Raw genomic sequence first — 113778 nt, forward strand, 5'->3', positions numbered from 1 at the left:
ACGATGAGATCGCTCACGCGGTTGTAGTACGCGGTGATCTCGAACTCGAAGTAATCGCTCTGCTGGTTCAGGTAGCTCGCCTCGGCGGTGATGATCTGCTCGGGGTCGATGGGGCGCTCGGAGCTGTCCGGCGTCCTCGAGGTCGAGAGGAGCTCGAGGCCGGGCAGCGCGAGCTGGATGGGCAGGTCGACGTAGGCCTCGAGCGACGTGGGCGAGCGGAACGCCGTCGAGCCGGAGAGGCGGATCGCCTGGCGCTCGGTCGGCTTGACGATGACGGAGCCGCGCGGCGACGGGATGAGCCGCTCCAGGTAGGGCACGTAGTCGAGCCTCCCGGACGCGACCAGCGTGACGCGCTCGCCGAGCTTCATCGAGTCCTGGAGGAACACCGAGCCCTGGTGCTCGAGCGGCATGTCGTCCGCGAGGTAGCTCCACGAGGTCGCCTTGAGCCGGTAGCCGAGGCCGATGTGGAAGTCGTGCACGACGGGGCTGGGCGCGCGGAGCGTCTTCACGAACTCGAGCTCGGCGTTCACGACGTGCTGCTGCGGCCGCCCCTCGAACAGGGTGTGCCCGAGGTAGGCGGCGTTGAGCAGCGAGTGCCCGTCGAGGTTCGAGTAGTACGTCCGCGCGTTGACGTTCTCGCTGCGGTACGCGACCGCGACGTCGGCGTTGGCGACCTCCAGGTTGTAGTCGTTGAAGGGGCCGATGCCGTAGATGTCGAGCTCGCTCCGGGAGTAGCCGGCGCCCACCGTGAGCTCGCGCTGCGGCCCGAGCCGCTGCGAGGTCCGGAGGTCGATGCGGACGTTCTGCGCGCCGAGATCCTGGCTCTGTCCGCTCGTCTCGAGGTCGATGCGGTCGTCCGCGACCTCGCGCGACCACCGGGGGTAGCGGGTGTAGCCCGCGGAGAGGCGGTACGCGAAATCGCCCTCGCGCGCGGAGGCCCACACCGAGGCGTAGCCCTGCCGGTGATCGCCGTAGCCCGCGCGGAAGCCGCTCTTCCCGACGCCGGGCTCGATCGTGATGATGTTGACGATGCCGGCGAAGGCGTCGGCGCCGTAGAGCGCGGAGCCCGGGCCGCGCACCACCTCGATGCGCTCGATCTGATCCACGTCGATCGAGAGCGCCTCCCAGAAGGTCGAGCCGAGCACGTCGTTCTTGACCGTGCGCCCGTTCACGAGGACGAGGAGCTTGTTGGCGAGGCGGCTGTTGAAGCCGCGCATCGACACGTTCTCGTCGCCGCCCGTGATTTGCATGACGTCCATGCCGGCGACGCGCCGGAGCAGCTCGGGGATGCGCGTGATCCCGGAGAGCCGGATGTCCTGCCGGGTCACGATGGTCGTCGAGTTCGGGGAGTCGAGCGGGCTCTGGGCGCCGCGCGAGGCGGTGACGACCGTCTCCTGGTAGACGTCCTCGGTCCGGGCCGCGCCGACGATCCTCGCGGCGTCGCCGGGGGCCGCCTTCGGGCCCGGCCCTGGCGCCTTCGTCGCGGCCGCCGCGGGCGCGCCCTGCGCGGCGGGCTCCCCGGCGGGGGGCGGCGGGGCGGGCGCCTCGCCCGGGGCGGGCTGCTGCGGCGCCGGCTGCTGCGGCGCGGGCGCCGGCGGCTGCTTCGGCTCGGGGATCGCCGCGGCGCGCTGCGCGGCGAGGCGCTGCTCCAGCTGCTCCACGATCCGCGTCACCTGCTCACGGTCCGCGGGATCGCTCGCGATGTACGCGCGGTAGGCGGCGAGCGCCTGCTCGATGTGGCCGGCCTCGGCGTGCGCGCGCGCGATGTTGAAGGTGACGTTCGGGTGCGGGAGGATCTCGTTGGCCTTCTGGAGCTGCCGGATGCCCTCGTCGAACTGCTTCTGGGCGATGAGATCCATGCCTGCCCGGAAGTGCAGGCGCGCCTCGGTGCGGGCGTCGGCGAGCGCGCCGCGCGCGGCGGTCATCGCGCCGAAGGCGACGGCGCAGGCGACGAGCTTCCGCCGGAGCGCCGTCGCGCTGCGCGGCCGCGCTGCGCGGGCGTCGTCGGTCGGGTCGAGCGCCGGGACATCGTCGCGGCGGCGGTGCGAGCAGGAATCGGAAGACGACATGAGTTCGCCCTGTCCTCAGCGGGGCCGGGGAGCGACGGCGATCCCGGCGAGAGCTCGGGAGCGCTGACGGCGCTGCTCCCCACATCACACCGAACACTTCATCGACGGGTCCACGTGAGGAGCGTCCGGTGAGCTCCTCGCGCGAACGCGAAGCCTTTGCGGCCACGGCAAGAGGTCGCAGCCGCGAAAGCGCGGCGACTCTACCAGAAGAGCGGCCGGGGCGCGTCCGCGCCCTCGTCAGTAGGGGTTGCTCTTGTACGGCTCGGGCTTCTGGAGGTTCGCCCTGGGTTTGCTCGGGGTCGCCGGCGCCGGGATCGCGGCCGGGTCGAGCTTCGCGCGCACCTTCTCCTCGGCGCCGGAGACGCGCACCGTGGCGGGCTTGTAGCCCGGCTTCTCGAACACGAGCTCGTGCTCCAGCGCGAGCGCGGCCGCGGCCCCGCGCCAGACGATCTCGCACGGCGTCTCGGCGCAGAGCTCCTTGTTGCCTTCCCAGACGGCCGCGCCGGGCGGCGTGCTCTCGATGTGCAGCCCGCGCGCCGCGGGCGCCGGCGCTGCCGGGGCCGTCGCTGCGGGCGGAGGAGGGCTCACCGCGCCCTGCTCGCGCGCCGCCGCGCTCGTGTGGGCGACCGGCACGCGCGCCAGCAGGGCGGCGGCGACGCCGACCCCGGCCGCGAGGACCGCGGTGAGCGCCCAGGGGATGACCTGTCGACCTGGGCTCGCGCCGGTCTGGGTGGCGGAGAGCCCCTCCGCGGGCGGCGCTGGGCGCGACCCCATCGCGTCGGTGATCGACGGGGGGACGAAGACGGGCGCCGCCGGCGGCTTGAGGGCGCTGTCCGTGGCGAGGGGGCCTGTATAGGTGGCGGGTGAGCTCGCGGGGGGCGACGAGTACGGCGTGGAGAGGCCCGGAAAATCGCTCGTCGTCGAGAGCGGAGCGGCCGACGGGTACGGCGTGGCCGGCGGACGCGAAGGCGCCGACGGGTACGGCGTGGCCGACGGACGCGAAGGCGCCGACGGGTACGGCGTGGCCGACGGATACGAGGGCAGCGACGCCCGGTAGCCCGTCGTGCCGGACAGCATGGGCGGGTTCTCGCCCGTGTCTCGCGTGGAGATGCCGCCTGCGGTGAACTTGAGCGCGGCGACGAGCTCGTTCATCGAGCAGAAGCGGTGCGCCGGGTCCTTCTCCAGGCAGCGATAGACGATCCCCTCCATCGTCTGCGAGATGGAGAGCTGCGGGTTGTGGGCCTGCATCGGCGGGATCTGGTCGTGGACGTGCGACATGAGCGTCCCGACGCCCGCGCCCTTGTCGAAGGGCACCTGGCCCGACAGCATCTCGTACATCATCACGCCGAGCGCGTAGATATCGGTGCGCGCCGAGACCTCGCTGCCGGTGATCTGCTCGGGCGCCATGTACTTGGGCGAGCCCATGAACAGGCCTTGCTGGGTCAGGTCCTCGCCGCTCTGGGTGTCCTTGACGAGCCCGAAATCGAGCACCTTCACGTGGTCGTGCTCGTCCTCGTGATCGACGAGCAGCACGTTGCCCGGCTTGAGGTCGCGGTGCACGACGCCGAGCCCGTGCGCCTCGCGGAGCGACCGGCAGATCTGGCGCGCGATGTGGGCCGCGCGCGCCTCGGAGAACGGCCCTTCCTCGCGGAGCACGCGGTGCAGGGTCTTCCCCTCGATGCACTCCATCGCGATGTAGTAGATATCGTCGTCGCTCTGGCCGTAGTCGAACACGGTGACCGTGTTCGGGTGCGTGAGCTTCGCCGCGATCGACGCTTCGAGGAAGAAGCGCCTGTGGAACTCGGGATCGTGGTCGCCCTCGTACTTGGGGCTCAGCACCTTGAGCGCGCAGATGCGGCCGAGCGGCGCCTGCTCGGCCCTGTACACCTTCCCCATGCCGCCGCGGGCGATGACGCTGACGATCTTGAAGCGGCCGTCGATGACACGCCCCAGCAGCGGGTCTGTCGCGGCAGCCCTCGAGACCTTCGAGCTGCCGGTTACCTCTCGCTGTCGGCTATCAGGCATGTCGCGCCTCTCCTCGGGCAGCGGGAGGAGGTGAAGATTGGACACACAGCAGCCGCCTCGGGAGCAGTGTGACTGAGGCGACTCTGAGGTGTCAATCTGCAGTGCCACGATACAAGCAGGGAATGCGTGGAGTGTGGTGCGCTGCCGTTCGTGCGGTCGTTGAGGCGTGGCGGGCCGCGCGAGGCTGAACGTCGGTGACACGAGCGCGTCGCTGTGCGGTGAAGAACGTCGACGGATCGCGCGCAGGAGCGGGACGTTTGCACGGCCAGCGCATCGCCTCGGTCTGCGCGGAGCGCGCGCGGATCGCTCCGTCGCCGAGCGCTGCGCGGCGCGCGCGCGACCGCCGTCGACGCTCCCGTTCACGCCCTCGGACGGCGTCCGTCGGACGATGTCCTTCGCGTCCTCTGCGCCGCCAGCATCGTCCCGGACGAACATCGGTCCGCTGGGCCGTTTCTAGGCCATCGCGGAGGAGCCAACCTTCTCGTCCGTCCGGTGGATGGGACGCGGCTTCGACGGCTCGCTGGCCCGGCGCACGTCACGCGCGCGGCGGTCGCGCCGGGCTGGTCGAGCCGCGTAAACAAATCAGCCGTCATCGTCAAGAGATCCCGGCGGCCGGGACGTTCGGAAAGGCGATCTCGGCCCAAATCAGCGGGGAGACGGCCGCCGCGGCGCTGGGTTTGGCCTCTCCCTCCGAACGACCGTTGCGCTCGACGTTCAGATGGACGACGCTGTGCGCCGCAGCCGGTGTCGGGCACGCTCCGGTTCGCGCTCCTTTTATCCACCGCGGGCCGTGACCAAGACACCCCCTCCTCCCATCACTGCCGGAACGGTCATCAATGACCGTTACGACATCCGTCAGAGCCTCGGTAAGGGCGGCATGGGCGAGGTCTTCCTGGCCTTCGATCGCTCGACGCAGCAGACCGTGGCTCTCAAGGTGGTCCGCGAAGAGTCGCGCATGCCAGGCGACGACGAGGCGCTTCGCCAGGAGCTCCTCCTCGCGCGCTCCGTGGGCCACCCGAACGTCTGCCGCGTGCACGACCTCGCGCCGAGCCCGTGGGGCCCCATCCTCGTGATGGAGCAGATCCCCGGGCAGACGCTCCACACGCACATCCGCAAGCGCAAGGCCCAGGGCGGCTACTCGGCGGACGAGTTCCGCAAGATCGCGAGCGAGGTCTGCAACGGGCTCGCGGCCATCCACGCGCAGGGCCTCGTGCACGGCGATCTGAAGCCGGGCAACGTGATGGTCTCCGAGGGCCGCGCGGTGATCCTCGACTTCGGCTTCGCCCAGGAGCGCGCGCGCGCCTCGGCGCGCCGCCCTGGCGCCCCGCCCGACGGCGGTACGCCGAACTACATGTCTCCCGAGCGGCTGCGCAACGGCGGCGCGAGCCCCGAGGACGACGTGTACGCCATGGCGTTGACCCTCTGGGAGATGTGGACCTGCCGCGTCCCGGAGCCCGGCTACAAGCCGCGGCTCAAGACGATGAAGCAGCAGATCATGTTCGACGTGCCGGCGGGCCTGTCGATCGACGAGGTGCGGCAGATCTTCCGCGGCCTCAACGAGGACCCGTCGATGCGGCCGCAGGCGCGGCACATGCGCTTCTTCAACCCGTCGCAGCTCACGACGAGCCCGATCCAGCTGCCGCGCGAGCGCCTCGATCCGGGCCCGCCGCCGGGCGGCGCGCTCAAGCTGAACTTCACCCCCGGGGCGCAGTCGCTGCTCGTGACGTACGCGACGAACGCGCCCGAGATCGTGGGCTCCCTGCTGCCGCTGCACGACACGAAGCTCGCGCTCGGCCGCCGCAGCGATCAGAGCCTGTGCGTGCCCGAGGCGACCGTCTCGGGGGCGCACGCGATCCTGAAGTGGCAGACGGGGTCGTGGTTCATCGAGGACCAGGGCAGCACGAACGGCAGCTACGCGGACTTCAACTACGAGCGCAAGTCGCAGGTCTCGCTGCTGCACGGCGGCGAGGTGCAGGTCGGCGAGTGCCGGATGAAGCTCGTGACGTTCGGCCCGGACTCGCCGCAGCACCGGCGCGCGAAGCAGTACCTCGCGAAGCGCGACGGCCTCACCGGCCTGCTCGTGCGCGAGCACCTGATGAAGGCGATCGACGAGGACGGCCTGTTCTCCGACTGGGCCGAGGTGCCGATGCAGGTCGCGCGGTACGAGCTGCGCGGGCCGAACCGCCAGGTCAGCGAGCGCCCGACCATCCTGGAGATGCTCGCCCTGCGGAAGGCGGCGCAGCGGGTGATCGATCTGACCGAGATGCTCCTGCTCAGCCTCACGCCGGCCGTCGCGGGCCGGACGGGGCCGCTCAAGTTCGTGGTCTCGATCGTGGGTCCGAGCATCGACGAGGCCCGTCACGTGGTCGAGCAGGTGGTCGCGCAGGTTCAGGGGATGCTCCCGGAGACGCTCGAGCTCGGCGCGACGCTGGTGAAGGGCGAGCCTGGGCGCCCTGCGCGGACGCTCATCGATTGAGCCTGAGCGCGTCCGATGAACAGCCGGCCTCCGTTCCCGTCCACCTCCAGTCCGCCGTCTCAGCCCTCGCCGTACCGTTACCTGGGCCGGGGCGGCAGCGAGCGTCCCGTGCGGCTCCAGATCATCATCGCGCTCGTCGCGGGCCTCATCGTGGTGGCGGTGCCGCTCTACCTGTGGCGGCGCCCGAAGCCCGAGTCGATCCCCTCCGCGGACGCCGCGACGGCTGACGCCGGCACCTACGCCTGGGACGCGGGCGCGCTCGTCGACGCGGGCGCCGCGCGGTCGGAGGGCGTCACGCTCTCGCCGTTCACCACGATCAAGTGCGAGAACCCCGGCCCGGGCACCACCCCGCCCGAGCGCTGCGATCACGTCACTTTCTTCGAGGACGGCCTGTCGCGCGCGATCCGCGACAACGTCCAGTGCGCCCCTTCCGGCAAGGCGGCCATCACGGTGAGCTTCGTCCTCGAGATGGACTTCCGGCGCAAGCGGACCAACCTCTACGCGGGCAAGTCGACGACGGTGAGCCGCGCGAAGACGAAGGAGCTGCTCCGCTGCGTGAAGCGGGCCATGCCGACGCCCGACTGGGGGACGATCCCGCACCAGTACGTGAAGTACAAGATCAACGTCATGGCGACGTACCCTGTCAACGAGTCCTTCTGAGGCGAGAGGCTCGTGCGTAGCGCGTCGATCGTCCTGGTGCGCTTCGCGCTCCTGGCCTTCGCGGCGCTCCTCGCGATCGAGGCGCGGGCCCAGCAGGGCGGGGCGGCAGCGGCCGCCGGGAAGCAGGGGGGGCCGGCGGCGCCCGCCGCGCCGGCTCGGCGCGAGGGCTATTCGAGCTACGAGAGCGCCACCGTCGAGCGTGTCCTGTCGCGCCTCGGCGCGACGCTCGAGCCTGCCCCCGAGGGCAAGATCGTCGAGGGGATCGACGTGGTCCCGCTCGAGGTGATCGAGGACCGCGATCCTGCGCCGGCCTTCCTGAACTGGTTCCACGCCCTCTCGCGGCCGTACGTCATCCGGCGCGAGGTGCTGCTCGCGGTCGGGCGCCCTTACGAGCAGGCGCTCGCCGACGAGTCGGCGCGCAACCTGCGCGACCTGAGCCAGCTGTCGCTCGTCCTCGTCTTCGCCGTGCGAGGCGGCGCTCCGGATCGGGTGCGGGTCGCCGTCGTCACCAAGGACGTCTGGAGCCTGCGCCTCAACTCGGACTACCGCATCGCCGGCGGGCAGCTCGAGCGCCTGTTCCTGCAGCCCAGCGAGCAGAACCTGCTCGGCGTCCACCACTCGGTCGCGGCGCAGCTCGCGCTCGATCCCGGCGCGCTCTCGCTCGGCGTCACCTACGCGATGCCGCGCATCGGGGGCAGCCACGTGCGGCTGCGGACCCAGGCGAACGCGATCATCGACCGGGAGACCGGCGAGTTCGAGGGCACGAGCGGCGAGTTCATCTACGGCCAGCCGCTCTACGCCACGCAGGCGGAGTGGGCCTGGGGCCTCGAGCTCTCCTGGCGCGACGAGGTGACCCGCCGCTTCGTCGGCACGAAGCTCGCCACCTTCGACGCGGAGGCCACGCCGGGGGACGATCGCGTCCCGTACCGCTACCGGAGCGATCTCCTGGTGGGCAGCTACGCCGTCACGCGCAGCTTCGGCGGCGGCGCGTCGGGGTCCTCGGCCGTGAAGCACGACGTCTCGGTGGGCATCGAGGCGAGCCGCAAGGTCTACCGCCTCGACGCGCCCGGGGGCCTCGCCCCTGCCGCGATCGCCGAGTTCGAGGAGCGCGTGATGCCGGTGAGCGACACGCGCGTCGCGCCGACGTTCAAGTACGCGACGTACTCGACCCGCTTCTTGCGCGTCCTCGACTTCAACACGCTCGCGCTGCAGGAGGACTACCGGCTGGGGCACGAGCTCGCGATCCTGATCTATCCGGTCACGACCGCGCTCAACTCCAGCCGGAGCTTCCTCGGGATCTCCGCCGCGGCCGCGTACACCGTCGCGCTCGGCGACGGCCTCGCGCGCGCCGTGATCGAGACCGTCACCGAGCTCGACGGCTCGCAGATCTTCGACGCCTCCATCGAGGCGCGCGCCCGGGTTCACACGCCGAGCTTCGGCGTCGGGCGGCTCGTGTTCGACGTGCGCCTGTTCGACCGGTACAGGAACTACCTGAACAGGAAGCTGGTCCTCGGCGGCGACACCCGGCTCCGCGGGTACCCGACGGCGGCGTTCATCGGCGAGGACGTGCTCTCAGCGAACCTGGAGCTCCGCACGCGGCCCCTCGAGATCTGGTCGTGCCAGGTCGCGGGCGCGGCCTTCTTCGACGCCGGCGACGCCTTCGACGGCTTCGACGATCTGCGCCTCAAGCAGTCGGCTGGCTTCGGGGTACGGGCCCTCTTCCCGCAGCTCAACCGCGTCGTCATGCGCGCCGACTGGGGGGTGCCGCTGACGCGCGGCTACCAGGAGCCTGACGCGCTCCCCGGCGACATCCTCGTCACCTTCGAGCAGGCGTTTCCGATGCTCCCTGCGGACGAGTAGGGACGCCGCCGGCGCCGGGCGGCGCCGGCGGACCGCTCGCGGCCGCCGCGATCGCGCCCGCGACGCGCGCGCGGTGCGCCGAGAACGCGCCCCGGAGCGCTGGCGTCACCGGCTCCCGGTCGAGCGTCGCGAGCGTCTCGGCCGCCGGCCTGCCCGCGAGCACCGCGTGCCAGGCCCGCTCGAGCGCTCCCCGCAGGCGCGCGGCGTCGTCCTCCGGCGGCCCCTGCCGCTCGCCGTGGCCGGCCTTCTCCGCGCCGGGGCCTTCCGCGCGCTTTACATGGAACGCCCGAGCGACGCTGCCGCGGTGCGTGTAGCGATCGCCCTCGAACCCGGCGACGTCGAGGAGATCCGGCGCGATGGGATCCCCCTCGTCCAGCGGGATCCGGCCGGCGAGCTCCAGGATGCCATCCTGGTCGACGTCGAGCGTGAACCGCGGCGGCGCCGCGAGCTCGACGGCGTACCGGGCCGCGCCGAGCGGCTGCACGGCCCAGATCTCCAGCTCGCCTTCCTCGTTTCTGAGCACGACGTCCGGAGCGCCGTCTCGGTTGAGATCGGTCCCGGAGCGGAACACCCCGAGCTGCTCCGTCGCCTCCGGCTCGTGGCCGGGGAGGAGCGACGGTATCAGCTGGGTCGCCTGTCTGCGGTCCGCGCGCCCGCTGTCGAGGGGCCCCGCGGCGATGACCACACCGTGCGGCGTCGCCACGCGGACCGCCGAGGTGCGGCGCCCGAGCGCGTCGGTCCCGCTGTAGCCGCGCACCACCACCTCGCCGCCGCGCCGTAGCGCGCCGCGGAGCTCGACCTCGAGCTTCAGCCCGAGCTCGGCGGCCTCCACGTCGATGGCGTGCAGCCGAGCGTCGAGGTCCGGGGGCGCGACGAACGCGCCGAGCGTCGGTCTGCCCGCTGCACCCCAGGGAGAAACCTGATGATCGCTGGCGCATGAGCTGGCGCAACTGACGCAGACGACGCAGACGACGCAGGCGAGGCGCAGAACGCCCATCGTCAGAGAGAGCTTTTCTGTTACGGTTCCCGTCCGCATGCGCCTGCTAGTAGCCGACAAAATGGACCTCTCGGCTCTGGAAGAGCTCAAGGTGCTCGGGATCGAGATCGAGTCCCGGCCGGAGCTCACCAGGGACACGCTGCCAGCGGCCCTCGACGGGATCGGCATTCTCGTCGTTCGTTCCACGGAGGTCACGGCGAAGGCGATCACGTCCGGGCGGCAGCTCAACCTGATCGTGAGGGCGGGGGTCGGCGTGGGCACGATCGACGTCGCGGCCGCGAGCGCGCGCGGCATCTACGTGGCGAACTGTCCCGGCAAGAACGCGACCGCGGTGGCAGAGCTGACGATGGCGTTCATCCTCGCGCTGGACCGCCGCCTGGTCGATGCGACGTCGGAGCTCCGGGCTGGCCGCTGGGAGAAGGCGAAGTACTCGGTGGCCCGGGGCCTGTTCGGTCGGCGGATCGGGATCGCGGGGCTCGGCGCGATCGGCCGTGAGGTGCTCCTGCGCGCCCGCGCGTTCGGGCTCGAGCCGCACGCCTGGTCGCGCTCGTTGACGCCGGGCCGCGCCGCCAAGCTGGACGTCAGCTATGCGCGGACCTTGGAGGATCTGGCTGCCCGCTCTGACATCTTCACCATCCACCTGACGGCCACCCCGCAGACGCGCGGTATCGTCAGCCGGAGCGTCCTCGAGGCGCTCCCCGACGGCGCCATCGTCGTGAACGCCGCGCGCTCCGAGGTGATGGACTACGCCGCGCTCGAGGAGCTCATCCCGCGCAAGGGGCTGCGGGTCGGCCTTGACGTGTTCGCCACCGAGCCTGACAAGAGCTCGGCGCCGTTCGAGTCGCACCTCCTCGGGCGAGGGCTCGTCTACGGCACCCCGCACGTCGGCGCGCAGACGGAGCAGGCCCAGCGCGCGGTCGCCCTCGAGACGGCCCGGATCATCCGTGCCTTCATGACGGAGGAGGAGCTGCCCAACGTGGTCAACATCTGCGCCACGTCGCCCGCCCGCTATGCGGTCGTCGTCCGGATGATGGACAAGGTCGGCGTCCTCGCGAACACCCTCAGCGTCATGAAGCGCCACGGGATCAACATCGAGGAGATTTCAAACACCGTCTTCGAGGGCGCCACTGCGACCTGCACGAAGATGCGCGTCTCCGGCCGGCCGAGCGAGGCCTGTCTGAAGGAAATCGCGGCGTTCGAGGAGGTCCTGCACGTCGATATCGTCGCGCTGCCGAATCTGGCATAACGCTGACGGACCCGGCGGGCGCGTCGCGTGACCGCCGCGACCGGCGCAACCGGCGTGACCGCCGCGCGGCGGCGAGCGTTCCAGCGCTGACGCGCAGCTGGCCGTCGCGCCGTCGCGAGGAGGAACCGGCGGGAGATCTCCGGCCGTGCAGGGGCGGTTTGCCCGTATCCCCCCTTGCATGAAGGCCCGCATTCGACTAGGTTGTCCGCCGACAACTAGGCGGATCCGCGAGCCGGGTTCCCAGTTCGGGGAATCGGCTCTTTTTTTTTGGCGCACAGGCACCGGGCGCCCTCGCTCGGGGCCGATCGCGCTGGGAGGACCTGGATCCGCCGAAAGTGACGTCTCTCACATGCAGCAACCCATGGAGCCTTCGACCAGAGCCGTGTTCGATCTCGGGCGCGTTCGCGACGCCGTCGCGCCGGCGCTGGCCTCGCATGGGGTCACGCTCGTCGATCTGGAGTGGATCACGGAGCGGGCGGGCTGGACGCTGCGGCTCACGATCGAGCGCGAGAACGCGGACGGCGCGGACGGCGGGGTCACGCTCGAGGACTGCGCGGACGTGTCGCGCGACGTCTCATCGGTCCTCGACGTCGAGGATCTCATACCCAACCATTACAACCTCGAGGTCAGCTCGCCTGGCCTCGACCGGCGGCTGCGTACAGCGGCCGAGTTCGCTCGCTTCCTCGGCAGGACAGCGAAGGTGAAGCTGGCGCGCCCCGCGCCGGACGGTCAGCGGTTGCTCCGGGGCGATCTCCTCGAGGCTCCGGAGGGGCAGGTCGCGGTGCTGGTCGACGGCAAGCGGATCGCGGTCCCGCTCGCGGATGTCGTGGAGGCGCGCCTCGTCTTCGAGCTCACCGCGCAGCCCAAGAAGGGGCAGCGGCAGGGCAAGGAGCCGGCTAAGGAGTCGGCGCAGAAGAAGCAGCTCACGGAGGCGGCTCCGCGGTCGGGCTCGAAGCGGAGCGAGCGCGGCTCCGAGAAGCGCAAGTAGAGAGAAGAAAGATCAGGAGACAGGGACGTCATGGCAACGATGGCAGCGATGCCGACCTCGGAGACGAGCCTCGGCAGCATCCTCGATCAGGTCGCGAAGGAGAAGGGGATCGACAAGAAGATCCTCGTCGAGACGATCGAGGCCGCGATCTTGAAGGCCGCGCAGAGCGTCTTCGGCCCCACCCGCGAGCTCGAGGCGCGCTTCAACGAGGACACCGGGCAGATCGACCTCTTCCAGTACATGACCGTGGTCGAGGCCGTGACGGAGCCGGAGCGCGAGATCTCCATCACTGACGTGGACAAACTGAAGCTGGATGCGACTCTGGGCGAGGAGCTCGGCTTCCAGGTCTTCTGGCGGCCCGAGGACGCGGAGAAGGCGCGCGATCAGGACAAGGAATACGGCGACATCCTGAAGCTCAAGCACGGCCGCACGACCTTCGGGCGCATCGCCGCGCAGACGGCGAAGCAGGTCCTGCTGCAGCGCGTGCGCGACGCCGAGCGCGATCTCATCTTCAACGAGTACAAGGATCGCAAGGGCGAGCTCATCCGCGGCATCGTCCGGCGGTTCGAGAAGGGCAACAACATCATCGTCGACATCGGCCGCACCGAGGGCGTGCTCACGTTCCGCGAGCAGACGCCGCGCGAGACGTACCGGCCCGGGGACCGCATCGTGGCGTACGTGAAGGACATCGATCGCGAGGCCCGCGGCCCGCAGGTCATCCTCTCTCGCTCCGATCCCCGGCTCGTCGAGAAGCTCTTCGAGGCCGAGGTCCCCGAGATCTACGAGGGCATCGTGCGGATCGTGTCGGTCGCCCGGGAGCCGGGCGCTCGCTCGAAGATCGCGGTGACCAGCCGCGACGCGGACGTCGACCCGGTGGGCGCGTGCGTGGGCATGAAGGGCTCGCGCGTGCAGGCGGTGGTCCAGGAGCTCCGCGGCGAGAAGATCGACATCGTGCCGTTCGATCGGGATCCGGCGCGCTACGTCATCGCCGCGATCCAGCCGGCCGAGGTGCACAAGGTGATCGTCGACGAGGCCGACGGGCGCATGGAGCTCGTGGTCCCGGACGAGAAGCTGTCGCTCGCGATCGGGCGCAAGGGCCAGAACGTGCGGCTCGCCGCGCAGCTGACCAACTGGAAGCTCGACATCATCAGCGAGACCAAGTTCAAGCAGATGGAGGAAGAGGCGATCTCCGCCCTCCAGCAGATGGACGTCGTGACGGAGCAGATCGCCAAGTCCATGTACCGGCTCGGCTTCCGCGCGCTCGAGGAGGTCAGCGAGGCCTCGATCGAGGAGCTCGCGGCCATCCCGGGCCTCGGCGGCGTCGAGGCCGCCGATCGCATCAAGTCGCAGGCGGACACGACGATGGAGCGGCTGCGGCAGGAGCGCATCCGCTCGGCGAGCTCGCGCACCGAGCCGCTCACCGACCGCGAACGGCTGATGTTCATCCGTGGCGTCGGCGATCGGACGGTGGTGTTGCTCGAAGAGGCCGGGTACCGCAGCGTCGAGGACGTGCTGCGGGAGGACGAGGATCGGCTGGCGATCCGCACCGGCCTCGGCATCAAGAAGGCGCGCGCCATCAAGCAGGGGGCGCGGGATTTCGTTGAAAGCGAGCAGAAGGTGCTCGATGCGGCGCGGGCGGACGTTCGTCGCGCCGCAGAGGCGAGGCACGCGTAGGCTGCGGGGGAGGCAGAGGACCAAGGATGGGATCAGCGGTGAGCAGACAGAACGACGCGGGTGAGCGCGAGCCCTTCGAGAAGGGGCGAGTGCGCACGTGCGTCGGCTGCGGGGAGCGCGTCGGCATCGACGACGTCCGCGGCGCCCGTCCGCTCGTCCGGCTCATCCTTGGCCCCGGCGGTGTGGTCGCGGTCGATCCCGGCGACGGCGGGTTCGGGCGTGGCGCACGCGTCCACCCGCAGAAGGACTGCCTCTCGGCGGCGGTCGCCCGGGGGCTGGCCCGCGCCGCGAAGGCACGTGTCCACGCGATCGTGGGGGCCGCTGGAGGAGGCGCCGAGGGCGCCGGCGATCAGGTCACGCAGCGCGTCGAACCGCTCACGACCGCCTCGCTGGCGCGGGCGATCCGAGAGGCTACCGAGCGCCGGCTCCAGGGGCTCCTCCGCGCCGCCGTCCGCTCCCAGAGCGTGGCGATCGGCGCCGATGCGGTCGTGGGGTCGTGCGTGCGGGGCGATGCCGCGCTCGTCCTGGTCGCGTGCGACGCGGCGGCAGGCGCGGATCTGCCGGAGGTCAGGCGCGCCGTCGCCGAAGGGCGCGCCGTCGCGTGGGGCAGCGAGCAGGGGCTCGGCGCCCTGGCGGGCGGCCCGCGCGAGCGCGGCGTTGCCGTGATGGCGATCTCCTCGGCGTCGATCGCCGCTGCCGTCGCGAACGCAGCGCACGTGGTGGACACGTGCGCGCGCGTCGAGCGGGGCGAGGACGCCGCGGAGGGCGGGCGCCGCGGCGCCGGTCGCCGGGGGCGGCCTTCGCGCAGCGCGGCCGCCCGGTCGGAAGAGGGCGGGAGCCCCGAGCAACGGAAGGCGCCGCCTGGCCATGCTGGCCTCTCGCGTCGCCGCGGGCCGGGGGCGTCGGGCGTGGAGCGCGAGAACCCCGGGGCCGGGGTTCTCGCGGCGACCGAGGATGTCGGTGAAAGAACCGGCAGCCTGGAGGGCGCGCTTACCAGCCGCGACGAGCGGCGGGGGCCGGAGCGTGGGTCCGGTCGGCTTCTTGCTACTGCGCCGGGCACGGGGGGAGGCGGCGCGGTCGGGGGCAGGGCGGCGGTGTCCGGTTCTACCGGACGCGCCTCGACGGTGGACAGAGTGGCCGCAAATCGTCGCCCGCGCGGATGGGTGAGGCGGATTGGTTAACGTGGAGCGAGGTGCATGAGCAAAGTCCGGGTCTACGAGGTCGCCAAGCAGCTGAACATGGACCAGAAGACGCTGGTCGCGCTCTTCCAGTCCATGGGTATAGGCGACGTGCGCAATCACATGAGCGCCGTCGAATCCGACGTCGTCGAGCGGGTTAAGCGGCACCTCGAGCGGCAGAAGTCGCCTGAGGTGGTGGAGGAGAGGATCCGCCCCACGGTCGTCAAGCGCCGCGCACGGCCCGGGGCCGAGCCCGAGCCGTCCTCGCCAGGCCGCGGGCCTGACCTGTCGGAGGCGCCCGTTCGCGCGGCTACGGAGCCTGCGCCCTCTCGGCCTGCGGCTGAGCCCGCGCCGGCTTCGCCGCCGCTCGAGCGCGCCGCTCAGGAGGAAGCGCCGCCCCGTCGCCCCGTTGCGCCGCCGCCCGCCGCTCCCGTCGCAGCGCCCTCGGCGCCGGCCCCCGAGCCGGTCGTCGCCGGGAGCCCGCGCGAGCCTGCTCCCGCACCCGCGCCCAGTGCGCCTGCCCCGGCGATGCCGCCTGTTGCGGCTGCGCCCCCTGCGCCGCCGCCCCCGGCGGCTCCCGCTCCCGCAGCAACCGCGCCTGCCGCGGCGTCCGCGGCCGCGGAGGAGACGAAGGTGACCTCGCCCGAGCCGAAGCCTGCGCCGCCTGTCGCGGCGCCGCCTGCCACCGCCGCCGCGCCGGCGCCCGCCCCCGCCGCGCCCGAGGCGCCTGCAGCTGCCGCCGCGCCGGCGGCTGCGCCCGCGCCGATCCCTGCCGCTGTCGCGGCGCCCGCAGCAGCAGCGGCGCCTGCCGCAGCCGCTGCGCCCGCAGCCGCTGCGCCCGCAGCGCCTGCGCCCGCAACGCCTGCGCCCGCAGCAGCCGCGACGCCGGCGCCGGCCCGGCCGCAAGCCGCGCCCTCGACGCCTGCTCCGGCGCAGGGGGCGCCCCGGCCGACGTCGCCGCCGCCCGCTCCGCAGCGGTCTGCAGCTCCGGCCGCCGCCCGCCCGGGCGCTCGGCCGACCACGCCGCCGGCACCCGCGGCCAAGCCGGAAGAGCCGGCCGGCACGCCGGGACAGGCGCCGCGTCGCCCGTCCTCGCCACCGAAGACCGGCATCGAGGTCTGGCAGGGGCGCCCCGGCGTCACGATGCCGGCTCCCCGCACCGGCACACCGCCGGCGCGGCGCACGACCTACGATCCGCGCGCCAACGCCCAGCAGGCACGCCCTGGCGGTCCCAGCTTCGGTCCAGGCGGCCGGCCCATGGGCGGTCGGAACACCCGCCCCGGGATGTTCGGGCGGCAGCGCCCGGGAGGCGGTGGTCTCCCGCGCAAGCCGGTCCAGGTCTCCACGCAGGAGATGGCCTCGCACAAGAAGGTCATCAAGATCGAGGAGCAGGTCACCCTCCAGCAGCTCGCCGCGAAGATGAGCCTGAAGGCGACGGACGTGCTCATGCGGCTCCTGTCGATGGGCATGACGGGCGTGAACATCAACAGCACGCTCGACGCCGAAACCGCGAAGATCCTCGCGAGCGAGTTCGGCTGGAGCGTCGAGGACGTGGCCGTCAGCGAGCAGGACACGCTGAGCGCGGCCATGCAGGCCGGGGCCGACACCGACGAGGAGGTGGAGATCCGTCCGCCCATCGTCACCGTCATGGGTCACGTCGACCACGGCAAGACGTCGCTGCTCGACAGGATCAGGAAGGCCACGGTCGCCGAGGGAGAGGCCGGCGGGATCACCCAGCACATCGGCGCTTACCGCGTCGAGACGCCGCGCGGAACGATCGCCTTCCTCGACACGCCGGGCCACGAGGCGTTCACGGCGATGCGCGCCCGCGGCGCCTCGCTCACCGACATCGTGATCCTGGTGGTCGCGGCCGACGACGGCGTGATGCCTCAGACCAAGGAGGCGATCTCGCACGCCCAGGCCGCGAAGGTGCCGATCCTCGTCGCGGTGAACAAGATCGACAAGCCGGGCGCCGACGCCGACAAGATCAAGCGCGACCTCGCGGCCCTCGGGCTTCAGCCCGAGGAGTGGGGCGGCGAGACGATGTTCTGCAGCGTGTCGGCGAAGCTGGGGCAGGGCATCGACCAGCTCCTCGAGTCGGTCCTGCTGCTCGCCGAGGTCCAGGACCTCCGCGCCAACCCGAAGAAGCGCGCCAGCGGCACCGTCATCGAGGCGCTGCTCGATCGCGGCCGCGGCCCGGTCGCGCGCGTCATGGTCCAGGACGGCACGCTCCGCACGGGCGACATCCTCCTGGCCGGCGCCGCGTGGGGCAAGGTCCGGGCGATGACCGACGAGCTCGGGCGCTCCGTCGCCGAGGCCGGCCCCGCGACACCCGTCGAGGTCCTCGGCCTCAACGAGGTGCCGAGCGCGGGTGATCCCGTCCACGCCGTCAAGGACGGGAAGACCGCGGAGGAGATCGCCGAGACCCGGCGCAAGAAGGCGTCGAAGACGCTGATCCCGCAGGACTCGCGCGTCTCGCTCGAGTCCATCACGAAGAACCTGCAGGAGGCCGATCAGCTCGAGCTCAAGCTGATCATCAAGGGCGACGTGCAGGGCTCGGTCGAGGCGATCATCCACGCGCTGGCGAAGCTCTCGACCCAGAAGGTGAAGGTCACGATCGTGAACGGCGCCGTCGGTGGCATCACCGAGGGCGACGTCAACCTGGCGGTCGCGTCGAAGGCGATCATCGTCGGCTTCAACGTCCGGCCGGCCGGCAAGGCGGGCGCTCTTGCGGAGAACGAGGGCGTCGAGATCCGGCTCTACAACATCATCTACAACGCCGTCGACGACATCCGAAGCGCGATGGAGGGGCTCCTCCCCGCGACCAAGGTGGAGAAGGTCCTCGGCCGCGCCGAGGTCCGCCAGGTCTTCAAGATCACGAAGGCGGGCACGGTCGCCGGCTGCATGGCCATCAGCGGCTCGGTCAAGCGCACCGGCGAGGCGCGCCTCATCCGGGACAACGCCGTGATCTGGACGGGTCGCCTGTCGGGGCTGCGCCGGTTCAAGGATGACGTGAAAGAGGTGGTCGAGGGGTTCGAGTGCGGTATCTCGCTCGACGGCTACTCGGACATCAAGGAGCGCGACATCATCGAGAGCTTCGAGATCGAAGAGGTCAAGACGAAGCTCTGAGCCTCAACCGATGTTCGTGGGTGTACTCCGTCTCCGTCTCGATATCGTCGGGGCTCGCTCCCTCAAGGACAAGCGCAGCGTGGTGCGCTCCTTGAAGGAGCGGGCGCAGAGCCGGATGCGCGTGTCGATCGCCGAGGTCGGCGTGCTCGACGATCCGAGGCGGGCGACGCTCGGCGTCGCGGTCGTCTCGAACTCGGCGGTCATGTGCGACAAGGTCCTCGCGGACGTGGCCGCGATGGCGGGGTCGCTGCCGCACGCCGTCCTCACGGATCGGGCGACCGAGATCGTGCCGTTCGGCGATGGGGGCGCTGGGGTGCAGGGCGGCATCGAGCAGGCGCTCGGCCGTGATGATGGAGATCTGGGAGCCTCCTCGGACATGCTCGAGGACGCAGAGGACGACGAATGAGCGGCGTGGTGAAGCGGGCGACGCGGGTCGCCGAGCGGCTCCGTGAGGACCTGTCCAACCTGCTCCGGGATCTGCGTGATCCGCGGATCGCCGGCGTGCTCGTGTCGCGCGTGGAGATCACCGACGATCTGCAGAGCGCGAAGGTCCACGTGCGCCACGAGTTCGGCGCGGAGGACGCCGCGGCGCGCCGCGCCCTGCTCAAGGGGCTGGAGGCGGCGTCGGGCCGGCTGCGCCGGGACGTCGCCCGCACGATGGGGCTGCGCGTGGTGCCGACGCTGCGCTTCTTTTACGACGAGGGGCCGGACGCCGAGCGGCGGATCGAGGAGCTGCTCCGAGAGATCAAGGACGGCTCGGGCGAGCGCTCCTAGCGCGGGGTCGAGCGGCGCGCGGACGGAGCTCGGGCGCGATCACCGCGTGATGAGCCGCTCGATCGCCTGAGCGGGCTCGAGGTCGAAGCGCCACGGTCCCAACCTCGTCGGGGCGTCGAGCGCCACCTTCAGCGCGCCGAGGAACTCGCGCCGCGGCCACTCCACGGCGCCGAATCGCTCCAGGTGGTCCGTGTACACCTGGCAGTCCACCAGCGCGAAGTCCCAGGCGACGAGGTTCCCGAGGAGCGTCGCGAACGCGACCTTCGAGGCGTCGGGCGCGCGTGCGAACATCGACTCGCCGAAGAACATCCGCCCCAGCGACACGCCGTAGAGGCCGCCGACGAGCTCGCCGTTCGACCACGCCTCGATGCTGTGCGCGACCCCGGCGGCGTGCAGCGCCGTGTAGCCGGCGATGAGCTCCTCGGTGATCCACGTGCCGTTCTGCCCGGGCCGCGGCGCGGCGCTGCAGGCCTCCATGACCCGCTCGAACGCCGTGTCGGTCCGCACCTCGATCTCGCCCCGGCGCACCCGCTTGCGCAGCGAGTGCGGGACGTGCGCCTCGCGCGGCGGCAGGACGAAGCGAGGATCGGGGGAGAACCAGAGCAGCGGCAGCCCCTCGTGAGGCCAGGGGAAGATGCCCCGCCGGTAGCCGGCCAGCAGCCGCTCCGGCGAGGCCTCGCCGCCCACGGCCACGATCCCCTCCGGGGTCGCGCGCTCTGGCGGAGGGAAGTCGAGCTTGCTCGTGAGCACCGGGACCCGCATCGCTGTGGGATCGAATCCTCCCAAAAGAGCGCGCGGTTGCAAAGCGTCGCCTGCCGCGCGCTCAGGAGGCGCACACGTAGTCGGAGCCCTCGGCGAAGCCGCGCGCCGCGAGGTGGCCGCGGATGAGCGCGCGCGCCCCCCGCGCCCCCACGGCGACGACGACGGTCTCTGCGCCGCGCTCCAGCCGCGACGGGTCGACGATCGGCGCGCCCTGCGCGATCCGGCCGATCTTGCGCGGGTCGATGTCCACGAACCGCGCGGGCGCCACGCCGTTCCGGGCGAGCGCCCTCGCCAGCCGCCGGCCTGTCTTTCCCGCGCCCCACACGGCCACCGGCCGCGCTGGGCCCAGCTTCCTCGCGAGGTAGTGCGCCTTTGCCTCGAGGAACCTCGCGATCGCGTACCGGGGATCGGCGAAGGTGGCGCGCCCCTCGCGGTGCCGCCAGCGCAGGCCGAGCTCCGGGAGCTTCGCCATCCGCGCGCCCGCGGCGTCGAGGCGCAGCCACAGGTCGTAGTCCTCCGCCCACGGGACCTCCCGGAACCCGCCCACCTTCTCCAGCGCGCTCCGCCGCAGCATCACCGACGGGTGGCACAGCGGGGACTCCACGAACATCTCGCGCGCGTGGTCCTCCGGGGTGACGATCGAGTTCAGCCAGTCGACGTAGCGCAGCATGCCCTCGCCGATCGGCCCGGCAGCGAACGCCTCGACGCGGGCCCCGACGACGTCGAGCCGCGGATCCCGGAGGAGCGCCTCCGCTTGTCGCGCGAGCCGCTCGCCGACCGAGATGTCGTCGCCGTCCATGCGGGCGAGGAGCTCGCCGCGCGCCGCCTCCGCCGCCCGCGAGAGCGCCTGTGCGATCCCCACGCCGCCCGTCGCGACCTGCAGGACGCGGCGATCGCGCTGCGCGATGCGCGCGACCCTGGCAGGGCCGCCGTCCGTCGAGCCGTCGTCCACGGCGACCACCTCCAGGCCGACCGCGCGCTCGGCGAGCACGCTCTCCAGGGCCTCCTCGATCGTCGCTTCCGCCTGCCGGTACGGGAGCAAGACGGAGACGAGCGGCGCCACGCGGAGACCATGGCGGCGCGCCCGCGCAGCGTCCACAAGAACGGGCGCGGACGCCTAGCGCTTCTTGAAGTCGCCGAGGTGCGTGATGTACCAGCGGCCCTGCCACGAGATGATCGTGTGGACGTCCAGGCTCGCCGGCTTCCCGTCGATCTCGTACTTCAACTTGCCGTGAAAGGAGCGGTAATAGCCGATCTTGTTGACCTCGTCCCCCGGAGGCACCCACTTCGGCTTGGAGCCCACCACGAAGCCGACGAACCGCGCCCCCTCCCAGCTCTTGCGCTTCCGATGCATCGACTTCACGTCGTTCACGTAAGCGGCGTGGAGGTTGTCCCAGTACTTGCCGGGGTCCTTCACGTCCTTGAGCGGGATGAACGGCTCCTTGGGGAACCAGAAGGGCTCGGCCAGCGCCGGCTCCTTCTTCACGATGGCGTCGAACAACGCCCCGGCTCGCGCCGTGAGCTCCTCGCTCTCGAGCGCCGGCAGGATCTTGTTGTCCGCGCGGGCGGAGGTCGCGGCGCTGGGGTCGGCGCCTGCGCTGGACGCCGCTCCTGGGCCGGGCGACGCGCCGGCCGCGGGCGCGTCGGCGGCCGCGCGATCGCCCCCGTCCTGCGGCGGCTCCGGCGCGCTTGCGTCCTCGGGGCGAGGCGCTGACGCCACCTCGGCCGCGCTGGCGCCTGCCGTCGCTGCTGCCGCCGTGGGCGCGGCGCCGGCCGAGGAGGGCCGGGCGCTCTCGGCTGGCCGGGCATCGGGCGCCGGGGTGGGCGCCGCGCAACCCGCCACCACCGCCAGCGCGGTCGCGATGACCTGCTTGATCATGCGCGTGCCCTATCGCAGCGCCCCGGCGCCGACAAGCGACGCCGAGGCGCGGCCGGATGCGGGGCCCGCCCGGCGGCGGACCCGGCTCACTTCTCCACGATGATGAACTGAACGCGCCTGTTCTTGGCCTTGTTCGCGGGCGTGACGTTCGGCGCGACGGGGCGATCCTGTCCATAGCCCTTCGCGAGCAGCCGCGAGCCGTCCACGCCGGCCCGGATCAGCCAGGCGCGCACCGCGTTCGCCCGGGCCTCGCTGAGCGTCTGGTTGTGCTCGCGCCCGCCCGTGTTGTCGGTGTGCCCCTGGATCTCGACCTTGCGGATGTTCGGATTCCGCTGGAGCACGTCCGCGATCTCCTCCATCAGCGCGTTCGAGTCGCCGAGGATCTTCGCCGAGTCGGTCTCGAAGTGGATCTGCCGCGAGATCTTGATCTCATTGCCCAGCACCTTCACGAGCGAGATCTTCGGCCGCTTGTTCACCGTGAGGGCGGCGCGCGTGTCCTCGCTCGTCCGGACGTCGGCCTGGTTGACGTGGTTCATGTAGCCCTGCGCCTCGACCTTGAGCGTCACCGCGCCGGCCGGCAGGTCGGGGAAACGGAAGGCGCCGCTGCCGTCGGCCGTCGCCGTCTGCTCCCGGCCCGCAGCGTCGACCAGCCGGATCGTCGCGCCAGCGACCGCGTCCCCGCTCTCCGCGTCCTTCACCGTCCCGACGATGTTGCCCGTCTTGGGCAGCGCTTCGAGGGAGCAATCGACGTCCACGAACGTCGGCCCCTGCGGCTGCGTCGGGCTCGGCGCAGCGCCAGGCCCTCCCGGCTGCGGGCCGAAGGGACCCGGCTGTCCGGGCTGCGGGCCGAAGGGCCCAGGCTGCGGGCCGAAGGGCCCAGGCTGCGGGCCGAAGGGCCCTGGCTGCCAGGGCTGCGGGCCGAAGGGCCCAGGCTGCCCAGGCTGCGGACCGAAGGCGCCGGGCTGCCCGGGCTGCGGGCCGAAGGGCTCAGGCTGTCCAGGCTGCGGACCGAAGGCGCCGGGCTGCCCGGGCTGCGGACCGAAGGCGCCGGGCTGCCCGGGCTGCGGGCCGAAAGGCCCAGGCTGCGGTCCGAACGCCCCGGGTTGCCCTGGCGCTGCCCCGCCAGGGAGGATCGTCGCCTGGCAGGTGCCGGGCTTGTACCCGTTCGCCCGGATGTTGAAGGTGTACGTCCCCGGATCGAGGTGCCGTGTGAGGAAGCGGCCGTCCGGCCCTGTCGCGTACGGCGGCTGAGCCGCGCCCTCGATCGTCACGATGGCGTCCGCCACCGCCGCGTCGGGCTTGTTCTGCTCGTGCACGAAGCCGCGCGCGAAGGTCTGCGGCGCCGGCACGAGCTGCGGCGGCTCCTTGATGAGCTGCGGCGCGGGGGCCGGCGGCGGCTCCTTCTGCTTCGTATCGTACGCATAGCCAATCCCGAGATAGAGCGTCCACGGCGCCTGAGGCGCGACCTCCTCGATGAACACGGAGGTCGCCGACAGGCCGAGGTCGAACGCCGCGTGTCCGGAGAGCCCGCGGAAAGCCTTCTCGAACGGCGTCACCCGCACGCCGAGCGACAGCCGCGACGGCGCCGCGGCATAACCCGGTCCGCCCTGGTTCTGCGGGTCAGGAGACGCGAAGTCGTCGAGCCCGAGGCAGACGTCGCCGCGCGACACGGTCTTCGTGTGGCACTCGTAACCCTGCCGGTTCACCGGGATATCGAGGGTGTACTCCAGGTAAGGCTGCACCTTCGGCAGCGGCACCTCGACGCCGAGGTGGGTCTGGAAGAAGTCGACGCGGTTGATGCCGAGCCCGAACCGCTCGATCCGCGAGATCGGCTGCCGCTCGCGACCGTCCGTGAACGCCTTCGCGCGCGCCTTCTCGACCTCCTCCACGAGGACGCCGGAGTTGTCGAGCTTGTAGCCGAGGTTCACGTTCACCCGCAGCGGGAACCCCTTGCCCTGCGGCTTGCGCAGATCGAGCGACGCGAGCCCACGGAAGACCGCGCTCGTGCCGCCGCCGGCGAGGCCGACGTCGCCGGTCCCGTTGAGCAGGAGGAGCTGCGCCTCGCCGCCGAAGGAGAACGGCTTGCCGATCTTCGTGGGGGTGAACGCCTTCACGCCGAACGTCGTGTCGCCGAGCACCTGCAGCAGCCGCGGACGACCCTGATCGTTCGCGTTCGCGAACGTGCGGATCGACGCGTACCCCTCGAGGAAGGGCAGGGGGGTCGCGTTCAGCGCGAAGAACGCTCCCACGTGGCTCGCCGAGTCCTCCTTCGCGTCAGGACCGCACGTGATCGGGTGACCGGCGAGCGTCGACTCCGCCGGATCGCAGAGGAAGCCGCTCGTGGAGAACCAGTCGAGCAGGAACGACACCCGGAAGGTGCCCGGCGCGCCCGAGCCCGCGTACGACGTCCTGAGGAGGCCGGTCGAGCCCCACAGGTTCGGCTGAGCGGTGAGGGAGAGCGCCCGCTCCTCCTCGTCCCACGCGGTGGATCTCGGCGCCGTCGCGCTGGCCTGGAGGCCCTGATCACCGACCGACGCCTGCGCGCCGAAAGAGAAGCTCGCGTCCGGCGGCGGTTGGCCCGGCTGCGGCCCGAACTGCGGCGGAGCGTCGCCCGGATAACCCGGCTGCGGCCCGAAGGGGCCGGGCTGACCGGGCTGCGGCCCGAAGGGGCCAGGTTGCGCGGGAGGTTGCTCGGGCCCGAACGCGCCGGGCGGCTGCGCGGGCTGGCCTGGAATCGGCTGAGGTCCGAAGGGCGGCTGCGCGGGCTGGCCTGGAATCGGCTGAGGTCCGAAGGGCGGCTGCGGCTGCTGCGCCTCGGCAGCGGCCGCGAGCGTGAGCGAGCCGACGAGCGGCAGCGCCGTGAGCGCAGCGCGCCGGGGCCTGTCGGCAAACACCTTCCGAAGCGTATGCATCGAGCCTCACCCGCGGGGTCGAACAAGGAAACGCCCGCCAATCGGGACGGTGGAGACCTCGCGCGCGGCCCGTTGTATCACTCCGGGCGGCGCGTGAAACAGCGGTTTTCGCTGGCAGCAGCTCCGCGACAGGCGCGCCGCACGGCTCGATGAGTACGGCACACAGCGCGGCGGTGCCGCGCCCTTCGGCCTTCTCTGCGCGAGGCGCGGCGCCGCGCTGCCGCGCCGGCGCCTCGGTCGCAAACGTGCTCGACCGGAGCGCCCCGCGGTCCCCGCCGCCGCTCGGCCGGGGCCGAGCGGCCGTCCAATTCCGCGGACGCACATGCTAGAAAAGCCATCACCATGGCATCCCGCGGGCGCATCCTGATCGTCGATGACGAGGCCAACGCGCGCGCGGCGCTCTCGGAGATCCTCCGCGAGGAGGGGTACACGACCGAGACCGCGGCCGACGGCTTCAAGGCGCTCGGCAAGCTCGAGGAGTTCGCGCCCGACGTGGTCTTGACCGATCTGAAGATGCCTGGGCTCGACGGCATCCGGATGATGGAGAAGGCGCAGCTCGCGCTGCCGGACGCGACCTTCGTCGTGATGACGGCGTTCGGTACCATCTCGAGCGCGGTCGAGGCGGTGAAGAAGGGCGCGTACAACTACCTGACGAAGCCGCTCGATTTCTCGGTGCTCGCTGTCGTGGTCGAGCGCGCGGTGGAGCGGGCGCGGCTCCTCCAGGAGAACTCGCGGCTGCGCGAGCGGCTGCGCGAGCGCAACGCGTTCGGGCACGTGATCGCGAGCCACCCGAGCATGGCGAAGGTCCTCCGGCTGGTCGAGCAGGTGGCGCCGAGCCGCGCGAGCGTGCTGATCGTGGGCGAGACGGGCACGGGCAAGGAGCTCATCGCCGAGATGATCCACCGCGCCAGCCCGCGGGCGAAGGCGCCGCTCGTCCGGCTGAACTGCGCCGCGCTGAGCGAGTCGCTCCTCGAGAGCGAGCTGTTCGGCCACGAGCGCGGCGCCTTCACCGGCGCCATCGGCCGCCGCGAGGGCCGCTTCGAGCAGGCGAGCGGCGGCACCCTGTTCCTGGACGAGGTGAGCGAGATCCCGCTGGCCACGCAGGTGAAGCTCCTGCGCTTCCTGCAGGAGCGGACGTTCGAGCGGGTGGGCGGCAACGAGACGCTCAAGGTCGACGTGCGGATCCTCGCCGCGTCGAACCGCGATCTGCGCCAGCGCATCGCCGAGGGGGTGTTCCGCGAGGACCTGTATTACCGGCTCAACGTCGTCACCCTGGAGATCCCGCCGCTCCGCGAGCGCCGGAGCGACATCCCCGAGCTCGCGACGTTCTTCCTCGGCCGCTATGCGCAGGAGAACGGCAAGCGCATCGAGGGCTTCACCGACGAGGCGCTGTCGGCGCTGACGTCCTACTCGTTCCCCGGCAACGTGCGCGAGCTGGAGAACGCGATCGAGCGGGCCGCGGTGCTCTGCGACGGCGCGCGCATCGAGCTCCGGCACCTGCCGGCGCAGATGTCGTCCGAGCCGGCCGAGTCCGTCGACGCGATGCCGCGCGTCCCCGGGAGCACCATCTACGACCTGGAGCGCTACGCGATCCTGCGCACGCTCGAGGCGTGCAAGGGCTCGACCTCGAAGGCGGCGACGATCCTCGGGATCAGCCCGCGCAAGATCCAGTACAAGCTGCACGAGTACAGCGCGGCCAACGCGCGCGGCAGGGCGCGGCCGGCAGACGGCGCGCCGGGCGAGAGCCCCGAGGGGGAGGAGGGCGCATGAGCAACGCAGCCGAGCGCATCGTCGAGCCGCGCGACCGGGGCGCCGCGCCGGCCAGCTCCGTCGAGGAAGGGGCGCCGGAGGGCGAGCTGCTGATCGACGTCCGCGGCCTCCTGAAGACGTTCCGGGTGGGTTTCTTGCGACGGAGGGCGGTCGAGGCGGTCAAGGGGGTGAGCTTCGGCGTACGGCGCGGCGAGATCTTCGGCTTTCTCGGGCCGAACGGGGCCGGCAAGACGACGACGATCAAGATGCTGACGGGCCTCATCGCCCCGACCGGCGGCGAGGCGTACCTGTTCGGCGCGCGCGTGCCGTCGCCCGATGCGCGCCGGAAGATCGGCTTTCTGCCGGAGAACCCGTACGTCTACCCCTACCTCACCCCGCGCGAGTTCGTGGAGCTCTGCGGCCGCCTCTCCGGGATGCGCGGCGCGGCGCTGCGCAGGCGGGCGATGGAGGTGCTCGATCAGGTGAAGATCGCGTACGCGGCCGATCGGCAGGTGCGCCGGCTGTCGAAGGGGATGCTGCAGCGCACGGGGCTGGCGGCCGCGCTGGTCGCCGATCCGGAGATGCTGATCCTGGACGAGCCGATGAGCGGCCTCGATCCGGTGGGCCGCAAGGAGGTGCGCGATCTGATCTTCGCCGAGCGCGACCAGGGCCGGACGATCTTCTTCTCGACGCACATCCTGAGCGACGTCGAGGCGATGTGCGATCGCGTGGCGATCCTGCGCGAGGGCCAGGTGGTGGTGAGCGGCGCGATCCGCCAGCTGCTGCGGGGCGACGTGCTGCGCACCGAGGTCACGCTGGCGGGCGCGAGCGAAGGCCTCCTGGCCGATCTCGTCGCGAAGGGCTTCGCGACCACGCGCCGGGGCGACGTCGTGGTGGTCGACGTGGAGGGCGAGGCGCGCGTGCGCGACGTGCTGCGGGCGTCGCTCGCGGCGGGCGCGCAGGTCGTCGAGGTGGCGCCGCGCCGCGAGACGCTAGAGGACCTCTTCATGCGCCGCGCGCTGTAGCCAGCGCCGGGGGTGTCCCTAGGACAGCGGTAGGCCCCCGCAGAGGACACCCTCTCCGGGGGCCGGGCAGCCCTGGCTACGCCGATGCCCCAGCGACGTCCTGCTTGGCCGCCTCGATGATCTCGAGCGCGTACGCCCCGATGGTCGACGCGTCCTCGCCCTCGACCATGACGCGGAGCTTCGGCTCCGTCCCGCTCCAGCGCACGAGGATGCGCCCCTTGTCGCCGAGCGTCTTCTCGATGCGATCCACGGTGACCCGCGTCCGCTGCATGCTGTCGAGCGGCAGCCGCGTCGCGAACGTCGCGTTCTCCAGGACCTGCGGCACCCGCTGCATCGCCTTCGAGGCGAGCTCGCTCAGCGGCTTGTCCTCCTCCATCATGATGGCGAGCACCTGCAGCGCCGCCACGATGCCGTCGCCCGTCGTCGCGTGGTCCAGGAAGATGAGGTGCCCCGACTGCTCGCCGCCGAACGAGTAGCCGCCGTTCCGCATCGCCTCGACGACGTAACGATCCCCGACCGCCGTGCGGACGACGTGCCCGCTCTGGGCCTTGAGCGCCCGCTCGAGCCCGAGGTTCGACATCACCGTCGTCACGATCGTGTTCCGCGGCAGCTTGCCGGTGCGCAGCATCCGGAGCGCGCAGAGCGCCATGATCGCGTCGCCGTCCACGACCTCGCCGCGCTCGTCGACCATGATCACCCGGTCCGCGTCGCCGTCGAGCGCGATGCCGATGGCCGCGCCGCGCTTGAGCACCTCGGCCTTCACGTGCTCCGGGTGCAGGGCGCCGGTCTCGCGGTTGATGTTGCGGCCGTTCGGCTTCACGCCGAGCGCCGTCACGTTCGCGCCGAGCTCGGTGAACACCGAGGGGGCCACGCGGTACGCCGCCCCGTGCGCCGCGTCGACGACGATCTTCACGCCGTCCAGCGAGAGCGCCGTGGGGAACGTGTTCTTGCAGAACACGACGTACCGCCCGCGCGCGTCGTCGAGCTTCACCGCGCTGCCGATCGCCGCCCCGACCACCCGCGCCTCGTCGAGCTCGTGGCTCTCCATCAGCCGCTCGATCTCCTCCTCCGCGGTGTCGGGCAGCTTGTAGCCGTCGGGCCCGAAGATCTTGATGCCGTTGTCCTGATACGGGTTATGGCTCGCGCTGATCACGACCCCGGCGTCGGCCCGCATGCTCTGCGTGAGCTGAGCGACCGCCGGCGTGGGGATCGGCCCGCTCAGCATCACGCGCCCGCCCATGGCGCACACGCCGGACGCGATCGCGGTCTCGAGCATGTAGCCGGACAGGCGCGTGTCCTTCCCGATCACCACCCGCACCTGCCGCGACTTCCCGTGGCTCGCGACGAACGCGATCGCGCGCCCGAGCCGCAGCGCCATCTCGGGCGTCATCGGCGGCTGGTTCGCCACGCCGCGCACCCCGTCGGTGCCGAAGAGCTTGCGGCCTGCGGCCTGCTTCTGCGGTTCGCCCGTCGCCGACGGAGCGCCCTCCCTAGGATCCTTCTTGGTGTGCTTCGGCACGGTCCCTCTCTGTGGTGTGGGGCTGAGGAGACCACCCTTAGCAACCTTTGCCAAGACGGCCTACGGCCAATCGCCGCCGCGGCGACATTGGCGCGGTCTACATCGCGCCGCTTTGTGGCGTGGCCGCTATCGTGCTGCGTCTGCGCCGTTTTGCAGCGCGGTAGCTACCGCGCCGTGGTTACAGCGCGGTCGCTGTCGCGCCGCTTTTGCAGCGCGGTAGCTACCGCGCCGCTTTTGCAGCGCGGCAGCTACCGCGCCGTGGTTACAGCGCTGTCGCTACCGCGCCGCTGCCGGCGGCGCCTCGTTGTTGCGCCGAGCCGCCTCGTTGCTCAGGCGCAGCAAGACCGATCCCTGCGCCGGCGTGCGCAGGTCTCGGCCCTTCGTCGTGCCCTCGCCGCCGCCTGGCGGCGGAAGGAGCGCGTTGATGAGGCCCATCAGCCTCACCGTCGCCTGCGGCGCGATGCCGTGCGCCCAGCTCAGCAGGTGCGACGACAGCCCGAGCTTCACCTCCGCGCGCCCCTCGCGCGCCGCCGCCACCACCCGCCGCGCCGCGCGCCGCGCGTCGATCGTCGCGATCGGGAGCGACGAGGCCAGGCCGAACCAGCCGAACTCGTGCTGCGGGCTGCCGCCGAACGCGGCGTTGTAGATCGACCCCGTGCGCATCGGACCCGGGATCACCGTCGTGACGCGCGGGCCCTTCGCGCCGCCGTGCGTGAGCTCCACCTGCATGCTCTCCGAGAAGCCCATCATCGCGAACTTCGACGCGTTGTACCCGAGCAGGTGCGGCACGGCGACGCGTCCGCCGATGGACACCACGTTCACGATGCGCGCCGCGCGCCCATGCCGCCTCAGGTGCGGCAGCGCGCGCAGCGTCGCGTGGACCGCGCTCCAGAAGTTCGAGCGCATCGCCTCGTCGAGCTCCTCCACCCGGAGGTCCTGCATGGGCGCGACCTGGATCACGCCGGCGTTGTTGACGAGCACGTCGATCCGGCCGAACGCCCTCGCCACGCCGTCGATGAACGCCTCGGCCGCGGCGCGGTCGCCGAGATCGCACGCCGCCGCGTGCACCTCGACGCCGAGCGCCTGCAGCCGCTGCTCCGCCCGGTAGAGCGCCTCCGCGTCGCGGCCGGCGATCGCCACCCGGGCGCCGTGCCGGCCGAACTCCTCGGCCAGCAGCAGCCCCAGGCCGCGAGAGCCGCCCGTGATGACCACGACCCGGCCGCGCAGATCGAGCTTTCGCAGGGCGCGGAACGCCGTCCGCGCGAGCGCGGCCGCCACGAGAGCCGCCGCAGAGATGAGCACCGGAGAACGCCGCTTCCTGAACGCCATGCCGCGGAGGACGGCATCGCCCGTGCCACCCGCCGCGCGCGGGCGGGCAGCGACGCGTCTGCACATCGCGCCGCTCGCGCCCGCTTCAGAGCGTGACGACCGGATCCGCCACGATGCCGAGCAGCGCCGAGCGCACCTCGCCGACCAGGTAGATCGAGCCGGCCACGACCACGAGCCCGCCCGGCGCGGCGGCCTCGATCGCGCGCGCCACCGCGGCGCGCGGATCGCCGATCGCCTCGCCCGGCGCGACCTCGCGCAGCGCGTCGAGCGGGGCGGCCGCGCGGCCCTTCGGCGTCACGTAGAACCGCCGGAGCGCGTGCGGCGCGAGCACCTGTAGCATTTCGCCCCACCCTTTGTCGGCCATCGCCCCGAACACGAGCGTGGTGAGCGCCGCCCCAGGACCCTCCTCGTCGAGCCACGCCGCGAGCGCCTGCGCGCCGTGCGGGTTGTGCGCACAGTCGAGCAGGACATGGGCGCCGCCCGCGTCGATCCGCTCCAGGCGACCGGGCCAGCGGGCCGCGGCGAGCCCGCCCGCGAGCGCCCGCTCGACCTCGGGCCACCGCCCGGCGAGCTGCCACGCGACGCCGCACGCCACGCCCGCGTTCTCGGCCTGGTGCGCGCCGCGGAGGCCGAGCTCCACCTCGATCTCGCGGCGCCCCGGCACGGCGACGCGCGCCGCGCCCGCCCCGCGCCCGCCGCGCCCCACCGCGATCTCGCCCGCGCGCCCGCCGCGCCCCGCCGGCGCGACGCGGAGGCGAGGCCCGGCGCCGATCGCCTGCGCCGCCGCCTCGATCGCGGCGTCGGCCTCCGGATCGAGCGGGCCGAGCACCGCGGGCGCGCCCGGCTTGAGGATCCCCGCCTTCTCCCGGGCGATGTCCGCCAGCGTCGGGCCGAGCACGGCCTGGTGGTCGAGCGCGATCGACGTGATCGCCGTGCAGAGCGGCGCCGAGATCACGTTCGTCGCGTCGAGCCGCCCGCCGAGGCCCACCTCGAGGATCGCGAGGTCGACGTCCGCCTCGCGGAAGGCCACGAACGCGGCGACCGTCAGCGCCTCGAAGAACGTGAGCGGCGAGGGGACACGCTCGAGCGCGGCGGCGAGCGCGCGCTCGAGCGCCGCGTCGCCGATCATCTCTCCCCCGACGCGGATGCGCTCGGCGAAGCGGGACAGGTGCGGCGACGTGTAGAGGCCGGTCCGGAGCCCGGCCTCGCGCGCGATCGACTCGACCATGGCGCACACGCTGCCCTTGCCGTTTGTGCCGGCGACGTGCACCGCCGGGAGGCCTTCGTGGGGATCGCCGAGCGCGGAGAGCGCCTCGCGGACCCGGCCGAGCCCGAGCTCCATCCCCCGCGGCGCCCGCTGCCCGAGCGCCTCGAGCAGCGCCGGCAGCCGCGGCGCCGCCAAGGTCATCGCCGCGCCCGGCGGCTGGCCGTGAGGTGCTGGAGCAGCGTCCCGATGTACGCCTTCATCTCGGGGCGCGGGACGATGGCGTCGACCATCCCGTGGTCGAGCAGGAACTCGGACCGCTGGAAGCCCGCCGGCAGCGTCTGCCGGATCGTGTTCTCGATGACCCGCGGGCCGGCGAAGCCGATGAGCGCCTTGGGCTCGGCGATGTTCGCGTCGCCCAGGAAGGCGAAGCTCGCCGCGACGCCGCCCGTCGTCGGGTGGAGCAGCACCGACAGGAACGGCAGCCGCGCCTTGCGGTACCGCTCGAGCGCCGCCACGCTCTTCGCCATCTGCATCAGCGAGAGGATGCCCTCCTGCATCCGCGCGCCGCCCGACGCCTGGAGGAGCACCACGGGGAGCTCCTCGCGCGTCGCGCGCTCGAACAGGCGGGTGATCTTCTCGCCGACGACCGAGCCCATGCTCCCGCCCATGAAGGCGAAGACGAACGCGCCGTAGGCGATGTCGCGGCCGCCCAGCCTGCCGCGGCCGATCTCGATCGCCTCCTTCGCGCGGCCCTTCTTGTGGAGCGCCGCGACGCGGTCCCGGTAGCTCTTGCCGTCGCTGAACCGGAGCGGGTCGTTCGGGACGAGGTGCTCGTCCCACGCGGCGAGCTCGCCGTCGTCGAGCAGGAGCCTCCGCCACCCGTCGGCGTCGAGCTTGTGGTGGTGGCCGCACTGCGAGCACACCTCGAAGGTGCGCGCGAGCTCGGCGGCGTCGTGCGTGTGCGAGCACCCGTCGCAGCGACGGAACACGCCCGCTCCCAGCGAGCGCTTCTCGCTCGCGTCGGTCGTCGGCAGGGTCTTTTCAGGCCAGGTCATCGGCGAGCCCTCAGGCGCTCCGCAGGTCCATCTCGTTCACGTCGGAGGGGACCCGGAGCGTTGGTTGTGTCTTCTCCTGCACCTCTCGGGCGCTCACGCCGGGCGCGAGCTCGCGCAGCACGAGCCCCTCGGGCGTCACATCGAGCACGGCGAGATCGGTGATGATCCGGTGGACGACGCCCCGCCCGGTGAGGGGCAGCGCGCACTCGCTCAGGATCTTCGGCGCGCCGTTCTTCGCCGCGTGATCCATGATCACGACGACGCGCTTCGCGCTCACCACGAGATCCATCGCCCCGCCCATCCCCTTCACCATCTTGCCGGGGATCATCCAGTTGGCGAGATCGCCCTTCTCGGAGACCTCCATGGCCCCGAGGATCGCGAGGTCGATGTGGCCGCCCCGGATCTGCGCGAACGACTCGGCGCTCGAGAAGATCGCGGAGCCGGCGAGCATCGTCACGGTCTCCTTGCCGGCGTTGATGAGATCCGGGTCCTCCGCGCCCTCGATCGGGTAGGGGCCGATGCCGAGCAGCCCGTTCTCGCTCTGGAGCACCACCTCGATCCCCGCGGGGATGTAGTTGGCGACGAGCGTCGGCATCCCGATGCCGAGGTTGACGTAGTAGCCGTCCTTGAGCTCCAGCGCGGCGCGCTGCGCGATCTGTTCCCGCGTGAGTCCCATCGTGTCCCCTGTCCCCGCGCCTAGGCGGCCGACGCCTTGCGCACCGTCCGCCGCTCGATCCGCTTCTCGAAGCGCTCGCCCTGGAAGATCCGGTGCACGAAGATCCCGGGCGTGTGGATGTGGTCCGGGTCGAGCGAGCCGACGTCGACGAGCTCCTCCACCTCGGCGATCGTCACCTTCGCGGCCATCGCCATCATCGGGTTGAAGTTCATGGCGGTGTGGCGGTAGACGAGGTTGCCGAACCGGTCGCCCTTCCAGGCCTTCACGAGCGCGTAGTCGCCGCGGATGGCGGGCTCGAGCACGTAGTCGCGGCCGTCGAACTGGCGCACTTCCTTCTTCTCGGAGTACCTCTTCACCGCGCCGTCCGGGCCATAGAGCACGGGCAGCCCGCCCTCGCTGATGGCCGTGCCCGCCCCGGTCGGCGTGTAGAACGCGGGGATCCCGGCGCCTCCGGCGCGGATGCGCTCGGCCAGCGTGCCCTGCGGCGTGAGCTCGACCTCGAGCTCGCCGCTCAGGTACTGGCGCTCGAACTCCTTGTTCTCGCCGACGTACGACGAGATCATCTTCCGGATCTGCCGGTTCTGAAGGAGGATCCCGAGGCCGAAGGCGTCGACTCCGCAGTTGTTGGACACGACCACGAGATCCTTCGTGCCGAGCTGCCGGAGCGCCGCGATGCAGTTCTCCGGGATGCCGCAGAGGCCGAAGCCGCCCGCGAGGATCGTGGCGCCGCCAGGGATGTCCCTCACGGCGTCCAGCGCGCTCTTGTAGACCTTGTCCATGGCCGACCGAGAGGTAGCCCAACTGGCCGCGAGGCAAAAGCCTCCGCTGCCGCCGCGAGATGCCGTGACGCCGGCGCCGCAGCGCGGCACAGGGACCGGGCGGCGCCGGCCGCGGCGCGGCGTCACGAGGTGATCCGCGCTCCTCGGCCGCGCTTCCGGCGGGCGACAGGAACCTCGCGTGTGTCCGGGGTGCATGAGGCGCCCGTCGCGTCCGCCAGCGCTCGTTCACCACACTCGCCAGCGCACATTCGGCGCGCGCTCGGCGCAGGTCTCGGGAGCGGCCCTCGGAGGGCGCGGCCAGACGGCGCCGGCTTCTTGGCCCGGCCCACCGAAACCCCGTAACGCACCGGTGTGCCTCGACCGCTCTCCGTGCTGTTCACGATCCTGGCGCTCTCCCTGTCCGGCTCCCGTGCGGCCGTCGCGGCGCCGGACGCGCCGGCGCGCTCGCACGCGCGCCCCACCGCGGAAGCAAAGCCGCGGGACGCCGCCGCTGCCGCCAGGGCGGGCGGGGCGACGAAGCGCGCGCCGCGCGCGCGGCTCGCGAAGGACGACAGCAAGGTCCACCGCCACCGCGCCGGCGACGCGGGCCCGCGATCGCTCGGGCCGGCCAGGGAGAAGGCCGCGCCCAAGGCGCCCGCTTCGTCGGTGGGCCATCCCAACGAAGGGCGCCTCGAGGGCGGCGTGCGGCTCGACACCTCGCGCAAGGACATCCGCGTCGTGCCCGCCTACGCCGGCGCCGACGTCCGCTGGGGGCTACCGGCGCTCGTCGGCATGGTCGAGCGCGCGGCGCGCGGCGTGGCCAAGCGCTTCCCGGGCGCGGTGCTCGACGTCGGCGACCTGTCGCGCCAGCGCGGCGGCGACGTCCACCGCCACAACTCCCACGAGAGCGGCCGCGACGTCGACCTCGGCCTCTACGCGCTCGACGCGCGCGGCAAGCAGGTCCACGCGCCGATCTTCCTCCGGTTCAACGCCCGGCTCGCCTCGACCAACGTGCCGGGGGCGCGCTTCGACCTGCCGCGCAACTGGCTGCTCGTCCAGCACCTGCTCACCGATCCTCGCGCCCACGTGAGCCACATCTTCATCGCCGATCCGCTCCGGTCCGCGCTGATCGCGCACGCCAAGCGGATCGGCGTCTCCCGCGCGCTGGTCGTCCGCGCGCAGCTCGCGATGATGCAGCCCACGGGCGCCGAGGCGCACGACGACCACATGCACGTGCGCATCTCCTGCCCCGCGGCCATGCGCGGCAGCTGCGTCGAGCTCGCGAAGAACGCCCCCTCCCGCGCCCGCGCGCCCATGGCGAGGAAGACGGACAGGGCGCTGCGGACACCGCCGCCGTCCGCGCGCGCGGAGGCCGCGCGCCCGTCGAAGGCCGCCGCGGCGCCCGCGCCGGAGCGGCCCCGCGAGCCCGGCGCCGGCCGGCGCGACCCAGCGCAGCCCTCGCGCCGCGACGACAAGCGACCTGAACGGGAAGCGCGCCGCGCCGCCCCGCACGCCGCTGCCGACGCCGAGGCGCTGCCGCTCGCTGCCACGCGCGCGGCGGCGCAGCAGCCGATGGGCGGCCTCGATCTGACGTTCCTGCATCCCGCTGCGTCCGAGGCGGAGATCGAGGCCGATTCGGACGGCGCCGACGCGAGCGGCGCGCTCGACGACAGCGGCGTGCTCAAGATCACGGACTGAGAGCCGCCGCGCTGCCGTCCGCGGCGTCGCTCGTCGCCAGCGATCACGATCGCCGCGCGCTGCTCGCGGCGCTCACGTTCGTCGGCAGGCCCCCGCGCAGCCCGGCGGCGCTCGCGATCTGGTTCGAGAAGCCCCGCGCGAGGAGGACCTGCTCAGCGACATCGTCCTCAGCCTCTTCGCCGCGGACATCCTCAACTTCCGCGAGTTCCACGACGCCTATCTCTGCGTCTGCAAGACCTGCTTTCGCATCGACTTCGACCCGAGCCAGGCCGGTCGCACCGGCTGCCCCGAGCACGAGCCGACCGTCACGGTCAACGTGATGCGCCGCAGCCGGCCGTCGCTCTGACGCGTCGCCCTCAGGCTCAGAGGCAGCCGAGGCGGCACTTGGACGCCTGCTCCAGACAATCCGACAGGCAGCCCTGGTAACGCTGGTATTGCGTGCTCTGCGTGGGCTCTTTACCGCACTGCGTCGCCCTGCACGCCTTGTGTCGCCGCTCGCACGCTCCGATGCACCCGGCATTGCCGCCGGCGGGCGCAAGGCCGGTCGCGGCCGCCGCACGGGGCCCCGGCCCTGGAGAAGCCGGCAGCGCGCCCGGCGCCTGTGCGGCAGGCGGATCGCTCCGCTGCGCCGGCGTCGTCCGGTGCCCCGCCGAGGCGGGCGACGGCCCGCAGCGCTCGAAGGCGCGGCGCATCACGTCCTCCGCCGAGCCAGGCGGGATCTCGCACGCCCGCGCCAGGCTCTCGATCCTGCCGTCGATCGCGGCGGCAGCGCGTGACGCGACCCCGTCCGGCCGCGCCGCCGGCGGCGGGGCGCCCTTCTGCGCGGCGCTCGCGGACGCGGCGCTCCCGCGCGCCGCGTCGTCGCCCGGCACGCTCGACGCCCTGCCGATGAGGAAAGCCACGATGAGGCTCACCGCCACGAGCCCCAGGGCGGCGAGCGCGAGCCGCGGGTCGATGCGGCGCGGCCCGCGCGCCCGCGCGCCGGCGCGCGGGGAGCCGGCCGGGAGCTGCGCCGGCCCCGCGGCGCCGGGCGGCCGCGCGTTCGCGGGCTGCGGCCCTGTGACGTTCGGTGTCCGCGGGGTAGGCGCGATCGCCGGCGGCGTCAGCGTCGCGACCTCCAGGGGAGGTGATGGGGCCACCATCGGCGAGAGGTTCGGCAGCGGCGCCGGCCTGGGGATGTCGGTGTGCGCCGGTTCGCTCGACGCGGCGGACGGCACCGTCGGCGTGTCGGGCCACTCCACGAGCGGCCTCGCCGCGCGGAGGCGCTCGACGAGCGGCCCGAGCTCGCGCCGCTGCTCGAAGCGCCGGACGAGCTCGTGCGCCGCTCCCTGGATCCCCCGCTCCCAGGGGATGTCCGGCGCGCCGAGCTCCTCCGCGAAGCGGCGCAGCTCGGCCAGGCTGAAGCAAGCCGTGATGCGCCCGCGGATCTCCGCGGCGCTGCGCGCCGTGCTCCCCGACGTCCCCGTGCCCTCACCGTCCACGCCCGGCAGCTTACCGCACACGCCACCGAAGCCGAACCTGGTATAGGCTCCGGACATCGTGTCCGGCGCTGCGGCACCCGGGGACGTGGAGGCCAGGAGATGAGCCGAGAGGACAGTGCAATTGGCGCGGCGCCGCCCGCCCTCGCGCCGCTGATCGGGCGCGACGCGGAGCTGTCGGCCCTGGCCCGCGCGCTCGACGCGGTGGAGCGGGAGCGCTCCACGCGGACTGTGACGCTCGTCGGCCCGCCGGGCATCGGCAAGAGCAGGCTCGTGCGCGAGTTCCTCGAGCGGCGGCGCCAGGGCTCCGCCGCGCTGCGCGTCACCTCGGGCAGCACCGGCGACATGGCGTCCGCGTACGGCGTCTTCACGCGGCTCCTGCGCGCCCGCTTCGGCCTCTCCGACGGCATGGACAAGGACGCGGCCCGCGCCGAGGTCCGCTCGCAGGTCGCCCACGTGATGGGCGACCGCAAGGTCGGCGACGTCATCTACTTCCTCGGCCAGTTCATCGGGCTCGCGTTCGGCGACAGCCCGCTCACCCGCGCGGTGCAGGACGATCCCGCGCAGGCCGACCTCATCCGCCGCGCCGTCCTGAAGGCGTTCCTCGAGGCGGACGCCGTCCACGGCCCCCTGTGCCTCATCTTCGAGGACCTCCACGCGGCCCACGACGACTCCCTCGCGCTCCTGCGCTACCTCATCGAGTACCTCACGGGCCCGGTCCTGATCGTCTGCGCCGCCCGGCCGGAGCTGCTCACCCGCCAGGACGACTGGGGCAAGGTCGGCGACCGGCGCCACGTGCTCCTCGAGCTCACGCCGCTCGGCGAGGCCGCCGCGGCGGAGATGGCGAGGGCGCTGCTCGCGCCCTGCGCGCCGCGCGGGGGCGACGATGTCGTCATCATCGACGTCGTCGACGACGTCGATGCCGTCGACGCCGTCGACGCCGTCGACGTTAGGCGCGCCGAGCCGCAGTCCCAGCCGGGCGTGCCGTCGGAGCTCGTCGAGGCGGCCTGCTCCTTCGCGAACGGCAACCCGGCGCTGCTCGAGCAGATGGTCCGCATCTGCCACGAGCAGGGCGTGATCGAGGAGCTCTCGCCCGACTCCGCGGGCGGGCCGCGCTGGCGCGTGCACCTCGGCAAGCTGTCGACGGCGCGCCTGCCGATGACGGTCGAGGACGCCGTGAACGTCCGCCTCGCCGCGCTCGATCACGACGGCCGGCAGCTGCTCGAGCAGGCCGCGACGATCGGCCCGGTGTTCTGGAGCGGCGCGCTGTTCGTCCTCGGCAGGGCCGGCAGCCAGGCCCCCGACCTGTGGGGGGAGGAGCAGAGCGACAAGGATCTCGACCGGATCAACGCCGCGCTGCGCTCGCTGTGCGACCGCGGCTACCTGCGCAAGCAGAGCGAGTCGAGCTTCGCGGGCTCGGACGAGTACGTGTTCGTGCACGCCAAGGAGCGCGAGGCGCTCCAGAAGCGGATGAGCGCCGCGGCCCAGCGGCGGTACCACCACGCGATCGCCGAGTGGCTGGAGCAGCAGGTGGCGGTGCGCGCGAGCGAGGAGCTCCTCGCCGAGCTCGCGACGCACCGCGAGCGCATCGGCGACGCGGTGCGGGCGGGGCTCTCGCTGCTCGACGCCGGGGACGTGGCGCGCGGGCGCTACTCGAACGCGAAGGCGGCGGAGTACTACGCGCGCGGGCTCTCGCTGCTCGGCGACGCGCACGTCGCGCGGCGCATCGACGCGCTCCACGACTACGGCGACGTCCTCCAGCTCGCCGGGCGCATCGACGACGCGCTCGCCGCGTTCCGCGAGATGCTGACGCTCGCCTACCGGCTCGACAACCGGCGCAAGGGCGGGGCCGCGCACAACCGCATCGGGCGGCTCTACCGCGACAGCGGCTCGCTCGACGAGGCCGGCAAGCACCTCACGACCGCGCTCCGCCTCTTCGAGGGCGCGCGGGACGAGCGGGGGATCGCCTCGACGATCGACGACATCGGCAAGCTGCACTGGCTCCGGGGCGAGTACCAGGAGGCGCTGAAATGGCTGCGCGACGCGCTCGCCCGCCGCGAGCGGATGGGGGATCGCCGCTCGATCGCGCTGTCGCTGAACAACCTCGGCCTCGCCCTGCAGGACTCGGGCGAGTTCAAGCAGGCGCTCAACACCTTCGAGCGGTCGCTCGCGATCCGGCGCGAGATCTCGGACCTGCTCGGCGTCGTGATGAGCCTGAACAACCTCGGCATGATCGCGCAGGACCAGCGCGATCACCGCCACGCCCTCGAGCTCTTCGAGGAGGCGCTGGAGGTGGCGCGGCAGGTCGGCGATCGCAACCGGACGGCGCTGATCCTGACGAACATCGGCGGGACGCTCTACCGGAGCGGCGATCCCGACGAGGCGGTGCGCGTGCTGCAGCAGGCCGAGGAGCTCTGCGACGAGCTCGGCGACCGGCTCGGCCTGGCCGAGGCGCGGCGCGCCCTCGGGAAGGCCTACATGCTCCGCGGCGATCTGGAGAAGGCGCGCGACTCGATCGGCCGTGCGGTGGACCTGTTCGCCTCGGTCCGGAGCAAGGTGCACCTCGGCATCGCGCTCCGGACGCTCGGCGAGATCACGGCGGCGGGCGGCTGGGGCAGCGCGCACACGAAGAGCGCGCGCGCCTATTTTGCGCGCTCGGTGAGCATCTTCGAGGAGACGGGGAACGAGCTCGAGCTCGCGCGCACGTTCCAGGCCTACGCGCGGTTCCTGACGACCGATCGCAGCTTCGTGGCGAACATGGCGGCGCGGCGCGAGGCGGTGGCGATGAACGAGAAGGCCGAGGCGATCTTCGCGCGGCTGAAGGTCACGTCGGTGCGCCTGGAGGACGAGCCCACGCTCCCGACGGGCCCGCCGGGCCAGTCGGTCCCCACGAAGTCGTCGGTCAGCGCGAGCCCTGGCCGCTCGCCGGCCCCCGAAGAGCCGTCGTTCCCGAACCCGGGCAGGGCCTCGACCTCCAGCTGAGTCCGGGCGGCCCGGGCGGGCCGGCGTGCTCTGGCGCGAGGGGGCGCCCGTGATACGCATGCCGGGTGAGGGCCCCGCACGAGAAGCGCGTCTCCGAGTCGGTCACGACGATGACCGAGTACGTCCTGCCGACGCACACGAACGCGCTCGGCTCGATCTTCGGCGGGCAGGTGCTCGCGTGGATCGACCTGTGCGCCGCCATCTGCGCGCAGCGGCACACCGGCAGCGCGGTCGTCACCGCAGGCATCGACGACCTCTCGTTCGATCACGGGATCAAGGTCGGTCAGGTCGTCCGTCTGGCCGCGCGGGTGACGGCGACCTTCCGCACGTCGCTCGAGATCCTGGTGTCGGTCGAGGGGGAGGACGCGATGACGGGCGCCATCTGGCCCATGGTCACGGCCTTCGTGACGTTCGTGGCCGTCGACGCGTCGCTCAGGCCGACCTCGGTGCCGCCGATCCTCCTCGAGACGGACGACGATCGCCGCCTCGCCGAGGCCGCGGCGGAGCGGCGCGCGCGGCGGCTCTCGCGGCGCGGGGGCGGCCGCGGCGCGTGATCGTGATCGCCGCGCGCTACTTCTTCTTGAGCCGGTCGGGATCCCCGAGGAACTCGAAGTGCATCGTGTCCTCGAGGTCGTCGTGGCCGAGCCAGTCGAAGCCGTAGCGCTCGAACGCCTTGATCCAGCAGCGGGACAGGGCCGTGCGCTCGTAGGCAGAGCGCTTCTTCTCCTGGCACAGCGGGCTCGAGGGCCACGGGTCGACGCAGCCGCAGCACGGGTTCCGGTCGGGATCGATGTCGATGGCGATGCCGAAGAGGTGATTCGAGATCTCGGCGCCGCGGTAGCTGTTCGCCGTGCGGAACCCGCCGACCGCGCGCGGCGTGTAGCGGCGGGACTTGCGGGTGCACGTCGAGCGGATCCGCTTCTCGACGCAGTGGAGCGCGGGCGCGATCTTCTCGTGGATGGAGAGCGGGAGGCCCATGAACCGCACGGTCGTCGCCTGGGAGTGGGCGCTCTCGGAGTTGTGGCGCCGCGTCTCCTCTGTCTCGACGTGGCCGTAGTGCTCGGCGAGGTAGCGGACCGCCTTGGCGTGCTTCTTCGGGTTGAGCATCCCCTTCTGGACGAAGGTGCGCCGCTTCAGGAACTTCTGCGGGCTCTGGACGCGGCACTCGTAGCTCTTCGCCTTCTTTCCCCGGGCCGGCTCCTTGGCCTCCGCGACGGGCCCGCCGCCGAGCCCCGAGGGGCCGGCCGCGAGCAGGGCGACCGCTGCTGCCACGAGCAGGTGCACCCGTGTCCGTCCGTTCGCGTTCACGGCCGGAGGTTAAGCAGGCCGCGTCAGGCGCGGCAAGGACTTGCCGTAATAGCCTGTCAGGAGAAGCACCGTCAGGGGCACGAGCACATTCTTGAGGCGGACGGCGCGCCGCGTCGCTCGCGATCGCGCGGTCGGTGTCAGCTCATGGGGTGAGCTGCGGCGAGCTCATGGAGAGGTCCACGGCGAGCAGATCTCCACGAGCACGCCGTTCAGGTCGCGCACGTAGGAGACGCGCTGGCCCCACGGCTTGTCGTGGGGTTCCGACACGGGGGCTGCGCCGGCCTTCACGGCGCGCGCGAACGCCGCGTCGACGTCCTCGCTGGTGACGATGATCTCGAGCCCGGCGGGGCGCTCGCCTGGCCTGTTCTTCGCCAGCTCCGGGAGGCCCTTCTGGGCGAAGTCCTCCTGAACGAACCCGAGCGGCACCCTGCCCTTCAGCTCGCAGTATTCGTTGCCGCTGGAGACGAAGCTGCGCTCGAAGCCGAACGCGCGCTCATAGAACGCCGCGGCTTCCACCGCGTCGGGCACATAGACGATCACGCCACCCAGTCCTGTGTTCATGAGGTCCTCCTCGGGGGTCCTGCCCCACGCGCCGGCATCCTAGGGCGGCGCTGCTGACAGCGTCCGGTCAGCAGCCGCGATCGATGGACGGCGCGAGCGGGGCGCGGAGCCCTCGCGCATGAGCCCCCCTCACCGCGCTTCGATCGATGGCAGAGCACGACGCCTGGTCGAACCAGCCGAGGCTCCCTCCGCTCGACGCCGAGGTGCGCCTTCTGCGCGGCCAAGTGCGGCTTCTGCGCGGCGAAGTGCGGCTTCTGCACGCGTACCACGTCCAGGTCGAGCGCGTGGGGAGCGCGCAGGTCCACCTCGTCGCCCACCAAAATTCATCGTGGGCAGGCGTACGCGATGCTCGCCGGTGCTCGCGTGAAACCGCCGCCGCTCGACGGTCCTTCAGGGCGGAGGAGCGTCCGAGGCGCGAGCGGGGCTCCGCGAGCTCGGCACTCCCGGTGCGTCAACGCGAGCCTCACGGCGTGTTGAGGTGAGTCTCGGGGCGTAATGACGCGAACCTCAAGGCATATCGAGGCTCGCCTCGAGGCATATTGACGCGGGCCTCACGGCGCGTTGACGCGGTGTTTCTTCGGCTCGGGACGCTGGCGGGTGTGTGCCGCCGCAGGCGCGTGGGCCGGCCTGAGCGGAGATGAACGCCGTCCCGGTCGTCTCCGCGCGGTTGCAGCGCTGAACCAGCGTTTCATCCATGCAAGGGAAATCTGGCATGAACCCCGTGTTCACGCGGTGACTCGTTCAGTGAGCGGTCGGCATGGCCGTTGCTAGGTGGGTCGTGTGCCCTTCGCTGCGGTGGTTGCCGCAAGCGGCCTTTGTGTTGAGTCTTTTTTTTGCGGCGAGCTCCCTATGAAAGAGGTCCGCAGCGACCAGCGCCGGCAAGCGAACGAGACGCCGATCCCCAAGAGCGGTGTCATGCGCGCGGTGCCCCGAAGCGTGGCGCCGCCGAGCGCACCGTCCACAGAGGGGCTGCTTGTCGGGCCGAACGGAGCTTCGTTCGAGGTGCGTCCTTCCGATCCGCTCCTCGGCAACATCGACATCGACGCCGTGGTGGCGGGGGTCCCCGAGTCCTACGCGATGAAGGGGATGTTCTTCAACGCGCTGGCGGCGACGCTCGGGGAGCGTTTCGCGCAGGTGGTGTCGACGTTGTCGAGCCCGCCGAGGGGTGGGCTCTACCTGCCGTTCTCGGACTACCCGACGCGTGACTTCTTGCGCCTCTACGACGCGGCTGCGCGGCTCTCGCACCCGAACCGGAGCTCGCGGGAGGGCTATCGTCGCCTCGCGCGGCAGCAGGTCGGGGCCTTCAAGGAAAGCGCCCTCGGCCGGATCACGATGCACCTCGCGACCGACCCGGGCGCCGCGCTGATGCGCTACACGGGCAGCCTGGGCGCGCTCGTGAAGGGGCCGCTGGCCAGGGCGCGGCAGCTGGGGCCGTCGGAGGTGCAGATCGACATCAGCAGCCACCGCGGTACGCTGGAGTACCCGCTGGGGAACTTCGAGGCGCTCGTCATGGGGTACGGCGCCAAGCCGACCATCTCGGTTGAGGTGCGAGGGGCGGAGACGCTCCAGTTCCTGGTGAGCTGGTAGCCCGCAAGCTGGTCGCCCGCGCCGGCAGGAGGGGCCACGCGGCGGGGCCATGGCGATCCCCGTTTCGACAAGAGTTGAGCGAGGGTCGCTGTCGATGGATCGAGGTCGCCTCCCGAGAAGGTGAATGCTCGGCTGGATGAAAGCCGCATTCGCGCCGGGCAGGGGAATATCGAGCTGCTGCGCTAGATGGCGCTCGAACTCTTATCGAGCGCGATCGCCAAGCGAGCATGGGGCACTGCAGGCACGGGTGGATGCTCCTTGGGCGTGGCGAGCCCTCCGAAAGCGCCGTAGCTCCCCACAGGCACACAGGTGCAACATTCCTCTGGGGCTACAGTTTCGCCACGGCCTCGCCAGCGTCGCTCCGAGCAGCCTTGCGCTCGCGCCCTCGCCTTGCGAGCGTCGGAGCCGGGCCGCAGAGCCCGTCCCGAGGACCACGCCAATGACGACCCATGAGATGGTGCTCTTCGTTTACGACAACCTCATGAAGGGCGAGGAGCAGCACGAATGGCTCGCGGCGGCTCGCCCGCTCGGGGAGGCGACCACGACCCCCGAGTACGCGCTCGTCGATCTGGGCACGACCGGCGCTCTCGTCCAGGGCGGGCTCGTCGCCGTGACCGGCGAGCTCTACGCCATCGCGCCGGCCGCGCTCGCCGCGCTCGACGTCCACCGGGGACACCCGATCTTGCACCGGCGAGCCCCCATCCGCCTCGCTGGCGGGCGGGAAGCCCAGGCATACCTCCTCTCGATGGAGCAGGCGGCCGGGTGCCGGCGCGTCCGCGAGGGCGACTGGCGGAAGCGCCGCGGCGCGCCCGGCGCCGTTCGGGCCCGGGACAACAGCCCGCTCGTGAGCTGGGCGAAGCGCCGCTTCGACCCGCCCCGATGAGAGCCACACCCGCGAGCCCCCGCCCGCTCGAGCGTTCTGCTCGACCGGTACATCACCCCATGCGCTCGAGCGGCGCCTCCCCCGGCAGGTGCTAGGCCAAGGCTTCGAGGGACGCGTGACGACGATCTCGGCGAACGACCAGCTCTCCGCAGCGAACGGAGAGCTCGCTCCCGCGGCCCAGCTGGCGGAGGCGGTCGTCGAGGCGTGCGCTGCGCTCGCCGGGAAGCTCGACCCGCGGGAGATCCACAGCACCATCGTCCAGCAGGCGGCCCGGCTGCTCGGCGCCGACATCGCGTTCCTCCACGGGGCGCGCTCGCCGACCGAGCGGGCGCTCCATGTCCGCCTGCTCGCCTCTTCCGGCCTGCCCGGCGCGCTCGCCGGCGCGCTCGACGATCTCACGAGCACCCCGTCCCTCGTCCTGCGCGCCGCAGAGAGCTGCCGCATCGAGCACACCGCGGCGGATGCGGCGGTCATCGAGCGCCTCTCCGACGTCCGCGCCATCGACGCCTGCCTGAGGCCGTGCTGGGTGCTGGCCGCCCCCCTGCTCGGCGCCGGGCGGCCGCTGGGCGTCCTCACGTGCGCCTTCGGCGAACGCAGCCCGCCCCCGCACGAGCTCATCCCGCGCGTCCAGGCGCTCGGCGCCCTCTTCGCCCTCGCGCTCGGGTCCGCCGAGCGCGAGGGCGAAGAGGGCGCCGAGCTCGACCACCGCGGGCTCGACGACGCCGGCGGCGCGAGCTCGCCGGCGCAGCTGTGCGCCGAGGCGCTCCTCCGGGACGCCCAGGCCGCGCGCCGGGAGGCAGAGGACCGGCTCGCGGCGGAGCAGCAGTGGCTGCGCAGCATCATCGAGGACTTTCCCGTTGCCATCGCCGTCTTCGATGAGCGCGGAAGGCGCTCGCTCGTCGCGAGCCGCCGCTGCGAGCAGCTCTGCGCCGGCCCGCACCCCCTCATGACGTCGGCGTCCGGCGTGCGTGCACGCCTGTGCGAGCTGACTGGACGGCCGCTCCCGCACCACGAGATGCCCCTCGTCCGCGCGGCGCGCGGCCAGGGGACGATCTGCGCCGAGCTGCATCTCCAGAGGCCCGACGGGACCAACATCCCCGTCGTGGTGAGCGCGGGCCCCATCCGCGACGACCAGGGGGTGATCCTGGGCGCCATCGCCAGCTACGAAGACATCACCCATTTCATGGAGCGCGAGCGGCTCCGCGAGGAATGGCTCTCCATCGTGGCGCACGATCTCAAGCAGCCGCTCACCGCGATCGCCGCGTGCGCGGGCATGCTGTCGCGCCGATCCGGAGACGCCGGAATCCAGGCGTGGAGCGGGAAGATCCTTGCCAGCGTCCAGCGCCTCGAGCGGATGACCGAGGACCTGCTCGACGCCTCCAAGCTCGAGGCGCGGCGCTTCTCCCTCGATCGGCGGCCGACCGATCTGCGCGCCCTCCTCCACGCCGCCGTCGAGCTCGCAGCTGCGGAGCGGCCGGAGCGCGCCGTCGTGCTCACCGCCGGCGAGGACGTGCCGCCCGTCCACGCGGACGCGGTGCGCATGGACCAGGTGCTCGGAAACCTCCTTCTCAACGCCGCCAAGTATGGCGACCCCGACGCGCCGATCCGCGTGACGCTCTCTCTCCGCGACGCCGAGCTCGAGGTCGCCATCGAGAACCGCGGGCCCGGGATCTCCCCGGACGAGCTGCCGAGGCTGTTCCAGCGCTTCCAGCGGCTCTCGTCGGATCCCTCCAGGAGCCGCCCGCCCGGCACGGGCCTCGGGCTCTACATCTGCAAGGGCATCGTCGAGGCGCACGGAGGCAGGATCTGGGCGCAGAGCGAGCCGGACGAGACGACGTCCTTCCACTTCACGCTCCCGCTCTCGCGCGGCGGCTGACCCCGCGGGACACCGCGGCGTGCGTCGCGGCGGAGGCGCGAGATCCACCGTGACGACGTCGCCCGCTCAGCCGTTCTTGACGCGCGCCACGATGGCGTCGGTGAGCGCCTTCGTGTCCGCCTTGCCGCCGAGATCGCGGGTGCGGACCCCGTCCACGTTCAGCGCCCCGTCGATGCCGGCGCGCAGGCGGCCGGCGAGCTCCTGGTGGCCCACGTGGTCGAGCATCATCGCGGCGGCGAGCATGAGCGCGATCGGGTTCGCCACGCCCTTGCCGGCGATGTCCGGCGCCGAGCCGTGCACCGCCTCGAAGATCGCGGCGTGCTGGCCGATGTTCGCCCCCGGCGCCATGCCGAGGCCGCCGACGAGGCCCGCGATCTCGTCCGAGAGGATGTCCCCGAAGAGGTTCGTCGTGACGATGACGTCGAACTGCCACGGGTTCAGGACGAGCTGCATCGCGCACGCGTCCACGATCCGCTCGTCGGTCGCCACGCGGCCCTCGTAGCCCTTGCTCACCTCGCGCGACGTCTCCAGGAAGATGCCCGTGAGCGCCTTCATGATGTTCGCCTTGTGGACGATGGTGACCTTCTTGCGGCCGTGCTTCTCTGCGTAGTCGTAGGCGAACTCGGCGATGCGGCGCGAGCCGACCCGGGTGTTCACGCCGGAGCCGATCGCCACCGCCTGCTCGTCGCTGCCGATCGGGATGTAGTGCTCGAAGCCCACGTAGAGACCCTCGAGGTTCTCCCGCACGAGCACGATGTCGATGTTCTCGTAGCGACCCCCCGGGATCAGCGTCTTCGCGGGGCGCACGTTGGCGAAGAGCTTGAACTCCTGCCGCAGGCGCACGTTGGACGAGCGGTACCCGCCGCCGATCGGCGTCTCGAGCGGCCCCTTGAGCGCGAGCTGCGTGCGGTGGATGCTGTCGAGCGTGGCCCGCGGCAGCGGGTCGCCCGCGTCCTTGACGCCGGCCATGCCGGCCACGCACGTCTCCCATTCAAAAGGCGCGCCGAGCGCGTCGAGCGCGCGCAGCGTCGCGTCCACGATCTCGGGGCCGATGCCGTCGCCGGGGATGAGGGTCGCAGGGTGCTTCTGTGAGGTCACGGGCTGTCTCTCGATCTCGGGGTGAATCGTCGCGTCGACGAGGAAAGGCGGACGCATAGCCGAGGTGCGCGCCGCGATCCACCTCGCCGGGGACGGCGCTGCGCGCCGCCCGCCCGCAAGTCCCTTGAGGATCCCCGCCCCCGCCGCCATCATGACCCGGGTCCCATGATTTGCCCGCGCTGCCACCGCGCGTACACCGATCGCTCGTACGGCTTCTGCCCCGACGACGGCGCGCGCCTCGTCCAGTCGCTGTCGGCCGCGCCGCCGCCGGCGCAGCCGACGCGGCAGTTCGGCGCCATCCTCGAGGATCGCTATGTGATCCAGGGCTTCATCGGCGCCGGCGGCATGTCGCGCGTGTACCTCGCGGCGGACAGCCGCACGAAGGAGCAGGTCGCGATCAAGATCCTGAACCGCAGCTTCGCCGCCGATCGGGCCCAGCGCGAGCGGTTCCTCCGCGAGCTCGAGGTGGCGGCCGAGCTCGGGCATCCCAACATCGTCCGGGTCCTCGACGCGGGCGAGCGCAAGGACGGGTCCCCGTTCATCGTGCTCGAGCTGCTCACCGGCGAGTCGCTCGGCGTCCTGCTCCGCCGCGAGGTGGCCGTGAGCGAGGCCGCCGCGCTTCCGCTGATACGGCAGGCGGCGTCGGCGCTCGCTTCGGCGCACGCGGCCGGCGTTATCCACCGCGACGTGAAGCCGGACAACCTGTTCCTCGTCCGCTCCGCGGGCGGCCCGCGCGTGCTCAAGATGATGGATTTCGGCTTCGCGAAGCTGAAGACGGGCCCCACCACCGCCGCCGGTCTCGTGCTGGGCACGGTCCCCTACATGGCCCCGGAGCAGGCCCTCGCCGATCCCATCGACGGCCGCACCGACGTTTATGCCCTCGGCGTCACCATGTTCCGCATGCTCGCCGGCCAGCTGCCGTTCTCGTCGCCAGACGACGTGGTGGTCGTCGCCCAGCACGCCTGTACCCCGGCCCCCCGGCTCAGCTCGATCCGGCCCGGCATCGATCGGCGGCTCGAGGCGCTGGTCGCCACCGCGCTCCGCAAGGCCCCCGGGAACCGCTACGACTCGATGCGATCGCTCCTGGAGGACGTCGAGCGCATCCTCGGTGTCCGCCCGGGCGAGCCGATCGGCGCCCCGCTCAGGACGACCCCGGACGTCTACGAGCCGGTGAACCGCGCTGCCCGGGAGGCGCTCAAGTTCCTGCGGCGCCAGCTGCCCTGAGGCGGCAAGCAGCCTTGAGCCGGCAGGCAGCCTTGAGCCGGCAGGCAGCCGCTCGCCCGGCGCGGCGGCTGGGCTCGCCGGACCGTGGAGCTGCGCTGGTCACCGCGCGCCGAGGTCCTCGATACGGTAGCCGTCCGGGTACGTGCGGCTCCTCCGCTGGGTGATCAGGCGCGGCGAGCGCCGGCGCGGCATGGCCCGCAAGAGCGGGCCGCGCGCGCGGAGCGCCGCCTGCACGAGGCCGCGCAGCCCGGGCGGAGGCCGCGGCAGCCCGACGGCGTCGAGCATGCGATCATCGAGCATCGCGTGGAGGACCGGCGCCCCGAGCGGCCATAACGCCCTCGGCAGCGCCCAGCCCAGCACGAGGTCCCGCGTCGCGACGGCGAGCTTCCGGTTGTCCTCCGAGAACCGCAGGTGCTCCGCCTCGTAATCGAGGTTGAACCGCTCGAACGCCTCGTAGCTCGGCGGGATATCCTTGATATTCATCAGCGTCCCGACCTGCTTCCAGTAATGGTAGGCCGCGAGCTTCTCCTTTTCGAGCAGCGCGCGCCAGGCGAAGCGCTCGTTCCAGCGGATGGGCTCGAAGATGAACGTCGACAGCGTGTACAGGTACTCGTCGTTCGGGATGGCGTAACGCCCGTGCTGCCGGTTCATTCGCCGCAGCGCCGCCCGGCCGCGCTCGCTGTCGTATCCGTTCTCCAGCATCTCGGAGAGGATGAGGACGGTGTCGTCGTAGCGCTTCTGGGTGCGCTGAAGGAACTCCCCTGTCTGCACCAGGAGAGGTGTGCCCTTGGCGATCCCGAAGACACGGAACAGCGCGAGCTCGAGGGCGCGCTGCGTGTCCCACGGGAAATCATAGCACGTCGAGAGAAATGCGATCTCCTGATGATCCTTGACCGGATCCAGGTTTTCTTCGATATGGTCGCGGATCGCATAGCGCGATCGCGATTCGGGAGGGGCCCAGCGCATGGAAGATCTCCTGATGTGTATCCGCCCGATGACGCGTCCATTTCTATCATGTCTCGCGCATCCTGGCGGAAACATCGCTGAACAGATGAAGACGTCGATCGTGGCGAGCGCGGCGACACGAGGTGATGTGCGGTCCGCCGTGGCGCGCCGTGATGATGAGCTGTGATGCGGCGGCGGGCCCGCGCCGGGCGAGCCGGCTGGCCAGGCTCCGCGCGGGGAGGCCGGGGAGCGCGGCGCCGGGGCGCTCGCTCAGCTCGGTCTCGCGCTCGGCTCTCGGGCCCGCTTTCGCACGCGCGGGCGCGTGCGCGGCCTGCGCGAAGGTGGCACGCTAGCGCCGTGCCGCCTGTCATCGACGACATGATCCAGGAGCTCCTTACACGCCATCGGCCGACCGGTCGGGTGGACCTCAACGACATCGCCGAAGTCGTCGACCGCCGGGCGCTCTCGTACGAGGAGGTCGAGTACATCATCGACCGGCTCGAGTCCGAGGGCCTCCGCGTCGCCGAGCCGCTCGATCGGGGCGATGTCGAGGTGCTCCGCGCCGTCCTCGCGAGCGCGAGGCGGCTCGCGACCGAGCTCGGGCGCACACCCACGATCGGCGAGATCGCGCTGACCTCGGGCCACGCCCCGCACACGGTGCGCCGGGCGCTGGAACAAGCGGGGCGTGCCAAGGCTTGTTGAAGAAGAGGAGGCGCGCTGGCCGCGCAGGACGCAGCGCGGCAAACCACGGTGACGCGCGGGCACGACGAGGTGCGCGAGAGGTGGCGACCCGGGGCAAGAAACGCAGAAGCGGAACGACGCCAAACAAAACGAAAGCGCTGCGCCGTTGAGTGCAGACCAGAGCTCTACATCAGTGTTACGATGGAGATGGAGGGGTGCTCTGTAGCCGTAGTCGAGTGTTTCATCTACGCATCAGGGAAGGAAGGCTGAACCCGATGAACATCACGATCACGTTCCGCCATATGGTGGGTACCGACGCCGTGAAGAATTACGCTCATGAGAAGGTGGCCAAGCTCCAGAAGTTCCTTAGGCAGGCGATGACGGCGCAGGTCACCCTCTCCGTCGAGGGTCTGACGCACGTCGCCGACGTTCGCCTCTCCTCCGGCAGTCTAGCCTTCCATGCGACCGAGCGGGGTGAGGACATGTACGCGTCGATCGACACGGTCCACGACAAGCTCGAGCGGCAGATCCGGGATGGGAAGGGTCACACCATGGCGCGGAAGCGCGGCGGCACGAGCGCCGGCGAGTACGCCGTCGAGGTGGAGCGCGAAGCGGTGGCCGCGACGGGACGCACCCGATCGTGAGCCGCCGCGCGCGTCGCCGAGGCGCGACGCGCGAGCCGGAGCGAGGGCCGCCGCGCCCGCCGGCGCGGCGCGCTCCCATCCTCTGAGCCGCCGCTCGCGGGCGAGGCGGCGCGCTCCCTCCGCGTGAGCCGCCGCGCTCGCCGCGGCGGCGAAGGGCGCTCGTCTCCTTCAGCTCACCCCTGCGCACGCCCAACCGCCCGGGGGCCTGCCTGGAGCGGCGCGGCGGCCGCCCAGCGATCGCGGCGCGAAGAACGCGAAGAACGCTCCCTCCGGGGCCGCTCGCCGCGATAGCGTCCTTGAGTCGCGTGCCCGAAGTCCCCGGGGTACGATGGCCACATCGGCTCGCTTGGCCCTGGCCGAGCGCCGCGCCGACCGTGCCACGTGCGCCGTTCCAGAGCCATCTCACCTCGCCCGAGCGCCGAAATCAGCATGCAAGTCCGCGACATCTTGACCGCGCACCAGGTATCCGTCGCCAGCGAGCAGGAGGGGGTCGTCCGCTCCAAGGCGGACGCGCTCCGCCGGCTCGCCGCCCTGCTCGCGGCAGGGCAGCCGGGGGTCAAGGCCGATGACATCGCGCGGGTGCTCGGCGAGCGCGAGCGCCTGCAGTCCACCGGCGTCGGGAGCGGCGTGGCCATCCCCCACGGCGCGATGGAGGGCGTCGATCGGCTGATCGGCGCGGTCCTGATCTGCCCGAAGCCGATCGACTTCGACGCGATCGACGGGGCGCCGGTGTCCATCCTCGTCGCCGTGATCGGGCCGAAGCGCGCCACGGGCGAGCACCTCAAGACGCTGGCGCGCATCTCCCGCCTGCTGCGGGACGAGACGTTCCGGCGGCGGCTGCTCGGCGCCTCGACCGGGCGCGCGGCGTTCGAGCTCATCGCCGCCGAGGAAGGGAGGTCGGTGTCATGAGCGGCCCGCGCAGCGGCGGACAGGAAGGGGAAGGGGGCGGCCGGATGCCCCCCTCGACCCGCGGAGGCCGGGCGGACCGCCCCGCCATCGCGGTGCGGAGCCTGATGGCCGACGAGGGGCTCGGCATCGACCTCACGCTCATCGCCGGCGCCGCGGGCCTCGACCGGCCCATCATGAACACCCGCATCCAGAAGTCCGGGCTCGCGCTCGTCGGCCACTTCCACGGCATCGTCCCGACGCGGGTGCAGATCCTCGGGCAGACCGAGCTCTCGTTCCTCCACAAGCTCTCCCGCGAGGACCGGCTCCTGTCGCTGCGCGGCTTCTTCGATCTCGGCCTGTGCTGCGTCATCCTCACGCAGGGCGACCAGCCGTTCGAGGCGAACGGCTCCGGCATCGGGTTCGTCCCTGTGCCGGAGCTCGCGCAGTGCGCCGAGGAGAGCGGGACGCCGCTCCTCGTCTCGGCGGTGCGGTCGAGCGCCACGATCACCGCGCTGCACGCGCTGCTCGACGATCGCCTGGCGCCGCGCCTGCGGCTGCACGGCGTGCTCGTCGACGTCTTCGGCGTGGGCCTCCTTCTCATGGGGTCGAGCGCGATCGGCAAGAGCGAGTGCGCGCTCGACCTCGTGATGCGCGGCCACCGGCTCGTGGCCGACGACGCCGTGGAGTGCGATTACCGCCCTCCCGGCATGGTCTTCGGGGCCCCGGCGGAGCTCCTCCGGTACCACCTCGAGGTGCGCGGCCTCGGCATCCTCAACGTGAAGGACCTCTTCGGCGTCACGTCGATCCGCGAGCGCAAGCGGATCGACGTCGTGGTGAAGCTTGTCGAGTGGTCGAAGGACACCGAGTACGATCGCCTCGGGCTGGACGAGCGGTACCACACCATCCTCGGCGTGAAGATCCGGGAGCTCGTCATCCCGGTGCGCCCGGGCCGCGACATGGCGTCGATCCTCGAGGTCGCCGCCCGCAACGAGCTCCTGAAGAACGCCGGGTTCCACGCGGCCCGCGAGTTCTTCGGCAACGTCGAGGGCGAGCTGCTCCGCGAGCGCTCGCCGGAGGAGTCGTCGATCCCGCCGCAGGCGAGGCTCGCCGAGGAAGGCGCCTCGCGGAGCGCCGCGCCGCCCGGACCGCCCCGGTCGCAGCCGCCCGGCCGCGGCGTGGACGCGCCGGACCCCCCGAGCAGCGCCTTCCGGCCGCCCGTGGATCGGGGCAGGCCGCCCCCTGATCGCCCGAGCTCCGGGTTCAGCCCCACGGAGTCGTCCGTGAGCCTGCCGCGGCCGAGGAGGCGAGTGTGAGCAACGGAGGCGATCAGCAGCAGCACGGCCTGCACGGGCCCGACGGCGCGCCGGGGCGCGTCGTCGTCGTCACGGGCCTCTCCGGCGCGGGCAAGTCGACGGCGCTCCACGCCCTGGAGGACCTCGGCTTCTTCTGCGTGGACAACCTGCCCACGTCGCTCGTGCAGCCGGCCGTCGAGGCGTGCGAGTCGGGCGGGATCACCCGGATCGGGCTCGGCATCGACGTCCGGGTGGGCTCCTTCCTGGCGGGCGCCACGGCGGCGCTCGACGCGATACGGACCGGACGGGACGTGGTGATCCTCTTCCTCGACGCCTCGGACGAGACGCTGCTCCGGCGCTTCAGCGAGACGCGGCGCCCGCACCCGCTGACGACCGGGGGCAGCGGCGTCATCGCGATGCTCGACGGCGTCCTCCTGGAGCGCGAGCGGCTCGCGTCGCTGCGGGCCAGGGCGACCATCGAGCTCGACACGACCCGGCTGTCGACGCACGACCTGCGCCGCGTCGTCATCGAGCGGCTTCGCCCCGCGAAGGTCGAGGTGCCCCGGATGTCCACCCGGTTCGTCTCGTTCGGTTACAAGTACGGCATCCCGCTCGACGCCGATCTGCTCTTCGACGTCCGCTTCCTCGACAACCCGTATTTCGTCCACGGCCTCCGCGAGCTCACGGGGAACGACGAGCCCGTGCGGGAGTACATCCTGAAGAACCCGGACGCCCTCGAGTTCATCTCCAGGACAGAGCAGCTCCTCTCGTTCTGCATGCCGCGCTACGCCAGCGAAGGAAAGAGCTACCTCACCGTCGGCATCGGGTGCACCGGCGGCCGGCACCGCTCCGTCGTGCTCACCAACGCGCTCAGCGACAGCTTGCGGCGGAAGACGGGGCTCCCCATCACGGTCGTGCACCGGGACGTCGCGCGGATGAGCACGAGTGGTGTACCCTCGGGGGTGGGAGAGGGCATGGCCGGGGCGCCCGGCGTGGATCTCCGGCTGGCGCAGCCGGGAGCGACCCCGTCGGAGCCTCGCCCGGCGTCGGACACGAGCGTGACGGGGGGCGAGCGGTGACGACCGAGGCGGTAACGAGGCGGTTCACCATCATCAATGTGCGCGGTCTCCACGCGCGCGCCGCGACGAAGCTCGTGCAGCTCGCGGGGCGTTACGACTGCGAGATCGCGCTGACCGGGCCGGACGGGCAGTCGGCCAACGCGAAGAGCGTGATGGGCGTGCTCCTGCTCTGCGGGTCGATGGGCACCCAGATCGAGGTGAGCGCGACGGGCGATCAGGCCACCGACGCCGTCTCCGCCATCGGCGAGCTGATCGCCTCGCGCTTCGGAGAGCACGAGTGACGCGCGGCCCGAGCGCGCTCTCGTCGGACGCCCCGGACGAGCATCCCGCCCCCTCGGACGCCGGCCGGAGCGGCTCGGCGGCGCCCGGCGTCCGGGGCGACTCGATGCCGCCCGGCGCCCGGACGGAGACGCTGCGGGGCATCGCCGGGTCCCCCGGGGTCGCGATCGGCGCGGCCGTCGTGATGGGCGGGCACCGGACCAACCACCCGCGCCGCCGCGTCGGCTCCAGCGAGATCGCGGTGGAGCTCGAGCGCTTCGAGGCCGCGGTCGAGCGCGCGCAGGACGAGCTGCGCGACATGGCGAAGCGCATCGGCGATCACCGCGCCGAGGCGTCGATCCTCGAAGCCTACCTGCTGATGCTCGGCGACGAGGCGCTCGCCGACGCCGTGAAGGGCCAGGTGACCGAGGAGCGCCGCTGCGCCGAGTGGGCGGTGGCGACCGCGTGCGAGGCGATCGCCGGCCGCTTCGCCGCGCTGGACGACCCGTACCTGCGCGAGCGCAGCCACGACGTCCTGTTCGTCGGCGAGCGCCTCCTGCGCGCGTTCAGCCTCCCGCCCCAGGAGCCGCCGTCCTCGCGCGACACCTCGCCGCTCTCCACGCGCAGCCTGATCGAGCTGCAGAACTCGATCGCCATGCCGGCGACGTTGGGCGCGGGGCTCCCGCGCTTCTCCGGGCCGACGATCCTCATCGCGCACGACCTGTCGCCGGCCGACACAGCGGCGATGGTCGACGAGCCGGTCGTCGGCTTCGTCACCGAGGTCGGCACCCGCACGAGCCACACCTCCATCATGGCGCGCGCGCTGGAGATCCCGGCCGTGGTCGGCGTCAGCGACGTCCTGCAGCGCGTGATCACGGGCGACATCGTGGTGATCGACGGGCTGCGCGGCACGGTCGTCGTTCGCCCCGGCCCGGCCGAGCTCGCGGACGCGCGCGCCCGCGCCGAGCGCTACGTCGCGCTCGGCAAGGAGCTCTCGGAGTCCAGGCACCGGGCCGCCCAGTCGAAGGACGGCGTCAAGGTGTCGCTCCGGGCGAACGTCGAGCTCCCGGCCGAGGCGATCCTCGCGCGCGACCAGGGCGCCGACGGCATCGGCCTCTACCGGACCGAGTTCCTCTACATCGACCGCACGTCCCCGCCCTCGGAGGACCAGCAGTTCGAGATCTTCCGCGCCGTCGTCGAGGCGCTCCGCCCGAAGCCGGTCACGCTGCGCACGTTCGACATCGGCGGCGACAAGTTCGTCTCCACGTTCCAGGTGCCGCCCGAGATGAACCCGATGCTCGGCCTCCGCGCGGTCCGGCTCGCGCTCTCGCGCCCCGACGTCTTCCTCGAGCACCTCCGCGCCATGGTGCGCGCCTCCGCCTACGGCGACGTGCGGATCATGATCCCCATGGTCGCGGGCCTCGGCGAGCTCCGGCAGGTGCGCGCGCTGCTGCACCGCGCGCAGGAGCAGGTGCGCGCCCGCGGCCAGGCGTGCGCCGACGAGATCCCGCTCGGCGTGATGATCGAGGTGCCCTCGGCGGCGATCATGGTCGACCATTTCGCGCGCGAGGCCGCGTTCCTGAGCCTCGGGACGAACGATCTCATCCAGTACGCGCTCGCGGTCGACCGGACCAGCCGCTCGCTCGCCTACCTGGCCTCGCCGTTCGACCCGTCGATCCTGCGGCTGATCACGAAGGTGATCCAGGCAGGCCAGGATTCCGGCAGGCCGGTCTCCCTCTGCGGCGCGATGGCGAGCGATCCGCTCGCCGCCCTGCTGCTGCTCGGCCTCGGCCTCCGCGACTTCTCGATGGAGGCGGCGGCGATCCCGGAGATCAAGGAGACGCTCCGGCGCATCACGGTCGCCGAGGCCGAGGCGGTCGCGGCGGAGGCGCTCGCCTGCGCGACGGCGGAGGAGGTCGAGTGCTGCGTCGCCGCCGCGTTCGCGCCGGACCTCTACGACCTGCTCACGGGAGAGCGCGCCACGCGGTGAGCGGCGCGCTCGGTGCGGTGGATCCTGCGCTGCCGGCCGCGTCCGGCGTGGCGCGCGCGCTGGCCGCCTGCGCGGTGGCGCTCGGCCTGTGCGCGGCGGGCTGCGAGGAGGAGGCGCCGCCGACGCGGCTCGTCGGGCAGGTGCACCTGACGCTGCTCCACACGTCGGACATCCACTCGCGGCTCTTCCCGTACAACCTGCAGCTCGGCCAGGTGGACGCGGGGCTCGGCCTCGGCGCGGCGGCCTCGATCGCGAACGTCGGCGGCGCCGCGCGCATGTCCCATCTCCTCGGGCGCGAGCGCGCCCGGTCGTCGCGCGCGCTTCACCTCGACGGCGGCGACTGCTTCCAGGGGGCGCCGATCTTCAATTTCTACTCGGGAGAGGCGGAGATCCGCGCCCTCGGCGCCATGGGCGTCGACGCCATGATCGTCGCCAACCACGAGTTCGACCGCGGCGCGCTGAACCTCGGCATCCAGCTCCAGCAGAACGCCGGCTTCCCCGTCCTCGCGGCGAACTACCAGCTCGAGGACCCCGCGCAGCCCGGCGCCTCTCCGCTGGGCGCCATCCTGCAGCCGTTCACGGTCTTCGACCTCGAGGGCCTCAAGGTCGGCGTCGTCGGGATGGGCAACCTCTCCAGCCTGACGTCGATCTTCGAGGCGCCGAACCGGCTCGGCGTCACCCCGCTGAACACGACCGAGGTCGCCCAGTTCTACGTCGACCTGCTCCGCCCCACGGTGGATGTCATCGTCTTCGTGACCCACCTCGGCCTCGACGGCGACGAGCGGATGATCGAGACCACGACGGGCATCGACGTCGTGCTCGGCGGGCACAACCACATCGTCCTCCAGCCGCCGAAGCGCGTCCGCGACTGCTCGCGGTACTACGACGAGGAGGAGCAGCGCCACTACATCCTCCTGAACGACGAGCGCTCGCCCGGGGAGGGCGCGAAGCGCCGGCGTTACTGCACGCCGCGCGACGTGCTGCTCGCGCACTCCGGCGCGTTCGCGAAGTTCGTCGGGCGGCTCGACCTCGTGCTGTCCAGGGACGCCTCCGAGCTCGGGGGCGGCTACGACCCGCTGAACGGCTTCGAGGTGCTCTCGGACCGGTACGAGCTCTTCCCGGTGACCGAGGACGTGCCCGCCGATCCGATCGTCGCCTCGGCGCTCGAGCCGTACGCGCAGGGGCTCGACGCGCTCGCGAACCTCGATCTCCTGGTCGGCTACGCGCCGGGCGGCTCCCGCCGCGCCTCGGCGAGCGGCGGCGACTCGCCGCTGGGCAACCTCATCGCCGGGGCGATGTGGCTGCGCCTCGGCATCCAGACCGATTTCGCGCTCACGAACACGACGGGCATCCGCGCCGACCTCGTGCCCGGCCCGGTGACGGTCGAGCAGATGTTCAACGTCTTCCCGTTCGACAACTCGATCTCGAAGATGCAGCTCTCCGGGCTCGAGGTGCAGGAGCTCTTCGACTTCGTGGCGCGCCGATCGAGCGGCCGCGGGTGCGCCTCGCAGGCGCAGATCGCGGGCGCGCGCGTCGTCATCGACTGCGCCGCGCGCTCGGCCGACGGCGCCGCGCCCGGCGTCGCGACCCACGTGTACATCGGCGCGCGCCAGCCGGCGATCGCGTGCCCGGACGGCGACGCCGGCTGTCCGGGCGGCGAGGAGGGCAGCTGCGACGTCGAGGCGAGGCGCTGCTGGCAGCCGATCGATCCGATCGCGACCTACGAGCTCGCGACGTCGAGCTACCTCGCCCAGGGCGGGAGCGGGTTCCGCGTGCTCCAGCGCAACACGACGCAGCTCGACACCCAGGTGCAGCAGCGCGACGCGCTGATCGACGCCATCCGCGCGGGCAGCCCGTGCGGCGCGGACGAGCGCGGCGAGCTCGCGTCGTGCCGGCGGGACGCCGATTGCGCGGGCGTGGGCGAGGGCTTCGTCTGCGCGTGCCCCGAGTCGGTGGTCGAGGGGCGGGCGTGCAAGACCGGCGAGGCGCCGTGCTCCCGGGGCGCGTGTGTGCTCGCGCGCTGCCGCGATGACGTCGCCGCCTACCAGCGCGACGTGTGCGCCGAGGCGCCGACCGACTGGGTGCGGGAGCAGTGCGAGAGCGCGCTCGCCCCGTGCAGCGCCGCGGGCGAGCAGTGCAAGCACCTCGCGTGCGTCGACCGGCGGCTCGGCAACTTCTCCGACGGCCGCTTGCGGATGGTGGGCCAGTGACGCCGCGGGCGAGGCTCCGGGCGGCGCTCGCGGCCGTCGCGCTCGCCGGGTGCGGCAGCGACGGCGGGCCGCCCCGGGGCGTCTCGAGCTTCTGGGTCCAGGTCGTGCAGGTGAACGGGGAAGCGCCCCCCTCCGCCGAGGCGCCGCTGCCGGCCAGCCGCGGCGACGCGGTGGACTCCTGGTCATTCAGGATCGAGGCGCGCGACGCTGCCGGCCGCCGGACGCCCTTCGACGGCATGGTCAGGCTGAGCGTCGATCCTGGGGCGGTGCTGGACGTCGAGGCGGACGACGAGGGCATCGCGGTCGGCCGCAACATCCGCCTGCGGGACGGCGTCGCCGAGGGGATCGCCCGCGTGACGGCCGTCTACGGGCCCGTCCGGCTGTGGGTCGAGGACCTCGGCTACCGGCCCGCGCCCCGGGGCGGCCGCCCCGCGTGCGCCAACGGCGTCAACGACGACGCGCCGGGCGACGTGCTCGTCGATTTCCCCGCCGATCCCGGGTGTGCCTTCCCGGACGACGACACCGAGGAGGGCGGCTCCTTCAGCGCCGGCGTCTCGAAGCCGGTCGCCTACGCCTTGCCGCGCATCGCCGACGTGCAGGGCGGCGGCTCGGCGACGCCCTACCCGTCCGAAGCGATGCGGATCGACACCGCGGCTCCCCAGCAGGTCGTCGTCACGCGTGTCTCGAGCGACGGCTTCTACGTCACCGATCTGGCCGGCCAGGGCAGCGGCTTCAACCACCTCTTCGCGTACAATTTCAACACACCTGCCAACCTGCGTGTCTGCGATCGGCTCGAGTACCTCGCGGGCACCGTCGACGAGTTCTTCGGCCTCACCCAGCTCTCGTTCCCTTCGTACGAGATCGCGCGCGCGCAGGAAGGAGCGGAGTGCCTGGTCCCGGAGCCGACGTTGCTCGACGGGCCGACGATCGCCGGCGCCTTGGCCATGGAGCGCCTCGAGAGCGGGCTCGTGCGCGTCGAAGGGTTCCACATCGCCGAGCGCTTCGGGCCGAGGCCCGCGAGGGACAACGTCTTCGCCGCGGAGCAGTCGAGCTGCGATCTGAACGGCGACGGGCAGGTCGATTTCGAGAGCCAGGCCGAGAGGAGCTGCGCGAACGCGTGCTCGGACGACCCCGAGTGCAGCGAGTGGACGAGCTACTCCGCGCGCGGCAACTACAAGATCACGGATGGGTCGAGCATGGTCCAGATCCAGACGGGCGCGGTGAGCGCCTTCGATCCGGGGTCGCACCGGGGCGAGGTGATCGACGCGGTGACTGGCACGCTCCGGAACTTCTCGGGCGGCTCGTTGAACTGGACCATCGAGGCCCGCTGTCCGGACGACCTCGTCTGCGGCGCGCCCGGCTGCGCGCCCGCCACGAAGCCCTCGAAGGAGGCCTGTGTCCGGGCGCGCAGCCTCGACGACGACGACGCGGAGACCAACTAGATACCTCCTCGCCTCCGCCGCGGCCGCGCCGCGCCCGCCGGTTCACCCAGGCCCAGGAAAGCCACCGCCCGCCATGCACCGAAGCGCGTCCCTCGCCCCTGCTGCCTCCGCGGCCTTGCTGTTCACGCTCGCGCGGCCCGCGCTGGGCCAGCAGCAGCCGCCGCCCGCGCCCGCTGTCCCCACCCTCCCGCGGATCGAGCCCTACGTGCCGCAAGAGGCCGAGGAGCCGCCCGCCCGCGCGGGGGACGCGATGGACACGCGCCTCACGTGGACGCTCGGCGACGACGACCTGCTCCACGACACGGGTCAGGCGCAGCCGCTCTCGCCCAACCTCGGCGTCGGCGACCGGAAGCAATACCGGCTCTTCTACGACAACCTCAACTCCCGCTTCAGCGGGCGCGAGAACCTGACGCACCTCGCGCTCTACAAGAGGATGCCGGGGTTCATCGAGCGGCTGGACACCGAGGCTTCGCTCGTCCTGCGCATCGACCTCGCCGCGCTGTCGAGGAACAACAACAACGTCAATCAGGCGTTTTACGACGCCGGAACGTTCATTCGCGCCTTCTATCACATAGGCGGCGGAGCAGAGGGGAAGACCGGCGTCGGTGTCACGCTCTGGCCCATCGACACGGACCGGTTTCGCCTCGGCTATCTCTACGAGATCTCGTGGGGCGGGACGAACGCCTCTGCCAACCAGTCCATCTTCCCGCGCATCATCGGAGCCGCGCCCGGCGCGAAGGTCCAGCTCGATGCCGACCGGTTCAGCGTGTACGCGGGGTTCAAGATCGCGAGCCTCACCCAGGTCCAGGAGGTGCTCACCCCCGGCACGAGCGAGACCCGGGAGATCCCGATCGCTCAGACCAACTACGGCTTTCTCCTTGGCGGGGAAGCCGATCTCCACCCCCACGTTCACGTCGACCTCGGCGCCGGCTACTTCCAGCAGGGCCGCTTCGACTGGCCCGACGTCGCCGGCGACCCGGTCTACACCTACGGCGCCTCGGCCCGGATCGTCGCGCACGCCAGGGACGAGCCCATCCCGCAGTCGGTCGACTTCGTCCTCTATCGCAACGATCCCGACAAGCCGCAGATCCTCTTCAAGCCCGAGACGTACGCGCCGGGCAAGACGACATGGGCGGTGAGCCTCGAGGCGACGAACCTCTTCCAGAATCTCAAGGACTTCGAGTCTGCCGGCGCCACCACCCACCAGCCGGCACGCGCCGGCGCCCTCCAGGCGGTCGTCAAGTCCGGGGTTGCGCGCGCGAGCGTCACGGGCGTCTACCGCGACCTGCCGTTCGTGCTGCGCAACCAGCCGAGCTTCATCCCCTTCCAGACGATCCCGAAGACCGCCCAGACCTCGACGGCCGACGAGCTGTTCTTCGCGCTCGCGGCCGATTACCACCTCGCGTCCGCGCGGCTCACGCCCGGCCTCGGCGTGGGCGTGCAGTTCCCCGCCGCGTTCAGGACGATGTCCATCGACGCCATGAGCGCGGTGATCGCGCGCACGGCCGTCGTCCGAGAGCAGGGCAATGTGTCGATCCTCCCCTTCAACGCCTCCGCCACCCCGATCTTCCAGGCCCGCGCGAGCCTCAAGTGGGATGTCAGCGAGATCCTCTCCGCGGTGGCGTGGGCTCAATATGTGCGTGACAACAACGGCACCTTCATGGAGCGCGATCCCTCCGAGGGCACCGTGGCCCTCCGCACCTTCGTGAACCCCGACTTCTTCGGCCTCGGCACGAGCTTCCAGGCCCGCTTCTGATCCGGCGCCCGCGCCGCGCGCTCGCAGCGCCTGCCCGCGCTCATCGCGGCTGGAAGTCCTTGAACGCCGCCACAGCCCGCGGCGACGTGCTCACGGTCTCCACGATGCGGAAGCCGCCGCGCAGGTAGAAGCCCTCGAAGTGCAGCACGCTCTCGCCCTCGGCGGGCTCGATCTCCCAGTAGCGCGAGCGGTCCTTGGACGTGCCGAGCACCGCGATCCGCCGCCATCCCGCCGGGATCATCCCCGTCCACTCGGGGCCGCGCTTCTCCGACAGCTCGAAGTCGTCGCGGCTGTGCTTCACCCGGAAGCTCGCGTCCGGCCCCGAGCCGATGCGCGCGTCGAGCGTGGCGCCGGGCGGCCCCTTCGCCATCTGGTCCTGGCGCCGCGGGCCCCGCTTGCTCACGCGGTAGCCCGCCACCGAGTGCGGATCGAGGTAGTAGGTGCCCCCTTCCTTGCTCGCGCGCAGCCGCCCCGCGTAGATCGCCTGGCGCACCGCGCTCTCCGAGATGCCGAGCTGGTGCGCGGCGTCCGGCACCGTCATCGTGAAGCGCGTCCGCGGCGTGACGACCGCCGAATCGGGCGGCAGCCGCTTCCGCGCCACGCAGTCGAGCATCACGTGGAAGGCCGGGTCGCGGTACACGTCCGCGGTCGCGACGCTCCGGCCGGCGACGGCGGTCCTGTCCAGCAACGGGTTCTCCGGGCCGAGCACGAGATCGAGCAGCTCTGCATCGGACACCGACGGATCCCTGGCCGCCGCCAGGACCCGGGACAGAAAGGCGCCCAGCTCGCCCGCCGGCGTCGGGAACTCGACCGTCTCGCCGGACAGCAGCGTGTATTGCGTCTTCATCTCGCCTCTTCGCAGCTCGCAGCTCGTCGTGTGCGCTCGCCCACGCCGCGCGCCGCACACGTGCCCGGGCCCACGCGAGCCCGATCCGTCCAGGAGGCGGACGAAGTCCCACGCACGCGCCGGAGGCGCGCGCAGGCGGATCTCACCCCGGGGACGCCGCGCCGGCGGAGCCCGCCTCGATGGACGGGCCCGCCCGCGCGTCGCCCGCGTCGGGCACGCGTTCAGCGCCGCAGCTACGTATTACTGTAAGCCCGTTCAGGTTGTCCCGTCTAGTGCCTTCGCACGCCGCTAGGACAAATACCGTCCGCTTCCAGAACGGTCGCACGTTCACAACCATTCGAAATCAAACGTTAATTCTGTATGATCAGAACGCGGCGCGACCACGAAAAAATCGTCGAGGGTCGCGGACAGGACGCGGATCGCCGCGCTACGCCCGCCTCACGCCGTTGCCGCGCCCGGGTTGCCGGAGGGATTTGTTCAGTGGTTAGGCCCCACCTTTTGTTCAGGTATCGGGCCGCTGTCGCGTCTCGGCGAGGGCCTCGATCGTGTCGCGATCGTGGTCCCGGATGCAGTCGACGCCGTTGCGCTCGAACTGGATGGCGGCGGCCAGCGCGGTCCGGCTGCGCTCGCGGTCGATGGCCCACGCGGCGTGCCGCACCAGCAGGGCGAGCTGCAGGGCCCGGCCCAGGGTGATCGCGACCCGGCGGGCGCCCGCCTCGAGGCCGGGGCGATCGGCGGCGGCCATCTCCTTGATCCAGGCGCGGGCGTGGGACACCGCGCGCGACGCGGACGTCTCGGCCTCGGCGAGCTTCGGCTCGACCACGCCGGTCAGGAGGCGCGCCACCTCGGCCGCGAGGATGTCGAGCGAGCCGTCCTTCAGGATCACCCGCAGCGCGTCGAGGGCGAGCACGTTCGTCGTGCCCTCCCAGATCGTGAGGACCTGCGCGTCCCGGAGCAGGCGCGGCAGCCCCGTGTCCTCGACGTAGCCGGCCCCGCCGAACGCCTCGAGCACCTCGCTCAGCACCGACACCGCCTGCTTGGCGGTCGTGAGCTTCGCGAGCGGGATGATCAGCCGCAGCAGCTTCGCCTCCGAGTCGGTGAGCGAGCCCGTCTCCTCGCGCCCGAGCAGCTCGATCGCGCGGAAGGTCAGGTGGAAGGCGCCCTCGAACTCGGCCTGGAGCTCGGCGAGCGTGTCCATGTGCAGCGGCTTCTCCGCCAGCGTCGTGCCGAACTGGACTCGGTTCTGGGCGTACGAGCGCGCCAGCGCGAGCCCCCGGCGCATCCCGGCGATGGCGCCGATCGCGTTCCAGGTGCGCGTCACGTTGAGCATCGGCGCGATCGCCCGGACGCCGTTCGACAGGCCCGCCACCGGCGTGGCGAGGACGCCGTCGAGCGTGAGCTCGGCGGTCGGCACCTTGCGGGTGCCGAGCTTGTCCTTCAGCCGGTTGATCAGCACGCCCTCGCGGCGCCCCGCCTCGCCCGCGAGCTCCACGTAGAAGAGCGCGAGCCCGCGGCTGCCCTCCGGGTTGCCCTCGGGGCGCGCGAGCGTGAGCGCCATCTCCGACGTGGTGGCCGAGGCGAACCACTTCGTCCCGTGGAGCCGGTAGGCCCCGTCGGGGCCGAGGCGCGCCGCCGTCTCGCTCCGCCCCACGTCCGAGCCGCCGGTGCGCTCGGTCATCCACTGGCCCGAGGTCCACGCGGCGGCGGGGTCGCGGCTTGTGAGCCGGGGCACCGCGCGGTCGATGAGCGCGCGGTTGTCGCTCGCGAGGAGCGCCCGCGCGGCGCCGTCGGTCATCGCGAGCGGGCACGTGTACACGTCGCTCGACGCGTCGAAGAGGTACGCCAGCGCGAACTGATGGACGCGCGAGAACGCGCCGTGCGCCCGCTCGTAGGCCGTCGCGACGACCCCCCGCTCGCACGCGATCCGGGCCGCCTCCTTCCAGAGCTCGGTCACCTCGACGTGGTCGACGCGCCTTCCCCAGGCGTCCCACGACGTGAGCTTCGGCTCGTTCGCGCGATCGGCGAGCTGCAGCTGGTACAGGCGGCCGCCGGCGAGCTCGCCCATCTCCCGCAGAGAAGGCGTTATCGACGCGACCACCTCGCGCGGCAGGGCCCGCGCGAGATAGGACCGCAGCACGCGGTCGTCGTCGTACTGGTTCCCGAGTGTGGGGGGGTCTTGATAGAAAGCCACCGGCCGACTCCTAGGTTGGTGCGCCGCAACCCGAACCGTGCGACGCCCGCGCGCCGATCACGTTCCGCGCGCCCCTCCGTGCACGCGCGGCGACTCGCAGCCTCGATAGAGCTCGAAGCTACTGAACCCGTCCCACCCGGTTCAACAGGAAGCCGGAGGCTGCGTCGCGCCAGCGCAGCGAACGGTGAACCTCTGCTGGTAATTTCGCCGCGCCCCCCGGTTTTTGTGCGCTGTTCGGGTGCTGTGTCGCACGGAAAGAAGCGTAAGTCGCTGAATGTGCAGTTCTTGACTTCTCCGATGTACCAATGCATATGGCTGGCGGTGAAGCTCTCGAACAAGGGTCGCTACGGTGTGCGCGCATTGTTCGATATCGCATTCCACAACGACGGGCGGCCGACCCAGATCCGCGAGATCTCCGAGCGCGAGCTCATCCCCGCGCGCTTCCTGGAGCAGATCTTCCAGGACCTGAAGAAGGCCGGGCTCATCAGCTCGAAGCGGGGGCCGCGCGGCGGCTACCACCTCGCGCGGCCCGCGAGCGAGATCAGCCTGGGCGACGTCGTCCGCGCCCTGGAGGGGCCGGTCGCCGTGCTCGCGCCGGATGACGACGGCAGGCCGGAGAGCTCGCCGCTCGACCCGCCCACGGCCGTGTTCCACGATCTGGCGCTCGCGATCGAGCGCTGCTTTGACTCGGTGTCGATCGCCGACGTCTGCGAGCGCGGCGTCGAGCTCGGCGTGCGCCGCAAGGGGCGGCCGGAGCGCTCGACCTACGTGATCTGAGCCGACACCATGAGCAGCCCCGAACGATCCGCACAATCCACCGGCGCCCCCCGCACACCCGCGGAGGGCGCAGCGCAGCTCCCGCCGCTCCCGTCGCACCCGCTCGTCGTCGACAGCCTCCTCGACCTCGTGGGCGACACGCCGCTCTTCGAGATCTGCCGCGTCGACGCGGCGACGCCCCGGGGGCGCGTCTTCGGGAAGGCCGAGCAGCAGAACCCGGGCGGCTCGCTGAAGGACCGGATCTGCCTGGCGATGATCGAGGGCGCCGAGGCGCGCGGGCTGCTCGGCGCGGGCGGCGTGGTCATCGAGCCCACGTCGGGGAACACCGGGATCGGGCTCGCGATCGTGTGCGCGGCGAAGGGGTACCGTTGCATCCTGACGATGCCGGCGAGCATGAGCCTGGAGCGGCGCCAGCTGCTCGAGGCCTACGGCGCGGAGGTCGTCCTGACCGAGCCCGAGCTGCAGATGGAGGGGGCCATCGCCCGGGCGCGCGAGCTCGCGGCGGACATCCCGGGGGCGCTCATCCTCAGCCAGTTCGACAACCCCGACAACCCGCGCGTCCACGCGGAGACGACCGCGCGGGAGATCCTGCACGCGATGGCCGGCCTCGACGCGCCGGGGCGGCCCGGTCCCCGGCAGTCGCTGACGATCGACGCGTTCGTCGCCGGCGTGGGGACGGGCGGGTCGGTGAGCGGCGTCGGGCGGGTGCTCAAGCGGATGCGCGCGGCGACGCGCGTCATCGCGGTCGAGCCCGAGTCGTGCGCGACGATCTCGCGCGGCGAGCGCGGGCCCACCAAGATCCAGGGGCTCGCCGCCGGGTTCGTCCCCGCGAACTACGATCCGGGCGTGGTGGACGAGGTGCGGACGGTCAGCGATCGCGCCGCGTACGAGGCGAAGGCGGCGCTGGCCCGGCAGGAGGGGCTGCTCGTCGGCATCAGCGCTGGCGCGGCGGTGCGCGTCGCGCTCGACGTCGCCCGCGAGCTCGGCCCCGACGCCAACGTCGTGACCGTCCTCTGCGACACCGGCGAGCGCTACTTCAGCCTGGACGAGTATTTCCGATGAGCGGCGGCGGCGAGGCGATCCGCGGGTGCGTCCTCCTCGTCGGGGCGGGGGGGATCGCCGCGCCCGCCGCGCTCGCGCTCGCCGCCGCCGGGGTGCGGGAGCTCCGGGTCGCGGACGACGACCAGGTCGAGCTGACGAACCTGCATCGTCAGATCCTGTTCGACGACGACGACGTCGGGCGGCCGAAGCTCGATGCGTTCGCGGAGGCGCTGCGCCGCCGCTTCCCCGGGCTCCGCATCGACCGCCGTTACGGCCGCTTCACGCCGAGCGCGGCGGCGGGGCTGATGCCGGGCGTCTCCGTGGTGGTCGACGCGACCGACAACTTCGCGTCGCGGTTCCTGATCGCCGACGTGTGCCGCCTCACGAGGACGCCGGTGGTCCATGCCGCCGCGATCCGCTGGCGCGCGACGGTGATGGCGGTCGCGGGGGAGGGGGCGCCCTGCTACCGTTGTCTGTTCGAGGACCTGCCGACCGGCGACGCGCCGGATTGCGCCACGGCCGGGGTGGCTGGCCCGGTGTGCGGCGTGGCCGGCGCGATCGCGGCGGATCGCGCGCTGGCGATCCTCGCGGGCGACGCGTCGATCTTCGGCCGGATCGCGACGTTCGACGGCCGCACGGACACGCTCCGCAGCGTCCCTGTCTCCGCGCGGCCCGCCTGCGACCTGTGCGGATCGCGCGCCGCGATCGCGACGATCGACGCGTCCCGCTACGTCGTCGCGTGCGCGGCCGAGAGCGGATCCTCGATCCCTGTTGAAGGGGACCGCGAGAGCGGATCCCCGACCCACGTTGAAGGGGACCGCGAGAGCGGATCCCCGACCCACGTTGAAGGGGACCGCGAGAGCGGATCCCCGACCCACGTTGAAACTGAAAACGACCGCGAGAGCGGATCCTCGACCCACCTCAAGACTGGAGAGCAAGACCATGGCTGACACCGCGACCGTCCGCATCCCGACCCCGCTCCGCACGCTCACCGGAGGGCAGGACGAGGTCAAAGCCGCCGGCGGCACCGTCGGCGAGCTGATCGAGAACCTCGAGAAGAGCTACCCCGGCATCCGCGACCGACTCCTCGACGAGAAGGGCGTGCGGCGCTTCGTGAACATCTTCGTGGGCGACGAGGACATCCGCTTCCTCGACGGGCTGAAGACGCCCGTGAAGGGCGGTGACCAGGTGGCGATCGTGCCCGCGATCGCCGGGGGCTGAGGTGGACGACCCGCGCTATCTCCGCCAGGTGTTGCTCGCGGAGATCGGTCCAGAGGGACAGGCGAGGCTCGGGGCGGCGACGGCGCGCGTGCTCGGCGGCGGCAGCGACGCGCCGCCGCTCGCGCACGAGGTGGCGGAGCGCTACGCGCGCGGCGCCGGCTTCCGCGCGCTCGCGGACGGCGCGATCGACCTCGCCGCGCTCGCGCCCGTGGACCTCGTCGCCTCGCCCGCCGCGCGCGCCGTGCTCGCCGGCGCGCGCGCGGCGCTCGCCGAGATGCGCGCCGCGCTGGCGCTGGGCAGCGCCGCCGGGAGCGTGGGGCAGGGGAGCGCGGGGGAGGTCGATCCGTCATGAGGCGCTCGCTCGTCCGCTCCCGCCGCCTGGGTTCGGTCGTCGAGGCCGTGGGCGACACGCCGCTCCTGCGCCTCTCGCGCGTCGGCCGCGACACGCCGTCGGTCGAGGTCTACGCCAAGCTCGAGTTCGCGAACCCCGGCGGCTCGGTGAAGGATCGCGCCGCGCTGCGGATGATGACCCGCGCCGCCGCGGACGGCCGCCTCACCAGCCAGAAGACGCTCATCGACTCGACGAGCGGCAACACCGGGGTCGCCTACTCGCTCTTCGGCGCGGCGATGGGCTTCAAGGTGGCGCTCGTCATGCCGTCGAACGTGTCGAAGGCGCGCAAGGACATCGCGCGCGCGTTCGGCACGGAGCTCATCTTCAGCGACCCGATGGAGGGCTCCGACGGCGCGATCCGCCTCGTGCGCTCGCTGGTCGAGAAGGATCCGGAGCGGTACTTCTACCCGGATCAGTACTCGAACGAGGACAACCCGCTCGCCCACTACCACGGCACGGCGCGCGAGATCCTGGAGGCGGTCGGCGACAGGATCACGCACTTCGTGGCCGGGATCGGCACGAGCGGCACCATCGTCGGGACGAGCCGGCGGCTGCGCGAGCACCACCGCCCGATCCGCTGCATCGCCGTGGAGCCCACGGAGGCGCTCCACGGGCTGGAGGGGCTCAAGCACCTGCCGAGCTCGCTCGTGCCCGCCATCCACGACGAGGGCGCGTACCACGAGACGATGCGCATCGCGACGGAGGACGGCTGGGACATGTCCGATCGCCTCGCGCGCGAGGAGGCGCTGCACGTGGGGCACTCGGGCGGCGCGGCCGTCTTCGCGGCGTTCGAGGTGGCGAAGCGCCTGCACCGCGAACAGCAAGGCGGGTGCGTCGTGGCGATTGTCCCGGACCGGGGCGACCGCTATTTTGCGCCCATGAAATGGGAGAAGCGTTACGTATGGTGATGTCTCCACAGCCGTGGACCGCCGGTGGGGTCGTCCTCAAGGCGAGCGTGCTCAAGGCGGTCGAGGACGAGGCGCTCGCGGGCTACGCGCGCGACGAGGAGGCCTGCGGGTACCTGAAGGGGCCCGCGGACGAGCCGCTGCTCTGCGACGAGCACGTCCGGATGGACAACATCGCGAACAAGCTCCACGCCATCGACCCGGAGCGGTACTTCCGGACGGCGCGGACGTTCTTCGATTTCAACGGCAAGCGCTTCTCCGACGCCGTCGAGAAGGGCGCCTCGGCGGGGCGCCCGGTGAAGGTGCTCTACCACTCGCACCTCGACGCCGGCGCTTACTTCAGCCCGACGGACGCCGCCATGATGAGCGGCGGCGAGCCGCCGGCCGAGGAAGGCGGCCAGATCGTGCTGGGGCCCGGGCCGGCGTTCCCGCTCGCGTTCCTCGTCACGAGCGTGCGCGGCGGCTCCGGCGAAGGGCGCCCGGAGGAGGCGCCCCGCATCGCCGAGCACCGCCTCTTCGTGTGGGACGGCGCCGCGTTCGTCGCGTCGACCTTCTCCGTCGTCGATTGAGCTCATCGCGCCGGGGCGCGCGTCGACGCGCTCTCGCGCAGCCCTCCTCCGCTCGTTGAGGGGTCTGCACCCGAGGCCCGGAGCGGCCGAGTCCGTAGTCGTCACTTGATCAAGGAGTTGCCTAAATGTCAGGTTTTGTTGTCTGGTTCACCGGTTTGAGCGGCGCCGGCAAGAGCACGCTCGCGGCGATGCTCTCGGCCGAGCTCCGCGCCCGCTCCGTCCACGTGGAGGTGCTCGACGGCGACGAGGTGCGCACCAACCTCTCGAAGGGCCTCGGGTTCTCGAAGGAGGACCGCGATACGAACATCCGGCGAATCGGATACGTGGCGAAGCTCATCGCCCGGTCGGGCGCGTGCGCGATGACGGCCGCCATCAGCCCGTACAAGGCGATCCGCGACGAGCAGCGGGCCCAGATCCCTCATTTCGTCGAGGTGTTCTGCTCCTGCGAGATCCCCGTGCTCGCCGAGCGCGACGCGAAGGGGCTCTACAAGAAGGCGCTCGCGGGCGAGATCAAGAACTTCACGGGCATCGACGACCCGTACGAGGCGCCCGAGAGCCCCGAGGTGCTCGTCGACACCGGCAAGGAGACGAAGGAGGAGAGCCTCGCCAAGATCCTCGCCAAGCTCGAGGAGCTCGGCTACGTCCCGCGCCGCGGCGCCGCGGTCGCCGTGTCCGGCGCGGCCGCCGCGGGGGCCGCCGCGGGCGGCGCGCGCGGGCTCATCGCGCCGCACGGCGGCGAGCTCGTGAACCGCTGGGTCGAGGGCGCGGCGAAGGCGTCGCTCGCGGAGCGGGCGAAGGGGCTGCCGGTCATCGAGCTCGACGAGCGGACCGAGAGCGACGTCGAGATGATCGCGATCGGGGCGTTCTCGCCGCTGCGCGGCTTCATGAACTCGAAGGACTACCTGCGCGTCGTGCGCGAGATGCGCCTCGAGAGCGGCCTGCCGTGGTCGATGCCGATCACGCTCGCCGTCTCCGAGCAGGCGGCCGAGGGGCTCCGCGTGGGCTCCGAGGCGGCGCTCCGCGCGCGCGACGGCCGCATCGTCGCGGTCATCGAGCTGAGCGACAAGTGGCGGCCGAGCAAGGAGCTCGAGGCGCAGGAGGTGTTCCGGACGACCGAGACGAAGCACCCGGGCGTCGCGTACCTGATGAGCACGGGCCCCGTGTACGTCGGCGGCGAGATCCGCGTGCTGGAGCGGCCCGTCGACTCGGCGTTCCCGGCGTACGACCGGGGCCCGGCGACGACGCGGGCGTACTTCGCCGAGAAGGGCTGGCGCCGCATCGTCGGGTTCCAGACGCGGAACCCGATCCACAGGGCGCACGAGTTCATCACCAAGACGGCGCTGGAGATCTGCGACGGCCTGATGATCCACCCGCTCGTCGGCGCGACCAAGTCGGACGACATCCCGGCGGACGTGCGGATGCGTTGCTACGAGGAGCTCATCGCGAAGTACTATGTGAAGGACCGCGTGCTCCTCTCGATCTACCCGGCGGCGATGCGCTACGCGGGGCCGCGCGAGGCGATCTTCCACGCGCTGGCGCGCAAGAACTACGGCTGCTCCCACTTCATCGTGGGGCGCGATCACGCCGGCGTCGGCAGCTACTACGGCACGTACGACGCGCAGGAGATCTTCAATGCCTTCAGCCCCGGAGAGCTCGGCATCACCACGCTCAACTTCGAGAACGCGTTCTACTCGACGGTGGTCGGCGCGATGGCCACGGCGAAGACGGCGCCTGGCGACGCGTCGACGCAGGTCAACCTGTCCGGGACGAAGGTGCGCGAGCTGCTCCAGCGCGGCGAGCTGCCGCCGCCGGAGTTCTCCCGTCCGGAGGTCGCGCGCATCCTCATCGAGTCGATGCGCAAGTCGTCGTAGCCCCGGGCGCCTGAGGGCCGCGGCGGGCGGCGCCGTCGAGCGGGGCCGCGCGGTATCAGACGTGGCGCGCGTGGCGCGCGTGGCTCACGCGGCGCGCGCCGCGGCCCTCTCGCTCCTCGCCGCGCTCGCCGGCGTCTCCGCGGGGACGCCGGCGCGCGCGGATCTCAGCGACGACGCCGCGCGCGTCGCGCGGATGTGGTCGCTCTCGGGCGCGCGCGTCGCGCGCCTCCCCCCCATCTTCCTCGAGCACGGCCGCGCCCGGGTCGTGGCGGTCGATCCGCCCACCGGCGCGGCCGGCGCGGCCGGCGCGGCGGCGGACGAGTGCCTCACCGCCGCGTTCCTCGCGCCGCGCACGGCGGAGTTCACGCTCTCTCCCGAGGGGCCGTCGGGCGGCGTCCCCGCCCTCGAGGGCCTCCTCCAACAGCTGCGCGGCGCGGAGCCCGAGGGCGACCGCCGCGTCCAGAGCGCCGCCGGGGTCGCGGCCATCACGCGGTGCGGGGCCGAGCGCGAGGGGCTGCGCCGCGTGGCGATCGAGGTGCTGTCGGCGCGCAGCGCGTTCGACGTCGTCGTCGCCGCGTCGAGCGGCCCGCTGGAGCGCGTCGAGGCCATCCTGCCGGAGCGCGCGTCCGGGCCCGTCGCGCCCCGCGGCGACCCCGGGCGGCCCTCCGAGCCGGGGCCGCTCGACGCCCGGGTCGCGCGGGCCGCGCGGCGCGCGCTCGCGGAAGGGGCGCCGCGCGTCGCTCCGACCGACATGCGCGCCTCGTCGATCGGGACGGGGCAATTCTCGGTCAAGCTCCCCGAGGGCTGTCACCGCCTCGACCTGATGGCCGAGGTGCCGAGCGCCACGTTGCGCCGCGCGACCGACCTCGACGCCGAGGCGCGCGAGGGGACCACGGGCAGGCTGCTCGATCGCGACAGGTCCGACGCGCCCGACGCGCGGCTCGATTTCTGTCTGGGCGAGCAGGGGGTCGTCGAGGTGCCTTTCCTCGGGGCCGCGGGGCCGGTGAAGGTCGTGCTGTCCGACGCGCAGTGGCCGATGTCCGCGTTCGTGCCGGGGCACTTCGGCGCGCGCGCCCGGGGCAACCTGGCCGCCGCGCTGCACCGCCGCCACGCGCCCGCGCCGCGCGCGCAGGCGATCGCCGAGGCGATCGGCGCGCAGGGCGACACGCTCGTCCCGGTCCAGGTCGAGCCGGGCCGCTGCTACTTCGCGGCGGCGGCGCTGGCCCGGGGCGAGCTGCGCGCGCTCCGGATCTCCGTCGAGCTCGGCGACCGCGCCGGGCGCGACGACGCCGGCGAGAACGGCGAGAGCGCCGGCGTGGCGTTCTGCTCCGAGATCGAGGAGAGCGCCGCCCTCCGCGTGTCCGCGCGCGGCGGCTCGCCGGTCTGGGTCGTCGCGGTCTGGCCGATGGACTGACCCCGCTCACTCCGCGGCGTGGGGGCGCCTCGGGCGGCGGCGCGAGGCCTGCTCCAGGCCTGGGCTGGCCGCGGCGCCGGGCTGGGCCCGCTCCGGCAGCAGCTGGCGGAGCTGCCAGGCCTGCAGGAACGCGCGTCGCTCCGCGGCGCGCAGCGCGTGCTGGTGCTGGCCCATCATGAACGCCGGCACGACCAGCATGAACAGGGTCGTCAGCGTCAGCGCCGTCATCGTCGCGATCTTCGAGTGCTCGACGGCCTGGGGCAGGATGACCATCGCGCCGCCCGCGAACTCGTACGAGCGGGGCAGGACGCCCGAGTACTCGATCCACGCGGCGGCCAGCACCGCGACGCAGCTGGTCGCGACGACGGCGACCCGGTAGACGGTCCGGTACGTGAACGAGTTGCCGTACGTGAGGATGACGAGCAGCATCGGCATGAAGAGCAGCGGGCCGAAGCCGCGCCCGATGCACAGGAAGCTGAGCACGTTGAAGACGAAGCCGGCGTAGGCGTACCACTCCGCGGACGGGCGGTGGACGACGCGCGCGGCGAGGAACTTCATCAGCGCCGCCAGGGCGGTGAAGCCCAGGATGAAGGCGAAGACCTGCCACTCCCGGATGCCCAGCCACACGGCGGCGACCATCGTCGCGATCGCCGTCGCGAGCAGCTCGGCGCGCATGCCCGCGCGCAGCTGCAGCCGGTGCCGCGCCGCCGCGGCCGCGTCCAGCTCGGCGAGCACCTCCGCCGGCATCTCGCGCGGCGGCTCGGTCAGGACGCGCCGGAGCGTCTCCAGGGCGCGCTCGTTGGACGGATCGAAGGCGAGCGCCTGGCCGACCTCGCTGAGCAGCGCCTTCCGCGCGCCCTCGGCTTCCTTGCCGCCGGCGAGGGCCTCCGTCACGCGCTCCTCGGCCAGCCCCGCGTGCCGCGCCGCGAGGTCGCGGCGGAGCTCCACGTCCTTGTCGCCGTCGAGGAACCGCTCGACCGCCTCGTAGAGCGCGCGGGCGGACGGGTAGCGCTCGGAGGGCTCGCGCCGCGTCGCCGTCACGCAGATCGCGTCGAGCTCCGGCGGCACCTCGCGCTCGGGCGCGCGCACCGACGCCCGCGCGTCGGCGCCGTGGATGAGCGAGTCGAGCATCTCGGTGCGGTCCTTCTTCGGGTGCAGCGGCTTGAGCGTGAGGAGCTCGAAGAGGATCGCGCCGAGCGAGTAGATGTCGCTGCGCACGTCGAGCGTGTCGACGCACCCCTGCGCCTGCTCCGGCGACATGTACCCGAGGGTCCCGAGCACGTCGCCCGGGATGGTCCGCGTGCTCATGGGATCTTCGCCCATGTCGATCGTCTGGAGCGGCGTGTCGACGAGCTTCGCGACGCCCCAGTCGAGCAGGTACACCTCGCCGAAGTCGCCGAGCATGATGTTGGCGGGCTTGAGGTCGCGGTGGAGCACGCCGCGCGAGTGCGCGAAGTCGACGGCGATGCAGACCGACGAGAACGCGGTGAGCAGCCTGCGGCGCGAGAAGCTCTGGAGCGCCGCCGCGTCGCCCTCGCGGAGCTCGTTCAGGATCCTCGCCAGCGTGAGGCCCCGGAGGCGCTTCATCGTGAAGTACGCCGAGCCCTTGCTGTCCACGCCGAGGTCGTAGACCGGCACGATCGACGGGTGCTCGAGCTGGCCCTGCACCCGGGCCTCGCGGAGGAACCGGTGGCGCAGCGTCGTGTCGCCCTGGTGCTCGGCGCGGATGACCTTCATGGCCACGTCGCGGCCGATGCGGCGGTCCCTGCAGAAGTGGACCTCGCCCATCCCCCCGACGCCGAGCAGCGACCGCATCTCGTAGCGGGGGCCGTCGCTCGACAGATCCGTGAGCTCCGCGCGGGCGCGGCCGAGGCTCACGGGGGTGGGGCTCTGGCCGTGCGAATCTCCGCCCTTCCCGCGAGATTTTCGCATCTCGGGGAGCTGCTCGAGCGTCTCGAAGTCGTCGTCGAACAGGGCCATGGCGTCCGGGAAGCCAGGCTCGGTCGCGCCGTGCCAAAAATACCCACATCGGCAGGCCTCCGCGTGGCGACCCTCGACCGTCCCGACGGACGGCAGCGAGCGGCGTTGCGGAGTGCTGGGCTTCCTTGGACGAGAAAATCTCGTATCGGGTGGTCATGTCAACGGGATGCTGCGTCCGTAGAAGACGGCCGACGCGCAATGCGACGGCCGCGGGCCGCGCACATCCCGTGCGGTCGGGGTGAAGGCGGGAGCCGCTCGCAAAATGAAGGTCGATGTCAGGTGCCCAGCGGCCCTGGCGCGCGCTGTGGTGGCGTCTCCGTCGCGCAGGGGGCGCGATGTGGGGCACGTCACGGCGCGGGCGATCGCCGGCGGAGGCTCGAGGTGCTCGATGCGCTCGAGGTGCTCTGCGCGCTCAACGTCCGAGGAGCGCGAGCAGCGTCTTCTTGTTCGTGAGGCCGACGTGCCGCCCGACGGGCTCGCCCTTCTGGAAGGCGACCACCGTCGGCAAGCCGCGGATGCCGAAGCGCTGCGCGGCCTCGGGCGACGCGTCGACGTCGAGCTTGACCACCTTGACCTGGCCCGCCGTCTCGGCGGCGATCTCATCGACGATCGGCGCGAGCCGCTTGCAGGGAGCGCACCAGGATGCCGAGAAGTCCACGAGCACCGGCGTGTCCGTCTGCAGGACCTCCTGCGCGAAATTCAGGTCGTTGACTTCGATGACATTGCTGCTGCCCATGGCGCTGTCCTTTCGGTTTTCTCGGGATTGAGCGGGCCCTGGCCGCGATGCGCCGGCCCGATGCCGGCCTGATCCTCGACGGCCTCGCTCGCTCCAACTGTTATAGGCACGGTTTCAGTTTCTGCCAGGGGAGCGGCCCGGCCGCCCGCAGGGATGGCGGCCTCGCGTGTGTCCCGAGCAGGAGGCCGGGCGCGGCGCCGCCGCGCGGCCAGGCGTCCGAGCGATCAGCCGGCCTTGACCGGCGCAGGCGCCGGGCGGCCGAGGTGCTGCGCCCGGAGCGCGATGTCCGCGACGGTCTTCTGCGCGAGGCCGCGCAGCAGCCCTGCGTTGGCCGCCTCCGCGACCTCATCGAACGCCCGCTGGATCCCCGACCCGATCGGGCACCTCGCGTTCGGCTCGCACGGGCTCGGCGCGATGGCGCCGTCCGGCTCGACGGCGGCGTACACCTCGCTCAGCCGGATCGTCTTCGCCGGCCTCGCCAGGCGATAGCCGCCCGAGCGGCCCTCCCGCGCCTCGATGAGCCCGGCCTGCGACAGCCGCGCGAGGATGCGCCGCAGGAAGGCCGGGTTCGTGTTGATGCTCGCCGACAGCGCGTCGCTCGCGCAGCTCTCGTCGGACTGGGCGAGCAGCGCGAGGGCGTGCGTGGCGATGGCGAAGCGACCCGAGGACATCGAACGGCCCCTCGGCCGTTATCTGAGGGCTCGGGGGGTTCCGCTGTCAAGGCGCGGCGGGCGGTCGAGCGCTCGCGCCTCGGCGCCTGCTCGCTCAGCGCGACCTGGGCGAGGTGCGGATCAGCACGAGGGCGTCGCCCTTGCCGTGCGCGAGGCGCAGCTCGATCGACGCGGGGACGGCCGCCGGGCCGGCGCAGCGGCCGTCGGACACGACGTGGCGCGCCCTGGCGAGCGAGCTCTCGCCCGTCGAGGTGTCGACGAGCCGCAGATCGACGCCCGCGCCGTCGGCGTCGAGCGCCGCGATCGCCTCGGCGCACGTGTTGGCCGGGATCGGGAGCGGGAGGATCTTGAGGCGCGCGGCGTCGAGCGCCACCGCCTGCGCGCCGGCCGCCCCCGCGGCGTCGGCGGGGCCGGCGGCGCTCATGCGCCCGAGCAGCCTCGCGGCGGCGAGCGGATGGGCGACGAGCGCCGGCGGGGCCTCGGGCTCCTTGCGGACCTCCACGGCGAACGGGCCAGGCTGCGCCATCGACTCGACATCGACGCGGGCGGGGCCGCCGCGGCCGCAGGTGAAGAGCGTCGCCCGCGCGCCGCCCCGTGCGCGGCCGAGGAGGGCGTGGCCCTCGCTCCAGAGCTCCGCGAGCACGTCGGCGAGCGGCTTGCCGGCCAGCACGTCGATCCGCGCGCAGCCGGCCGGCAGCTCGATCGGCAGCGTCGTCCGGCTGCCGAGCCGCGCGGCCCCGGTCGACACGCGCGGCGCGCCGTAGCCCCGGCCGGCGAGCGCGCGGGCGTGGTCCGCCCGCGCCTCGGCGAGGTCGCGGCCCTCGGTCACGCGCTCGATCGGCGTGGCGCCGGAGATCTCCGCCTCGGCGCCCGGCTGCGAGCGGCCCACGACCACGGCCACGAGGCCCTGCGTGCCGCGCGAGCGGATCGCGATCGAGAGCTCGACCGAGACCGCCGAGCAGAGGAGCAGCGAGCGATCCTGGCCCCGCTCGCGCGCGCGCGCGACGACCCTGCCGGTCTCGTCCTCCGCGACCACCTCGAGCGAGGCGACCTCGTCGCTCGGGGAGACGAGCACGTCGAGGCAGCGGCCGCCGTCGAGGGTGGCCCCGATCCGGCTCGCGGTCCTCGAGCCGACGGGCAGCGCGACGCGCCGGACGTCGTCCCAGCGCGCGCCGACCGCGGCGCGGCGCGCCCTGATCTTCGCCTCCAGGCCGGGCCACGACTCGAGGCGCCCGCTCTCGTCGCCGGACCTGCCGCGCGCGCCGACGGCGCGGGCGACCGCGTCGGCCGCCTTGACCGGGACGCTCTGCACGCCGATGCTCACCGCCCCGGCGCCCGACATCACGCGCGCCATGACATAGAGCCGCCGCGGGTGCGGCGGGCAGACGAGGATGGACGCGCGCGCGTCGGCTGCCTCGTCCGTCGAGAAGGCGCTGCCGTCGTCCTCGAAGGCGAACAGGTCGACGTCGCTGATCGTCGGCGAGACCCGCGCCATCGCGAGCATGCACTCGCCGGCGGGCACCTCGACGAAGGCGCCGAGCCGATCGCCGTCGGACGCCATGTCCGCGCCGATCACCCGGAGCGCGCTCGCGCCCGCCTGCGCTGCGCGCCGCGCGTCCCCGCCGAGGAGGGTACTGCCGTCGATGCGATCCGGCAGCGCGCGCAGCGTCTCCGGCGCTCGCGCGCCGGGCGAGGCGATCGCCCCGGCGCCGCAGCCGGGCAGGACGGCGAGCGAGGCCGCGAGCGCCCAGGCCGCGCGGCCGGGCGACGGAGCCGCAGCGCGGGCGGGCTCGGACGGGCGGCGCGCCGGCAGGACCGGGAGCGCAGGCCGCAGCGCGGGCGTCGGCGGGGGCGCGGGCGAAGGAAGGGACGCGGGATGTCGGGGGCGCAATGGCGTGGGCTCGTCGGGGCGGGCGCTCGATCGAGAGGGAAGGTTCTACTTCAGCGCGGGTACGGCATCCAGGGCGCGCCGGCCGCCGCCGGGGCCGCGGCCGTCCACCGCGTCATCCCTCGGCGGTCTCGGCGCAGATCCGTCCGAGCGTCCGGACCGCGTGCTCGCTGAGCTCCGTGAACGGGTAGCCGCAGTTCACCCGGATGTAGTTCGAGAAGCGGTGCTTGGCCGAGAAGATCGGCCCCGGCGCGACGCTGATGCCGTGCTCGAGCGCGCGCTCGTGCACGTCGAGCGCGCTCGTGCCGGGCGGCAGCTCGACCCAGAGCACGAAGCCGCCGGCGGGGCGCGAGACGCGGGTGCCGGGCGGGAAGTGCTCGGCGATCGCCTCGCTCATGCGCGCGACCTGGGCGGCGAGCCGGCGCCGGAGCGTCCGCAGGTGGTGGTCGTACCCGCCGATCTCGAGGAACTCGGCGATCGCCATCTGCGGCAGCGTCGCGGTCGCCACGCTCTGCGCGAACTTGAGCTGCTCGACCTCGTCGAGGAAGCGGCCGGGCGCCGTCCAGCCGACCCGGTAGCCCGGCGCCAACGTCTTCGTGAACGACGAGCAGAGCATCACGAGGCCCTTCCTGTCGAACGCCTTGGCGGGGCGGGGACGGACGTCGCCGAAGTGCACGTCGCCGTAGATGTCGTCCTCGATGAGCGGCACCTCGCGGCGCGCGAGCATCGCGACGAGGCGCTCCTTCGCCTCGTCGGGCATGGCGCTGCCGAGGGGGTTGTTGAAGTTCGGGATCGCGAGGCACGCCTTGATGCGGTGGCGGCCCAGCATCTCCTCGAGGACGTCGAGGTCCATGCCGGTGCGGGGGTGCGACGGGACCTCGATCGCCTTGATGCCGAGGCTCTCGATGAGCTGGAGGAGCCCGTAGTACGCCGGCGACTCCAGCGCGACCGTGTCGCCCCGGCGGGCGACCGCGCGCAGGCAGAGGTGGAGCGCCTCCATGGCGCCGACCGTCGTCACGATGTCGTCGGGGGAGAGCGCGACGCCCCACTCGACCGAGCGCCGGGCGATCTGCCGCCGCAACGCCGGCAGGCCGGGCGGCGGATCGTACGAGACGCCGGCGCCGCCCGCGCTCCGCGCGATCGCGCTGAGGATCCGGTTCAGCTTGTCGGTCGGCAGGAGCTCCGGGCTCGGGCACGCCGCGCCGAACGGGACGATGTGCGGGTCCCGGCACGCCCGGTAGACCTTGGAGACGAGGCTCTTCACGCTGACCCGCGTGGCGGTCGTGCAGGCGCGCGCGGCCCGGGGCTCGGGCAGCGCCGCGCCCCGGCGGGCGCGGACGTAGTGCCCCGACTGCGGGCGCGCCTCGATGAGCCCGCGGTTCTCGAGCTGCATGTACGCCTGCAGCACCGTTGCGACGCTGACCCCCTGCTGCCGGCTGAGCCGCCGCACCGACGGGATCCGGTCGCCCGGCCGCAGCGCGCCGCGCGCGATCAGATCCGCGACGTGCGCGGCGACGCGGTCGTAGAGGTGGGCCTCGTCCTCCGCTTCGATGGGCGCCTGCACCCGCACAAGACGAAGTGTACAGCCGGGCGGGCCCTGCGGTACCGGTACAGCTGCGGGGCGTGAGGACCAGCACAGTCGCCTGTTCCGGAAACTGTACCGGCCTCAATTACCGGCCGACTGCCTCTGTACCGGTCGCTCGCTTGCCCCCACCCTTCGGGGCATGAAATTGACCTCACTTGTTTCGGAGCCGCCATCGCGCCTCCGGGAGCCGTCGCGGATCGAGCTCGGGAAGGGTCGCCTGTGGACGCACCGCCTGCGGGGCGGCCCGCTGCTCCTGAGCTGTACCGCCGGCGCGGTCTGGATCACCCGCGAGGGGGCGCCGGAGGACGTGGTGCTGGAGGCCGGCTCCAGCTATGGAGGCGAGGGGCGCGGGCTGCTCGTGGTGGAGGCGCTCGAGCCGGCGCAGATCGCGGTGGCGAGAGGCGAGGCAGGGAAGACGGTGCGCGCGGCGCTGGCGAGGGCGCGGGGGAGCTGGCTGGTGCTGGTCTCGCTCCTCGCGCTGTACGTGATCTGGGGCTCGACGTACCTGGCGGTCTCGGTCGCGCTCGAGACGATGCCGCCCTTCTTGCTGGCCGGGACGCGCTTCATGACGGCGGGCGCGCTGCTCTACGGCGTGCTCCGGCTGCGCGGCGCCCCTCGCCCGACGCTGCGGCAGTGGGGCGCGGCGGCGCGGGTCGGGGTGCTGCTGCTCGTCTTCGGCAACGGGTTCGTCGTCGTCTCGCAGCAGTGGGTGAGCTCGGGCGTCGCCGCGGTCGTGGTGTCCACGATGCCGCTCTGGCTGGCGCTCTTCGCCACCGCGCGAGGCCGGGGCGCCGCCGGCGGCACGCCCGCCGACGCCCCGGAGGTCTCCCGGCGCGAGTGGATCGGGCTCCTCGTCGGGTTCGCGGGCGCGGCGCTGCTCCACCTCGGCGGCGATCTCCACGCGGCGCACGCCGGGGCCCTGCTCATCTTGCTGGCCCCCGTGTCGTGGGCGCTCGGCTCGCTGTACAGCCGCTCGCTGCCGCTCCCGGAAGGGCCGATGGCGGTCGCGGCGGAGATGCTCGCGGGCGGCGCGGTGATGCTCGGGGTGAGCGCGCTCTCGGGTGAGCACCTCGCGGCGGCGCCCTCATCGCGGTCGCTCCTCGCGCTCGCCTATCTGGCGGTGTTCGGATCGATCGTGGCCCTCAGCGCGTACACGTACCTGCTCCGGAGCACGCGCCCGGCGATCGCGACGAGCTACGCGTACGTGAACCCGATCGTCGCCATCGCGCTCGGCGTCCTGGTCGGCGGCGAGCGGGCCTCCGCGACGACCTGGGCCGCGGCGGCCATCGTCGGCGCCGGCGTCGTCATCGTCTCGCGGCGTTAGGCGCGCTGCGCCGCGCTCGCGGGCCGCCCCGCCCCGCCCCGCTCCGACGGCGCGTCGCGCCGGCCGGCTTCACGCCCCGGGCGCGCGCCGTCGACCGTAGGCAATGCGGGGGGCGGCGTGTAGTGTGCGCGGCGAGGAGGCGAGGTAGATGAAGAGAGGGTACCGGCTGCTCGGCTGGGCGCTGCTCCTGCTCGGGGCGCCGTCGGCGTGCAGCGGCGGCCACGTCGGCGCAGCGTCGAGCAGCGGTGCGAGCGCGGGCGCCGGCGAAGGCGGCGGCGCGGCCACGAGCACCGGAGCGGGCGGCGGCGTGGCCACGGGCACCGGAGAGGGCGGCGGCGCGGCGGCAGGCGCCGGAGAAGGCGGCGGGGCGGCAGTCGGCGCGGGCGCGGGCACGGGGCCGAGCGGCGAGTGCGCGGCGCTCGCGCCCGGGCCCTTCGAGCCGGCGCTGGTCACGGCCGTGTTCAGCGGCAGCGAGGACCTCGCGTTCGACGGCCGCGGCTACCTCGTCGCCAAGCAGGGGCCGAACCTCGTTCGCTTCGACGCCACGGGCCGGACCTCGAACTTCGCGTCGCTGCCGGGCCCCGTGTCCGGGCTCCGGTACCGGCCCGACGGGACCCTCGTGGCGGCGCGGCCGGAGCTGGGCGCCATCGTCCAGATCTCGGCGACCGGAATGGTCGACGACTACGTGACAGGCCTCACGGACCCGAACGGCCTCGCGCCGGACGCGCTGGGCAACGTCTGGGCGACCGACCTCGCGGGCGATCGGGTGATCCGCCTCAATCCCGATGCCACGATCGACGAGATCGCGAGCGGCGCCCCCGAGGTGAGCGAGCCGAACGGAATCGTCTTCGACCCGGCGCGATGGGCGGTCTTCTACACCAACTCCTCTGCCGGCGAGATCCGCAAGATCGACCTGAACAACCCTGGCGAACCTCCCTCGCTCGTGGTCACGGTCGCCTCGTCCGTGCTCGACGGACTCGTTCTCGATACGTGTGGTTACCTCTACACGGTCGATAATGAGAACCGGCGGCTCTACCGCGTGAGGCTCGATGCGGGCGGCGCGGCTCTGGGGGAGGCCGAGCTGCTGGCGCGCTTCCCGACCGGGGTGGCCAACGCGCAGTTCGGCGCGGGCCCGGGCTTCAATGCGAGGACCCTTTACGTCGGAGGCGCAGCCGGCTCGATCTATGCTGTTGCCGTCGGCATCACCGGCGCGCCGGTCCCGGCGCCGCCAGAAGCGCCGTGACGGGCGCTCCTCGGCGGCGCACCGGAGGGGGGGCTCAGCGGGCGCCTTCCGCTGCGGCCACTTCGCCCTTCTTGAGCTTCTCTTGAAGCTCGCCGAGCTTCCCCGCCGACCGCTCGAGGGCGCGCGCGGCGCCCTCGAGCGCGATCCGCCCGTAACCGATGGCCACCCCTGCCCAGGAGGTGCTCAGCTCGCGCAGCGTCTCGACGAACGGCGGCTTGACCGGCGCGCCGCCGCCGGCGTCCGCCGCCTGCGCGGGCCCGGCGCTCCCGTTCACGCTGTTCTCGGCCTTCGGCTCCGTGATGCTCTGGGTCTCACTCATGGTCTGCCTCCCACTTCGGTATGTCCCCCCGCGACGACCGCGGGCGTACAGAAATGATGAATCCAGCGTTGACCCCCGTGCCCCGCGCGTCGCCCGCTCTCGCGGGCTCGCCAGACGCGATGTGCACTGGAGCGAGGGGAGCCCCGCCGCACGGCCGTGCCCGCGAACAGAGCCACCTTGTGGCTTCGTCGGAGGCACAATCGCGACGCCACGACACTGCGACGCGACGCGTTAACTGTCAAGGCCTCATGTCGATTTTGTTGCCGTCGTTTTTCCCTAGGTTGTTTGATGAGGACGCTGCGGCGGCCATCGCGTTCGCTCGGCAGGTCAAGGAAGGGAGTTACCCTATGTCGCTCGCGCGCTGGAACAAGGCCACGCCACCAACGTTGTTGTGGCTTCTCGTGGTGCTGTCGCTGCTCGTCGTTCCGTCGCTCTCGATGGGGCAGGCGCCTGACGCGCCGACGGCGGCGCCTGCCGCGGGCCCGGCGCCGGCGACGCCCGCGGCGAAGGGCGCCGCGGCGCAGGCGCAGGCGCACGGGCCTCCGCCGGACTCGTGGGCTGGACAGCTGGAGATGCTCTCTCGCTGGGTCGACCAGCGCGGCGGCTCGGGGGGCTGCGAGGAGCGCTGTTACGCGCTCGATCGGCTGCGCATCACGGGCGCGGTGGGCGAGGGGCCGCTCCAGTTCGAGCTCTCGGGCGGCGTGCTCACGGACCGCCCCGTGCCCGTGCCGCTCTTCGGGCCGCCGGCGCGCCTCCGCATCGAGGCCACGCTCGACGATGGACGGCCTGCGTCGCGCCGCGAGGCCGCGCCGATCAGCTTCGAGGACGACCACTACTACCTCTGGACGGCCGCGCGCCGCTTCGTGCTCCGGGGCACCCTGTGGCTCGAGGGCGACCTCACGCTCCTGGTCGCCGGCCCGCTCAACACGTTCGAGGCCGACGTCACCGGCGGCTCCGTCGCCGAGGGCGCGCGGCTCTCGGGGCTCCGCGGGGCGACGCTCCACTTCACCCCCGACGGGGGCGCGGGGGGCGATGGGGGCGCGAGCGCGGGCCCCACGGTCTTCCAGCTGTCGCGCGCGGTGCGGGTCGGTCGGGAGATCGGCTTCGAGTACCGGCTCGTCATGCGGTCGGGCAGCGACCTCGGCGTCGTGCGCCTGCCGCTCGCGTTCGGGGAGAAGGTGCTCGACGTCGCGGGCGCGAGCGGCTTCCGGGTCGAGGGCGGCGAGCTCGTCCTGCCCACCTCGGGCCGCGCCGCGGAGATGAAGATCTCGGGCACGCTCCCGAACGTCGGGGCGTTCTCGCCCGATCCGCGCTCCGCCTACGAGTGGTGGCTGTTCGAGTCCGACGCGGAGCACCGCCTCACGGTGAAGGGCGACGCGCGCCAGGTCGACGCCGCCGAGTCGCCGATCCCGCGGACCCAGGCGACGTCGCGGCTGCTGCTCGTGCAGCGAGGGCAGCGCGTCGAGGTCGCCGTCGAGCCGCTCTCGGGGGTCGAGGTGCTCGCCGCGGTGGTGCGCGACCACCGCCGCACCCTGGTCCTGACCGAGCGCGGAGACCTCGTGGCCGACGACGCGCTCACCTACGAGAACAACGGCATCGATTACCTGCCCTACGCGCCGGGCGGGCGGCCGATCTACCTCGCCACCGACGGGAAGGCGCAGCGGATCATGCACCAGGGCAAGGCCGCGGAGGAGGTCCTCGTGCCGCTGCAGACGGGGAGCCACACGATCCAGGTGCAGTCGCTGGCGCAGGCGGCGGTGCACTCGCTCGGAGGGACCCTGGAGCTGCCGATGCCGAGCTACCCGCTCACCGCGAGCGAGGTCGCGCTGACGGTCGGGCTGCCCGATCGCGTGGTGCCGCTCGCGCTGCTCGGCGGCGACCGGCCGGTGTGGTTCGCGGACGCGGGCGACGCGTTCGCGGTGGCGGTCGGCTTCGTGGCCGCGTGGATCGCCGTCCGCCCCGGCGGGGCGGCGAGCCGCGGGCGCGTGCGCGCGCTGCGCGCGCTGGGCGGGCTGCTCATGGCGGGCCTGTGGTTCCTGGCGCCCGCGACGTTCGTGGCGCTGCTGGTCGGCATCGCGACGGCCGTGGCGGCGTGGCTCGCGGGGCGGCTCCTCGGAGGCCGTGGCCGCGCCGCCGCGATGGTGGTGCTGCTCGGCCTGGGCGGCCTGGCGCTCCTGGTCGGGCTCTTCGCCGTCTCGGCGAGGAGCTACAGGGCGGAGCGCTGGAACTCCACGTACAGCGAGTCGGCGGCGCCGGCGCCCGCCGCCGTGCGCAGGGCCAAGGATGACGATCTGGCCAAGGGCGGCGGCGCGCTCGCCCCTGGAGGCGCGGTGCTGGAGGGGGTGACGCCGGTCGCGCTGTCGCTCCCGGATTACGAGCGGGCCCTGCGAGCGCGCCGCGAGCTCGTCACGCGCGAGCGCGCCTTCCGCCCCGTGCTCGTCTACACGACCTCCTCGGCGCTCGTGCCGCTCGTGCTGCTGTGGCTGGCCGGGGTGACGGTGCTCCTCGCCGCGCACCGCGCGCCGCTCACGGCGCTCTACCGGCGCGCGGCCGCGCGCCTCGCGCGCAGGCCCGAGGACGACGTCGCCCAGGGCGAGCCCCCGGCGCGGGCGCGCTGAGGCCGGCCGGCCGTCATGGCCTGGTCTCCTCGCCTCGCCGCGGCCCTCGCGCTCCTCGCGCTGGTCGCGCTCCGCATCGCACAGCTGAGCCCTCCCGACGTCGTCCCGGCGAGCGCGCCGCCCGAGGTGTTCTCGGCCGAGCGGGCCAGGGCGCACCTCGTGCACATCGCGGCCGAGCCGCGCCCCACCGGCTCGGCGGGCCACCGGCGGGCGCGCGACTACCTGCTCGCGGAGCTCTCGAAGCTCGGCGTGCAGCCCGAGCTCCAGCGCGCCTCGGTCCTCAGCCGGCAGTGGGGCCTGCCGTACGACGCGGCGCACGTCGAGAACATCGTGGCGCGGCTGCCGGGCGCGGACAGCACCCGGGCGGTCGCGCTCGTCGCGCACTACGACTCGGTGCCCGGCAGCCCGGGCGCCGCCGACGACGGCAGCGGGGTGGCGGCGCTCCTGGAGGCGCTGCGCGCCCTGAAGAGCGGCCCCCCGCTGCGCAACGACGTGCTGCTCCTGTTCACCGACGCGGAGGAGGGGGGCGTCCTCGGCGGCAAGGCGTTCATGGACGAGCACCCGCTGCGCGGCGAGGTGGGGATTGCGCTCAACTTCGACGCCCGCGGGGCCGGCGGCGTGGTCGCGATGTTCGACACCGGGCCCGGCGACGCCTTCCCCGTCCGCGAGCTCGCCAGCGCCGCGCCTTACCCGGTGGCGTCGTCGCTCTTCCCCGAGGTCGCGCGGCGCATGGGCCACAGCACCGATCTCAGCGTCTTCAAGCGGGCCGGGATCCCCGGGCTGAACTTCGCCTTCACCGACGGCGCCGCGCACTACCACGCCCCGTCCGACACCGTGGGCAACCTCGACCTCCGGAGCGTGCAGCACGCCGGCGACTACGCGCTCTCGCTCGCGCGGCGCTTCGGCGCGCTCGACCTGCGGGAGCCCGGGCGCGGAGATGCGGTGTACTTCAACACGTGGGGCGCCCACCTCGTCTCGCACCCGATCGGGTGGGCGCTCCCGATCGCCGCGCTGGTCACCTGCCTGTTCGCGGGCGTGGCGCTCCACGCGGGGCGGCGGCGGGCCGCTTCGCCGGGCCGGATCGCCGCGGGGCTCCTCGCCTTCCTGGCGCTGCTCGCCGGCGTCGCCGCGGCCGTGGGCGGGCTCGCGTGGATCCTCCGCAGCGTGCACCCGGCCCTCCGGGTGATGCCGTTCGAGCCGTACAACGCGCCCGCGTACCGGCTCGCGCTGGCGCTCGCCGCGCTCGCGGCCTCCGCGGCGGGCTACCGGTTCTTCCGGCGGCGGCTCGGCGCGTGCGAGCTCGCCCTGGGCGCGCTGCTCCTGTGGCTGTTGCTCCTCGCCGCGGCGAGCCTGCTCATGCCGGGCGCGAGCTTCTACTTCGCCTGGCCGCTCGCGTTCGCCCTGCTCGGGCTCGCTGCGGTGACGATCCGGCGCGGCGGCGCCCCGCCCACGCTCGCGGACGCCGCGGTCCTCGTCGCGACCGCGGTGCCGGCGGTCGCGCTCGCGGTGCCCGGCCCGTACCTGTTCTTCGTCGCGCTGGGCCTGCCGAAGGCGGCGGTGCCGGCCCTCGCCGTCGCGCTCGTCTTCGGGCTCTTCCTGCCGCACGCCGAGCTGCTCGGCGGCGGCCGCTCGCCGCGGCTCGCGCTCGCGTTCGCCGTCTCCGGCCTCACGGCGCTCCTCGTCGCCTGCTCCTCCGTGGGCTTCACCGAGGCCCGGCCCCGACCGGCGAGCCTCGCCTACGCGCTCGACGCCGCCGCCGGGGAGGCCCACTGGCTCTCGGCCGATCGGGACCTCGACCCGTGGACCGCCGCGTACTTCCCGGACGATCGCGGGCAGGCGCCCTCGTTCGCCGTGCCGTTCGTGCGCGTGACGCGCCAGGGCGAGGCGCCGGCCCTCGCCCTCCCGGCGCCGTCGCTCACGGTGCTCGGCGACGTCCGGCGCGACGGCGTGCGGGCGCTCCGGCTCCGCGTCGCCTCATCCCGGGGAGCCCCCTGGCTGTACGCCGAGGTGACGTCCCCGAACCGGGTGATCCGCGCCGAGGTGGACGGAAAGGGCGTGGAGGAGCGGGGTCGCGCGGCCGACGCGAAGCGCGATGTCCGCTGGGGGTTCACCTACATGGGTTTGCCGCCGGGAGGTATCGAGTGGTCGCTGGAGGTCGAGGACTCCGGGCCAATCGAGATCCGCCTGATGGACCAGACCTACGAGCTCCCGCGCGAGCTCGTGCGCGGGCCGCGGCCCAGGGAGATCATGGGCGCGCCGTACCGCCTCGCCGATTCGACGTTCGTCAGCGGGTCGTTCCAGCCTTAGCCCCGGCGGGCTCGCAAAAGCGGGCCCGCCGCCCTCGCTGGGCAGGAGAGGTGGAGAGGGATCAGTCGAGCGGGATCAGTCGAGCGGATCAGTCGAGCGGATCAGTCCAGCCGATCAGTCGACAAAGATGGGTTCGCAGTTCGTGAACGCGAGCGTCGACTGGATGGTGAAGTTCGATTCGGTCGTGTGCCGCTCGGCGTGGAAGAAGTCGAGCGCGTACTCCTGCCCGGGCGTGATCCCCAGCTCGTTCGCCATCGCGTCGAGGTCGAGCCTATCGTCCTGCGGGCTGTGGAGGCCGCCCAGATCGATGGCGAGCCGGTTGTTGATGAACACCCAGAGATCGTCGTCGCCGGAGAACCTGAACTCCTCGCCGCCTTTGTACACGAACGTCATGTGGAGCTCGAACGTGAAGTGGAAGTTGTGCCGCCTCCCCTCGTTCCCGAAGCCCTGCTCGTCGATGGGGAAGAAGGCCCGGTTCTCGTAGGTGGCAATGCCGTCCGCGCCGACGACGGGCGTGATCGTGAACTGGATCGGCATGTTCACGCCGTCGACGTCGCGGTACCACTGATTGAACTCCTCGGGCCCGGTCGTGTGCTCGGTGCCCCCTTGGTGCGCATAGACGGGCTTCTGATCCGGCCCCAGCTCGCGCTCGACGATGCCTTTCAGGCCCTGGCCTGTGAACGTCTCGAAGTCAGGGTGCCCCTCGCCGCCTTCGTAGGCGCGGAAGTCGCGCACGATGCCCGTGAGGCTCGCGTTGCACCCGTCGCCGCTGCCGCTGCCGCTGCTGCCGTTCCCGTTGCCCGCGCCCGCCGACACGCCGGACCCGAAGTCGCTGCCGCCCGTGCCCGAGCCGTACCCGGCGCCGGCGCTGTTGCTGGAGTCGCTCGAACCATCCGTGCTGCCCCCACACGCGACCCCGGCCAGCACCAGCATGGTTGCGAGCGGAGCACACCAGTTCGACTGTAGCGGCCTAAGCATGTGAAGACTCCTTCTGTAGGGGATACCGCGCGTGGTCTGCGCGTCCGTTGTGCGTGGTTTGCGCATGTTTTGCGCGTTGTGCGCGCGCGGGCCGCGGCGTTACGAGCGCCGGGATGGGCGGCCGCCGAGGGCGCAAGCGAGACAGCAATTCTATCTCGTCGCAATGGCGGTGCGATCCAGAAAATTGCCGCCGTGCGCTGGCAGCACGAGGCCGAAGCGGAGAAAAGTGCAGCCGAGCGACAGCGCACGAGCGCCGGGAGGCGCCGGAATGTAGGTCGTTTATCGAGATCCACCGCCGCAGTGGGCGCCGAGGCGCCGCGACAGCGCGGCCGGGAGTCGCTCGCAAAAACCGTCGTGCCGGGGCAGGGGCTCGCGCCGCGCGGTCTGCCAGAACAGCACCGGGCCGAGCCGGCGCTCCCGCGCGTGCGCCATGAGCGCGGCCATGGCCTTGCCGGTGTAGACCGGCTCCAGCGAGATCCCCTCGGCGGCGAGGGCGTCGCAGGCGGCGAGCGACGCGGGCGTGGGCGACCCGTACCCGCGGCCCAGGTAGCCGTGCACGACGTCGATCGGCGCCGCGGGGGGCACGGGCGCGACGCCCCGCCGCGCGAGCGCGGCGCGGAGCTCGGCGGTGAGGGCGCGGAGGCGGAAGCGCGAGGCGAGGAGGTGCTCGACCACGGCGACGGCCACGACCCGCGAGCGCAGGCCCCCGAGCGCGAGCCCGACGGCGAGCCCGGCGGCGGTGCCGCCGGAGCCGAGCGGCACGTAGACGCGCGCGGGCTCGGGGAGCTCGCCGGCCCGGATCTGCGCGCCGAGCTCGAGCGCCGCGCGCGCGGCGCCCACCATGCCGAGCGCCGACGTGGCGCCGAGCGGCACGATCGCCGCGCCGTCGTCGTCCCGCGCGCGGAGCGGCAGGAAGAGCGACGGGCGCGCGAGCGCGAGCTCGACGCGCGACGGGTAGAAGCGGATCGAGGCCGGCCCCGAGGCGGTGAACGCGAGGTTGTCGAGCACGCCCCTGGAGAGGTCGGTCCAGAAGAGGTGCGCGTGCACCCTCCGGCCGAGCCGCTGCGCCGCGGCGACGAGCGCCGCCACGTTGCCCGAGCCGATGCCGCCCGCCGCGGACCACGCCGCCGCGGTCGAGAAGGGCGGCGCGGCGAGCACGTAGTCGAGCTTCCGCATCTTCATCCCGCCGTGGAGGGGCTCGCAGAGGTCGTCTCGCTTGACGCCGAGGAACTCGACGCCGAGCGCGGAGGCGAGCCGCGGCAGCGCCGTGACCGGCGAGGGCGCGCCGACCCAGCCGAGCCGGGGAATGGAGTCGATCATCCGAAGGGCGGCTGCGTCGCGCAACGGGGGCACCTCGCGAAGGGTGTAAGACGCTCGGGCGATCGGGCAATCGGGCGATCGGGCAATCGGGGGGTCAGGCGAGCCAGCGATCGGGCAATCAGGGGTCAGGGGGAGCTGGCGGTCAGGCGCTCGCGCGATCGGCGATCAGCCGGGTGTGCCGGCGCGCTGCCCTGCGAGCATCGCGTCCGGCTCCAGGACGAGGAGGCGCACGCGCCCCGAGGCGCAGAGCCGGCCCTCCTCGTCGTAGACCGAGCCTTCCCAGACCTGGGTGCGCCGCCCGCGGTCGAGTGGGCGCGCGGTCGCGCGAAGCCGCCCCGACCGGACCGCGCGCAGGAAGCTCGTGTGGTTCTCGAGCCCGACGACCGAGCGGCCGTTCGGCAGGGCGTGGAGCGCGGCGCCGATCGACGCCAGCGTCTCCACGATGCCGGCGTGGACGCCGCCGTGGACGATGCCATAGGCCTGCCGGTGCTGCGGCCCGATGTCGAGCTCGGCCTCCACCTCGTCGCGGGTGGCGCGGATCAGCCGGAGGCCCATGGCGCCGATCCAGCCGTCGATGGCCGCGTCGTTCAGCGCGGCGGCGAAATCCTCGGGTTCCCCTTCGGTCATGGCGGCAGCGTAGTACACGCGCTCGTCCCGGAGGGGGTGGCGCGCCGCGAACACCGCGGCCTCCAGGACGGCCGGGTGGCTCATGAGCGCGTTTTCCAGCGCGACGGAGCTTCCCGCAGTCGTGCTAGCTCTGTCTAGCCGCCCGTGCTCGGCATCGCGCGCCGGAACGCGCGCATGTGGAACTCGCGCTGCTCGTCGGGATAGATGTGCTCCTGCCCTATGGGGCAGGCGCGGCGCGACAGGCACCCTCCGGTCATGCACATCGCGCCTGGCCCGGCGTCGAGGTGGCCGACGCACGCGGCGACATCGTAGCTGCCAGGGGAGAACGCGGACACGGGGCAGGCGCTCAGGCAGGGCTGGCCGGCGCACGAGACGCAGGGGCTCGCCAGGTCCTCGCGGGGCGGGAGCGACAGCCGCTCCGCGAAGACGAGGGCGGCGCGGTACCCGTGCCAGAGGCCGAATCGCGGGTGGATGAGGATGGCGAGGGGCGACGGGGACAGCGCCTCGGCCTGCTGCGCCCAGCGCTGGAACGGCCAGTAGGGAGGGCCGGTGAAGGGAAACAGGGCAGTCGCGCCGAGCTCCGCCGCGAGCGGGGAGACGACCGCGACGGTCCAGTCGTCGAGCGCCAGATCGGGGGCGTCCTTGCGGGCGCGCGAGAACGCGCGCCACATCGACGGGCCGGCGTTGCCGAGCAGGACGAGCGTCCCCGCGGGGAGATCGCCTGCCGCCGGCGCGCCGTCGCCTTCGCGCGGGTGGAAGCCGCCGCGGAGCGCGAGGCCAGCGCGCTCGCAACGCGAGGAGAGATCCGGCCAGCGGAGGGGCATCACGCCCAGCGATAGGGCGCCTGGGCCTGCGCGGCAAGCGAGCGGCGGCGTTCAGTTCACGTCGACGTAGAAGTCGAGGCTCTTCAGGTTCGTGATCGGGCCTTCCCAGATCTCGAACCCGACGGCGACCGCGTTGACCGTGTTGCCGGGCACGCTGATGCCGCGCGTCTGCGCGTCGCGCACGAAGTCCATCACGTCGAACTCGATCTCCGGGCTGTCTTGCCCCTCGGCGCGCACCCAGTTCACGATCGGCAGGCCGTTCACCATGCCGTTCCAGATGTTCCACTTGCCGGGGACGTTCGCGACCTCCACGCCCTGGTGCGCGGCGTTGGGCTGCCCGGCGGGCTGAAAGCGCGTCGGATCGCGCAGCCACACCATGAGATAGCCCTGGAGCTGCGTGCCGTTGCCCATCCAGATGTCGAACGCTGCGTTGTACTGGCCCTCGTTGCCATTCTTGGCCCAGCGCCAGCCGGTGCGCAGGCTCTTGATGGAGCTGCTCGGCGCCGGCAAGCCGCAGTCAGGCACCTCCTTCACCGAGTATCGGCCGCAAAATACGGTCGGGTACGAGGCGGGCTGCCCCATCGAGCCGGCCGAGCCGCTCATGCTCTCCACCGTGAACGACGTGCCTTCCCACGAGACGGTGTGGTTGCCGAAGCCGGGGCCCCAGCCGTTGGTGATGAGCACGTACGGCGTGCCGTCGCGCGAGACGAGGCCTGTTTCATACCGCTCGCTCGATTTGCCGGAGCCCTCCATGGCGCCGTTGCCGAGCTCGGAGCCCGGGTTCGCGGTGCCGCCGGGGTCTCCGTCGTCAGCGTCAGAAGATCCAGAGCAACCGGCGGCGAGCGCCGCCGTCAGCGTGAGAAGTGCAAGAGATTCAGCCAAGGTATGGGCGCGCATGGCGCGCAACATACGCCTGCACACAGGCGCACGGCGGTGCGTGACACCGCCGTGCGCAAAAAAGCGCGCGTGACTTGAACAATTGCAGCAACAGCGATGGCATCACCGCTCGACCCGAAAGGTGTGGCGTTCGCCGCGTCACGCGCTTCGTGGAATCAACGTCGCTCCGGCGACCTCGACGCTTTGCATGTTCGCGTCGGAGCACCGCGCGACATATCGTCTTTGCGCCCATCGAGGGTCGGAGTCGCCAGAGAGACGATCGAGCCGTGTCTCGCCGATCTTCATCGATGCTTCGAGTCGCTCGATGTCGGATGAGGCCGTTGAGCGCGGAGAAGAATGCGCTCCGGGAAAGCGTGGAACTGGGTGATCTCGTGCGCGCACTCCTCCCCGGTTCCCTCGTTCTGGTCTAGAGTGCCGTCGTGCCCCGGAGGCTCCACTGTCGGCTCGGGACGGCGGCAAAGTCCCCTCTCATCCGCGCGTTCGCTCGCGCCGGACGCGCACCCGCGAGCGCGCCATGAGCCTGCCGCGCCCGCGGGTCACGCTCCACTTCGCCCAGACGCTCGACGGCCGGATCGCGGCCCGGGACCAGCGCGTCATGCTCAGCACACCCGCCGGGATGGTGTGCGCCCACCGGGCGCGCGCGGAGCACGACGCGGTGCTCGTGGGGATCCGCACCGTCGTGATCGACGATCCGCGGCTGACCCTGCGCGGGTGCGAGGGGCGCCAGCCGATGCGCGTGGTGCTGGCGAGCGCCCTCGGCGTGCCGGAAGGGGCGCGCCTGCTGCAGCCGCCCGGCAGCGGGCAGCCGGCCGGCGGGCGCGTGGTCGTCTTCGGCGCGGCGGAGCGCGCGTCGCGCGCGGCGCAGGCATGGCTCGAGGAGCGCGGCGCAGAGGTGATCGTCGTGCCCGCGGACGGCAGCGGCCTCGTCTCGCTGCCGCAGGCGCTGGCCGAGCTCCACGCGCGCGGCGTGCGGCGGCTGCTCGTCGAGGGGGGCGGCGCCGTGCTCACCTCGTTCCTGCGCGCGCGCCTCGCCGACCGCGCGGAGGTCGAGATCGCGCCGCGCTTCCTCGGCGACACGGCGATCCCCGCGGTCGGCGCGCTGGGAGAGGCGCCGCTCGCATCGGCGATCGACCTGCGCGAGCCGGCGGTCGAGCTCCTCGGGGGCAACGTGCTGCTGCGAGGGGAGGTGCGTTATCCCGACTGACGCGCCCGCGCCGCCCGGGGCCATCACGCCGAGCGACGCCGCCCCGCCCCTCTCCCGCGAGCTCTGGTTCGTCCGGCCAGGGCTCGTCGAGGTGCGCCCGGGGGCCCCGCCGCGCGCGCCCGGGCCCGGCGAGGTCGTGGCGCGCGCGCTCGCGTCGGGCGTGAGCCAGGGGACGGAGCTGCTGCTCTTCCGCGGCGAGGGGCCGACGCCGTTCGACCCGTCGCTCGACGCGCCCGACGCGCCCGACGCAGAATGCGCGCCGACCTACCCGCGCCGCTACGGCTACGCGTGGGTCGGCGAGGTCGTCGCCCGCGGCGAGGGCGCGGCGCTCGGGCCGGGCGACCGCGTCTTCGCGCTCGCGCCCCACGGCGATCTCCACCTGCTCGGGCCGGGCGCGGCGCGCGGCCTGCCCCGCTCGATCCCGGCCGAGCGCGCGGTGCTGGCCGCGAACCTCGAGACGGCGATCACGTGCGTGTGGGACGCGGGGGTGGGGCTCGGAGACGCCGTGGTGGTGCTCGGCGGCGGGGTCGTCGGGCTGCTCGTCGTGGCGCTCGCGCGGCGCGCCGGGGCCGTGGTCCGGCTCGTCGAGCCGAGCGAGCGGCGGCGCCGGGTCGGCGTCGCGCTCGGCGCCGCCGCGGCGCTCCGGCCCGAGGACGACCGGCCGCGCGGCGACGCGGACGCCGTGATCGCCGCGACCGGCCATCCGGAGGAGCTCGACCGCGCGATCGCGCATGCGGCGCGCGAGGCGACGGTGACGGTCGCGTCGTTCTACGGGGCGCGGACGAGCCCGGTCGCGCTCGGCGCGGAGTTCCACCGCCGGCGCCTGCGCCTGCGGGCGAGCCAGGTCTCGACCCTCCCGCCGGAGCGCGCCCCCCGCTGGGACCACGCGCGGCGCTTCGCGCTCGTCCGCGCCCTCCTCGAAGACCCGGCGCTCGACGCGCTGCTGGACCCGTCCGTCCCGCTCGACGCGGCGCCGTCCCTGTACGCAGAGCTCGCGGCCGAGCCAGGGGCGCGGCTGCAGACGGTCTTCCGGTACGGCGCGCGATCGGCTACGCGAGAGGCAACCTAGAAAACAGAGGCCCGCCACCGCCATGTTCCTCCTCGGCGTCAGCGATCACGTGATGATCGCGCACAGCTTCTCCGATCCGTTCTTCGGCCCGGCGACCCGGATGCACGGCGCGACGTACTCCGTCGAGATCGAGATCCGCGCGAAGGCGCTCGGCCCGCACCACGTGGTCATGGACATCGGCGCGCTGCACGCGTCGCTGCGCCGGGTGCTCGACACGATCGACTACACGAACCTCGACGAGCACCCCGCCTTCCCCGGGCGCACCTCCACGACCGAGCGCGTGGCCGAGCACGTGGCCGGGCTCCTCGCCGAGGAGATCGCGAGGCTGCCCGCGGGAGAGGCGCCGCTCCCGGGATCGACGCTGAGGGTGCTCGTCCGAGAGTCGCCGTCGGCGTACGCGGGCTTCGAGCGCGACCTGTAGCGCCGCGAGGGCGGCGATCAGGCCCGGGCCGCTCCCCTGACCATGCGCATCGCCTGGATCGTCTACGGCGCCCTCGACCAGACCACGGGCGGCTACATCTACGATCGGCTCGTCGTCGAGCGGCTGCGCGCCCGGGGCGATGCCGTGGAGGTCGTGTCCCTCGATCCGGCGCCGCGGTCGCGGGCGCTCGCCGGCCTCGCCCTCGCGCGGCGCCTCGCCCGGATCGACCCCGCCGTGGTGGTCGGCGACGAGCTCTGCTTCCGGGAGCTCGGGCCGGCGTTCGTGGCGCTGCCGCGGCGGATCGCGCGCGCGCTCCTCGTGCACCACCTGAGCGCGTGGGAGCTCCCGCCCGGCCCGCGGCGCGCGGCGCTCTCGCTCGCGGAGGCGGCGGTGATCCGCCTGTGCGACGCGCACCTCGCGACGAGCGCGACGACCGCGGCGCGGCTCCGGCGCGAGCTCGGGCTCGCCCGGGTCGACGTGGCGACGCCGGGCGCGGACCGGCTCCCCTTGCTCCCCCGCGCCCCGCGGGACGGCGGCCCGCTGCGGCTCCTGTTCGTGGGGAGCTTCATCCCGCGCAAGCGGCTGCTGGAGCTCCTCGCGGCGTTCGAGCGGGTCGGGAGCGCGCATGCCACGCTCGTGCTCATCGGGGACGCGGCGCGCGACCCGGCCTACGCCGGGCGGGTGCGCCGGGCGATCGCCGGCTCCGCGTTCCTGCGGGCGCGCGTCTCGGCGCCCGGCGTGCTCGGGGACGAGGCGCTCGCGGCCGAGCTCGCGGCGGCGGACGCGCTCGTCCTGCCCTCGTCGCTGGAGGGCTACGGCATGGTGCTCACGGAGGCGGTCCGGGCCGGCGTTCCGGTGCTCGCCGCCCGCGCCGGCGCGATCGCGGAGGCGGTCCAGGACGGCGCGGAGGCGCTGCTCTGGGACGACGTCGAGGGCCCCGCGCCGGCGCTCGCCCGCTTCCTCGAGGACGGCGCTCTCCGGGCGAGCATGCGCCGCGCGGCGGCCGTCCGGGCCGCGACGCTGCCGACCTGGGACGGCACCGCGGCCGCGGTGCGCGCGGCGCTCGCGCACGCGGCGCGCGGATGAGCGGATGAGCGGATGAGCGCATGACCGGCTCGGCGAGGAGCGGGCAGGATCGCGCCGCGCCGGGGCGCCGGGCCGTCACGCCCCCGCGAGCAGCGACGCCGCCTCGTCCTTCAGCCGCCGCGTGAGCGCCGCGTCGTCGCGGGCCCCGCGCGCCACCTCCGCCGCGTCCCGCGCCTCGCCCAGGCGGACCCGCACCTCGACATCGTCGAAGCCCGGCAGCGCCGCCTGCAGGAGCGGCGCCAGCGTGGTGATCCCGCGGCGCTCGGCCCACCGCGTGATGGCCAGCCGCTTCGCCCGCGGCGAGTGCACCCCCGAGACGATCGCCACGGCGGCGCGCCCTCCCGCCGCCGCGGCCGCGCGCAGCAGCGCCCCGGCGCCTGGCTGCCACTCCGCGAGCAGCGCGTCGCCCTGGCCCGCGAACGCCGGATCCGCCTCGATGCGCCCCGCGGGGAAGTGCAGCAGCGCGCCCCCGCGGCGCAGGTGCCGCAGCGCGCGGCGCACGCCGGCCGACCGCGCCGCGAGCGCGAGCGCGCCGCCCTCGTCGATCGGCACGAAGAGCAGCCGCCGGCTCACGTGGGGCAGCGCCCGCAGGAACCGCCGATCGGCCGCGACGATCATGAGGTCTTCCCGGCCGAGCGCCGCCATGAGCGCGAGCGCGTCGTAGGCGCCCGGGTGGTTGGACACGACGAGCAGCGCCCCGCGCGACGGCGGCGCCGCGTCGGCCGTCCAGCGCGCCCCGAAGCCGGCGAGCGCCTCCCGCGCCGCGACGTGGAGCCCCGCCTCGCCGGTGCGCCGATCGAAGCGCGCGAGCACGCGCCCGAGCGGCCACGAAGGGACGGCGAAGGCCGCGCGCCCGGCGCGGCGCACCCACGCCGGCGCCCCGCCGAGGCCGAGCGCCACCACCATCTCCGCGCCGGACAGGTTCGCGAGCTCTCGCTCCAGCGGCTCCGTCATGTCCGCGTCTTACTCCGTGTCGACGCCACCTCGCCAGCGCAGGCGCTCCGCCCGCCCGACATCGTCCAGCGCGGTGGGGCGCGTTTTCTGTCGCCTGTCGGGTTTGCGTCGGGGCGCGCCGCCTCTGTATGAAGGGGGGCATGAACGCCACGTTCCCTGCCATGGAGGACGCGATCGGCCGCGGCGACGCGGCTGCGCGCCCTCGGCGGACGCTCGCGGATCTCCCGGGGCCGCCGGGCTTGCCTGTGCTCGGCAATCTGCTCGCGCTCCACCCCGACCGCTGGCACCTCGAGTTCGAGCGGTGGTGGCGCGCCCATGGAGACCTGTTCGTCGTGCGGATGGGCCGGCAGCCGGTCCTCGTCGTCGTCGACGGCGAGCTCGTGCGCGACGTGCTCCAGCGCCGCCCCGCGGTGTTCCGGCGGGTGCGCGCCATCGAGGCCGTGTCGCGCGAGGCGGACATGGTCGGGCTGTTCTCGGCGGACGGCGACGCGTGGCGGAAGCAGCGGCAGCTCATCCACCCGACGTTCCATCCGAGGCATGTCGAGGGCTTCTTCCCGAGCATCCGCGACATCACGGGCCGGCTGCGCGAGCTCTGGGCGCGGGCGGCCGACGAGCGCGCCGCCCGCGACGTGCTCGGCGATCTCATGCGTTACTCGGTCGACGTCACCTCGTCGGTCGCCTTCGGCCGCGATCTCAACACGCTCGAGCGCGGGGCGGACGCGCTCCAGGAGCACCTCCAGCGCGTGTTCCTCGGGCTGAACCGGCGGATGCTCGCGCCGCTGCCCTACTGGCGCTACCTGGGCCTGCCCGCCGACCGCGCCTACGACCGCGCCCTGGTCGCGGTGAAGCGGCTCATCCTCGATCTCGTGACCGCCGCGCGGCGCGAGATCGAGGGCGGCGCGGACCGGCCCGCGCGCCCGCGGACGCTGCTGGAGCTCATGATCGCCGCGCGGGACGGCGAGGACCCGAGGGCGCGCCTCTCGGACGCCGAGGTCTACGCGAACGTGCTCACGATGCTGCTCGCGGGCGAGGACACCACCGCGAACACCCTCGCGTGGATCCTCTATTACCTGGGCACGCGCCCCGACGTGCAGGCGCGCGCCCGCGAGGAGGTCGATCGCGTGCTCGGCGGCGGCCTGATCCCGACGCTGGAGCAGTGCAAGCGCCTCGAGTACACGGCGGCCGTCACGCAGGAGACGCTGCGCCTGCGCTCCGCCGCGCCGCTGCTCTTCCTCGAGGCGAACCACGACACCGCGGTGGGCGACGTGGCCGTGCCCGCCGGCGCCGGCGTCGTGGCGCTCACGCGCGCGACGGGGCGGAAACCCGAGTATTTCGGCGATCCGGAGTCGTTTCGCCCCGAGCGCTGGCTCGGGGGCGCGCCGTCGACGCTGCCCCACGAGCCGAGGATGGCGCTCGCGTTCGGCGGCGGGCCGCGCGTCTGCCCGGGGCGCGCGATGGCGCTCCTGGAGTGCGCGGTGACGGCCGGCATGGTGCTCCGGAGCTTCACGGTGCACCTCGCGGATCACACCGCGCCGGTGCGGGAGCGGATGGCGTTCGCGATGCAGCCGGAAGGGCTGCGCATCCGGTTCACGAAGCGCGCCAGCGCGTGAGATCACGAAGCGCGCCAGCGCGTGAGATCACGAAGCGCGCCAGCGCGTGAGATCGCGAGGCGCCGGCGCGCGTGGCGGCCAGGCGCCGGCGCTCCGGCTCACTGCACCTTGGCGAGGGCCGCGTCGTAATCGGGCTCCTGCGCGATCTCCGGGACGAGCTCGACGTGGAGCACCTTGTTCTGCTCGTCGAGCACGAGGACCGAGCGCGCGAGCAGGCCGGCGAGCGGCCCGTCGACGAGCGTGACGCCGTACTTCTGGCCGAAATCTCCCCGGAACGTCGACAGGCCTTCCGCGTTCGAGATGCCCTCGGACGCGCAGAACCGGGTGTGCGCGAACGGCAGGTCCGCCGAGATGTTCAGCACCGTCACGCCCGGGAGCTTCTCGGCGCGCTCGTGGAACGTGCGCACGGATCTCGCGCAGACCGGGGTGTCGACGCTCGGAAAGATGTTGAGGATCTTCTTGCCGGAGTACGACGAGAGCTTGCGCTCGGAGAGATCGGTCTTCACGAGCGTGAAGTCGGGGGCGGTCGCGCCGACGGACGGCAGCTCGCCGGCGGTGTGGATTGGGCTTCCCTTGAACTTGGTCTGAGCCATGGTCGCATCCTCCTCTGTCTCGGTGCTCTGTGCAGCTGTGCGGCAGCGCCTCTCGTAGGCGCGCCGAGGGCGGACGCCAAGCAGAACCAGCCAGGCTGTCCCGGCCGGAGCTCCGCTCGTCCGGCGCGCGGGCGTTGCGCTCGCCGGGCGGTCTTGCCCGGGCGAGCGTCGCGCGAGCGTTGATTGCCCGCGCGCGGTGGGACGCGCGATCAGCGGAGGGGCGAGCGATGGACCAGCGGAAACGGCTCCACCTCGCCGTCATCGGGGTTCGTGGAGTCCCTGCTGTACCCGATCTCCTGTTCGTCCGTCGTGATGACGAAGGGGCCCCCGATCTCCTCTGGCTCCACCCTGTCTTCGTAGTCTTCTGTGGTGTCGCCCCTGCCCGATGTCGCCGAGGCGACATACTGCTCGGCGATCTGCTCGGCGAGCTCGTCGAGCACCTCGGGGGGGCCGTCGTCCGGGTCGGGGATGAACGCATCTCGGCTCTCCGCACGACCGGCGCTCCTGCGCGCCGCCGCCATGAAATCATGGCTGTGGTTCCTGCTCGTGGCCCGCACGGAGCTGTCTCGCTTGGTCTGCATGGATGATCTCCTCGCTCGGCGGCGCGCGCTCACGCGCTCTCGGCGCCGCCGCCCTTCCGCTGTTCTGATGGCGAGAGATGCACCGCGTGTACCATGAAGCTGGATCGCCGATCTGCGCGCGCCACGGCGAGCGGATGGGACCGGCGCTCGCTCCCTGCGGGGTGCGCGCTGCGCTGGGCCTAGGATGCGTGGTGCGTCGTGCCACAGCGGTCGCGATGGGCCGGTGGCACGATGCCCCGGCCGCGCGCCGCGCTTACCAGTCGAGCTCTTCGCGGATGGCCTCCGCGAGCTGCTGGGCCATGAGCGCGTTCGTCTTGACGCTCGGGTGGTAGTCGCAGCCGAGCCCGTTCGCCGCGCCGTCCTGCGCGGGGAACTCGAGGACGCGCACCTTGTCGTCGCCGCTGTCGTTCCGGTCCTCCACCACCTGGCCGATGTAGGCGCGCGCCCTGGTGAGCGCCTGGGCGCCTTCCGGGTACGAGTCGCTCAGCATGGGCCCGATGGTGCAGAAGATGAACGCGTCCGGATAGTTCGTTCTGACCGTCTCGACGAGGCCCGCGTAGGCATCGGTGAACGGCCCGCGGAACTGGGCGTCGCCCGGGACGTTGATGCTGAAGTCGTTCGTGCCCAGGTTGATCACCACGACCTGCGGCACCCAGGACGAGAAGTCCCAGGCGGGCTGTGCCTCGTCGGCGATCGTCCGGCCGTAGATCTCGGGCATCGTGGGCGCGACTTCACCGTCGTAGTTCCGGTACACGCCTCTGCCGGACCAGGCGACGATCGTGGTGTCGGCCCCGACCAGCCGGCCTGTCAGGGCGCTGTAGGCGAGGTAGTTGTTCTCCGTATCGCTCGTGAACGGGCAAGTCTCGTTGGCGCCGTCGACCCCGTAGCCGGCGGAGATCGAGTCGCCGATCACCTCGATCCGGCGCGCGGGCGCAGCCGGGACCGGCAGGAGCGCCTCGCCCTCCTCCGGGACGAACTCGAGGAACTGCGACACGCCGACCAGCGGCTCGGTGCGGCGGTGGAGCACGAGGTCGTGCTCGCCGTCGGGCAGCCCCTCTGCGACCGTGTAGAGATCCTCCTCGCTGTTGACCTTGAGGACGCCCTTCGCCTGGCCGTCGATCACCACCTGGAAGAAGTTGGATTGCGCCGCGGTCGACGCGTCGTTGAAGCGGACGCCGATCGACGTCCCCGAGAACCGCGTGACGATCGCGCTGCCGGCCCAGGAGAAGCGGGGGCCTTCGGGCTTCGTCGTATCGAAGCGCCCGATGAAGCGGATGGTGTCGCCGGAGGGGTCTCCGCCGCCCGCGCCGCTCGTGCTCGACGAGGTCGTGCCGGGATCCGCGCCTCCGCCGCCTCCGCCGCCTTCGCCGCCTCCGCCCGTGCCGCCGCCGTCGCCGCCTGTGCCGGAGGCGCTGCTCGAGGTGGGTGAGCCACCGCCCGAGCCCGTCGTTCCAGTCGTTGCATTCGAGTCGTCGTCACCGCAGCCGGCCAGCGCCGACCAGGCGATGCAGCAGATGGAAGCGAGCCTCGGGAGATTGGAGTAAGCTTGTCGTTTCATGCGCGCGAGGATGCGCTAGGTCCGTGGCGCGGACAACTCCAATCTCCTCCTGCGCGCAGGGGCAGACACCGCGGCGCGGGCGTCGAGCCGCGGAGATCGGTTGATCTCAGTTCCAGGTCCGGTCCTGGCTCTGGTACCTGGCGCGGCCGCTCTCCTCGGCGGGGGAGCGCTCGAGGCCCTGGCCTTGCGAGGCACGCGCGTCGTCGCGCTCGTGGACGCGGGTCGAGTACCCCTGCGGGAGCTCGTCGCCCATGAAGCGGCCGAACCCGGGCCGGCGCTCCGGGCGATTGTAGGTGTCGCCGTATCCGCTGCGCTCCTCGCCGCGGCCGCGGCCCTCGCGCTCCTCGCCCCGGCCCTGGTATCCGCGACCGTGGTCGCCTCGGCCGTCATGGTGGCCAGGGGCGTTCCTCTCGTCGCCGCCTCGATATCGATCCTGGCCCTCGCCGCGCCCGTAGCCGTGGCCACGATACGGGTCCTCGCGGCCCTGGTGGTCGTCTCGCCCGTAGTCGCGGCCCTGGTCGCGCTCGCGGCCCTGGTAGTCGTCTCGCGCATAGCCGCGGCCCTGATAGTCGTCTCGCGCATAGCCGCGGCCCTGATAGTCGTCTCGCCCGTGATTGTCGCCCTGGTAGCGCCGGCTCTGGCCCTCCTCGTCGCGGCCGTGCTCGTGGCGGCCGTAGGCGCGGCGGCCCTGGTCCTCGTCCGGTCCGGAGAAGCCGCGGCCCGCGTCGCGGCCGTAGTAGCCGCGGTTCTCGTCGCGCCCTCGCTGCACCGGGCCGAACCCTCTTCGCTCGTCCTCACCGCCCCACCCGCTGAAGTGATCGTCACGCCCGCCGATCCGCTCCCACGAGGGGCTGTCCTGTCCGTAGGCGCGGCGCTCCTCGGGCTCGGGGAAGCCGCGCGCGCTGGCGCCTCCCTGCTCCTGCCAGCGCCTCTCGGAGCCGCCGCGGTCGTCTCGCGCGTGCTGGCCGCCCGCCCTCCACGGGTCTCTGCCGTCTCCCCGCTCTTGCTGACCGTACGGTCGCGGCAGCTGGCCCAGCTCTCCCTGCCGGCTGCCGCCGCTCTGGTTCGCGTAGTTGCCGCGGCTGTACGACCCTCGCTCGAACGCGTCGCGCTCCCCCTCGTGACCGCGGAATCCGCGCTGATCGTCGTCCCGTGGCGCGCGCCACCGCTCGTCCCGGGGACGCCAGTCGTCGCGCGGCCCCTCGTCACGGAAATCCCGGCCCTCGTAGCGATCTCGTGCCATCTCGCTCTCCCTCTGGGTGCTGGTGAACAACTCTCGAGCCTCACGAAGGCGGTCACCTCCGTGAGCAGCGGGCTCACCCGTTTCCACCCGTTCAGCTTCAACAACTTCAGCAACCGACGTGCCCAGTTGAAACCCGGTCGAGGGGAGAGGAGCGCCGGCGCCCCGACAGACGGCCTCGCAGGCCGGAGCGCGCCGCCGCGCGACAATGCGCCACACGCTGGGGCAAGCTGTCACGCAGGCGCGGCTCGTGTCGCTCAGGACGAGCTCGCCGGGCCGGCTCAGCGGCCCAGTTCGGATCCGGGGCAGGGAAGCAGGGGAGCAGGGAAGCAGGGAAGCAGGGAAGCAGGGAAGATGAGCACCGCGGGCAGCGGCGCTCACCGGCGCTCAGTAGCGCGTCTCGCAGGGGTGCTGATCGGCGAACGCCTTCACGGTGGTCTTGTTGGACGACCACGGGAAGTTCAGATCGGTGATCGACCACGAGAGCGCGCCCGCATACCCCATGTTGTAGAGGTCGCCCACGAACTTGTCGTAGCGCACGTCCATCGCCTCCATGTTGATGGGGAACTCGCCCATGACGACCGGCTTGTCCGTGAGGCCGTACTCGGAGAGGGGCTTGTCGTACGGGAAGTAATCGTTGACCCAGCCGTACATGTGGACCTGGTAGAAATCGACGTCCGAGCGCGTCCACGCCTGACCCCACTTGATGGCGGCGCTGCCGACGCTCACGGGCGCGCCGGTCTCTCCCCTCAGCACGGCGGCCGACTCCTTGGCGAGCGCCTCCATCTGCTGGTGTGTGACGAGATCGAACTTGCTGGAGTCCCCCTCGAACGCCGGGTCGTCGCCGTAGAGGCTCGGCCCGGTCATCGCCCACTCGGGCTCGTTGATGACGTCCCAGGCCAGCATCCGGTCGCGGTGCGGGCTCGACGCCACCGTCCGAGCGATGGGGCGGACGACGTTCTCGATGAGCTTGGCGCGCCGGCCCGCGTCCGCCACGATGGGCCCCATGCTCGCGACCGACAGGCCGTTCGGCGGGTTGTGTGATGTCTTGTAGAAGCCATCGAAGGAGAACAGCGTGAACATCACGTTGACCTGCGCCTGGTCCGCGAGCTCGAGCGCCGCCAGGATGTCCTGCGTCGAGGTGCCGCCGAGCCCGGTCGGGTTGCCCTGTCCGTCGAAGTTGATCTGGTCCCCGTAGAAGCGGGGGTAGATCCACCAGCGGACCACGTCCACGCCGTGGGCGCGCATGTCCTGCAGGTCGGCGAGCACCTGGCTCTTCTTGCCCGAGATGCCCGCCTGGCTCCACTTGGACTGACCGCCGAAATCGGCGCCGAAGTCGCGCCAGGCGTAGTTCACGCCGTACATGAAGCGAAGGCGGCACGCGATCTCGACCCCTGCCTCGAACGGACACTCGTCTTCCACGCCGGCGCAGGCGCCGGTCTCTCCTCCGCTGCTGGTGCTGCTGCCGGCCACGGGATCGCCGCTGCCCGTGCTCGCGGGCCCGCCGGTGGGCTCGCCGGCGCCCGCGCCGGAGCTCGCCGGTGTGCCGGCGCCCGCGCCCGAACTCGCAGGTGTGCCGGCGCCCGAGGAGTTGCTCCCGGTGGGGCCGCTGTCCCCCGCTTCGCCGCCGGCGCCGCCCTCGCCGCCGCCGTCCGATCCGTCGCCACAGCCGAACCCAGCCACGGAGAGCTGGAGAACCCCGACAAGAAGAAGCCAGTTGCGCATGCCCGATTATCACCAGAAACGCGCGCCGGACCAGCCCGAACTCTTAATCGGTTCAGTGACTCACTGCGCAACGTTCTGCTCTTGCTACAAGATCGTGGTCGCAGCGGCCCGGACGAAGATCACGTGAGCTTCGCAGGGCACCCACGGTATCGCTGCTTACCTGGACGGCCCGCGCGGCCTCGGGTGGATCCCCATGTACGCGGCTGCACTCTTCGCCGAGGGATCGTCCGGGTAGCGCTCGATGAGGTCCTCCGCGAGGCTGCGGGCCTGGCCGATCCGGTCCAGGCGCACGAGCGCCCGCACGCGGAGCAGGCCGCGCTCGGCGGCGCGGGGGCTGTCGCCGAAGTCGCCCGACGCCTCGTCGTCGAGCCGGAGCACCTCCTCGGGGTTGGTCGTCAAGGCGGCGCGCATGCGGTCGATGAGGCTGGCCTCGGGGTCGGTGTCCGGCGCCGGCTCCGACTCCTGTGCTGCGGCGCTCACGGTGGCAGCGGCCGGCGGGGGAGCGGGGGGGACGACGGGCGCCTCGTCGCGGCGCTGCGGCTGGCGGGCCGCGCGGGACTCGGCGCTCGGCGGGCGCGCGTTCGGCGTGGGGCGCTCGTCGCGACCCACGAAGAGGAAGGCCGCCGCGGCGAGCGCGGCGACGGGAAAGCCGATGAGCAGCGCGCGGCGAGCGCCGGACGGTCGGGGGGCGTCCACGGCGGCGAACGTAGCGCGGAGGAGCGGCCGGCGGTAGCGGACGGAGCGAGCGGGGAGCGAAGGAAGGCGAGAGCCGTCCAGGTGCGATGGCCGTCGCCATCCACGTGACCTCGGCGCGGCCCACGTCGAGGCGTTCCTCACGCGACCGGCGACCGACCAGCACGTCGGCGCCTCGACGCAGAGCCAGGCACTCGCCGCCATCAGCTTCCTCCACACCCACGACCTCGCGCTCCCCCTCGTGCAGCACGTCGATTTCACCCGAGCGAAGCGCCCCGCGCGCCTCGCCGCCGGAGCTCGGCCCGACCGAGGTGAGCGCTCTCTTGAACGCATGAGCGGCGGCAGGCGACTCATGGCCTCCCTCCTTATACGATGCCGGCTCCGCCGGCTTGAATTAGCCGAGCTCCGCGTGAAGGACCTCGACCTCGATCGCTGTGAGATTCTCGTCTGCGACGGCAAGGGCCGGAAGGATCGAATCACCATGTCGCCGCTCGCCTGGCCCCTCCGCTCCGCGATCAGCTCACCGCCGTGCGCGCCCAGAACGCCGCCGCCGATCGTCCTCATGTGCCTCGCGAACTGGAGGTTCACTTTCCTCTCGATCCAGCGTCTCCGCTCTGGCTTCGGGACCGTCGCGCGCGTATGCTACCGCTCAGGTGGAGCCGTGCCGCATCAGGATCTACAATACGAAATCCGAGAAATCCCCGACCCTCAGGGCGGACTAAGCCTCGAACTTCATGCGGAAGGGCGGCGAGTCGCCAGCGCCCGGGCCCGAGCAGAGGTACTGGGGGATATGCAGCGGCAACTCGGCGTGGCTCGGGATGACGTTCGTGCCGTCCTGGAGACTGCCCTGGTGAGCCAACTCAAACACCAACTGGCCAAGGTGGAGTTGACGCCGCCTCGGCCAGATCCTCCCGGGGGACTGCGGTTCGTGAGTCAGTTCACCTACCGAGATTTTGACGATATCGCTGTCGGTGTTGTCTGGTACGACGTGCCCACGAGTACGACGGGCCCGGAGGATCTTCCTTCCGTCGTGCGGAACAAGATGCGATTTGAAGTTCACAGTATCCTCACCGACCAGAGTCCCAACGCCAAGGGCATCGTAGACCTGCTGAAGTAGAGAAGCAGAACGGAGCTTAGGATCCCGTGTCTTCGCCCCTTCTCATCTTTGACACGAACGTTGTGATGGATATCTGGCTTGGGCGAGATGGGGACGTCGCCGTCCTCCTCGTCCAACTTGCGGAGGCAGGAAAGGTCGAGCTGATCCTGCCGGAGTTCGTCCTGATTGAGTTCCGTGGCACGGCGCTCCGGTGGATCCGCGAACAGCGTGCTGCGCTCGATAGCAGCGTACGACCGCACGCGAAGGCGTGGGCACGCAGCAAGCCACTGGGAGAGGCCGCCGACGATATGCGCGATGCCGCAGCGAAGCTGGCTCGCGAACTCGATACTCTTGCAAGCAACATCGAGGCGGTTCGCTCGCGGCTTCAAGCGGTGGCCAAGGTCGTACCCCACACGGTCGACGTCCATTTCAAGGGCGACCTTCGTTATCTCGGCGGCTATCCGCCCGATCGACCCGTCGATGGTATCAAGGACTGCCGGATTTATGAAGCGGTGCTTGAGATCGCAAAGGCTGATACTGCAAACGTGCGCGCTCGTCGCGTGTATGTCACCAAAGATCGCGATTTCGCGAACTTCGGCGAGTTGGTCACCGAGCTGCGCGGGTATGATGTTGAACTGGCTGGCAACCTGGGTCAGCTGTATGGCGAATTGCGCTGAACGGCAGGGCGTGCCGGTAGACGGCCCCGGCTAATAAGGAACGGCCGGCAGGTCAGAAGTCGTCGCGGAGGCGCACGGCGTCGAGCTCGCGCCGGAGCATTCGCTGAAAGATGCCCGGCGCCACCCACGAATAGACGCAGATCCCGAGCCAGGCATACCCGATGAGCTGGGCGCCCGCCGGGCGGTCCAGGTCCTCAAGGGCGAGGCGGAGGACGCGCTGCGCGACATACGCGGCGAGGAGGACGAGCATCGCGCTCGGGCCGAGCCCCGCGAGCACCGAGCTCACCCGGAACCAGACGCCGAGGAGCAAGCTCTCGCGCGCCTTGATGGCGGCGAGGAGCCTCAGCGCGTCCGGATCGCTCACGTCGGCGCGGATCGCCCAGACCGCGTGCTCGCGCGCGCCGCTCACGTCCCCGCGCCGGAGGAGCACGTGCCCCATGAGGACGAGCGCGTCGGCGTGCTCGGGCTCGGCCTCCAGCGCGGCGCGCGCCCAGCGCTCGGCCTCGTCGACGCGGCCGCGCGCGAGGTGCGCATCGCCGAGGGCGACGAGCGTCTCGACGTCCTCCGGGTCGAGCTCGAGCGCCTGGGTCAGGAGCTCGGCGGCGCGATCGTCGCGATCATGGTGCCGCTCGACGGCGGCGAGGCCGCGCAGGGGCGCGGGCTCCGACGGATCGAGGCCGCGGGCCGCCTCGAAATGCTCCCGCGCCTCGCTCGGCCTCCGGTGCGCGAGCAGGACGCGGCCGAGGACCAGGTGCGCGAGCGGCGACTCGGGGGAGAGCCGGCGCGCCGTCTGCGCCTCGATGAGCGCCGCCCCGAGCCGCTTCAGCCGCAAGAGGGCCACGGCGAGCAGCGCGTGCGCGCGCGGCGCGTCCGGATCGAGCGTGAGCGCCCGGCGGAACCAGTCGATCGCGGCCGACAGCTGCCCGCGATTGAGCGCGCTCACCCCCAGGTCGGTCGCGCGGTCGGCGTCGTCTTGCCCCTCCATCACATCACCACGATCCCGAGCCAGTTCGAGGCCTCGAACGCGGCGCGCACGACGTGATCCCGGGCGATGGCGGCCGCGACGGCGACGGCGGCGCCCTGGCGGACGCGCCCGCCGAAATGCTCATAGATGCCGAAGCTCCGGTGCTGCGACATATAGAGCCAGTACGCTGCGCCGAGCTTCGCCGCGGTGATGATCACGAACGCATAGGCGAGGGAGCGATCGGGCAGGTGGAGCGCCGCGATGACCGAGGCGCTGACCTCGGCGAGCACGACCGCCGCCGCCGGCGTGAGCGCGGCGATGAGCGCTTCGCGCCGGAAGCCCGCGCTGCCCATGGCCTTGCCGTTGAAGATGAACCACGGCAGCCCGGCCCAGCTCCCCGCGAGCATCGTCGTGAGCAGCGGCCAGAACGGGTTCACCGTGTACTCGGCGAGCCGGCCCGGGCGGGGCTCGTCGGGGATGTAGTACGCGGCGCCCACGTCAGCCCTTCCCGTGGCGCTTGAGGAAGTCGAGCACCTCGTCGTATTGCCCGGCCTCGTTCGCGTAGCGCGCGTAGTTGCGCGCCGTGGTGAGCCACTCCAGCGTGGTCGGCTTCACGTCGCGCAGCGCGGCCACGAGGTGAGCCTCCGCGATGGGCACCTCGGCCTTCTCGTCGAGCGAGGCCTCGATGGCCTCGTCGCTCGCCGTCTCGACCAGGTGCTCGAGGTCTGCGCCCGAGAAGCCGGACGTCCTCGCGGCGAGCGCCGCCACGTCGATGTCGCGCGCCGAGGGGCGGACGTCCAGGAGGCGGCGGAGGATCGCCTCGCGCCCCTCTCGATCGGGCGGCGGCACGAAGAGCACGCGGTCGAAGCGACCGGGGCGGCGGAACGCGGCGTCCACGGACCAGGGGACGTTCGTCGCGCCGAGGATGAGCACGCCCGCGTTGTTCTGGGCGAAGCCGTCCATCTCGGCGAGGAACTGGCTCACCAGCTTGGCGCTCGTCGCCTCGCGCGTGTGCTGGCGCTTGCCGGCGAGGGCCTCGAGCTCGTCGAAGAAGAGCACGGCCGGCGCGCTCGATCGGGCCTTCTCGAAGATGGCGTGGAGCTTTCGCTCCGACTCGCCGATGTACATGTCGAGGATGTCGTGGATGGCGACGTTGAAGAACCCGGCCTTGCACTCGCCGGCCGTCGCGCGCGCGAGGAGCGTCTTGCCGCAGCCCGGCGGGCCATAGAGGAGGATGCCGCCGCCGACGCGCTTCTTGAAGCGCTGGAAGAGCGAGGGCTTCTGGAAGGGCATGATGATGCGGCGCTCGATCTGCTTCTTGACGTCCGCGAGGCCGCCGACGTCGGCGAACGTGACCGCCTTCGCCTCCGGGTGGAGCAGGCGCGCCATGACCGGCGCGTCGGTGTCATCGTTCGAAATGACGCGCATGCGCGGGCGCTCGCCGGCCGGTGCAATCTCGCGTACGCGCGCCCCGAGCAGCGCCTTGAGGTCGACGTCCTCGAGCGTCGGGTTCTCGGCGACGGCATCCTGGTATGCCTGGACAGCCTCCTTCGAGCGGCCGAGCGCGTGGAGGACGCGCGCCCGGAGCATCTGCGTCTCGCCGTCCTTCGCGTCCGCGAGCTCGAGGGACCGCTCGAGATCACCCGCCTCGAACAGGGCGCGGGCCGCGGCGCGCCGCTGCTCGGGGCGCTCGAAGAGCGCCGGTCCGGCGTCGCGCACGAGGCGAGCCGCCTCGGTAACGTCGCCGCGCTCGACGAGGGCCGCCACGACGACCGTGAGGAGATCCACGTTGCGCGGGGAAGCGGCGAGCGCCGCCCGGAGCGAGGCCAGAGTCGCGTTGTCCACCCGGTTGTGACCCATACCGCAGCGCGTTCGAGATTGCTATGGGGTCGCCTTCGCTCCCGCGTGCGGGCGCGCCGCGATGTCGGGCGCCCTGGACCCGGCGGCGTCCGCGGTGGTGTGTCGCAGCGCGCCCAGGTGGAGCCGCCTACCCTGCGGCGCAGGACAGCATTGGGGCTTGCGGCGCACAGCCGAACCGTGAGATTTTTCGTGGGGGAGGGCACAGAAGGCGACGATCTCTACAGACATGGTCCGGCGGCTCCGGTGGACCAATCGACTGATGGTGCGGCGGACAGAGGCGCGACGATCAGGAAGAGCGTGTCGCAGGGCTATGCGTGCCACGTTGAACCGGAATCGTTCTGCGAAGGTGAGAGCCATTTGACTGGTCGACGAGTCCTCGCGGTATTCCTTGCGGTCGGATGCGTCTGCTTTGCCGGACTGGTCTTCCTGGCCCTTTCGGGCCGCCTGCCCTCGCTCGCGCCTGGCTCGGGCACGTACCACCCGGTGTCGGAGCAAGAGGCCGCGGCCTTCGCTACAGATACGCCGGAGTGAGCATATGTCTTGGCTGGATTGGGTCAAACGGAAGCTGGTGGGCAAGTCCGCTCCAGGAGAGAGCGATGGTGTCGACGAAGACGAGGCCCCGGCGGTAGGTGGCGAGCCGGGCGAAGAGAGCACCGCCGCGCTCCTGGAGGAAGCTTGGGCGCGCGACGCAGAGGGAGATCTAGATGGCGCCAATGGGTTTTTCAGCGAGGTAATCAAGCGCGGTCCGAACGCGAGCGCGTATTACGGCCGCGGCGTCGTCCGCTGCAAGCTCCAGCGCTACCCGGCGGCGATCGCCGACCTGAACCGGGCCATCCGACTGCGACCGCGCTTCGCGGCAGCGCTGACGGAGCGAGGACTCGCGTATGTCGAGAGCGGCGAGGTCGAGAAAGCCATCCAGGACTACGACGCGGCCATCGCCATCGACCCCTCCTATGGCGTGGCCCACGAGAACAAAGGCGCTGCCTGCCTGATGCTCGAGCGATGGGCGGAGGCCGTCCCGCACCTGGATATCGCGCTCCGGCTTGCTCCGTCGCACGGTGTGGCCCGCTACAACCGAGGGATAGCCCATGAGATGCTCGGTGATCTCCCTCGCGCCATCCGCGATTTCCAGGACTCCGTGCGAGCGTCCTCCACAGGGATTTTCGCGCCTCACGCCGAACAGCGGCTCCGCGCGCTGCAAGCGCGCGCTGGCGACATCCCGAAACCCGAGTGGCCCGCGCCGGAGAGCCTGTGGACCCAGCTCGTCCCGCTTTCCTTGGAGGACACCGTCGCTGACCTCGTGCAAAAAGCGCACGCGGAAGGCGCGTTCTTCGGGTTGGTCACGCTTCCGGACGGCGGTAAGCTCCTCGCGCCGTTTTACGGCAAGGACGGGATCCGGAAGCACCTCACCGAGATCGCGGATGTCATCGGCCCGCGCATCCTCACGCTGAAGCTGGGGCAATTCGATGCCCTCTTTGGCGGACCTGCCGGGACGCCTCCGAGTCAGGGCGAGGAGGATGCGGAGAGATTGGTGGAGGGTCGCGCACTTCAACTGATCACGCATGGGGAGCGGATTCTCGGCGTGTTCACGGACGGTTGCGATTACCACTACCCCGACCTGCCGACGGTGTTGTTTGGAGAGCGGCCTACCTTCGAACGGCGCGAATCCGCCGAAACGGCGCGGCGGTGCTCATCCTGCGGACACGACGTCGCATACTTCGATGACGTCATCGAGGACGACAAACTGGCCGGCTATGCGTGCCCCCACTGCACCGCGAGCCCGACCCAGGCCTGGGTCGAGGAGCGGATGCGGCCGGGCGGCTGGTCGCGCTGCGGCTTTCTCGGAGAGACGGAGGCCCTGCGCGACATCATGGCGCGAGACACCGTGACGCTGCAGCGGCTCGGGGTCGGTCACGCGCAGATCGCGGACGCGCTGGATCGTCTCCTCGCGCAGGCCCTGCTGGCATCCGAGGAGCGTATCGCACGTGCGACCGAGCAGTTCGAGGAGGAGTTGCAGGCGTCGGGCATGCACGGTGTTCCCGGCCTCGCCGTGCTCCCCCTCGGCCTCTCTCTCGACGCTCTCGAGAAGCGCCTACGGGATGGCGGCCGGATCCCCACGAAGCGAGGCACCGCGGTCGATGACCACAACGTCTTCCTGCAGATCTATCTGGGATATCAGTACTGCCCCTTCACGAGGCTGCGCCTTCCGTGGAGCGATGATGTCCCGAAGATGGAGGTCGTCAGACGGCGCGTGAAGGGCGTCGTTCACCTTACCGCCGCCACCGATCGATGCCTGCCGTGCCGATCGGAGCTATCCTATCGCTATGGCAACCTGGAGTTCCTCATCGTCCACAGAGAGACCGGGCGGTTCCTGCGAGGTTCCGGTCTGCTGGTGCACCTGATCCGCGACCATTGCTTTTTCGAAGGCGAAGAGAGCCCCTTCCGGCTGGATCCCGAGCGGGCCGCACATGTGCTGGGAATCTCGTCTTAACCGGGAGCGCGCTGGTCTGTGGGCGCGAGGAGCCGCCCAACCAGCCGCTGCACCCGACGGGGCGCGACGCCGCGCTTCGCGGCCAAGCGGCAGCTCGTTCGGCAGGCGATGCGAGGTGCGAGGTGAGTCATGGCGCGCGTGAACATTCTCGCTGGCGAGACCGGAAAGGGCTGGACTGCGCCCATTTGACGGACGCGAAGATGAGAGGCGCGAACTTCACCCAGGCGAACCTCCGAGGCGCCGTGCTCGTGCGCGCGATGATCGAGCAGGCGCTCTTCGATCGGATCTGCGGCAAGCGGATCTGTCGGACGCGTACGTGGATGCCGCGCGCTTCGAGGGCGCGCTGTACGACGAGAGCACGGTGTTCCCACGCCACGTCGTGCCGCCCGGCGCGGTGCGAGCGCCGGCGCTGAGCCCCCCCGCTCCGATGTCCCCCGCACCCCTAGACGGCCCTGGGCAGCGCCGCCGCGCACCGCTGCGCGCCGCGCGCCGAAGGCCGTTGGACGGGCGGGGACCACTTCTGTACTCTATCGATCGCAGCGACTCATGCCGGAAGACCTGGACGTTCAGTACCTGGAGAAATTCGTCGCGGATCCCGCGGCCATGTTCGACATGGCGGCGCGGAATCTCTCGTGGGACGACCGGATGCATTCACGTCGAACCGCCTCGTGCGGGGTGGCGTACAACTACTCAGGCATCTCTTACCCGGACCGCGAGATGCCGCCCTTCGTGCAGGACCTCGCGGCCCGCCTCGCCGGCGTGGTGGGGCATCCGATCAACAACTGCCTCGCCAACTTCTATGCTGATGGGACGGCGAAGATGGGCTTTCACTCGGACTCCAGCGCCGGCGTCGTCGCTGGAACGATGACCTCGATCCTGTCGCTGGGCGCGCCTCGCGTCCTCACCTTCCGCCGGAGCCTTCGCCGGGACGAGACGCACGACATGGCCCTGGCGCCCGGCTCGCTCCTGATCATGCGCGCCAGCGTTCAGGAGGGGTGGCAGCATGCCGTCCTCGCCGTCGAAGCCGCGGGCCCGCGGATCAGCCTCACATTCCGATTCCTATGTCGTTGAAATGGCGGTAGCCGCCGGGGCGCGCCCCCGAAGGAGGAAGACGTGGCGAGAGGACGAACGCAGCGAACCGCGACCGTCGGCGTCGCCGAGCACGGCAACTCGGCGGTGCTCGTCACTCTCGCGCCCGGCGGCGAGCTCCTCGATCGCCGGCGCATCGACCTCACCGAGGGCTTGCCGACGCACCCGCATCACCACGAAGGGTCGTGGGCGGTGGGCCGCTACCTCAACACGCCGGGAGCGCGAGCGCTCTCGCTCGCCGACGCCGTGGCGCTCGTCGAGCGCGTGCGAGCGTCCGCCGCGCGCGGCGCACGCGTGGGCCTCGAGGCGCTGGCCGCAACGGTACCTGTGCCGATCGCCAGCATCGCGATCCGCGTGTGCCCCGAGCTCCCGCCGACGACCGAGGAGCGGATCGCCGACAATCGCGCGCAGACCGTCGCCGACTCCGTCATGTACCGCGAGGCCCTCGCGGCCGCAGCCGAGGCGCGCGGCTGGTCCGTGTACTGGTACGACCGCG

96 protein-coding genes (2 of these 96 cut by a window edge) are annotated in these 113778 nt (G+C 72.4%); 54 read left to right on the forward strand and 42 right to left on the reverse strand.

Annotated features, from left to right (window positions below):
* On the reverse strand, positions 1–2069 hold the 5' portion of the coding sequence (locus tag ACSRUE_RS19350) for a TonB-dependent receptor domain-containing protein (protein WP_441292269.1). It extends 571 nt beyond the left edge of the window; only the first 2069 of its 2640 coding nucleotides appear in the window; its start codon is at positions 2067–2069; the stop codon falls past the left edge of the window.
* 237 nt (positions 2070–2306) lie between these two features.
* Positions 2307–4094 (reverse strand): protein kinase domain-containing protein, encoded by a 1788-nt coding sequence (locus ACSRUE_RS19355; RefSeq protein WP_441292270.1) that lies wholly within the window; start codon positions 4092–4094, stop codon positions 2307–2309.
* 790 nt (positions 4095–4884) lie between these two features.
* On the opposite strand from ACSRUE_RS19355, the gene ACSRUE_RS19360 reads away from it, so the two are divergent.
* From ACSRUE_RS19360 to ACSRUE_RS19370, 3 genes are read left to right on the forward strand one after another with little or no spacing between them, the layout of a single operon-like run.
* Positions 4885–6570, forward strand: a complete 1686-nt coding sequence (locus tag ACSRUE_RS19360) for a protein kinase domain-containing protein (RefSeq protein WP_441292271.1) — start codon at positions 4885–4887, stop codon at positions 6568–6570.
* Between the two features lie 15 nt (positions 6571–6585).
* Complete coding sequence (locus ACSRUE_RS19365; RefSeq protein WP_437765675.1) at positions 6586–7230, forward strand: hypothetical protein; 645 nt, start codon at positions 6586–6588, stop codon at positions 7228–7230.
* Between the two features lie 12 nt (positions 7231–7242).
* Positions 7243–9090 carry a hypothetical protein gene (locus tag ACSRUE_RS19370; RefSeq protein WP_441292272.1) on the forward strand — a complete coding sequence of 616 codons (1848 nt, stop codon included), beginning with the start codon at positions 7243–7245 and terminating at the stop codon, positions 9088–9090.
* Here the strand turns inward: ACSRUE_RS19370 and ACSRUE_RS19375 are convergent.
* Complete coding sequence (locus ACSRUE_RS19375) at positions 9047–10087, reverse strand: FG-GAP repeat domain-containing protein (RefSeq protein ID WP_441292273.1); 1041 nt, start codon at positions 10085–10087, stop codon at positions 9047–9049. The genes ACSRUE_RS19370 and ACSRUE_RS19375 overlap by 44 nt on opposite strands.
* A gap of 61 nt (positions 10088–10148) precedes the next feature.
* On the opposite strand from ACSRUE_RS19375, the gene ACSRUE_RS19380 reads away from it, so the two are divergent.
* The 7 genes from ACSRUE_RS19380 to rbfA all read left to right on the forward strand — a co-directional run bounded on the left by ACSRUE_RS19380 (position 10149) and on the right by rbfA (position 19076).
* Complete coding sequence (locus ACSRUE_RS19380; protein WP_437765678.1) at positions 10149–11333, forward strand: phosphoglycerate dehydrogenase; 1185 nt, start codon at positions 10149–10151, stop codon at positions 11331–11333.
* A gap of 361 nt (positions 11334–11694) precedes the next feature.
* Positions 11695–12321: a ribosome maturation factor RimP gene (rimP, locus tag ACSRUE_RS19385; protein ID WP_441292274.1), complete on the forward strand. Its 627-nt coding sequence runs from the start codon at positions 11695–11697 to the stop codon at positions 12319–12321.
* Positions 12322–12369: 48 nt separating this feature from the next.
* On the forward strand, positions 12370–13995 hold the full coding sequence (nusA, locus tag ACSRUE_RS19390) for a transcription termination factor NusA (RefSeq protein WP_441292275.1): 1626 nt from the start codon (positions 12370–12372) through the stop codon (positions 13993–13995).
* 38 nt (positions 13996–14033) lie between these two features.
* A complete protein-coding gene (locus ACSRUE_RS19395; protein ID WP_441292276.1) occupies positions 14034–15176 on the forward strand; it encodes a DUF448 domain-containing protein in 1143 nt (380 codons plus the stop codon).
* Between the two features lie 15 nt (positions 15177–15191).
* Complete coding sequence (gene infB, locus ACSRUE_RS19400) at positions 15192–18302, forward strand: translation initiation factor IF-2 (protein ID WP_441292277.1); 3111 nt, start codon at positions 15192–15194, stop codon at positions 18300–18302.
* Positions 18303–18312: 10 nt separating this feature from the next.
* Positions 18313–18708 (forward strand): DUF503 domain-containing protein, encoded by a 396-nt coding sequence (locus ACSRUE_RS19405; protein WP_437765683.1) that lies wholly within the window; start codon positions 18313–18315, stop codon positions 18706–18708.
* Positions 18705–19076, forward strand: a complete 372-nt coding sequence (gene rbfA, locus ACSRUE_RS19410) for a 30S ribosome-binding factor RbfA (RefSeq protein WP_272094721.1) — start codon at positions 18705–18707, stop codon at positions 19074–19076. Before ACSRUE_RS19405 ends, rbfA begins: the two co-directional genes overlap by 4 nt.
* Positions 19077–19115: 39 nt before the next feature.
* Here rbfA and aat read toward each other — a convergent pair whose 3' ends face one another.
* From aat to ACSRUE_RS19430, 4 genes are all read right to left on the reverse strand, one after another.
* Positions 19116–19838, reverse strand: a complete 723-nt coding sequence (gene aat, locus ACSRUE_RS19415) for a leucyl/phenylalanyl-tRNA--protein transferase (protein WP_441292278.1) — start codon at positions 19836–19838, stop codon at positions 19116–19118.
* A gap of 61 nt (positions 19839–19899) precedes the next feature.
* A complete protein-coding gene (locus ACSRUE_RS19420; protein ID WP_441292279.1) occupies positions 19900–20901 on the reverse strand; it encodes a glycosyltransferase in 1002 nt (333 codons plus the stop codon).
* 54 nt (positions 20902–20955) lie between these two features.
* Positions 20956–21717: a hypothetical protein gene (locus tag ACSRUE_RS19425; protein WP_441292280.1), complete on the reverse strand. Its 762-nt coding sequence runs from the start codon at positions 21715–21717 to the stop codon at positions 20956–20958.
* Positions 21718–21803: 86 nt separating this feature from the next.
* On the reverse strand, positions 21804–24629 hold the full coding sequence (locus tag ACSRUE_RS19430) for a carboxypeptidase regulatory-like domain-containing protein (protein WP_441292281.1): 2826 nt from the start codon (positions 24627–24629) through the stop codon (positions 21804–21806).
* A gap of 342 nt (positions 24630–24971) precedes the next feature.
* Between ACSRUE_RS19430 and ACSRUE_RS19435 the strand changes: the two genes are divergently transcribed.
* Positions 24972–26399, forward strand: a complete 1428-nt coding sequence (locus ACSRUE_RS19435) for a sigma-54-dependent transcriptional regulator (protein WP_441292282.1) — start codon at positions 24972–24974, stop codon at positions 26397–26399.
* Positions 26396–27403 carry an ABC transporter ATP-binding protein gene (locus ACSRUE_RS19440; protein ID WP_441292283.1) on the forward strand — a complete coding sequence of 336 codons (1008 nt, stop codon included), beginning with the start codon at positions 26396–26398 and terminating at the stop codon, positions 27401–27403. Before ACSRUE_RS19435 ends, ACSRUE_RS19440 begins: the two co-directional genes overlap by 4 nt.
* A 76-nt stretch (positions 27404–27479) precedes the next feature.
* On the opposite strand, the gene glmM is transcribed toward ACSRUE_RS19440, so the two are convergent.
* From glmM to ACSRUE_RS19470, 6 genes are all read right to left on the reverse strand, one after another.
* On the reverse strand, positions 27480–28793 hold the full coding sequence (gene glmM / locus ACSRUE_RS19445; protein WP_044969465.1) for a phosphoglucosamine mutase: 1314 nt from the start codon (positions 28791–28793) through the stop codon (positions 27480–27482).
* A 405-nt stretch (positions 28794–29198) separates the two neighbouring features.
* The gene (locus ACSRUE_RS19450) at positions 29199–30224 is read right to left on the reverse strand and encodes an SDR family NAD(P)-dependent oxidoreductase (RefSeq protein ID WP_441292284.1); all 1026 of its coding nucleotides are present in this window, start codon (positions 30222–30224) and stop codon (positions 29199–29201) included.
* Between the two features lie 112 nt (positions 30225–30336).
* Complete coding sequence (locus ACSRUE_RS19455; RefSeq protein WP_441292285.1) at positions 30337–31659, reverse strand: bifunctional folylpolyglutamate synthase/dihydrofolate synthase; 1323 nt, start codon at positions 31657–31659, stop codon at positions 30337–30339.
* Entirely contained in the window at positions 31656–32513 is an 858-nt protein-coding gene (gene accD / locus ACSRUE_RS19460) for an acetyl-CoA carboxylase, carboxyltransferase subunit beta (RefSeq protein ID WP_437293688.1), read from the reverse strand. Before accD ends, ACSRUE_RS19455 begins: the two co-directional genes overlap by 4 nt.
* Before the next feature lie 10 nt (positions 32514–32523).
* Positions 32524–33189: a CoA transferase subunit B gene (locus ACSRUE_RS19465; RefSeq protein ID WP_437765691.1), complete on the reverse strand. Its 666-nt coding sequence runs from the start codon at positions 33187–33189 to the stop codon at positions 32524–32526.
* 20 nt (positions 33190–33209) lie between these two features.
* Positions 33210–33968 (reverse strand): CoA transferase subunit A, encoded by a 759-nt coding sequence (locus ACSRUE_RS19470; protein ID WP_441292286.1) that lies wholly within the window; start codon positions 33966–33968, stop codon positions 33210–33212.
* A 351-nt stretch (positions 33969–34319) separates the two neighbouring features.
* On the opposite strand from ACSRUE_RS19470, the gene ACSRUE_RS19475 reads away from it, so the two are divergent.
* Positions 34320–35645, forward strand: coding sequence for a penicillin-insensitive murein endopeptidase (locus ACSRUE_RS19475; RefSeq protein ID WP_441292287.1), 1326 nt, complete (start codon positions 34320–34322; stop codon positions 35643–35645).
* 43 nt (positions 35646–35688) lie between these two features.
* Here the strand turns inward: ACSRUE_RS19475 and ACSRUE_RS19480 are convergent, their stop codons facing one another.
* Both ACSRUE_RS19480 and ACSRUE_RS19485 read right to left on the reverse strand, forming a co-directional pair.
* Positions 35689–35940, reverse strand: coding sequence for a hypothetical protein (locus ACSRUE_RS19480; RefSeq protein WP_441292288.1), 252 nt, complete (start codon positions 35938–35940; stop codon positions 35689–35691).
* 67 nt (positions 35941–36007) lie between these two features.
* Positions 36008–37183, reverse strand: coding sequence for a hypothetical protein (locus ACSRUE_RS19485; RefSeq protein ID WP_441292289.1), 1176 nt, complete (start codon positions 37181–37183; stop codon positions 36008–36010).
* A gap of 42 nt (positions 37184–37225) precedes the next feature.
* Here ACSRUE_RS19485 and ACSRUE_RS19490 point away from each other — a divergent pair, with 42 nt between their 5' ends.
* Both ACSRUE_RS19490 and ACSRUE_RS19495 read left to right on the forward strand, forming a co-directional pair.
* Complete coding sequence (locus ACSRUE_RS19490; RefSeq protein ID WP_441292290.1) at positions 37226–40105, forward strand: ATP-binding protein; 2880 nt, start codon at positions 37226–37228, stop codon at positions 40103–40105.
* A 65-nt stretch (positions 40106–40170) separates the two neighbouring features.
* The gene (locus tag ACSRUE_RS19495) at positions 40171–40659 is read left to right on the forward strand and encodes an acyl-CoA thioesterase (RefSeq protein ID WP_441292291.1); all 489 of its coding nucleotides are present in this window, start codon (positions 40171–40173) and stop codon (positions 40657–40659) included.
* A 16-nt stretch (positions 40660–40675) separates the two neighbouring features.
* Here the strand turns inward: ACSRUE_RS19495 and ACSRUE_RS19500 are convergent, their stop codons facing one another.
* Together ACSRUE_RS19500 and ACSRUE_RS19505 are read right to left on the reverse strand one after the other, a co-directional pair.
* Entirely contained in the window at positions 40676–41413 is a 738-nt protein-coding gene (locus tag ACSRUE_RS19500) for a M15 family metallopeptidase (protein ID WP_441292292.1), read from the reverse strand.
* 165 nt (positions 41414–41578) lie between these two features.
* Positions 41579–41974, reverse strand: a complete 396-nt coding sequence (locus ACSRUE_RS19505) for a VOC family protein (RefSeq protein ID WP_441292293.1) — start codon at positions 41972–41974, stop codon at positions 41579–41581.
* A 1002-nt stretch (positions 41975–42976) separates the two neighbouring features.
* Between ACSRUE_RS19505 and ACSRUE_RS19510 the strand changes: the two genes are divergently transcribed.
* The 3 genes from ACSRUE_RS19510 to ACSRUE_RS19520 all read left to right on the forward strand — a co-directional run bounded on the left by ACSRUE_RS19510 (position 42977) and on the right by ACSRUE_RS19520 (position 46320).
* The gene (locus tag ACSRUE_RS19510) at positions 42977–43561 is read left to right on the forward strand and encodes a DUF2378 family protein (RefSeq protein WP_441292294.1); all 585 of its coding nucleotides are present in this window, start codon (positions 42977–42979) and stop codon (positions 43559–43561) included.
* 439 nt (positions 43562–44000) lie between these two features.
* On the forward strand, positions 44001–44444 hold the full coding sequence (locus tag ACSRUE_RS19515) for a gamma-glutamylcyclotransferase family protein (RefSeq protein ID WP_437765701.1): 444 nt from the start codon (positions 44001–44003) through the stop codon (positions 44442–44444).
* A 115-nt stretch (positions 44445–44559) separates the two neighbouring features.
* The gene (locus ACSRUE_RS19520) at positions 44560–46320 is read left to right on the forward strand and encodes an ATP-binding protein (RefSeq protein ID WP_441292295.1); all 1761 of its coding nucleotides are present in this window, start codon (positions 44560–44562) and stop codon (positions 46318–46320) included.
* A gap of 66 nt (positions 46321–46386) precedes the next feature.
* On the opposite strand, the gene ACSRUE_RS19525 is transcribed toward ACSRUE_RS19520, so the two are convergent.
* The gene (locus ACSRUE_RS19525) at positions 46387–47418 is read right to left on the reverse strand and encodes an isocitrate/isopropylmalate dehydrogenase family protein (protein WP_441292296.1); all 1032 of its coding nucleotides are present in this window, start codon (positions 47416–47418) and stop codon (positions 46387–46389) included.
* A gap of 165 nt (positions 47419–47583) precedes the next feature.
* Here ACSRUE_RS19525 and ACSRUE_RS19530 point away from each other — a divergent pair, with 165 nt between their 5' ends.
* Positions 47584–48642, forward strand: coding sequence for a serine/threonine-protein kinase (locus ACSRUE_RS19530; RefSeq protein ID WP_441292297.1), 1059 nt, complete (start codon positions 47584–47586; stop codon positions 48640–48642).
* 99 nt (positions 48643–48741) lie between these two features.
* On the opposite strand, the gene ACSRUE_RS19535 is transcribed toward ACSRUE_RS19530, so the two are convergent.
* On the reverse strand, positions 48742–49608 hold the full coding sequence (locus ACSRUE_RS19535) for an oxygenase MpaB family protein (protein ID WP_441292298.1): 867 nt from the start codon (positions 49606–49608) through the stop codon (positions 48742–48744).
* On the opposite strand from ACSRUE_RS19535, the gene ACSRUE_RS19540 reads away from it, so the two are divergent.
* From ACSRUE_RS19540 to ACSRUE_RS19590, 11 genes are all read left to right on the forward strand, one after another.
* Entirely contained in the window at positions 49607–49774 is a 168-nt protein-coding gene (locus tag ACSRUE_RS19540) for a hypothetical protein (protein ID WP_437765706.1), read from the forward strand. The genes ACSRUE_RS19535 and ACSRUE_RS19540 overlap by 2 nt on opposite strands.
* A gap of 170 nt (positions 49775–49944) precedes the next feature.
* Complete coding sequence (locus ACSRUE_RS19545; protein WP_441292299.1) at positions 49945–50289, forward strand: sigma-70 domain-containing protein; 345 nt, start codon at positions 49945–49947, stop codon at positions 50287–50289.
* Between the two features lie 254 nt (positions 50290–50543).
* Positions 50544–50912, forward strand: coding sequence for a ribosome hibernation-promoting factor, HPF/YfiA family (gene hpf, locus ACSRUE_RS19550; protein WP_437765708.1), 369 nt, complete (start codon positions 50544–50546; stop codon positions 50910–50912).
* A gap of 429 nt (positions 50913–51341) precedes the next feature.
* On the forward strand, positions 51342–51821 hold the full coding sequence (locus tag ACSRUE_RS19555; protein ID WP_437765709.1) for a PTS sugar transporter subunit IIA: 480 nt from the start codon (positions 51342–51344) through the stop codon (positions 51819–51821).
* Positions 51818–53113, forward strand: coding sequence for an HPr(Ser) kinase/phosphatase (gene hprK, locus ACSRUE_RS19560; RefSeq protein ID WP_441292300.1), 1296 nt, complete (start codon positions 51818–51820; stop codon positions 53111–53113). The genes ACSRUE_RS19555 and hprK overlap by 4 nt, the downstream gene beginning before the upstream one ends.
* Entirely contained in the window at positions 53110–54171 is a 1062-nt protein-coding gene (rapZ, locus tag ACSRUE_RS19565; RefSeq protein ID WP_441292301.1) for an RNase adapter RapZ, read from the forward strand. Before hprK ends, rapZ begins: the two co-directional genes overlap by 4 nt.
* Positions 54168–54452, forward strand: coding sequence for an HPr family phosphocarrier protein (locus ACSRUE_RS19570; protein ID WP_437765712.1), 285 nt, complete (start codon positions 54168–54170; stop codon positions 54450–54452). Before rapZ ends, ACSRUE_RS19570 begins: the two co-directional genes overlap by 4 nt.
* On the forward strand, positions 54449–56419 hold the full coding sequence (ptsP, locus tag ACSRUE_RS19575; RefSeq protein WP_441292302.1) for a phosphoenolpyruvate--protein phosphotransferase: 1971 nt from the start codon (positions 54449–54451) through the stop codon (positions 56417–56419). Before ACSRUE_RS19570 ends, ptsP begins: the two co-directional genes overlap by 4 nt.
* On the forward strand, positions 56416–58629 hold the full coding sequence (locus tag ACSRUE_RS19580; RefSeq protein WP_441292303.1) for a bifunctional metallophosphatase/5'-nucleotidase: 2214 nt from the start codon (positions 56416–56418) through the stop codon (positions 58627–58629). Before ptsP ends, ACSRUE_RS19580 begins: the two co-directional genes overlap by 4 nt.
* A complete protein-coding gene (locus ACSRUE_RS19585; RefSeq protein ID WP_441292304.1) occupies positions 58626–60071 on the forward strand; it encodes a hypothetical protein in 1446 nt (481 codons plus the stop codon). The genes ACSRUE_RS19580 and ACSRUE_RS19585 overlap by 4 nt, the downstream gene beginning before the upstream one ends.
* A 73-nt stretch (positions 60072–60144) precedes the next feature.
* Positions 60145–61827, forward strand: coding sequence for a hypothetical protein (locus ACSRUE_RS19590; RefSeq protein ID WP_441292305.1), 1683 nt, complete (start codon positions 60145–60147; stop codon positions 61825–61827).
* 40 nt (positions 61828–61867) lie between these two features.
* On the opposite strand, the gene ACSRUE_RS19595 is transcribed toward ACSRUE_RS19590, so the two are convergent.
* Positions 61868–62674: a helix-turn-helix domain-containing protein gene (locus ACSRUE_RS19595; RefSeq protein ID WP_437740158.1), complete on the reverse strand. Its 807-nt coding sequence runs from the start codon at positions 62672–62674 to the stop codon at positions 61868–61870.
* 502 nt (positions 62675–63176) lie between these two features.
* Positions 63177–64865 carry an acyl-CoA dehydrogenase family protein gene (locus tag ACSRUE_RS19600; protein ID WP_441292306.1) on the reverse strand — a complete coding sequence of 563 codons (1689 nt, stop codon included), beginning with the start codon at positions 64863–64865 and terminating at the stop codon, positions 63177–63179.
* 297 nt (positions 64866–65162) lie between these two features.
* Here ACSRUE_RS19600 and ACSRUE_RS19605 point away from each other — a divergent pair, with 297 nt between their 5' ends.
* From ACSRUE_RS19605 to ACSRUE_RS19645, 9 genes are all read left to right on the forward strand, one after another.
* Positions 65163–65642: an RrF2 family transcriptional regulator gene (locus ACSRUE_RS19605; RefSeq protein WP_441292307.1), complete on the forward strand. Its 480-nt coding sequence runs from the start codon at positions 65163–65165 to the stop codon at positions 65640–65642.
* 9 nt (positions 65643–65651) lie between these two features.
* On the forward strand, positions 65652–66704 hold the full coding sequence (cysK, locus tag ACSRUE_RS19610) for a cysteine synthase A (protein WP_441292308.1): 1053 nt from the start codon (positions 65652–65654) through the stop codon (positions 66702–66704).
* On the forward strand, positions 66701–67633 hold the full coding sequence (locus ACSRUE_RS19615; RefSeq protein ID WP_441292309.1) for a HesA/MoeB/ThiF family protein: 933 nt from the start codon (positions 66701–66703) through the stop codon (positions 67631–67633). Before cysK ends, ACSRUE_RS19615 begins: the two co-directional genes overlap by 4 nt.
* Positions 67626–67904: a MoaD/ThiS family protein gene (locus ACSRUE_RS19620; RefSeq protein ID WP_012238383.1), complete on the forward strand. Its 279-nt coding sequence runs from the start codon at positions 67626–67628 to the stop codon at positions 67902–67904. Before ACSRUE_RS19615 ends, ACSRUE_RS19620 begins: the two co-directional genes overlap by 8 nt.
* A gap of 1 nt (position 67905) precedes the next feature.
* Entirely contained in the window at positions 67906–68256 is a 351-nt protein-coding gene (locus ACSRUE_RS19625; RefSeq protein WP_441292310.1) for a hypothetical protein, read from the forward strand.
* On the forward strand, positions 68253–69203 hold the full coding sequence (locus tag ACSRUE_RS19630; RefSeq protein ID WP_437765722.1) for a PLP-dependent cysteine synthase family protein: 951 nt from the start codon (positions 68253–68255) through the stop codon (positions 69201–69203). Before ACSRUE_RS19625 ends, ACSRUE_RS19630 begins: the two co-directional genes overlap by 4 nt.
* Positions 69197–69769: a Mov34/MPN/PAD-1 family protein gene (locus tag ACSRUE_RS19635; RefSeq protein WP_012238380.1), complete on the forward strand. Its 573-nt coding sequence runs from the start codon at positions 69197–69199 to the stop codon at positions 69767–69769. Before ACSRUE_RS19630 ends, ACSRUE_RS19635 begins: the two co-directional genes overlap by 7 nt.
* A gap of 125 nt (positions 69770–69894) precedes the next feature.
* Complete coding sequence (gene sat / locus ACSRUE_RS19640; RefSeq protein ID WP_441292311.1) at positions 69895–71640, forward strand: sulfate adenylyltransferase; 1746 nt, start codon at positions 69895–69897, stop codon at positions 71638–71640.
* A gap of 70 nt (positions 71641–71710) precedes the next feature.
* Positions 71711–73054, forward strand: a complete 1344-nt coding sequence (locus tag ACSRUE_RS19645; protein ID WP_441292312.1) for a hypothetical protein — start codon at positions 71711–71713, stop codon at positions 73052–73054.
* 6 nt (positions 73055–73060) lie between these two features.
* Here ACSRUE_RS19645 and ACSRUE_RS19650 read toward each other — a convergent pair whose 3' ends face one another.
* From ACSRUE_RS19650 to ACSRUE_RS19670, 5 genes are all read right to left on the reverse strand, one after another.
* Complete coding sequence (locus ACSRUE_RS19650; RefSeq protein ID WP_437765725.1) at positions 73061–75034, reverse strand: serine/threonine protein kinase; 1974 nt, start codon at positions 75032–75034, stop codon at positions 73061–73063.
* A 412-nt stretch (positions 75035–75446) separates the two neighbouring features.
* Complete coding sequence (gene trxA, locus ACSRUE_RS19655; RefSeq protein ID WP_437522675.1) at positions 75447–75770, reverse strand: thioredoxin; 324 nt, start codon at positions 75768–75770, stop codon at positions 75447–75449.
* 224 nt (positions 75771–75994) lie between these two features.
* Positions 75995–76441, reverse strand: coding sequence for an Rrf2 family transcriptional regulator (locus ACSRUE_RS19660; RefSeq protein WP_441292313.1), 447 nt, complete (start codon positions 76439–76441; stop codon positions 75995–75997).
* A 94-nt stretch (positions 76442–76535) separates the two neighbouring features.
* Positions 76536–78332 (reverse strand): hypothetical protein, encoded by a 1797-nt coding sequence (locus tag ACSRUE_RS19665; protein WP_441292314.1) that lies wholly within the window; start codon positions 78330–78332, stop codon positions 76536–76538.
* A gap of 112 nt (positions 78333–78444) precedes the next feature.
* Positions 78445–79899, reverse strand: coding sequence for a PLP-dependent aminotransferase family protein (locus ACSRUE_RS19670; RefSeq protein ID WP_441292315.1), 1455 nt, complete (start codon positions 79897–79899; stop codon positions 78445–78447).
* A 154-nt stretch (positions 79900–80053) separates the two neighbouring features.
* Here ACSRUE_RS19670 and yedA point away from each other — a divergent pair, with 154 nt between their 5' ends.
* Together yedA and ACSRUE_RS19680 are read left to right on the forward strand one after the other, a co-directional pair.
* Complete coding sequence (gene yedA, locus ACSRUE_RS19675) at positions 80054–81238, forward strand: drug/metabolite exporter YedA (protein WP_441292316.1); 1185 nt, start codon at positions 80054–80056, stop codon at positions 81236–81238.
* Between the two features lie 148 nt (positions 81239–81386).
* Positions 81387–82481 carry an SMP-30/gluconolactonase/LRE family protein gene (locus tag ACSRUE_RS19680; RefSeq protein ID WP_441292317.1) on the forward strand — a complete coding sequence of 365 codons (1095 nt, stop codon included), beginning with the start codon at positions 81387–81389 and terminating at the stop codon, positions 82479–82481.
* A gap of 34 nt (positions 82482–82515) precedes the next feature.
* Here the strand turns inward: ACSRUE_RS19680 and ACSRUE_RS19685 are convergent, their stop codons facing one another.
* Complete coding sequence (locus ACSRUE_RS19685) at positions 82516–82800, reverse strand: hypothetical protein (RefSeq protein WP_437765731.1); 285 nt, start codon at positions 82798–82800, stop codon at positions 82516–82518.
* Between the two features lie 347 nt (positions 82801–83147).
* Between ACSRUE_RS19685 and ACSRUE_RS19690 the strand changes: the two genes are divergently transcribed.
* Together ACSRUE_RS19690 and ACSRUE_RS19695 are read left to right on the forward strand one after the other, a co-directional pair.
* Positions 83148–85418, forward strand: a complete 2271-nt coding sequence (locus ACSRUE_RS19690; RefSeq protein WP_441292318.1) for a hypothetical protein — start codon at positions 83148–83150, stop codon at positions 85416–85418.
* 15 nt (positions 85419–85433) lie between these two features.
* Positions 85434–87725: a M20/M25/M40 family metallo-hydrolase gene (locus tag ACSRUE_RS19695; RefSeq protein WP_441292319.1), complete on the forward strand. Its 2292-nt coding sequence runs from the start codon at positions 85434–85436 to the stop codon at positions 87723–87725.
* A 114-nt stretch (positions 87726–87839) separates the two neighbouring features.
* Here the strand turns inward: ACSRUE_RS19695 and ACSRUE_RS19700 are convergent, their stop codons facing one another.
* The 5 genes from ACSRUE_RS19700 to ACSRUE_RS19720 form a co-directional block, all read right to left on the reverse strand.
* The gene (locus ACSRUE_RS19700; RefSeq protein ID WP_437765734.1) at positions 87840–88703 is read right to left on the reverse strand and encodes a fibro-slime domain-containing protein; all 864 of its coding nucleotides are present in this window, start codon (positions 88701–88703) and stop codon (positions 87840–87842) included.
* Between the two features lie 279 nt (positions 88704–88982).
* Complete coding sequence (locus ACSRUE_RS19705; protein ID WP_437943143.1) at positions 88983–90023, reverse strand: 1-aminocyclopropane-1-carboxylate deaminase/D-cysteine desulfhydrase; 1041 nt, start codon at positions 90021–90023, stop codon at positions 88983–88985.
* Between the two features lie 165 nt (positions 90024–90188).
* Positions 90189–90734: a hotdog fold thioesterase gene (locus ACSRUE_RS19710; protein ID WP_441292320.1), complete on the reverse strand. Its 546-nt coding sequence runs from the start codon at positions 90732–90734 to the stop codon at positions 90189–90191.
* A gap of 50 nt (positions 90735–90784) precedes the next feature.
* Positions 90785–91474 carry a hypothetical protein gene (locus tag ACSRUE_RS19715; RefSeq protein ID WP_441292321.1) on the reverse strand — a complete coding sequence of 230 codons (690 nt, stop codon included), beginning with the start codon at positions 91472–91474 and terminating at the stop codon, positions 90785–90787.
* A 51-nt stretch (positions 91475–91525) separates the two neighbouring features.
* Positions 91526–92371 carry a GH12 family glycosyl hydrolase domain-containing protein gene (locus ACSRUE_RS19720; RefSeq protein ID WP_441292322.1) on the reverse strand — a complete coding sequence of 282 codons (846 nt, stop codon included), beginning with the start codon at positions 92369–92371 and terminating at the stop codon, positions 91526–91528.
* Positions 92372–92885: 514 nt separating this feature from the next.
* Between ACSRUE_RS19720 and ACSRUE_RS19725 the strand changes: the two genes are divergently transcribed.
* From ACSRUE_RS19725 to ACSRUE_RS19740, 4 genes are all read left to right on the forward strand, one after another.
* On the forward strand, positions 92886–93575 hold the full coding sequence (locus tag ACSRUE_RS19725) for a RibD family protein (protein WP_441292323.1): 690 nt from the start codon (positions 92886–92888) through the stop codon (positions 93573–93575).
* A gap of 91 nt (positions 93576–93666) precedes the next feature.
* Positions 93667–94644 (forward strand): zinc-dependent alcohol dehydrogenase, encoded by a 978-nt coding sequence (locus ACSRUE_RS19730; RefSeq protein WP_441292324.1) that lies wholly within the window; start codon positions 93667–93669, stop codon positions 94642–94644.
* Positions 94645–94666: 22 nt separating this feature from the next.
* Positions 94667–95065 (forward strand): 6-pyruvoyl trahydropterin synthase family protein, encoded by a 399-nt coding sequence (locus ACSRUE_RS19735; RefSeq protein ID WP_437293635.1) that lies wholly within the window; start codon positions 94667–94669, stop codon positions 95063–95065.
* A 42-nt stretch (positions 95066–95107) separates the two neighbouring features.
* The gene (locus tag ACSRUE_RS19740) at positions 95108–96151 is read left to right on the forward strand and encodes a glycosyltransferase family 4 protein (protein ID WP_441292325.1); all 1044 of its coding nucleotides are present in this window, start codon (positions 95108–95110) and stop codon (positions 96149–96151) included.
* 75 nt (positions 96152–96226) lie between these two features.
* Here the strand turns inward: ACSRUE_RS19740 and ACSRUE_RS19745 are convergent, their stop codons facing one another.
* Positions 96227–97105, reverse strand: a complete 879-nt coding sequence (locus ACSRUE_RS19745; RefSeq protein ID WP_441292326.1) for a 1-acyl-sn-glycerol-3-phosphate acyltransferase — start codon at positions 97103–97105, stop codon at positions 96227–96229.
* 140 nt (positions 97106–97245) lie between these two features.
* On the opposite strand from ACSRUE_RS19745, the gene ACSRUE_RS19750 reads away from it, so the two are divergent.
* Positions 97246–98715 (forward strand): cytochrome P450, encoded by a 1470-nt coding sequence (locus ACSRUE_RS19750; protein WP_441292327.1) that lies wholly within the window; start codon positions 97246–97248, stop codon positions 98713–98715.
* 98 nt (positions 98716–98813) lie between these two features.
* Here ACSRUE_RS19750 and tpx read toward each other — a convergent pair whose 3' ends face one another.
* The 6 genes from tpx to ACSRUE_RS19780 all read right to left on the reverse strand — a co-directional run bounded on the left by tpx (position 98814) and on the right by ACSRUE_RS19780 (position 105108).
* Positions 98814–99308, reverse strand: coding sequence for a thiol peroxidase (gene tpx / locus ACSRUE_RS19755; RefSeq protein ID WP_437323736.1), 495 nt, complete (start codon positions 99306–99308; stop codon positions 98814–98816).
* Between the two features lie 209 nt (positions 99309–99517).
* The gene (locus tag ACSRUE_RS19760) at positions 99518–99889 is read right to left on the reverse strand and encodes a hypothetical protein (protein ID WP_441292328.1); all 372 of its coding nucleotides are present in this window, start codon (positions 99887–99889) and stop codon (positions 99518–99520) included.
* Positions 99890–100142: 253 nt separating this feature from the next.
* Entirely contained in the window at positions 100143–101447 is a 1305-nt protein-coding gene (locus ACSRUE_RS19765) for an SGNH/GDSL hydrolase family protein (protein ID WP_441292329.1), read from the reverse strand.
* A 106-nt stretch (positions 101448–101553) separates the two neighbouring features.
* Positions 101554–102690, reverse strand: coding sequence for a hypothetical protein (locus ACSRUE_RS19770; RefSeq protein ID WP_441292330.1), 1137 nt, complete (start codon positions 102688–102690; stop codon positions 101554–101556).
* Between the two features lie 384 nt (positions 102691–103074).
* Entirely contained in the window at positions 103075–104412 is a 1338-nt protein-coding gene (locus tag ACSRUE_RS19775) for an endo-1,4-beta-glucanase (protein ID WP_441292331.1), read from the reverse strand.
* Between the two features lie 156 nt (positions 104413–104568).
* Positions 104569–105108: a tetratricopeptide repeat protein gene (locus tag ACSRUE_RS19780; RefSeq protein WP_441292332.1), complete on the reverse strand. Its 540-nt coding sequence runs from the start codon at positions 105106–105108 to the stop codon at positions 104569–104571.
* A 406-nt stretch (positions 105109–105514) separates the two neighbouring features.
* Between ACSRUE_RS19780 and ACSRUE_RS19785 the strand changes: the two genes are divergently transcribed.
* On the forward strand, positions 105515–106222 hold the full coding sequence (locus ACSRUE_RS19785; protein ID WP_441292333.1) for a hypothetical protein: 708 nt from the start codon (positions 105515–105517) through the stop codon (positions 106220–106222).
* Positions 106223–106287: 65 nt separating this feature from the next.
* The gene (locus tag ACSRUE_RS19790; RefSeq protein ID WP_441292334.1) at positions 106288–106878 is read left to right on the forward strand and encodes a PIN domain-containing protein; all 591 of its coding nucleotides are present in this window, start codon (positions 106288–106290) and stop codon (positions 106876–106878) included.
* A gap of 52 nt (positions 106879–106930) precedes the next feature.
* Here ACSRUE_RS19790 and ACSRUE_RS19795 read toward each other — a convergent pair whose 3' ends face one another.
* Genes ACSRUE_RS19795 through ACSRUE_RS19805 form a run of 3 tightly spaced genes read right to left on the reverse strand, consistent with a single transcriptional unit; the run spans position 106931 to position 109702 of the window.
* Positions 106931–107863, reverse strand: a complete 933-nt coding sequence (locus ACSRUE_RS19795) for a tetratricopeptide repeat protein (RefSeq protein ID WP_441292335.1) — start codon at positions 107861–107863, stop codon at positions 106931–106933.
* Positions 107863–108339 (reverse strand): hypothetical protein, encoded by a 477-nt coding sequence (locus ACSRUE_RS19800; RefSeq protein ID WP_441292336.1) that lies wholly within the window; start codon positions 108337–108339, stop codon positions 107863–107865. Before ACSRUE_RS19800 ends, ACSRUE_RS19795 begins: the two co-directional genes overlap by 1 nt.
* A gap of 1 nt (position 108340) precedes the next feature.
* A complete protein-coding gene (locus tag ACSRUE_RS19805) occupies positions 108341–109702 on the reverse strand; it encodes an AAA family ATPase (RefSeq protein WP_441292337.1) in 1362 nt (453 codons plus the stop codon).
* 535 nt (positions 109703–110237) lie between these two features.
* On the opposite strand from ACSRUE_RS19805, the gene ACSRUE_RS19810 reads away from it, so the two are divergent.
* From ACSRUE_RS19810 to ACSRUE_RS19825, 4 genes are all read left to right on the forward strand, one after another.
* Positions 110238–112193 (forward strand): tetratricopeptide repeat protein, encoded by a 1956-nt coding sequence (locus ACSRUE_RS19810; RefSeq protein ID WP_441292338.1) that lies wholly within the window; start codon positions 110238–110240, stop codon positions 112191–112193.
* A 200-nt stretch (positions 112194–112393) separates the two neighbouring features.
* The gene (locus ACSRUE_RS19815) at positions 112394–112606 is read left to right on the forward strand and encodes a pentapeptide repeat-containing protein (protein ID WP_441292339.1); all 213 of its coding nucleotides are present in this window, start codon (positions 112394–112396) and stop codon (positions 112604–112606) included.
* Between the two features lie 133 nt (positions 112607–112739).
* Positions 112740–113264, forward strand: coding sequence for an alpha-ketoglutarate-dependent dioxygenase AlkB (locus ACSRUE_RS19820; protein ID WP_441292340.1), 525 nt, complete (start codon positions 112740–112742; stop codon positions 113262–113264).
* A 42-nt stretch (positions 113265–113306) separates the two neighbouring features.
* Positions 113307–113778 carry the 5' portion of a hypothetical protein gene (locus ACSRUE_RS19825; protein WP_441292341.1) on the forward strand. The gene runs 209 nt beyond the window's last position, so 472 of the gene's 681 nt are visible here — the first part of the coding sequence; its start codon is at positions 113307–113309; its stop codon lies beyond the right edge, outside the window.

The organism is Sorangium sp. KYC3313 (assembly GCF_052075895.1).
Lineage (GTDB): Bacteria > Myxococcota_A > Polyangia > Polyangiales > Polyangiaceae > Sorangium > Sorangium cellulosum_B.

What these genes read in the sequence shown, in the direction of transcription:
- ACSRUE_RS19375 (WP_441292273.1), bottom strand. Translation starts at nt 10,087, where the DNA reads ATGGGCGTTCTGCGCCTCGCCTGCGTCGTCTGCGTCGTCTGCGTCAGT.
- ACSRUE_RS19705 (WP_437943143.1), bottom strand. Translation starts at nt 90,023, where the DNA reads ATGATCGACTCCATTCCCCGGCTCGGCTGGGTCGGCGCGCCCTCGCCG.
- ACSRUE_RS19805 (WP_441292337.1), bottom strand. Translation starts at nt 109,702, where the DNA reads ATGGGTCACAACCGGGTGGACAACGCGACTCTGGCCTCGCTCCGGGCG.
- ACSRUE_RS19535 (WP_441292298.1), bottom strand. Translation starts at nt 49,608, where the DNA reads ATGCGCTGGGCCCCTCCCGAATCGCGATCGCGCTATGCGATCCGCGAC.
- ACSRUE_RS19355 (WP_441292270.1), bottom strand. Translation starts at nt 4,094, where the DNA reads ATGCCTGATAGCCGACAGCGAGAGGTAACCGGCAGCTCGAAGGTCTCG.
- ACSRUE_RS19715 (WP_441292321.1), bottom strand. Translation starts at nt 91,474, where the DNA reads ATGCCCCTCCGCTGGCCGGATCTCTCCTCGCGTTGCGAGCGCGCTGGC.
- ACSRUE_RS19760 (WP_441292328.1), bottom strand. Translation starts at nt 99,889, where the DNA reads ATGCAGACCAAGCGAGACAGCTCCGTGCGGGCCACGAGCAGGAACCAC.
- yedA (WP_441292316.1), top strand. Translation starts at nt 80,054, where the DNA reads ATGAAATTGACCTCACTTGTTTCGGAGCCGCCATCGCGCCTCCGGGAG.
- ACSRUE_RS19620 (WP_012238383.1), top strand. Translation starts at nt 67,626, where the DNA reads ATGGCTGACACCGCGACCGTCCGCATCCCGACCCCGCTCCGCACGCTC.
- ACSRUE_RS19820 (WP_441292340.1), top strand. Translation starts at nt 112,740, where the DNA reads ATGCCGGAAGACCTGGACGTTCAGTACCTGGAGAAATTCGTCGCGGAT.
- ACSRUE_RS19750 (WP_441292327.1), top strand. Translation starts at nt 97,246, where the DNA reads ATGAACGCCACGTTCCCTGCCATGGAGGACGCGATCGGCCGCGGCGAC.
- ACSRUE_RS19605 (WP_441292307.1), top strand. Translation starts at nt 65,163, where the DNA reads ATGTACCAATGCATATGGCTGGCGGTGAAGCTCTCGAACAAGGGTCGC.
- ACSRUE_RS19765 (WP_441292329.1), bottom strand. Translation starts at nt 101,447, where the DNA reads ATGAAACGACAAGCTTACTCCAATCTCCCGAGGCTCGCTTCCATCTGC.
- infB (WP_441292277.1), top strand. Translation starts at nt 15,192, where the DNA reads ATGAGCAAAGTCCGGGTCTACGAGGTCGCCAAGCAGCTGAACATGGAC.
- ACSRUE_RS19630 (WP_437765722.1), top strand. Translation starts at nt 68,253, where the DNA reads ATGAGGCGCTCGCTCGTCCGCTCCCGCCGCCTGGGTTCGGTCGTCGAG.
- ACSRUE_RS19490 (WP_441292290.1), top strand. Translation starts at nt 37,226, where the DNA reads ATGAGCCGAGAGGACAGTGCAATTGGCGCGGCGCCGCCCGCCCTCGCG.
- ACSRUE_RS19505 (WP_441292293.1), bottom strand. Translation starts at nt 41,974, where the DNA reads ATGAACACAGGACTGGGTGGCGTGATCGTCTATGTGCCCGACGCGGTG.
- ACSRUE_RS19680 (WP_441292317.1), top strand. Translation starts at nt 81,387, where the DNA reads ATGAAGAGAGGGTACCGGCTGCTCGGCTGGGCGCTGCTCCTGCTCGGG.
- ACSRUE_RS19745 (WP_441292326.1), bottom strand. Translation starts at nt 97,105, where the DNA reads ATGACGGAGCCGCTGGAGCGAGAGCTCGCGAACCTGTCCGGCGCGGAG.
- glmM (WP_044969465.1), bottom strand. Translation starts at nt 28,793, where the DNA reads ATGACGCCCGAGATGGCGCTGCGGCTCGGGCGCGCGATCGCGTTCGTC.
- ACSRUE_RS19735 (WP_437293635.1), top strand. Translation starts at nt 94,667, where the DNA reads ATGTTCCTCCTCGGCGTCAGCGATCACGTGATGATCGCGCACAGCTTC.
- aat (WP_441292278.1), bottom strand. Translation starts at nt 19,838, where the DNA reads ATGCGGGTCCCGGTGCTCACGAGCAAGCTCGACTTCCCTCCGCCAGAG.
- ACSRUE_RS19660 (WP_441292313.1), bottom strand. Translation starts at nt 76,441, where the DNA reads ATGTCCTCGGGTCGCTTCGCCATCGCCACGCACGCCCTCGCGCTGCTC.
- tpx (WP_437323736.1), bottom strand. Translation starts at nt 99,308, where the DNA reads ATGGCTCAGACCAAGTTCAAGGGAAGCCCAATCCACACCGCCGGCGAG.
- cysK (WP_441292308.1), top strand. Translation starts at nt 65,652, where the DNA reads ATGAGCAGCCCCGAACGATCCGCACAATCCACCGGCGCCCCCCGCACA.
- ACSRUE_RS19650 (WP_437765725.1), bottom strand. Translation starts at nt 75,034, where the DNA reads ATGGCCCTGTTCGACGACGACTTCGAGACGCTCGAGCAGCTCCCCGAG.
- ACSRUE_RS19710 (WP_441292320.1), bottom strand. Translation starts at nt 90,734, where the DNA reads ATGAGCCACCCGGCCGTCCTGGAGGCCGCGGTGTTCGCGGCGCGCCAC.
- ACSRUE_RS19690 (WP_441292318.1), top strand. Translation starts at nt 83,148, where the DNA reads ATGTCGCTCGCGCGCTGGAACAAGGCCACGCCACCAACGTTGTTGTGG.
- rbfA (WP_272094721.1), top strand. Translation starts at nt 18,705, where the DNA reads ATGAGCGGCGTGGTGAAGCGGGCGACGCGGGTCGCCGAGCGGCTCCGT.
- ACSRUE_RS19615 (WP_441292309.1), top strand. Translation starts at nt 66,701, where the DNA reads ATGAGCGGCGGCGGCGAGGCGATCCGCGGGTGCGTCCTCCTCGTCGGG.
- ACSRUE_RS19725 (WP_441292323.1), top strand. Translation starts at nt 92,886, where the DNA reads ATGAGCCTGCCGCGCCCGCGGGTCACGCTCCACTTCGCCCAGACGCTC.
- ACSRUE_RS19770 (WP_441292330.1), bottom strand. Translation starts at nt 102,690, where the DNA reads ATGGCACGAGATCGCTACGAGGGCCGGGATTTCCGTGACGAGGGGCCG.
- ACSRUE_RS19470 (WP_441292286.1), bottom strand. Translation starts at nt 33,968, where the DNA reads ATGGACAAGGTCTACAAGAGCGCGCTGGACGCCGTGAGGGACATCCCT.
- ACSRUE_RS19685 (WP_437765731.1), bottom strand. Translation starts at nt 82,800, where the DNA reads ATGAGTGAGACCCAGAGCATCACGGAGCCGAAGGCCGAGAACAGCGTG.
- ACSRUE_RS19465 (WP_437765691.1), bottom strand. Translation starts at nt 33,189, where the DNA reads ATGGGACTCACGCGGGAACAGATCGCGCAGCGCGCCGCGCTGGAGCTC.
- ACSRUE_RS19515 (WP_437765701.1), top strand. Translation starts at nt 44,001, where the DNA reads ATGACGACCCATGAGATGGTGCTCTTCGTTTACGACAACCTCATGAAG.
- ACSRUE_RS19485 (WP_441292289.1), bottom strand. Translation starts at nt 37,183, where the DNA reads ATGTCCGGAGCCTATACCAGGTTCGGCTTCGGTGGCGTGTGCGGTAAG.
- hpf (WP_437765708.1), top strand. Translation starts at nt 50,544, where the DNA reads ATGAACATCACGATCACGTTCCGCCATATGGTGGGTACCGACGCCGTG.
- sat (WP_441292311.1), top strand. Translation starts at nt 69,895, where the DNA reads ATGTCAGGTTTTGTTGTCTGGTTCACCGGTTTGAGCGGCGCCGGCAAG.
- ACSRUE_RS19595 (WP_437740158.1), bottom strand. Translation starts at nt 62,674, where the DNA reads ATGAAGACGCAATACACGCTGCTGTCCGGCGAGACGGTCGAGTTCCCG.
- accD (WP_437293688.1), bottom strand. Translation starts at nt 32,513, where the DNA reads ATGACCTGGCCTGAAAAGACCCTGCCGACGACCGACGCGAGCGAGAAG.
- ACSRUE_RS19590 (WP_441292305.1), top strand. Translation starts at nt 60,145, where the DNA reads ATGCACCGAAGCGCGTCCCTCGCCCCTGCTGCCTCCGCGGCCTTGCTG.
- ACSRUE_RS19455 (WP_441292285.1), bottom strand. Translation starts at nt 31,659, where the DNA reads ATGACCTTGGCGGCGCCGCGGCTGCCGGCGCTGCTCGAGGCGCTCGGG.
- ACSRUE_RS19720 (WP_441292322.1), bottom strand. Translation starts at nt 92,371, where the DNA reads ATGCGCGCCCATACCTTGGCTGAATCTCTTGCACTTCTCACGCTGACG.
- trxA (WP_437522675.1), bottom strand. Translation starts at nt 75,770, where the DNA reads ATGGGCAGCAGCAATGTCATCGAAGTCAACGACCTGAATTTCGCGCAG.
- ACSRUE_RS19790 (WP_441292334.1), top strand. Translation starts at nt 106,288, where the DNA reads ATGGATATCTGGCTTGGGCGAGATGGGGACGTCGCCGTCCTCCTCGTC.
- ACSRUE_RS19430 (WP_441292281.1), bottom strand. Translation starts at nt 24,629, where the DNA reads ATGCATACGCTTCGGAAGGTGTTTGCCGACAGGCCCCGGCGCGCTGCG.
- ACSRUE_RS19775 (WP_441292331.1), bottom strand. Translation starts at nt 104,412, where the DNA reads ATGCGCAACTGGCTTCTTCTTGTCGGGGTTCTCCAGCTCTCCGTGGCT.
- ACSRUE_RS19425 (WP_441292280.1), bottom strand. Translation starts at nt 21,717, where the DNA reads ATGATCAAGCAGGTCATCGCGACCGCGCTGGCGGTGGTGGCGGGTTGC.
- ACSRUE_RS19540 (WP_437765706.1), top strand. Translation starts at nt 49,607, where the DNA reads ATGGAAGATCTCCTGATGTGTATCCGCCCGATGACGCGTCCATTTCTA.
- ACSRUE_RS19695 (WP_441292319.1), top strand. Translation starts at nt 85,434, where the DNA reads ATGGCCTGGTCTCCTCGCCTCGCCGCGGCCCTCGCGCTCCTCGCGCTG.
- ACSRUE_RS19815 (WP_441292339.1), top strand. Translation starts at nt 112,394, where the DNA reads ATGAGAGGCGCGAACTTCACCCAGGCGAACCTCCGAGGCGCCGTGCTC.
- nusA (WP_441292275.1), top strand. Translation starts at nt 12,370, where the DNA reads ATGCCGACCTCGGAGACGAGCCTCGGCAGCATCCTCGATCAGGTCGCG.
- rimP (WP_441292274.1), top strand. Translation starts at nt 11,695, where the DNA reads ATGGAGCCTTCGACCAGAGCCGTGTTCGATCTCGGGCGCGTTCGCGAC.
- ACSRUE_RS19530 (WP_441292297.1), top strand. Translation starts at nt 47,584, where the DNA reads ATGATTTGCCCGCGCTGCCACCGCGCGTACACCGATCGCTCGTACGGC.
- ACSRUE_RS19740 (WP_441292325.1), top strand. Translation starts at nt 95,108, where the DNA reads ATGCGCATCGCCTGGATCGTCTACGGCGCCCTCGACCAGACCACGGGC.
- ACSRUE_RS19635 (WP_012238380.1), top strand. Translation starts at nt 69,197, where the DNA reads ATGGTGATGTCTCCACAGCCGTGGACCGCCGGTGGGGTCGTCCTCAAG.
- ACSRUE_RS19380 (WP_437765678.1), top strand. Translation starts at nt 10,149, where the DNA reads ATGGACCTCTCGGCTCTGGAAGAGCTCAAGGTGCTCGGGATCGAGATC.
- ACSRUE_RS19700 (WP_437765734.1), bottom strand. Translation starts at nt 88,703, where the DNA reads ATGCTTAGGCCGCTACAGTCGAACTGGTGTGCTCCGCTCGCAACCATG.
- ACSRUE_RS19365 (WP_437765675.1), top strand. Translation starts at nt 6,586, where the DNA reads ATGAACAGCCGGCCTCCGTTCCCGTCCACCTCCAGTCCGCCGTCTCAG.
- ACSRUE_RS19555 (WP_437765709.1), top strand. Translation starts at nt 51,342, where the DNA reads ATGCAAGTCCGCGACATCTTGACCGCGCACCAGGTATCCGTCGCCAGC.
- ACSRUE_RS19440 (WP_441292283.1), top strand. Translation starts at nt 26,396, where the DNA reads ATGAGCAACGCAGCCGAGCGCATCGTCGAGCCGCGCGACCGGGGCGCC.
- ACSRUE_RS19405 (WP_437765683.1), top strand. Translation starts at nt 18,313, where the DNA reads ATGTTCGTGGGTGTACTCCGTCTCCGTCTCGATATCGTCGGGGCTCGC.
- hprK (WP_441292300.1), top strand. Translation starts at nt 51,818, where the DNA reads ATGAGCGGCCCGCGCAGCGGCGGACAGGAAGGGGAAGGGGGCGGCCGG.
- ACSRUE_RS19810 (WP_441292338.1), top strand. Translation starts at nt 110,238, where the DNA reads ATGTCTTGGCTGGATTGGGTCAAACGGAAGCTGGTGGGCAAGTCCGCT.
- ACSRUE_RS19435 (WP_441292282.1), top strand. Translation starts at nt 24,972, where the DNA reads ATGGCATCCCGCGGGCGCATCCTGATCGTCGATGACGAGGCCAACGCG.
- ACSRUE_RS19795 (WP_441292335.1), bottom strand. Translation starts at nt 107,863, where the DNA reads ATGGAGGGGCAAGACGACGCCGACCGCGCGACCGACCTGGGGGTGAGC.